103 protein-coding genes, 1 pseudogene and 1 riboswitch are annotated in these 107,789 nt (G+C 41.3%); of the genes and pseudogenes, 62 read left to right on the top strand and 42 right to left on the bottom strand.

Annotated elements, in window-relative coordinates:
• The 12 genes and pseudogenes from PR834_RS06885 to PR834_RS06830 all read left to right on the top strand — a co-directional run.
• A pseudogene (locus PR834_RS06885) lies at nt 1-247 on the top strand (hypothetical protein); the annotation flags it as partial.
• A complete protein-coding gene (locus tag PR834_RS06880; protein WP_164565515.1) occupies nt 240-509 on the top strand; it encodes a PAAR domain-containing protein in 270 nt (89 codons plus the stop codon). The pseudogene PR834_RS06885 and the gene PR834_RS06880, both read left to right, overlap by 8 nt.
• A 210-nt stretch (nt 510-719) precedes the next feature.
• On the top strand, nt 720-929 hold the full coding sequence (locus PR834_RS06875; protein ID WP_110591228.1) for a hypothetical protein: 210 nt from the start codon (nt 720-722) through the stop codon (nt 927-929).
• 1,391 nt (nt 930-2,320) lie between these two features.
• Complete coding sequence (locus tag PR834_RS06870; protein WP_004258030.1) at nt 2,321-2,575, top strand: helix-turn-helix domain-containing protein; 255 nt, start codon at nt 2,321-2,323, stop codon at nt 2,573-2,575.
• Nucleotides 2,576-2,680: 105 nt separating this feature from the next.
• The gene (locus tag PR834_RS06865) at nt 2,681-3,241 is read left to right on the top strand and encodes a fimbrial protein (protein ID WP_110591229.1); all 561 of its coding nucleotides are present in this window, start codon (nt 2,681-2,683) and stop codon (nt 3,239-3,241) included.
• 54 nt (nt 3,242-3,295) lie between these two features.
• Nucleotides 3,296-3,982 (top strand): fimbrial biogenesis chaperone, encoded by a 687-nt coding sequence (locus PR834_RS06860; protein WP_036958017.1) that lies wholly within the window; start codon nt 3,296-3,298, stop codon nt 3,980-3,982.
• 16 nt (nt 3,983-3,998) lie between these two features.
• A complete protein-coding gene (locus tag PR834_RS06855; protein WP_196725161.1) occupies nt 3,999-6,485 on the top strand; it encodes a fimbria/pilus outer membrane usher protein in 2,487 nt (828 codons plus the stop codon).
• A gap of 13 nt (nt 6,486-6,498) precedes the next feature.
• Nucleotides 6,499-7,026, top strand: coding sequence for a fimbrial protein (locus tag PR834_RS06850; RefSeq protein ID WP_231136024.1), 528 nt, complete (start codon nt 6,499-6,501; stop codon nt 7,024-7,026).
• A complete protein-coding gene (locus PR834_RS06845) occupies nt 7,019-7,537 on the top strand; it encodes a fimbrial protein (RefSeq protein ID WP_196725163.1) in 519 nt (172 codons plus the stop codon). Before PR834_RS06850 ends, PR834_RS06845 begins: the two co-directional genes overlap by 8 nt.
• A 10-nt stretch (nt 7,538-7,547) precedes the next feature.
• Nucleotides 7,548-8,180, top strand: a complete 633-nt coding sequence (locus tag PR834_RS06840) for a fimbrial biogenesis chaperone (protein ID WP_231136025.1) — start codon at nt 7,548-7,550, stop codon at nt 8,178-8,180.
• An 8-nt stretch (nt 8,181-8,188) separates the two neighbouring features.
• Nucleotides 8,189-9,241, top strand: coding sequence for a fimbrial protein (locus PR834_RS06835; protein WP_094961051.1), 1,053 nt, complete (start codon nt 8,189-8,191; stop codon nt 9,239-9,241).
• A gap of 215 nt (nt 9,242-9,456) precedes the next feature.
• Complete coding sequence (locus tag PR834_RS06830; protein ID WP_050763755.1) at nt 9,457-9,951, top strand: nucleoside deaminase; 495 nt, start codon at nt 9,457-9,459, stop codon at nt 9,949-9,951.
• Between the two features lie 65 nt (nt 9,952-10,016).
• Here the strand turns inward: PR834_RS06830 and PR834_RS06825 are convergent, their stop codons facing one another.
• The 15 genes from PR834_RS06825 to PR834_RS06755 all read right to left on the bottom strand — a co-directional run bounded on the left by PR834_RS06825 (nt 10,017) and on the right by PR834_RS06755 (nt 24,301).
• Nucleotides 10,017-11,660 carry a thiamine pyrophosphate-binding protein gene (locus tag PR834_RS06825; RefSeq protein WP_198633884.1) on the bottom strand — a complete coding sequence of 548 codons (1,644 nt, stop codon included), beginning with the start codon at nt 11,658-11,660 and terminating at the stop codon, nt 10,017-10,019.
• Between the two features lie 41 nt (nt 11,661-11,701).
• A complete protein-coding gene (locus tag PR834_RS06820; protein ID WP_272536544.1) occupies nt 11,702-13,171 on the bottom strand; it encodes an aldehyde dehydrogenase in 1,470 nt (489 codons plus the stop codon).
• Between the two features lie 13 nt (nt 13,172-13,184).
• On the bottom strand, nt 13,185-13,976 hold the full coding sequence (locus tag PR834_RS06815; protein ID WP_196725167.1) for an aspartate dehydrogenase: 792 nt from the start codon (nt 13,974-13,976) through the stop codon (nt 13,185-13,187).
• A gap of 11 nt (nt 13,977-13,987) precedes the next feature.
• On the bottom strand, nt 13,988-14,782 hold the full coding sequence (locus PR834_RS06810) for an SDR family oxidoreductase (RefSeq protein ID WP_272536543.1): 795 nt from the start codon (nt 14,780-14,782) through the stop codon (nt 13,988-13,990).
• 10 nt (nt 14,783-14,792) lie between these two features.
• On the bottom strand, nt 14,793-15,632 hold the full coding sequence (locus PR834_RS06805) for an alpha/beta fold hydrolase (RefSeq protein ID WP_196732508.1): 840 nt from the start codon (nt 15,630-15,632) through the stop codon (nt 14,793-14,795).
• 15 nt (nt 15,633-15,647) lie between these two features.
• Nucleotides 15,648-16,160, bottom strand: coding sequence for a cupin domain-containing protein (locus PR834_RS06800; protein ID WP_004257990.1), 513 nt, complete (start codon nt 16,158-16,160; stop codon nt 15,648-15,650).
• 25 nt (nt 16,161-16,185) lie between these two features.
• The gene (locus PR834_RS06795; protein ID WP_272536542.1) at nt 16,186-17,466 is read right to left on the bottom strand and encodes an MFS transporter; all 1,281 of its coding nucleotides are present in this window, start codon (nt 17,464-17,466) and stop codon (nt 16,186-16,188) included.
• 21 nt (nt 17,467-17,487) lie between these two features.
• Nucleotides 17,488-18,705: an NAD(P)/FAD-dependent oxidoreductase gene (locus PR834_RS06790; RefSeq protein WP_112307769.1), complete on the bottom strand. Its 1,218-nt coding sequence runs from the start codon at nt 18,703-18,705 to the stop codon at nt 17,488-17,490.
• A 4-nt stretch (nt 18,706-18,709) separates the two neighbouring features.
• Complete coding sequence (locus PR834_RS06785) at nt 18,710-19,627, bottom strand: VOC family protein (RefSeq protein WP_272536541.1); 918 nt, start codon at nt 19,625-19,627, stop codon at nt 18,710-18,712.
• A gap of 109 nt (nt 19,628-19,736) precedes the next feature.
• Entirely contained in the window at nt 19,737-20,513 is a 777-nt protein-coding gene (locus tag PR834_RS06780; protein ID WP_004257979.1) for an IclR family transcriptional regulator, read from the bottom strand.
• 33 nt (nt 20,514-20,546) lie between these two features.
• The gene (locus PR834_RS06775) at nt 20,547-21,302 is read right to left on the bottom strand and encodes an SDR family oxidoreductase (RefSeq protein ID WP_153674076.1); all 756 of its coding nucleotides are present in this window, start codon (nt 21,300-21,302) and stop codon (nt 20,547-20,549) included.
• A complete protein-coding gene (locus PR834_RS06770; protein ID WP_094961061.1) occupies nt 21,295-22,335 on the bottom strand; it encodes an aromatic ring-hydroxylating oxygenase subunit alpha in 1,041 nt (346 codons plus the stop codon). The genes PR834_RS06775 and PR834_RS06770 overlap by 8 nt, the downstream gene beginning before the upstream one ends.
• 57 nt (nt 22,336-22,392) lie before the next feature.
• Nucleotides 22,393-22,701 carry a recombinase-like helix-turn-helix domain-containing protein gene (locus PR834_RS06765; protein ID WP_004257971.1) on the bottom strand — a complete coding sequence of 103 codons (309 nt, stop codon included), beginning with the start codon at nt 22,699-22,701 and terminating at the stop codon, nt 22,393-22,395.
• Between the two features lie 2 nt (nt 22,702-22,703).
• Nucleotides 22,704-23,018: a nitrite reductase small subunit NirD gene (gene nirD, locus PR834_RS06760; protein WP_094961062.1), complete on the bottom strand. Its 315-nt coding sequence runs from the start codon at nt 23,016-23,018 to the stop codon at nt 22,704-22,706.
• A 353-nt stretch (nt 23,019-23,371) separates the two neighbouring features.
• The gene (locus PR834_RS06755) at nt 23,372-24,301 is read right to left on the bottom strand and encodes an MBL fold metallo-hydrolase (RefSeq protein ID WP_164565476.1); all 930 of its coding nucleotides are present in this window, start codon (nt 24,299-24,301) and stop codon (nt 23,372-23,374) included.
• A 482-nt stretch (nt 24,302-24,783) separates the two neighbouring features.
• Here PR834_RS06755 and hypF point away from each other — a divergent pair, with 482 nt between their 5' ends.
• The 12 genes from hypF (at nt 24,784) to hypE (ending at nt 37,500) form a co-directional block, all read left to right on the top strand.
• On the top strand, nt 24,784-27,060 hold the full coding sequence (gene hypF / locus PR834_RS06750) for a carbamoyltransferase HypF (RefSeq protein WP_272536540.1): 2,277 nt from the start codon (nt 24,784-24,786) through the stop codon (nt 27,058-27,060).
• A 609-nt stretch (nt 27,061-27,669) separates the two neighbouring features.
• On the top strand, nt 27,670-28,788 hold the full coding sequence (gene hybO, locus PR834_RS06745) for a hydrogenase 2 small subunit (protein WP_004257951.1): 1,119 nt from the start codon (nt 27,670-27,672) through the stop codon (nt 28,786-28,788).
• Nucleotides 28,789-28,790: 2 nt separating this feature from the next.
• Nucleotides 28,791-29,777, top strand: coding sequence for a hydrogenase 2 operon protein HybA (gene hybA, locus PR834_RS06740; protein WP_094961065.1), 987 nt, complete (start codon nt 28,791-28,793; stop codon nt 29,775-29,777).
• Nucleotides 29,761-30,948 (top strand): Ni/Fe-hydrogenase cytochrome b subunit, encoded by a 1,188-nt coding sequence (gene hybB, locus PR834_RS06735; RefSeq protein WP_004257947.1) that lies wholly within the window; start codon nt 29,761-29,763, stop codon nt 30,946-30,948. The genes hybA and hybB overlap by 17 nt, the downstream gene beginning before the upstream one ends.
• Nucleotides 30,945-32,648: a hydrogenase 2 large subunit gene (gene hybC, locus PR834_RS06730; RefSeq protein ID WP_262960754.1), complete on the top strand. Its 1,704-nt coding sequence runs from the start codon at nt 30,945-30,947 to the stop codon at nt 32,646-32,648. Before hybB ends, hybC begins: the two co-directional genes overlap by 4 nt.
• Nucleotides 32,648-33,145, top strand: a complete 498-nt coding sequence (locus PR834_RS06725) for a HyaD/HybD family hydrogenase maturation endopeptidase (RefSeq protein WP_072503048.1) — start codon at nt 32,648-32,650, stop codon at nt 33,143-33,145. The genes hybC and PR834_RS06725 overlap by 1 nt, the downstream gene beginning before the upstream one ends.
• Entirely contained in the window at nt 33,135-33,626 is a 492-nt protein-coding gene (gene hybE, locus PR834_RS06720) for a hydrogenase-2 assembly chaperone (RefSeq protein WP_004257937.1), read from the top strand. Before PR834_RS06725 ends, hybE begins: the two co-directional genes overlap by 11 nt.
• On the top strand, nt 33,619-33,960 hold the full coding sequence (gene hypA / locus PR834_RS06715; protein ID WP_004257935.1) for a hydrogenase maturation nickel metallochaperone HypA: 342 nt from the start codon (nt 33,619-33,621) through the stop codon (nt 33,958-33,960). Before hybE ends, hypA begins: the two co-directional genes overlap by 8 nt.
• Nucleotides 33,961-34,050: 90 nt before the next feature.
• Nucleotides 34,051-35,091 (top strand): hydrogenase nickel incorporation protein HypB, encoded by a 1,041-nt coding sequence (gene hypB, locus PR834_RS06710; RefSeq protein WP_210853182.1) that lies wholly within the window; start codon nt 34,051-34,053, stop codon nt 35,089-35,091.
• Nucleotides 35,082-35,378: a hydrogenase maturation factor HybG gene (gene hybG, locus PR834_RS06705; protein ID WP_004257928.1), complete on the top strand. Its 297-nt coding sequence runs from the start codon at nt 35,082-35,084 to the stop codon at nt 35,376-35,378. Before hypB ends, hybG begins: the two co-directional genes overlap by 10 nt.
• Entirely contained in the window at nt 35,362-36,474 is a 1,113-nt protein-coding gene (hypD, locus tag PR834_RS06700; protein ID WP_272536539.1) for a hydrogenase formation protein HypD, read from the top strand. Before hybG ends, hypD begins: the two co-directional genes overlap by 17 nt.
• Nucleotides 36,475-37,500, top strand: coding sequence for a hydrogenase expression/formation protein HypE (hypE, locus tag PR834_RS06695; protein WP_272536538.1), 1,026 nt, complete (start codon nt 36,475-36,477; stop codon nt 37,498-37,500).
• 44 nt (nt 37,501-37,544) lie between these two features.
• Here the strand turns inward: hypE and ureG are convergent, their stop codons facing one another.
• From ureG to PR834_RS06660, 7 genes are read right to left on the bottom strand one after another with little or no spacing between them, the layout of a single operon-like run.
• A complete protein-coding gene (gene ureG / locus PR834_RS06690) occupies nt 37,545-38,162 on the bottom strand; it encodes an urease accessory protein UreG (protein WP_004257918.1) in 618 nt (205 codons plus the stop codon).
• A gap of 9 nt (nt 38,163-38,171) precedes the next feature.
• Nucleotides 38,172-38,837, bottom strand: a complete 666-nt coding sequence (locus PR834_RS06685; protein WP_112307492.1) for an urease accessory protein UreF — start codon at nt 38,835-38,837, stop codon at nt 38,172-38,174.
• 21 nt (nt 38,838-38,858) lie between these two features.
• The gene (gene ureE, locus PR834_RS06680; RefSeq protein WP_072503027.1) at nt 38,859-39,335 is read right to left on the bottom strand and encodes an urease accessory protein UreE; all 477 of its coding nucleotides are present in this window, start codon (nt 39,333-39,335) and stop codon (nt 38,859-38,861) included.
• A 23-nt stretch (nt 39,336-39,358) separates the two neighbouring features.
• Entirely contained in the window at nt 39,359-41,062 is a 1,704-nt protein-coding gene (gene ureC / locus PR834_RS06675) for an urease subunit alpha (RefSeq protein WP_272536537.1), read from the bottom strand.
• 2 nt (nt 41,063-41,064) lie between these two features.
• The gene (locus PR834_RS06670; protein ID WP_004257906.1) at nt 41,065-41,388 is read right to left on the bottom strand and encodes an urease subunit beta; all 324 of its coding nucleotides are present in this window, start codon (nt 41,386-41,388) and stop codon (nt 41,065-41,067) included.
• Nucleotides 41,389-41,396: 8 nt separating this feature from the next.
• A complete protein-coding gene (locus PR834_RS06665) occupies nt 41,397-41,699 on the bottom strand; it encodes an urease subunit gamma (protein ID WP_004257904.1) in 303 nt (100 codons plus the stop codon).
• 20 nt (nt 41,700-41,719) lie between these two features.
• Entirely contained in the window at nt 41,720-42,556 is an 837-nt protein-coding gene (locus PR834_RS06660; RefSeq protein ID WP_153674078.1) for an urease accessory protein UreD, read from the bottom strand.
• A gap of 409 nt (nt 42,557-42,965) precedes the next feature.
• Between PR834_RS06660 and PR834_RS06655 the strand changes: the two genes are divergently transcribed.
• The 6 genes from PR834_RS06655 to PR834_RS06630 all read left to right on the top strand — a co-directional run bounded on the left by PR834_RS06655 (nt 42,966) and on the right by PR834_RS06630 (nt 48,805).
• Nucleotides 42,966-43,856 carry an AraC family transcriptional regulator gene (locus PR834_RS06655; RefSeq protein ID WP_004257901.1) on the top strand — a complete coding sequence of 297 codons (891 nt, stop codon included), beginning with the start codon at nt 42,966-42,968 and terminating at the stop codon, nt 43,854-43,856.
• 240 nt (nt 43,857-44,096) lie between these two features.
• On the top strand, nt 44,097-45,650 hold the full coding sequence (locus PR834_RS06650; RefSeq protein ID WP_231136027.1) for an ABC transporter substrate-binding protein: 1,554 nt from the start codon (nt 44,097-44,099) through the stop codon (nt 45,648-45,650).
• Nucleotides 45,650-46,618, top strand: coding sequence for an ABC transporter permease (locus PR834_RS06645; RefSeq protein ID WP_180312113.1), 969 nt, complete (start codon nt 45,650-45,652; stop codon nt 46,616-46,618). Before PR834_RS06650 ends, PR834_RS06645 begins: the two co-directional genes overlap by 1 nt.
• Nucleotides 46,615-47,427: an ABC transporter permease gene (locus PR834_RS06640; protein WP_004257889.1), complete on the top strand. Its 813-nt coding sequence runs from the start codon at nt 46,615-46,617 to the stop codon at nt 47,425-47,427. The genes PR834_RS06645 and PR834_RS06640 overlap by 4 nt, the downstream gene beginning before the upstream one ends.
• Nucleotides 47,421-48,197, top strand: coding sequence for an ATP-binding cassette domain-containing protein (locus tag PR834_RS06635; protein WP_136135461.1), 777 nt, complete (start codon nt 47,421-47,423; stop codon nt 48,195-48,197). Before PR834_RS06640 ends, PR834_RS06635 begins: the two co-directional genes overlap by 7 nt.
• A gap of 14 nt (nt 48,198-48,211) precedes the next feature.
• Complete coding sequence (locus PR834_RS06630) at nt 48,212-48,805, top strand: ATP-binding cassette domain-containing protein (protein WP_262411025.1); 594 nt, start codon at nt 48,212-48,214, stop codon at nt 48,803-48,805.
• 32 nt (nt 48,806-48,837) lie between these two features.
• Here PR834_RS06630 and PR834_RS06625 read toward each other — a convergent pair whose 3' ends face one another.
• A complete protein-coding gene (locus PR834_RS06625; RefSeq protein ID WP_262960746.1) occupies nt 48,838-50,382 on the bottom strand; it encodes a S8 family serine peptidase in 1,545 nt (514 codons plus the stop codon).
• A 258-nt stretch (nt 50,383-50,640) separates the two neighbouring features.
• On the opposite strand from PR834_RS06625, the gene PR834_RS06620 reads away from it, so the two are divergent.
• Nucleotides 50,641-52,698 carry a TonB-dependent receptor family protein gene (locus PR834_RS06620; RefSeq protein ID WP_196725179.1) on the top strand — a complete coding sequence of 686 codons (2,058 nt, stop codon included), beginning with the start codon at nt 50,641-50,643 and terminating at the stop codon, nt 52,696-52,698.
• 39 nt (nt 52,699-52,737) lie between these two features.
• On the opposite strand, the gene PR834_RS06615 is transcribed toward PR834_RS06620, so the two are convergent.
• The gene (locus tag PR834_RS06615; RefSeq protein ID WP_004257865.1) at nt 52,738-53,454 is read right to left on the bottom strand and encodes a Crp/Fnr family transcriptional regulator; all 717 of its coding nucleotides are present in this window, start codon (nt 53,452-53,454) and stop codon (nt 52,738-52,740) included.
• A gap of 95 nt (nt 53,455-53,549) precedes the next feature.
• Here PR834_RS06615 and PR834_RS06610 point away from each other — a divergent pair, with 95 nt between their 5' ends.
• From PR834_RS06610 to PR834_RS06550, 13 genes are all read left to right on the top strand, one after another.
• Nucleotides 53,550-54,638 (top strand): ABC transporter substrate-binding protein, encoded by a 1,089-nt coding sequence (locus PR834_RS06610; RefSeq protein ID WP_196725180.1) that lies wholly within the window; start codon nt 53,550-53,552, stop codon nt 54,636-54,638.
• Nucleotides 54,631-55,650, top strand: coding sequence for a FecCD family ABC transporter permease (locus tag PR834_RS06605; RefSeq protein ID WP_165879924.1), 1,020 nt, complete (start codon nt 54,631-54,633; stop codon nt 55,648-55,650). The genes PR834_RS06610 and PR834_RS06605 overlap by 8 nt, the downstream gene beginning before the upstream one ends.
• Nucleotides 55,647-56,387 (top strand): ABC transporter ATP-binding protein, encoded by a 741-nt coding sequence (locus PR834_RS06600; protein ID WP_004257851.1) that lies wholly within the window; start codon nt 55,647-55,649, stop codon nt 56,385-56,387. The genes PR834_RS06605 and PR834_RS06600 overlap by 4 nt, the downstream gene beginning before the upstream one ends.
• A gap of 36 nt (nt 56,388-56,423) precedes the next feature.
• Nucleotides 56,424-56,774 carry a cupin domain-containing protein gene (locus PR834_RS06595; protein ID WP_272536536.1) on the top strand — a complete coding sequence of 117 codons (351 nt, stop codon included), beginning with the start codon at nt 56,424-56,426 and terminating at the stop codon, nt 56,772-56,774.
• A 13-nt stretch (nt 56,775-56,787) separates the two neighbouring features.
• Nucleotides 56,788-57,558: a class I SAM-dependent methyltransferase gene (locus PR834_RS06590; protein WP_196725181.1), complete on the top strand. Its 771-nt coding sequence runs from the start codon at nt 56,788-56,790 to the stop codon at nt 57,556-57,558.
• A 214-nt stretch (nt 57,559-57,772) separates the two neighbouring features.
• On the top strand, nt 57,773-59,974 hold the full coding sequence (locus PR834_RS06585) for a TonB-dependent siderophore receptor (RefSeq protein WP_164565464.1): 2,202 nt from the start codon (nt 57,773-57,775) through the stop codon (nt 59,972-59,974).
• 83 nt (nt 59,975-60,057) lie between these two features.
• Nucleotides 60,058-61,158: an ABC transporter substrate-binding protein gene (locus tag PR834_RS06580; protein WP_110591251.1), complete on the top strand. Its 1,101-nt coding sequence runs from the start codon at nt 60,058-60,060 to the stop codon at nt 61,156-61,158.
• 284 nt (nt 61,159-61,442) lie between these two features.
• A complete protein-coding gene (locus tag PR834_RS06575; RefSeq protein WP_004257829.1) occupies nt 61,443-62,102 on the top strand; it encodes a helix-turn-helix transcriptional regulator in 660 nt (219 codons plus the stop codon).
• 11 nt (nt 62,103-62,113) lie between these two features.
• A complete protein-coding gene (locus PR834_RS06570) occupies nt 62,114-63,181 on the top strand; it encodes an alanine racemase (RefSeq protein ID WP_110591253.1) in 1,068 nt (355 codons plus the stop codon).
• 15 nt (nt 63,182-63,196) lie between these two features.
• The gene (locus PR834_RS06565; protein ID WP_272525374.1) at nt 63,197-64,357 is read left to right on the top strand and encodes a M20 family metallopeptidase; all 1,161 of its coding nucleotides are present in this window, start codon (nt 63,197-63,199) and stop codon (nt 64,355-64,357) included.
• 9 nt (nt 64,358-64,366) lie between these two features.
• Nucleotides 64,367-64,828 carry a RidA family protein gene (locus PR834_RS06560; RefSeq protein WP_094961087.1) on the top strand — a complete coding sequence of 154 codons (462 nt, stop codon included), beginning with the start codon at nt 64,367-64,369 and terminating at the stop codon, nt 64,826-64,828.
• Between the two features lie 93 nt (nt 64,829-64,921).
• Nucleotides 64,922-66,217: an MFS transporter gene (locus PR834_RS06555; protein WP_112307502.1), complete on the top strand. Its 1,296-nt coding sequence runs from the start codon at nt 64,922-64,924 to the stop codon at nt 66,215-66,217.
• 233 nt (nt 66,218-66,450) lie between these two features.
• The gene (locus PR834_RS06550; RefSeq protein WP_036958008.1) at nt 66,451-66,750 is read left to right on the top strand and encodes an HdeA/HdeB family chaperone; all 300 of its coding nucleotides are present in this window, start codon (nt 66,451-66,453) and stop codon (nt 66,748-66,750) included.
• A 120-nt stretch (nt 66,751-66,870) separates the two neighbouring features.
• On the opposite strand, the gene PR834_RS06545 is transcribed toward PR834_RS06550, so the two are convergent.
• A complete protein-coding gene (locus tag PR834_RS06545; RefSeq protein ID WP_004257812.1) occupies nt 66,871-67,770 on the bottom strand; it encodes a LysR family transcriptional regulator in 900 nt (299 codons plus the stop codon).
• Nucleotides 67,771-67,869: 99 nt separating this feature from the next.
• Between PR834_RS06545 and PR834_RS06540 the strand changes: the two genes are divergently transcribed.
• Nucleotides 67,870-69,201: an MFS transporter gene (locus PR834_RS06540; RefSeq protein WP_272536535.1), complete on the top strand. Its 1,332-nt coding sequence runs from the start codon at nt 67,870-67,872 to the stop codon at nt 69,199-69,201.
• A complete protein-coding gene (locus PR834_RS06535; RefSeq protein WP_272536534.1) occupies nt 69,202-69,594 on the top strand; it encodes a hypothetical protein in 393 nt (130 codons plus the stop codon).
• Between the two features lie 70 nt (nt 69,595-69,664).
• Here PR834_RS06535 and rpoD read toward each other — a convergent pair whose 3' ends face one another.
• The 3 genes from rpoD to rpsU form a co-directional block, all read right to left on the bottom strand.
• A complete protein-coding gene (gene rpoD / locus PR834_RS06530; RefSeq protein WP_071585863.1) occupies nt 69,665-71,599 on the bottom strand; it encodes an RNA polymerase sigma factor RpoD in 1,935 nt (644 codons plus the stop codon).
• Between the two features lie 106 nt (nt 71,600-71,705).
• Nucleotides 71,706-73,451 carry a DNA primase gene (gene dnaG / locus PR834_RS06525; RefSeq protein WP_110591259.1) on the bottom strand — a complete coding sequence of 582 codons (1,746 nt, stop codon included), beginning with the start codon at nt 73,449-73,451 and terminating at the stop codon, nt 71,706-71,708.
• Nucleotides 73,452-73,621: 170 nt separating this feature from the next.
• Nucleotides 73,622-73,837 (bottom strand): 30S ribosomal protein S21, encoded by a 216-nt coding sequence (gene rpsU / locus PR834_RS06520; RefSeq protein ID WP_001144069.1) that lies wholly within the window; start codon nt 73,835-73,837, stop codon nt 73,622-73,624.
• Nucleotides 73,838-74,167: 330 nt separating this feature from the next.
• On the opposite strand from rpsU, the gene tsaD reads away from it, so the two are divergent.
• The gene (gene tsaD / locus PR834_RS06515) at nt 74,168-75,187 is read left to right on the top strand and encodes a tRNA (adenosine(37)-N6)-threonylcarbamoyltransferase complex transferase subunit TsaD (protein ID WP_196725182.1); all 1,020 of its coding nucleotides are present in this window, start codon (nt 74,168-74,170) and stop codon (nt 75,185-75,187) included.
• A 70-nt stretch (nt 75,188-75,257) separates the two neighbouring features.
• On the opposite strand, the gene PR834_RS06510 is transcribed toward tsaD, so the two are convergent.
• A complete protein-coding gene (locus tag PR834_RS06510; protein ID WP_272525372.1) occupies nt 75,258-76,790 on the bottom strand; it encodes a methyl-accepting chemotaxis protein in 1,533 nt (510 codons plus the stop codon).
• Nucleotides 76,791-77,072: 282 nt separating this feature from the next.
• Nucleotides 77,073-77,729 carry a glycerol-3-phosphate 1-O-acyltransferase PlsY gene (plsY, locus tag PR834_RS06505; RefSeq protein ID WP_004257775.1) on the bottom strand — a complete coding sequence of 219 codons (657 nt, stop codon included), beginning with the start codon at nt 77,727-77,729 and terminating at the stop codon, nt 77,073-77,075.
• Nucleotides 77,730-77,837: 108 nt separating this feature from the next.
• Between plsY and folB the strand changes: the two genes are divergently transcribed.
• Nucleotides 77,838-78,197 carry a bifunctional dihydroneopterin aldolase/7,8-dihydroneopterin epimerase gene (gene folB, locus PR834_RS06500; RefSeq protein ID WP_004257772.1) on the top strand — a complete coding sequence of 120 codons (360 nt, stop codon included), beginning with the start codon at nt 77,838-77,840 and terminating at the stop codon, nt 78,195-78,197.
• A gap of 39 nt (nt 78,198-78,236) precedes the next feature.
• On the opposite strand, the gene PR834_RS06495 is transcribed toward folB, so the two are convergent.
• Nucleotides 78,237-79,466: a multifunctional CCA addition/repair protein gene (locus PR834_RS06495; RefSeq protein ID WP_272536533.1), complete on the bottom strand. Its 1,230-nt coding sequence runs from the start codon at nt 79,464-79,466 to the stop codon at nt 78,237-78,239.
• A 14-nt stretch (nt 79,467-79,480) separates the two neighbouring features.
• On the bottom strand, nt 79,481-80,095 hold the full coding sequence (locus tag PR834_RS06490; RefSeq protein WP_036958005.1) for a TIGR04211 family SH3 domain-containing protein: 615 nt from the start codon (nt 80,093-80,095) through the stop codon (nt 79,481-79,483).
• A 280-nt stretch (nt 80,096-80,375) separates the two neighbouring features.
• Between PR834_RS06490 and PR834_RS06485 the strand changes: the two genes are divergently transcribed.
• The 4 genes from PR834_RS06485 to PR834_RS06470 all read left to right on the top strand — a co-directional run bounded on the left by PR834_RS06485 (nt 80,376) and on the right by PR834_RS06470 (nt 86,241).
• On the top strand, nt 80,376-81,338 hold the full coding sequence (locus PR834_RS06485; protein ID WP_096864067.1) for a CYTH domain-containing protein: 963 nt from the start codon (nt 80,376-80,378) through the stop codon (nt 81,336-81,338).
• Between the two features lie 12 nt (nt 81,339-81,350).
• The gene (gene glnE, locus PR834_RS06480) at nt 81,351-84,197 is read left to right on the top strand and encodes a bifunctional [glutamate--ammonia ligase]-adenylyl-L-tyrosine phosphorylase/[glutamate--ammonia-ligase] adenylyltransferase (protein ID WP_181489440.1); all 2,847 of its coding nucleotides are present in this window, start codon (nt 81,351-81,353) and stop codon (nt 84,195-84,197) included.
• A 92-nt stretch (nt 84,198-84,289) separates the two neighbouring features.
• A complete protein-coding gene (gene hldE, locus PR834_RS06475) occupies nt 84,290-85,717 on the top strand; it encodes a bifunctional D-glycero-beta-D-manno-heptose-7-phosphate kinase/D-glycero-beta-D-manno-heptose 1-phosphate adenylyltransferase HldE (RefSeq protein ID WP_096864068.1) in 1,428 nt (475 codons plus the stop codon).
• 170 nt (nt 85,718-85,887) lie between these two features.
• Entirely contained in the window at nt 85,888-86,241 is a 354-nt protein-coding gene (locus PR834_RS06470) for a type II toxin-antitoxin system HicB family antitoxin (protein WP_272536532.1), read from the top strand.
• Between the two features lie 40 nt (nt 86,242-86,281).
• Here the strand turns inward: PR834_RS06470 and ubiK are convergent, their stop codons facing one another.
• Entirely contained in the window at nt 86,282-86,548 is a 267-nt protein-coding gene (gene ubiK / locus PR834_RS06465) for a ubiquinone biosynthesis accessory factor UbiK (protein WP_004257742.1), read from the bottom strand.
• Nucleotides 86,549-86,780: 232 nt separating this feature from the next.
• Nucleotides 86,781-86,933, top strand: a riboswitch (FMN riboswitch).
• A gap of 158 nt (nt 86,934-87,091) precedes the next feature.
• Between ubiK and ribB the strand changes: the two genes are divergently transcribed.
• Nucleotides 87,092-87,745: a 3,4-dihydroxy-2-butanone-4-phosphate synthase gene (gene ribB / locus PR834_RS06460; RefSeq protein ID WP_004257733.1), complete on the top strand. Its 654-nt coding sequence runs from the start codon at nt 87,092-87,094 to the stop codon at nt 87,743-87,745.
• A 225-nt stretch (nt 87,746-87,970) separates the two neighbouring features.
• A complete protein-coding gene (gene ygiD / locus PR834_RS06455; protein WP_242439585.1) occupies nt 87,971-88,774 on the top strand; it encodes a 4,5-DOPA dioxygenase extradiol in 804 nt (267 codons plus the stop codon).
• A gap of 81 nt (nt 88,775-88,855) precedes the next feature.
• Here the strand turns inward: ygiD and PR834_RS06450 are convergent, their stop codons facing one another.
• The 3 genes from PR834_RS06450 to tolC form a co-directional block, all read right to left on the bottom strand.
• Nucleotides 88,856-90,019 (bottom strand): glutathionylspermidine synthase family protein, encoded by a 1,164-nt coding sequence (locus tag PR834_RS06450; RefSeq protein ID WP_004908587.1) that lies wholly within the window; start codon nt 90,017-90,019, stop codon nt 88,856-88,858.
• Nucleotides 90,020-90,025: 6 nt separating this feature from the next.
• Nucleotides 90,026-90,730, bottom strand: coding sequence for a DUF1190 family protein (locus PR834_RS06445; protein ID WP_004257725.1), 705 nt, complete (start codon nt 90,728-90,730; stop codon nt 90,026-90,028).
• A 399-nt stretch (nt 90,731-91,129) separates the two neighbouring features.
• Nucleotides 91,130-92,518 carry an outer membrane channel protein TolC gene (gene tolC, locus PR834_RS06440; RefSeq protein ID WP_036958003.1) on the bottom strand — a complete coding sequence of 463 codons (1,389 nt, stop codon included), beginning with the start codon at nt 92,516-92,518 and terminating at the stop codon, nt 91,130-91,132.
• 305 nt (nt 92,519-92,823) lie between these two features.
• Between tolC and nudF the strand changes: the two genes are divergently transcribed.
• The 7 genes from nudF to ftsP all read left to right on the top strand — a co-directional run bounded on the left by nudF (nt 92,824) and on the right by ftsP (nt 101,918).
• Nucleotides 92,824-93,462 (top strand): ADP-ribose diphosphatase, encoded by a 639-nt coding sequence (gene nudF / locus PR834_RS06435; RefSeq protein ID WP_262960735.1) that lies wholly within the window; start codon nt 92,824-92,826, stop codon nt 93,460-93,462.
• Nucleotides 93,463-93,605: 143 nt separating this feature from the next.
• Nucleotides 93,606-94,445 carry a 3',5'-cyclic-AMP phosphodiesterase gene (cpdA, locus tag PR834_RS06430; RefSeq protein WP_004257710.1) on the top strand — a complete coding sequence of 280 codons (840 nt, stop codon included), beginning with the start codon at nt 93,606-93,608 and terminating at the stop codon, nt 94,443-94,445.
• Between the two features lie 7 nt (nt 94,446-94,452).
• Nucleotides 94,453-95,034 (top strand): esterase YqiA, encoded by a 582-nt coding sequence (gene yqiA / locus PR834_RS06425; RefSeq protein WP_004257706.1) that lies wholly within the window; start codon nt 94,453-94,455, stop codon nt 95,032-95,034.
• An 87-nt stretch (nt 95,035-95,121) separates the two neighbouring features.
• Nucleotides 95,122-97,017, top strand: coding sequence for a DNA topoisomerase IV subunit B (parE, locus tag PR834_RS06420; protein ID WP_094961099.1), 1,896 nt, complete (start codon nt 95,122-95,124; stop codon nt 97,015-97,017).
• 33 nt (nt 97,018-97,050) lie between these two features.
• The gene (gene parC / locus PR834_RS06415; protein ID WP_196725185.1) at nt 97,051-99,306 is read left to right on the top strand and encodes a DNA topoisomerase IV subunit A; all 2,256 of its coding nucleotides are present in this window, start codon (nt 97,051-97,053) and stop codon (nt 99,304-99,306) included.
• Between the two features lie 109 nt (nt 99,307-99,415).
• Complete coding sequence (locus tag PR834_RS06410; protein WP_036958188.1) at nt 99,416-100,150, top strand: 1-acylglycerol-3-phosphate O-acyltransferase; 735 nt, start codon at nt 99,416-99,418, stop codon at nt 100,148-100,150.
• Nucleotides 100,151-100,502: 352 nt separating this feature from the next.
• Nucleotides 100,503-101,918, top strand: coding sequence for a cell division protein FtsP (gene ftsP / locus PR834_RS06405; RefSeq protein WP_004257690.1), 1,416 nt, complete (start codon nt 100,503-100,505; stop codon nt 101,916-101,918).
• A gap of 67 nt (nt 101,919-101,985) precedes the next feature.
• On the opposite strand, the gene PR834_RS06400 is transcribed toward ftsP, so the two are convergent.
• Nucleotides 101,986-102,600 carry a LysE family transporter gene (locus tag PR834_RS06400; protein ID WP_004257687.1) on the bottom strand — a complete coding sequence of 205 codons (615 nt, stop codon included), beginning with the start codon at nt 102,598-102,600 and terminating at the stop codon, nt 101,986-101,988.
• A gap of 238 nt (nt 102,601-102,838) precedes the next feature.
• Between PR834_RS06400 and folA the strand changes: the two genes are divergently transcribed.
• Nucleotides 102,839-103,333: a type 3 dihydrofolate reductase gene (folA, locus tag PR834_RS06395; protein WP_004257684.1), complete on the top strand. Its 495-nt coding sequence runs from the start codon at nt 102,839-102,841 to the stop codon at nt 103,331-103,333.
• Between the two features lie 73 nt (nt 103,334-103,406).
• Here folA and apaH read toward each other — a convergent pair whose 3' ends face one another.
• The 5 genes from apaH to surA are packed head-to-tail and all read right to left on the bottom strand — an operon-like array spanning nt 103,407 to nt 107,734.
• Nucleotides 103,407-104,234 (bottom strand): bis(5'-nucleosyl)-tetraphosphatase (symmetrical) ApaH, encoded by an 828-nt coding sequence (gene apaH, locus PR834_RS06390; RefSeq protein WP_094961101.1) that lies wholly within the window; start codon nt 104,232-104,234, stop codon nt 103,407-103,409.
• Nucleotides 104,235-104,236: 2 nt separating this feature from the next.
• Nucleotides 104,237-104,614 (bottom strand): Co2+/Mg2+ efflux protein ApaG, encoded by a 378-nt coding sequence (gene apaG / locus PR834_RS06385; protein WP_004257676.1) that lies wholly within the window; start codon nt 104,612-104,614, stop codon nt 104,237-104,239.
• Between the two features lie 18 nt (nt 104,615-104,632).
• Nucleotides 104,633-105,442 (bottom strand): 16S rRNA (adenine(1518)-N(6)/adenine(1519)-N(6))-dimethyltransferase RsmA, encoded by an 810-nt coding sequence (rsmA, locus tag PR834_RS06380; RefSeq protein ID WP_004257672.1) that lies wholly within the window; start codon nt 105,440-105,442, stop codon nt 104,633-104,635.
• The gene (gene pdxA, locus PR834_RS06375; RefSeq protein WP_272536545.1) at nt 105,439-106,431 is read right to left on the bottom strand and encodes a 4-hydroxythreonine-4-phosphate dehydrogenase PdxA; all 993 of its coding nucleotides are present in this window, start codon (nt 106,429-106,431) and stop codon (nt 105,439-105,441) included. The genes rsmA and pdxA overlap by 4 nt, the downstream gene beginning before the upstream one ends.
• On the bottom strand, nt 106,415-107,734 hold the full coding sequence (gene surA, locus PR834_RS06370; protein ID WP_272536531.1) for a peptidylprolyl isomerase SurA: 1,320 nt from the start codon (nt 107,732-107,734) through the stop codon (nt 106,415-106,417). Before surA ends, pdxA begins: the two co-directional genes overlap by 17 nt.
• Nucleotides 107,735-107,789 lie beyond the last annotated feature (55 nt).

The raw sequence follows: 107,789 nt of genomic DNA, 5'->3' as shown, positions 1-107,789 counted from the left end.
GATCCTCTACCGCCCGAATGTCTCACATTACTCCAGTTTCCTGACCAGCACCGACAGTGAAAACCATCGTTTTATCACGTTTCTCAATGCTTATATGCAAGAGGGGCGAGATGCCGTTTCGTCAGTCGATTACCAAGCTCGTAAACCCTTTTTGTTTTTTGGTAAAAACCCACTTCCTACTGATTTTGAGCAACAGGTCGAACAGATTTTAGCAAAGCTTGATCAGGAGAAAAAACGCAATGCGTAGTCTTGTGAACGGCAGAAAAATTATCTTAAAAAATGATACGACGAATACTGGTGGTACGGTGCTGACAGCTTCTTCTCTCGCCAAGCAAACCCAAGGAGTCGCCTGTGTGGGCGACTCGGTTTATTGTCCTTCATGTAAAAAAAACGGCACTATCGTTGAAGGTGATAGCTTAATGAAAATTAATGGTATCCCTGTTGCGCTAGAAGGTCACAAAGTCGCTTGTGGATGTTCTGGGGGCTGTGTGCTTGTTGCTGTAGGCTAAATGTTAATGTGTTTTAACTTCTCATATAGGTCGCATATCATTGTCACGTGTTGCTGCTTTACTTTGGTTACTCGTTAGTGAGATAAAACTAACCGTTTAAATGGCAAGAATTGAATCCATTAAAAACCATCAATAATTAGTTTATCCCTATGAGTATCTACCTAAAGTAGATATGGTTACTATTCACTCAAGGCCCTTAAAAGGAATTGTATGCAGGATTTACTGGATGTAATTATTGATTTCCTCTCCTCGTTCAAGTGGCGTACTGCAGTAATGATTGTTGCAGGTGTCGCTGTGCTAATTAGCGGATTTAATGATTATTTTGTTATTGGGTTCTTTTCTATCGCTTTAGTGTTGTACTCCCTAGATATCTGGCGGTTTATGGGTAAAACAAGAAAATTAAACAATCCTTTTAAATGACTTAGGATTAAATGTGTTGATACCGATAATTGGGCTTATAACAACGGTCATTATTGATCTTATTTTGATATATTTAATTTTTTGCTGTTTTAAAGGAATTCGAAGTTCGAGTCTTTCAACTGTATTCATCAGGTTTGCTCTTGCATCATGTTGTAGTATCGTGATGTTGTATAGTATTTCAATTAGCTTATTATTCTTAGGCTCATTTATTCGCTAAAGATATAATTATTTTTGGTGCTAAATAATTTAATTAGCAGTGGTTTTTTATCATGTCCTTTACTACCTGAATGTCTAACAAAAAATATTTTAGATAATATTCTTATGGGAAAAAGGCACTGGAAGTATTCACATAGCCATATATTAATTGCTCAAGTAAAACCTGTTATTATTAAGTTGAGTTAGTTATTGCTCTTCTTTTTTAATAATATCTAGTCCATTGGTTGGATCTTTATCCTTGTTTAACCATAAATTATATATTTTAGTCATTTCATGTAGAGCTGGTATTTTCATTTCATTCCGTAGTCAAATTTGAATAAACTTATCTTTTTTGTTTTTCTTTATATAGTCGCGTAAGTAGAATATTTTCCCCTGAGGATTGCATTTTGATACTAATGCATCTAGTACCTCTCTGCGAATTTTGGTGCTAAGAGTAGTAGGATAATATTTTAGATTTTAAAGGACGTATATTTAATTATAACCAATTAAATAAGATACATATATTATTTATATCAAATAAGTTAATGGGTTAGGTAGAGTTCATACAATTAGGTATTAAAATAAATGTGTAAATTCCACGATAAGGAATTAGTATTGTAATTTAGTGTAAATGTTATATTTGTTTTTTATCAATTCAGTATGAATATAAATTATCCAAATAGGATAAGATATGTTTACCAGTATCATTTTGTAAGTTTTAATGTGTTTTTAAAGTAAAATTTGTAAGCAAATTGTCTAACTTTTTTAGAGTTATAAAGTAATATACATAGGTATAGTCACTATGTTTATTTTATTTTTTTTTATTTTCAGATGATAATGTTAACGTTATCATTTGCTGTATAAGGATGAGTGATGAGAATTTAACCTATAGACGGCTAACTGTTAACGTTAACTTAAGCTCTGAGCATTGTGTTTCAGTCTGTGATTAATTGTTTCATTTTATGTGTTTGTAACATGATTAAAGGTTGGTAAAAACAAGTTTTTCAATGGAGAAATATGAACAAAACGGGGTGCAACACGTGTAAGGAGTAAATGGAAAATAATTCATATTTGTGTATTTGAAAAATATAAATTAAATTCAGGTCCATAGCTTGATACTTGATATAGGAAAATAATTAAATTTTATCTCTAATATTAAATTGTCTACTCTAATATTATATTTTCTGGTGATAAAAATGAGAGTTGAAAATGACATATTAAATAGTGCGGCGTCTTCATTTTTAAAAAAATTAAGAAAACAAAATGGTATCACAGAAGGTGAATTAGCCATATTATTAAAAATAAGCCAACAACAAGTCTCAAGGTATGAAAATGGAAAAACACAATTGACCATAGGACGGGTAAATCAATATCTTGAGATATTTGGCTTGGACTGGAATTACTTTACTAATGAAGTAATTAAAAATGCTAAAAGATTAAATGGCATTTAATTGTTTTTTATTAAAATTTAATGCTATTAAATAAGATGGGCGATAATTATATTTTAATTATTATCTGTCGGTAATAAAAACAAACTAAATAAATTAGGAATATATATGAATATTAAAAATAAACTTGCTGTATTATCTGTAGTTGTTTCTTCAATTATTTGTAGTTCAACATTTGCTGCAGAAAATGATCCTCTCCCTGCATTAACAGTTAATGGTGGTAAAGTAACATTTAATGGTGAGATTACATCTGGAGCTTGTGCAATTTCTGGATCAGATACTGACAAAATTGTTACTTTAGATACAGTTAAAACAACAACTTTTACTGCTGCAGACCAACTTGCAATGCGAGCTAAGCCATTCAATATTAATTTGGTTGAGTGTGATACTGCAACTCGTAAATCAGTTCAAATTTCATTCAATGGGCAAACTGTTGATGGTAAGCCTGGTTTATTAGCAAATACTGCTGGTGCAGGCTCTGCGGAAAACGTAGGTCTACAATTGTTTAATCCAGATGGTAGTCCATTAGAAATTGGCGCATTAAGTTCAAACGTTGATTTAACTGATACAACTACTATTCCATTATCTGTTGATTATAAATCAATAGGGGCTGTAGTAACTGCTGGTAAAGTTCAATCTGTAGCTAACTTTATGCTTACCTACAATTAATTTTATTAATGATTGGCCAGTGATGGCCAATCATTAATCATGGAGCTTGTTTATATGCTAAAAAAAATATTCGTTATATTATCTTTATTTTTCTTTTGCCAATCGGTCTATGCTGGCGGAGTCTCACTAGGAGCAACTCGATTAATTTATCCAACTGAAAAAAATCAAATAACATTAAAAATATATAATAGTGATAAAGATGGAAATTACCTTGTTCAATCATGGGTATCGGATGATCATGAAAAAAAAAGTACTGATTTTGTAATAACACCGCCTTTATTTGTAATTAAATCAAATTCAGATAGCTTATTGAATGTTGTTTTTACTGGGGATAAAGAACAGTTACCTAAAGACAGAGAGAAGTTATATTATCTAAACTCAAAAGTTATTCCATCTTTAACAGAACAAGAACAGAAGATAGATAATGCATTATTAATATCAACGACAACTAAAATAAAGCTTATTGTTAGACCTAGTGAAATTAAAGGAAATTCATTTGAGTCATACAAAGATTTAAAATGTAGTTATGAAAATAATAAATTAAGAATTGATAACCCAACTCCATTTTATATGAATTTAGTATCTTTGACTATAAATGGTGTTGAAGTATCAAAAGCAGAAACGATAGCACCAAAAACATTCATCCATATTAATAATAATGATAAGAGTAAAAAATTATTTTTCAATTTCATTAATGACTATGGTGTTCAGATAAAAAATATACAGTGTAACTTTGTTTAATTCTGGAAGTATATCTATGCGAATAATAAGAAAATTTTTTTTGATTAGTCTATTTTTACATTCTAATGACTTACATTCGCAAGATTACTTCAATCCTTTATTTTTAGGTTCTGATGTTTCTTCTATCGATGATTTGTCTTATCTTTCGGCAGGCAATAATGTTACACCTGGAAAATATTTTTTAAACTTGAATGTTGGTGATGGATTTATTAGAAATGTTAGTGTTGAGTTCAAGCAAAGTAGTAATGATAAGAAAGTTATAGCTTGTTTTACAAAAGAAATTGTGAGTTTGATTCCATTTAATAAAGATACTCAAGAAAAAATTAATCTGTCAAAAATAAATGATAATGAGTGTATTGATATTGATAAATACATAAATGATTTTAGCTATAATGTTGACTTGTCAAAGTTAACACTAACACTCTCAATACCACAAATATATCTTAATTCCATTAGATCAACCTTGGCAAGCGAGAATGATTGGGATGATGGTATTTCTGCACTAATGACAAATTACAATTTAAATGGGTCATATTCAAGAAATAATAGAATGAGTAACTATTCTTCTCTGTTTTTGAATTTAAATAATAGGTTGAACTTAGGTGCTTGGCGCATCAGTTCAAACTTATACTATAATCAGAATAAAATAGGGTCAAAATCAAATCATGAATGGAAGTCAAATAATATTTCAATCTTAAGAAATATAAATTCAATTAAAAGTACACTTATTGCAGGACAAACTGTTTTAGGTTCAATGATTTTTGACTCAAATCCGTATATAGGTATCACATTATCTACTGCAAATGAAATGCTACCAGATAGCGAAAAAGGATATAGCCCAACAATTAAAGGTATAGCAGAGTCTAGATCAAAGATAACAATTAAACAAAATGGAAATATATTGTACCAAGAGTATATTAATCCAGGTCCATATAATATTGATAATTTAAACTCTGTTGGTACAAGTGGTGACTATGAAGTTGAGCTAACATCAGGTGAAGGCGTAGTAACAAAGTATATCGTTCCATATTCTTCTTTACCGAATTTACTACGAAAAGGTAGTTATAATTACTCACTTACTTTTGGGCAGCTAGATATAACATCAGCCAAAAAAGATAAGTTTGCTCAAGGGACAATTGGAATTGGCTTACCACTAGATTCAACTCTTTATACGGGATATCAAATTGCGAGTGGCTATCTAGCTACTGGAATCGGTTTAAGTAAAGATATTGGTGCATTTGGAGCTTTATCTATTGATACAATACAAGCACAAGCTAAAATACATGATAAAAAATATAGTGGGGGATCATATAGAATATTGTATGCGAAATCATTTAGTGATATTGGTACAAATATTCAGTTGACAGGATATAGATACTCAACATCTGACTATTATACTTTTAGTGAAGCTAATTACAGAAATAGTTACAAAGGTGAAATAAATGATTACTTATTTTATTCAAGTAATGAAAGGAAAAAGAACAGCTTTCAAGTCAATATTTCTCAAAGTTTAGGTGACTATGGACAATTATATGCATGGGGAAATGTTAATTCATACTGGGGGAGCGACTTAAAATCTAAAAATATTCAAATAGGCTGGAATAAGACATTGTCTCAGTATAATAATATTATACTATCAGCTAGCTATAATAAAAATACGTATAGCCATAATACAGACAATATATTTTACTTATCATTATCTATCCCATTGTCAAATGCGATGGACAAAAATAGAATGTATATTACAAATAGTACCACTGTCAATGACTCAAAGTATAACACTATGACAAGTCTATATGGTACTGCATTAAATGAAAAATTAAATTATAATATTTATCAAACTATAAATAATAATAATGATAATAAATCAAATTTAAATCTACGTTATAAAGCAGATGTAACAGAACTTAGCGCTGGAACATCATTTTCAAATAATTTAAAAGAGCTTGATTATGGAGTCACTGGTTCTGTCCTTGTTCATTCTGGTGGTTTACTTTTTGCTAGAGAGGCAAATGATACTGCAATTTTAGTTGAAGCCAAAGGGGCTGCTGGAGCTAAAGTGGATAAAACAGGTGAAAATATTACTATCAATAATAGTGGTTACGCTTTAATTCCTTACGCAACGGCATATCACTATAATGATATAGGTCTATCACCTGAATCATTAGGGGCAGGTTATGATATTGATGGTAAAATTATAAAAGTAGCTCCGACACGAGGAGCTATCAGTAAAGTTATTTTTGATGTACGTAAAGGGTATAATTTTTTAGTTTCACTTCAGTATCAAGAAAAACCAATTAAATTTGGAACAGTAGTAGTTAATGATTCTGGAAAAAATATATCTATTGTAAATGATGATAGTACAGTTTATTTAACTGGTGTTAAACCTAACTCAAGCTATACAGTAAATATAGATAAAGATAAACTTTGTAAGTTTTCTATTAAATATGATGAAAATGATAAAATGAAGAATATTAACAAAGCTAATGTGGCGTGCCAATAATAGGAACTATATAATGAAAATAAATATTATTTTTTTAGTTATATACTTCATCGGTTTTTTTGCGTACGCAGTCGATGTCACAGTTAATGTTAATGGTGAAATATTAACACAAAGCTGCAATGTGACGGGTAAGGATTTAATTAAAAATATCAATTTTTTAGATTTAAATCCAAGTGATTTTAATCAAATTGGCTCGACTAGTGCTACGCAACCTATTTCAATACATCTCGAGAATTGTTCTGGTAAAGTTAATAATATGTCATATAAATTTTCTGGGGAGGAAGATGATAAAGACCCAACCTTATTGAAAATATTAGGAAAGGCAAACAGTCTTGAAGGTGATATTGCTACCGGACTTGCTATTGAAATATTAGATAAATACCGGAAAAAAATTTCATTAAATACAAAGTATGCTTTGAATGAAGTTATCACAACCCCAAGTTATGACTTGAATTTCTATTTAAGATATAAGTCAACTCAAATAAATATAGGATCAGGTGATGCGTCATCTTTACTTTTTTTGGATATTTATTATGAATAAAATTATTGGGTTTTTAATAATATTCCTACTTCTTCCTAGAGTTGTTTTTAGCGAACAAATAAAAATTAACATTAATGCAAATGTTATGGAGCGTAGCTGCACTGTTTCTAATGATACAGCTAGTTTACTAGTCGGACTTAATCCTAACGATTTGAATGGAAAGCTGGTCGGTATTCCTTTCACTGAAACACCATTTTCAATTGTTCTAGAAAATTGCCCTAAAAATATTAATTCTGCTCATATTATATTTACAGGTGTAAATGATACTATAATGACTAATTTATTAAAAAATTTAGATGAAACAGATGCTGGTGCAAGTAATATTGCAATAGGAATTTATGATAACAATAAAAAAATTATAGATATAAGTAATAATAAAACAACTTTAAAAATTGACCATAACTTAGTGAATAATATTTTTAATTTTTACGCTTCTTACATTAAAACAGGAAATACTTCTTCTGCAGGTAAAGTGCTCTGTATTGCAAATTTCGAGTTGTCTTATGATTAATAGAATATTAATGGCTATATTTTTTGTTTTCTTTATTACCAATGCATTTTCTGGTACAACACTTGTTGGTACACGGTTTTTAATTAATAACGAAAATAAATCATTAAATATAAAAATAATGAATGATGAAAATAGTGATTATTTAATAAAAAGTGAATTAAGTGATAAAAGATTTATCATATCACCACCACTTTTTTTACTTCCTAGAAACAGTAATAGTATTATAACAATATTACCAACAACAGCAATTGATAATATATCAGATGAATTAATTAAATTAACTGTTACATCAATTCCAAAGTCAGATTTAAATAGTGGTGAAAATTCTATTTCTCTAGCGATTCGCTCACATTTTAAAGTTATTTATCGACATCGTAAAATACGAGAAAGTGATTATGATAAAATAAGTTTAATCAATTTTAATAAAGAGTTTTATTTGATTAATAAATCAAAGTTTATTTTTACAATTTCAGTTTCAAAAGATAAGCAATATAATAATGAACGGATAGTAAATATAGTTCCAGAGGAAAAGGTGAAATTAAACGATATTTGTAAAGGTAATACATGCCATATATGGGTTAATTTTTATGATGAGAGTAATGACGTAATTAAATCACTGGATTTATCATATAGTAAAAATTAGGAATTAATATGAAACAATGTAGTACAACGTTTTTTTTTATTGCTTTTTTATTTCAATCGGGTCAAGCTTTTGGTATCCCTGAGTACACGTATAATACTAATTCTATGACTAACATAGAGATCACTGGGCCTGCCGACCAAATACCATTTGGTGAGATTATTAAAAACTCTGGTTCTCGGAGAGGAATAAGCATATGTAATAGTAATAGTATAAACTATACACTTGGTCGAATAGAGTACCAACCAATAGCTCATTGGAATGGGCAATCTTATCAAGCATCACCTTCTCACCCGATGATTTATTTATTTGAAACTGGTATTTCTGGATTTTCATTTTCCCCTATTGGGGGATTTAACGAAAGTTTTGTCCCGTTACCGGTTAAAAATACAGTCGTTTGGGAAGGTAGTTTAAGTAATAATTCACGAATAGCATCTCCTATTAAAGTCACTATAGGTGTTTTTATCTACAAAGGACCGGATAGAATTATTGGAAGTGTGGTGATTCCAAGTCAAAAAATGTATCGATATGCGTGTTATGATGATGTTGGAAATCTGCAAGAGATAGTTAATGTACAATATAACCCAATAACTGTTAATGCTACTGTTTCTAGCTGTGCACCAACAAATAAAATTGTCTCTGTTGAAATGGAAAAAATTCCAGCAAGTATTATTGAAAAGGCAGACGCATCAGAAAATATAAGCCTAAAAAGACAATCATTTTCACTACAATGTGACCCTAATATAAATGTATATGTATCAATTGTTGATTTATCTGATACAACAAATAAAACTACGGTTTCAACGCTAACAGCTGATTCTTCTGCATCAGGTGTTGGATATGCTGTAATAGGTTTAAGCGGACAACGATTACAATTTGGCCCAGATGGCTCTGCTCCAAATATTCCAGGCCAACAGAAATATTATATTCAGCGTTCTGGTACCGCTGAAAAAAATAACCCAATTAGTTTTAGCTTGGGTTTTGGCTATGTACGTAAGCCAGAAGAAGAATTCAAAACGGGAACAGCAAATGCAATGATTGGCTTAACATATTCTTACCAATAATTAGCTGTTTTATATAAAGTTGCAGTTAGTGATAAACTAAATATCTGACTTGAAAATTAGAGTAGGTACATTCTTTAGCGTTGACTCTCTAATAGCTCAGTTTTTTTAGCATTAATGAGAATGGCCATTTTTTATGTTTTACTAGCCCAGTAAACTTGATATATCTATTTAAACCATTTGTAAATTATATAAATCCACACATGAAGGTAGTGTATATGGAAAATAAATCGAAAAACAATGCGCAACAGTTTGAATTGGATATTCAGTTTATGACTCAGGCTTTAGCTTTGGCTACGGATGCGGCGAAAAATGGTAATGAACCCTTTGGTGCGGTATTGGTTAAAAATAACCAAGTCGTTATGACTGGTGAAAATCATATCCATACTGAAAGTGACCCGACCTATCATGCGGAGTTAGGTCTCATACGCCAGTATTGCTCTGAACATAAAGTCATGGATTTATCAGATTATACGCTGTATACCAGCTGTGAGCCATGTTGTATGTGTTCCGGTGCAATGGTATGGAGCCAATTAGGTCGGATGGTTTATAGCCTTTCTCATGATGAACTCGCAGAGATTGCAGGTTTTAATATTATGTTAGGTAGCGATGAGATTTTTGCCAAAAGCCCCTTTAAACCTGAAGTGGTTAAAGGCGTCTTAAAAGAGCAAGCTATTTCTATTTATACGCAATATTTTAAGCCAAATTTATAGCCTTGACTGCATCATTATCTATCAATGAAGTAGGGTGGCTTGTGCCACCCGTATTAGTTTGAAAGTTAAAATAATTTTTTCTGTGGTGGGCCTGAGAAATTCATTTTGCCAATGCTATTCATTAACACTTCAACGACAACAGGTTGCTTCAAATCGACGGCTTGGCGTAGTGTTGATTCGAAATCTGTAGCTTTATCTATCGTAAATGCCTGAATCCCCATCGATTGAGCGAGTTGGCTAAATGAAGGCGTGAGTAACTCATTATAGTATTGGCGGTCTGAAAAATATTTTTCCTGAATACCTCGCATTACGCCATAACCTTGGTCATTCATAATAATCAGAACAATGGGGAGCTGCTCTTGTGCCATGGTGGCCAATTCACCTATGCCTAACATTAACCCGCCATCACCCACTAAGCCAATAACAGGCACATTCGGATTTGCTTTGGCACTGCCAATTGCCATAGCGAGTCCTAGACCAATCGCACCGGCTAATGAGTGAATGTTGTGCATTGGTTGGGTCGCTTTGAGTAAACGGCTTCCCCATAAACTCCCTGATACCGTAATGTCTCGGACAAAAATACCGTTACTCGGTAAGACTTGCTCCACGGCATCACTGAGTTGGCTATAAGGGCCACATTGTTGCCTGAGTTGCTCTTCTGCCTGCTGTACGGCCTCTTGCACTTGTTTTTTCCACTGAGTAGAGATAGGGCGCTTGGCTTGTTCAATTTTATCGGCAAGTGCTTCAAGTAAACTTTTGCAATCCCCAGTTACGGTTAAGTCGGCTAAATAGTTTCGATTGGCTGCGAGTGGGTTTATATCGATTTGTATGATGGGATGTGGCAAAGGTAATGACCATGTTTTGGTTTCATTACTGCGTAAACGCGAGCCAGCGACGATGGTTAAATCACATGAACGCAGTAATGCATCAATGGAATCTGCATTATGAAAAGCACGTAAGCTGAATGGGTGGTCATCCGATAAAATACCTCGCCCATGGGTGCTGCTGATGACGGCAATCCCCGCATCAGCAAGGCGTTTGACAGCATCTTTTGCTTGTAGAGCACCTGCGCCAACCCATAATAGAGGCTGTGTAGCGTGTTGAAGTTTATCCCAAATTGCAGTGACTAGCGATGTACAACAGTCAGGCAGCGTAGAAGGGAGAAGTGGCACACTAAGCACGGATAATGGCACTTGCGCACTTTGAATATCAATTGGAATTTCGATAGAGACAGGGCCGCAAGGTATCGTTTGAGCAACCTGAATGGCTTTATGTAGAGTGGCAACGGCTTGTTCGGGGGTATGAACACGAAAAGCTTGCTTTGAACTCGAACGTAAAAAGCCGAGTTGGTCATGGGTTTCATGAATAAACCCTGCGTCCATATCCAGATAAGCTTTTTCAACTTGCCCAGTAATATGGATCATGGGGGAGCATGCATTCATAGCTTCAATCATTGAGCCAACAGCATTTCCAGCCCCTGCGCCCGTACTGGTTAACGCCACCCCTAAGCCACTAAAACGGCTATGTGCATCCGCCATGGTAACGGCTCCTGCCTCCCCACGACTTGGCGTAAAATCAATCACTTTTCGGCGCCCGATAGCATCTGCTATGGGTAAATTATGAATTGAAATAACCCCATAAACCGTTGTGACTTGGTATTGTTCGAGTGTTCTGGCGATAGCTTCGCCAACTGTAATCATTTCAGACATTTTATTCTCCTCAATGCTGTCATAATCCGGTGACGGATTTGCTATTCACACCAACGGTTTGGTTGTGGGTTAAGTGCTAGAAATAGGCTTTTTTGTTGCATATAGGCTTTGAGGCTTTCAATGCCTTTTTCACGACCGATGCCACTTTCTTTAAAGCCGCCAAATGGCGTTGAAATAGAAAAAACTTTATAGGTATTAACCCAAACGGTACCGACATCAAGCGCATCGGCGAGCTTAAACGCCCGGGTGTAATCTTTTGTCCAAATGCCTGCTGCAAGCCCATAAACAGAATCATTAGCTTGTTGAATTAAATCGTCTTCATCATCAAATGGCATAACGACGAGTACGGGACCGAAAATTTCTTCTTGGCAAACAGTAGATTGGTTATTTAAGCCTTCGATAATCGTCGGTAAAAAATAGTTGCCATCTTGGAGTACAGGGTCAGCCGGTGCAGTTCCACCAATACGGATCTTCCCGCCTTGTTGTACGGCTTGTTCGACATAGTTTCTGACGCTGTCTCGGTGCGAAGGGGAGATTAATGGCCCCAAATGAACGCGCTCTTGCCTTGGGTCACCAATAATCAGGTTGCGGGTCAGTTGCGTTAATTTTTCCATAAAAGATGAGTAGATATCTTTAGCCACAAACAGACGCGAACCCGCGATGCAGGCTTGCCCCATCGAACTAAAGATACCGTAGCAAACACCGTGTGCAGCAATATCAAGGTCAGCGTCTGACAACACGATAGTTGGGGATTTACCCCCAAGTTCGAGTGACGTGGTGATAAGTTTATCTGCCGCAATGTGAGCCAGTTGTCGTCCCGTATTGGTGCCACCCGTAAAGGAGATTTTTTTCACCAGAGGGTGGCGAACCAGTGCATCACCGACAATCGAACCTTTACCCGGGAGCACGCTCAATAGGCCGCTGGGTAAACCCGCTTGCTCAAATAGCTCAGCTAATTTTAATGAAATTAGAGGTGTGGCTTCCGCAGGTTTTAAAATGACCGCGTTACCGGCGGCAATCGCTGGGGCAATTTTTTGCATATCACTGGCAATCGGGGAGTTCCATGGCGTGATTGCGGCGATCACGCCAATGGGTTGGTAAGTACTTATGGTCATCAGTTCTGGCTGGCGGCGAGGCGGAAGCTCACCACCTGAGACTTCACAAACCGCGGCAAAGTAGCGAGCAGTTGCTGCTGCGCTCATTACTAAGCCACGCGCTTCTGCCCAAGGCTTGCCGTTATCTAAGGTTTGTAATTGGGTTAATGCTTCGCAGTTTTCATCAATTAAGCGACTAACCTTGTATAAGATAGCCGCCCGTTGGTGAGCGGGAAGGTTGCGCCAAGAAGGCATCCTCCAGGCCATATCGGCTGCAATCACGGCGTCTTCGACATCTTCCAAACTTGCACTGTTGAGGGTGGCAATCACTTGGTTATCTCCCGGAAAACGCGACTGCATTTCAGGTCCGCGACCTTGCTGCCATTGACCACCAACAAAAATATCCATGTTGTTCATTATTTGGCTCCTATTAAATAGCTTGCTGCCCAGCGATACGACGACAAATTTCAACAGCACTTAAGGCGGCTAACATCGATGTTTTTGGGTTGGAGGGGAGAGGATTTCCATTGAGTTCAATACAGAAATGGCCAAAATCACCCATAACATCAATGCGATGTGAATTGTGTGTGGTGTTTGGGTCAACAACTAATTGAACTTGTGTGGCATCCATCCCAATGCCATACAGCGCGATAGTGGCAGCGACATTGGCATTTGCGGGAAAATTCAGAGCTGCTTCACGAGCACTGCCACTAAAGAACACCGTAGGCTGTGTCACTTGTGACAAATCGACATAACGCTCAGCCGCGCCATTGCGCCAACTTGCGGGGCTTTTACGTGACTGGTAGGTCACCTGAGTGATATTGGCTTCTTTTGCCGCACGTAAGCCATCAAGCCCTGCAACAGCGCCAGTCAGTGGGATCAACTGGCTGTGGTGGCGTTGGGTTAAGGCGACCAAGTGTTGTTCAAAGTCCGTGTCTGCAAGTGCACCTGTAGAGATAATGGCCAGTGTCCAGCCTCTTTCTAGTACCGTTGGTGCATATTGCTTAACGGCTTGGTGCCCCGCACACTCCAACACTAAATCAGGGGGAACGATATTATTATCAAGGCTATCGATAGGTGTAACGGCCCCTTTAAAGCGTTCCAAAATGGCTTGATGGTGATGGGGCCGGGCAACAATGTAACGTAGGGCTATCTCATCAGGTAAGCGAGTAATCACTTCTTGCGCCATTGCACCATAACCAATCAACATGAGTGTTTTCATCATTAAGTCCTTTAAATATGATGGCTAAAGCCACCTGAAACATCTAAAGCGGCACCCGAGGTAAACGACGCCATGGGAGAGGCTAGAAAGACTAAGGCACGCGCGGGCTCTTCGGGTTTTCCTAAACGTTGCATTGGTATGCCTCTTTTTTTAGCGATATCGCCAATCCATTGTTCCCAATCGAGATTCTTGTCAGTGCGATTTTCGAAGCGACGTCGCCATTGGTCGGACTCCACCATGCCAAGTAAAATAGAGTTCACGCGGATCCCTTTAGGTAACAGTGTTTTCGACAAGTTTAGTGTCATGTTTAATAGTGCAGCTCGAGCTGCCGAGGTGGCGACCATATGCGGCTCAGGCTGTAATGCTAATAGCGAGTTAACGCAGGTAATTGATGCAATATTGGATTGCTCTAAGAATGATAAAAACGCATTCACCGGGTTAATGACTCCAAATAGTTTGAGTTGGGCTTCATGTAACCACGCTTCTTCAGGGGTATCTGTATAGCTTGCGACATAGCCTTGTCCTGCGTTGTTAATCAATATATCGACTTGGCCATATTGCTGATGAACCTGTTTTGCGAAGGCTTCGGTTTGTGTTTTATCAAGAACATCACAAGAGTGTGCGATAAAATGCCCTTGGGGGTAGAGCTCTTGTAATGTTGTGAGCGCTTGCTGAAGTTTGTCTTGATCACGGCCGCAGAATGCCACTTTACAGCCTTCATCCAGTAAGAGTTTGACGGTTGCAAAGCCGATGCCGGAGCTTCCTCCTGTCACGACAGCAACACGGTTATTTAACTGTAAATTCATGAGTCTTCCTTTATTCGGCTTGGCAATAGAGCGTCTCTAAAAATTGTTGTAAGTGGTGGTTAAAGGCGTCTGGCGCATCTAAATAACTGGCGTGTCCCGCTTGGTTTATCAGAAAGTAAGGGCAGTTTTTTTGTCGTGCGAGTCGTTCTACTTGTGCTGGTGGCGTAATGGTATCTTCTGTGCCAACCAGTATTTCCAATGGGCCATCATAGCGATTTAAATATTGGCTGATGTCATCATGAGCTAGCATCCACGCAGCAGCTAAGAAACCTGTGGGGTTGAGCTTCTTCATGTTCTGTTGAACCCAATTGACTTTCTCGGTAGTTGCGTTGGCCGATAGCAGCGTAGCAGCACGGTTTTGCGCATATGCCTCAATACCGGAACTAAAAACAATATCTTGTCGCTGTTGGTAAACTTGCTTTTGTTGGTCAGGGCATTTTGTGGCATAACCTTGCGCGGGGTTCGCTAATATTAAGCCTTTCACTTTATTGGGATATTGCGCTGCAAAAGCGCTTGCCATTATGGCGCCAAGGGAGTGCCCCACTAACACGATGGGTGATAAGACTAATTTATCAATAAAAGCATTTAATGCATTTGCGTAATCAATTGCGGTAGGTGTTGTCGTCTCTAGATCACGGCTTTCTAAATAGCCGGGAGCATCCCAGCTATAGAGATGGTAATGGTCTGTCAGTGATGGGCTCATCAGTTGGCTTACCCATGAAGCAGAACCAGAGCTGATACCATGCAGTAATACGACAGGGTGCCCTTGGCCGGCTTCCCGCCAACTTAGGCGATATGGCCCAAAGTCTGCCACCTGTGGTTCTGGGAGTTTTTTATTGAGCAAATTCATCACTGACGACTCCTGTTAGTTACGTTTAACTTTTGATAAAGGGTGATCTTCGGGATATGTCGGGATCGCCGGTTTTGGTGTACCGATCATGACGCACATTAAGGCTTCTTCTTCCCCGTGGTTAAATAAGCCACGATAAATGCCCGCAGGAACTGAGATCAGGTCACGCTCTTTGAGAACCGTTTCATATTCCTCATTGCCATCTTTTACAAACAACGTGATGGTGCCTTTCAACATAAAGAACACTTCTTCAACATCGGGGTGCAGGTGTAATGGGCCTTCGCACTTGGCAGGAAGAACCATGGTAGAGAAGGTAAAGTTCTCTGCGGGAACGGTGTTGACATCATTAGCAACGCCAGTCGCACCAGTGCCGATATAGCGCATTTGTGCGCGGCGATATTTAGGGTCGTAATCCGCTTGGAATTTCAGAGCATTCCAGTCATATTTACGTCCTTCAAGGCGAGCAATGCGTGACTCAATCCATTGTGCCATTGGAATATCTTGTGGTTTGATTTGCGGTTGTGACATGGTGTTATCTCCAATAAAAAATGAATTAATATTTTTTCAGTAAAGGCACTAGTAATAAGCTGCCGAATAAACCTATGACGACGATAAATAACAGCCCGCTATCCATAGTGTGAGTGACGGTAATAAGAACTCCCATTGCCAGCGGTGCAGCAGCGCCGGCCAGGTTTCCTAACCCATTGAAAATACCGCCTGCTAATGCACTGACCTGTTTTTGTGTGGCTTTTGCGAGTAGGGCAAAGATATTTGGTGCGCCTGCCCCCCACATGAACATGCTAAACGCCATCATAAGAATGATGCTGTAAGTGCCAGTGAGAAATAACACGCCAGCAAGACCTAGGACGGCACCAAGTAATGAAATAAAACAAACGAGTGCGCGGCGATCGTAGCGATCTGATAACCATGATCCGATAGCCTCACCAAATAACATGGCGATAAAGGGAAGGGATGACAGGATCCCAGCATGTTCCAAGTGGATAGACTTACCTTTAATTAAATAGCTAGGTAACCAACCATTCATCCCCCAAAGATAGATAAGAAAAGCGATATTAAACATGCAGATAATCCAAAAATGGCTATTTTGGAATAAGCGTTTTTTATGGGCTCGCATCGCGGCCAGTTGCTCGGCAGGCAGTGCTTCACCCGCTGTATTTTTCGTTTGTGCTTGGCGGTTGACTAAATTAGGGTGACGGATACCAATGACCACTAACCACCAAACAGGAACGGTAAAGGCCGCCATGACAAAAAATGTACTTTGCCAACCATAGTTATTAAGTAAATACAATGAGATAGGAAAGCCTAACGCTGCGCCTAACGGTGTGCCTAATAACCACATCATAGTGGCTCGAGCTTGCATTTTTGGCGGAAAGGTACGGCGCACAATGGCATAAGCGATTGCCAGCAAAGGCCCTTCGGCAATTCCTAGCAATACACGCAGAAAAACCATCGTGCCATAGTGGTGTGTGAATCCCATAAAAATCATGAGAAAACACCAGCTACTGACCATAAATAACAGCATTTTGGTGGGGTGAAATTTATCACCAATGCCGCTTAGCAGCATGGAAGAAACACCATAAGCGAATAAAAATGCGCTCATCAGTAACCCTAAACGGGTTGGGTCAAAATCAATTCCCAGAGCTTGCTGAAATTTTTCGTCAGAAAATAGAGCCGCAATACTGATTTTATCGAAGAAAGCCAGTAGTACACAGGAAAACAGGCCAATTGGGATCAACCAATTGATCTTTTCAGGAACATCTTGCTCGATTTGATCAGGTTCTGAATTTCGTAAGGTTATAGTCTGGTTAGCCATGAGATTTCTCCTTGCTGAACACTATTTCAGTGACATTAGTGAAAATGTGGGATCAGCAAGTTGTGAAGGGTCCAATTTGCGGTGGCCTTGTATCCAACGTTTACCTAGCTTGATGGCACGAGCATCATTAAATGCAATCATTTGCACCAATTCATTGCTTTCATTTAAAGCAAAATGAACCTCTGAATCAGGAGTATGCCGTTGAATATGATTTAATTTTTGTGAGGTTGGGACACCTAAAATTTGGATGTTGTCTTGGTATTGATCTGACCATAACCAAGCGAGTTCATTAAACCCTTCAGATTGTGGGTTAAGCATGGCTTTTGCTGTGGTGATAGCTTGGTTTTGCGCATAAGCCCATGACTGTAAACATAAAGACAGTGTGGGATGGCAAGCGACGTCTCCCGCAGCATAAATATTGGGGTGAGAAGTTTGCCCTTGGTGATTAATCACAATACCGTGGGTGACATCAAGCCCTGCTTCTTTGGCTAGTTCGAGATTTAATTCAACACCAATCCCCATAACAGCGAGATCGAAGTTTTGCGAAGGCTGCTTTTGGCAACTAATTTGTAATCCAGTTGTTGTCGGCTCGCCAAGTTCGATATTTCCACAATCGGTTATGACATGAACGCCCGCTTGTGTATGACGTAGTGCCAGAGCCTCTGAAACATTTTGCGGCACACTGCGTTCGCACAATCGGCTTTGCCGCTCAAAAATTGTGACATCAATACCCATTTTTCGTGCGGAAGCAGCGACTTCTAAGCCAATCCAACCACCCCCAATAATGGCAATTTTTCGAGCCAATAGCAGGGCGCTGCGCAATTGCAGCGCGTCATCCCACGAACGTAAGGCAAAGACTTTCGGGTGTTGCTGCCAGCGGCTTGACAGATAGCGAGGCCGGCCGCCTGTCGCGAGCAGTAATTTGTCAAACGTAATGACACGGCCATCACTTAAATGAACGTATTGGTTTTGGCCATCAATTTTGGTGGCACGTAGTGGGCGAAACCATTGTAAATTTAAGGCGTGAGTTTCTTGTTCGCTGAATAAACGTGATAACGATAAACTCTCCTGCGTCAGTGCCGCTTTAGACAGCGGTGGGCGCTCATAAAAATCATGGTTTTCATCGCTGATCACCGAAATAATACCTTGATAGCCTTCATCTCGTAGGGTTTTTGCCGCCCAGCCACCAGCCTGGCCCCCGCCGATAATGACAATACCGCCTTGGATTAATGAGCTCATGGTGTTACTCCTTAACTTGGCGGCGAGTTTCATAATCGAGACCGCCTTCTACAGCCCATTCCGTAAATGACACTAAGGAATGTTCCAGTTCGCGCGGGTGCCACTTATCGGTAAGGTAATCATCATTGGTGTAATATTCGAAAGCACCACCTGTTGGGCTGTTGACATACCAAAAGTAAGCGGATGAGATAGGGTGTCGGCCTGGACCAATAAAGGTGCTCCATTGATGACGGTTCATTGCTAGGCCGCCGCCAATCACTTCATGGATATCACGAACCGTAAAAGCGACATGGTTGAGGCCGCTGCCACGATGAGGAAGCTTCAGCAAAAACAGGTTATGGTGGCAACCGTTTATTTGTGTCCGTAAAAAGACGGCACGGTCGATATAACGGTCAGAAACTTGAAAACCCAGTTTTTGGCAATAGAACGCTTCTGTAGAAGGTAAGTCATCAACAAAAAATACCACGTGGCCGACGTTAATAGGAGTGGCTTTTTCGTAAACCGGGCTGGGTTTATCAATGCGGCGAATATCTCCCCATTGGTTGATAGCGGTGACCTCTAATTCAACCGTTTTTTGTTTGCTGATGGTGAAAGCGACAGTCATGCCATTTGGGTCACGGCATTGTGCGCCATCTGGCGTCAGTTGAAAGCCATCACAGGGCCTAATTTTCTCAATGATCTCTTGGAGTTTATCCGAGTTTTCAACACCCCATGTAATGCGGTGTAGTGTTGAACCCGCTTCAAAAGGGGCTGGCAGATTTGGGTCTTGGTGTGAAAATAACTGTATTTCTGCACCAGATAAGGTCGTGAATAACGAGGCGTTATCAGAGGCCGCTTTGAGGCCAAAATCATGTAAAAATTTCTGGCAGCTAGGGATATCTTCAACACCAAATTCTAATTTTTCTATTCCAATCACTGACATTGTAAAGTCCTCTATCGATTGGTGTTATTGCCAAAGGTTTTTTTGGACAAAAAGAACCTGAGGCTTATGGCAATAAACCTAAAAATGTGTGGATGATATTTGGTTAACGCTAAACGGCTTTTGCTTGGCTCATGCCACCAATAAATTCAGTGAGTTTTTGGGCTGCATAGCTCACTTCATTTTGTAATCGCCGGCACTCTTGTGCAGGGATGCTACTCATTGGCACCATGATGCTAATTACCGCTTCTACGCCATTCGTTTGGTTATAAACAGGGTAAACAATGGATGAAATCCCCCGACGGTAAAATGATTCGCCAATCACATAGCCTCGCAGTTTGTCAGCTTGGATCATTTGCCAAAATTCCTGCTTACAGCCTGCGTTATCGGGGAGTTCATCATCAGGGTAAAGCGCATCAAATTCAGCGCGAGTTAACCCGCTGAGTAGCATTCGACCCAGTGAGGTTCGGTGCGCTGATAAACGCGTGCCTACGCTAACATGGTTAATCTTTGATTCTGCACCACTGACTCTGGCGATATAAATAATGTCCCGGCCATCTCGAATGACTAAATGGCTGTTACATTGGCTTCGGTCTCTGAGTTGCTCGATAATGGGCTGGCCTAACTGGGTTAAATCGAGTGATGCAATATAGCCAAGACCAAGGCTGAGTACTTTGCGGCCTAATGAAAATGCTCCAGTACGTGGATGTTGGACGAGGAAATCCAAGTGCACTAAGGTTTGGATCGCACGGTAAGCCGTTGCTTTGGGCATATCGACTAAGCGGAGGATCTCTGCAAATGTCAATTCGCGATGCTGTTGAGCGAGTAACAGAAGAAGCTGTAGCCCTTTTTCCAAACCGGGTACTAGATATTTACACGTTGAATTCATGGTCCTCACCTCTTTACCGACTGAATGGCGAAATTAGTTAAAAATAAAGCCACCATTAACTGGGATTAGCTGGCCTGTGACAAAATCGGCCATGGGCGAAAGCAAATACAAAGCGGTTCCCGTAACGTCTTCGGGCATCTGCTCTCCTTGTAATGCTCTGCCATTTTCATATAGCTGGTGGCGCTCAGCGGGAACGTATTCGGTCGCTTCGACTTTAGTGAGCCCAGGGGCAATCGCGTTGACGCAAATACGGTGAACGCCGAGTTCACGTGCCATTGAGCGGGTCATACTGATGATTGCGCCTTTACTGGCGACATAAGCCATGAGCTTAGGGGCTCCCCAAAGTGCGGTATCAGAGGCAATATTGATAATTTTGCCGCGGGAACTCTGCTTTAAAAAGGGGAGAGCGGCTTTGGTGACTAACCAAGTTCCTCTGACGTTCACTGTCATGACCTTATCCCATAGCGCCAAGTCATATTCGTCGAGCAGCTTCCCACCCACTCCGGTTGCCAGAGCTGCATTATTAATCAGCCCATCAATTGCGCCTTGTTGACCAATACTGTTGAATACATGAGTGATTGAGTCAGGATCCGCTAAGTCGAGAGAAACACCTTGGGCTTCAAACCCTTGTTGTTGTAAGGACTCGACACTTTCTTGTAATCGTTGTTCTAGGATGTCACACAAGATAACTTGAGCACCTTGTTCGGCAGCAGCTTGCGCAAAACTCAAGCCAAGCCCTCTTGCGGCTCCTGTGATTACAATGCGTTTTCCTGCCAAGATATCATGCATTTTCAGTTTCCTTATTGTTGATTAAGTCAAACTGCTTCTTCGCTTCGCGTTGCATAATGCGGCGTAGGCGGGATAAACCCACATCGTGCTGATAAAGAAATTCTTTATCACGTGCATTTGGTGTGAGGTTTTCTAAAATAATGCGATCTTGTTCTAAAACATCCCAATGCAGTCCTTCTAGGCGGTTGCGGTACATAAAGCGCCATAAATCACGTTGCCAGTCTTTCACTTTGCGAATACGCCAAAAGAAAACACGAGTATGGTGACGGTCTTCAGGTACGACCATGCCGATAATCCAAAAGTGCCCACCAGGGCCGAAGCGTTTTTGATATGGGATAGATAAACGCAGCCAATTTGCACCCGTACTCGCGAATTCCACCCAGTCAAAGTTGACACCTATTTGGTCATTTTTACGGAAAATAAAGCCATTTTTTGTTGCTTCTAGGATCATTTCTGATTGTTTGTCACCTTCTGCCATTGAGTGTGATGATGAATGGAGATAGGTGCCATGCATTGGGTCCATCACGTTTTCGAGTGCATATTGGTAATTGCACTTCCACGATGCGGTACAGAGGAAATTGCTGTGGTTTTCGTCATCAGCTAATTCTTCAGGAAATTCGAGGGTGGGAGGCGTTTCACCGTCAATTACCGCAAAATAGAGGAAAATGGCACCATGGACTTCTTGAACGGGATAGGTTTTTAAACATTTTTGACCTTCAAGAGGGCATTGACTGACCGCTGGAACATCTTTAACGATGCCATCTCCACCGACTTCGACACCGTGATACCAGCAGGCAATGCGTTCACCTAAGTTCCAACCCATTGATAAACGGGCACCACGGTGAGGGCATCTATCTTCTAAAGCATGAATTTGGCCTTTATCATCACGCCAAAGCACGATTTGTTCTTCTAAGCGAGTAATACCGATAGGGTTACTACTGACTTCCCAACTGGATAAAACGGGGTACCATTGCCCACGTAATCCGACATCCAAATAATCTTGGTAGTTTTGAAGTTGTGTATTTGTCATCATCATTTGCTTCCGTTTATCAAAGGTGTTTTTGTTTTCTTTTCTTAGTATGACAATGTGCTAGTAACCATTGACGAGAAGAAATTCGCGGAAACTGCTTGTGGACCAAGGTTGCCCTTGTCGGTCATATAGTTGTTGTTGATTTAATGCACTAACTAATTCTTCAAGTGATTCAGTGCCTGCAGCGAATAGCGTTTCCAGTGCAAAAATGAGTTTGTTTTCATACTCATCAGGCATACGTGAACGTGTTTGCCAAACGATATTTGGTGCACTTCCTGGCGCTTGGATACTGCCTTTACCACCTTCTCGTGCTGGGATAATTTGATTATTTGCTGGTAAATACGGATTAATATTTTGAATAGGTTCCATTTCTACTCCTCAATCAAACTGATTTCGATTCGGTTATCGTGAATGCGTGTCTGGTAGGTTTTGAGATCTCGCCCACCAGGTTCGCGTAAACATTTACCCGTTTTAATATCGAAAACGGCTTCATGTAATGGGCATTCCACTTTGCCATCTTCAACAAAACCTTGGCTTAACAGGGCATAGGCATGTGGGCAAACATCTTCTAAGGCATAATATTGGTCTTCAACTAAGAAGATCCCAATTTCGGCATCATCAACTTTGGCTGAAAAAGGAAATTCTTCTTGAACTTGTGAGACATCGCAGACAGCAATCCAGCTCATGGTTTTCTCCTTTTGAATGTGTTGTAACATTTTGTTTCATATGAGAAACATTGTTTTTTATTTAAAACCAGATTAATTGTATGGGTGATTATTAGTCAATCAAATGTTGGTTAAATGTAAAATATTCGTTTCAAAATGTGGGGTGTGTCGAGGTTATGATGGAGTTTGGTTTCATATGAGAAACTTTCGATAGGTTTATTCAAATAGGACTACTCGTTTATGGTGTTTGGGAAGGAAGTCATGGAGAAATGTGAAAAATAATCTATAGAATAATAAGCTCAATATATAAATTAATATCAATAGGATATTGCATATAAGCTCTTAATATCCTATTGATGGTATATTCAAATAACTTATTTCACCTCAAAGCGTTGCAAGTCTTTACTGACCGTCACAGGGCCTGAGTATTGTTTTCTGACTTCATTAATCCACACATCATCAGTAATCGATGGGTCATCCGCGGGGACTAAGTGGGTTAGGACAAGGTGTTTTACATTAGCTTGCTTGGCTATTTTTCCGACATCTTCTGCTGTTGTATGGTGAGAAATAATCGCTTTTGCCAGCGTTGAACCGTTGCCGATACGGTTGGCTAAATTTTCCACACCAGAGACTAAGACGACTTCACTAATTAAGTAATCAGCATCTTTAGCAAATTCAATAATTTGGCTATTATCAATCATATCACCAGTAATAACGATAGTTTTTCCGCCAGATTGTATTTTATAAGCGAGAGCTTCGTCTGAGTTAAAAGGTGGGTGTGGAACAAATAAGGCACTAATGTCGACATCATCATTTTTGAGTACAGGGCCTTCTTGAATATCTTTTGCTGTAACTATTTGGCGCAAATCAGGTTTACCTTCATCTTTAACGCGTAAATCAATATCGCGACTAAAAGTATCCCAAACACCTTTTGTCATACTTTCCGTTCCAACAGGGCCATAAACAGCGATATTATGATTTAAACCACTGTTCCATGCATTTAACAGTAGGGCTGGGTAATCGGCAACATGATCACTGTGGAGGTGGGTAATAAAGATAGAATCAAGATTTTTTAATGGGGCTTTTGATTGAACTAATCGCAAACTTGCTCCGTATCCCGCATCAAATAAGTATATTTTATCGTTCTTGATAAATGCCGTCGATTGCGGCAAGCGTTTTTCATTTAATAAGGAAGGACCGCCTTTTGTTCCAAGCGTAATAATTTCATCTGCACTAGTAAGATGGCTAACACCAAATAGCGCAGCACCGATAGAAAGAGAAACGAAGAGTTGTTTTAGTTTCAAAATATCACCTCTTTATATTATTAATAGATTGAGTTTTATGAATAATATTTATTCATTGCAGGGTATTGGTATATTGTTAACATATGAATAACTCTACGTTTATGTGTGGTGGGATACTATCGTTCTTATGGACTAGGTGAATGATTTAGAAGATTATTTATGTTAATTAATAGAGAATAGTTCTGAAAATAATTATTCAATTTAACTATAATTCTAATATTATTTAATAGAGAAAGTTATATTGTTTGCTCATCCTATTTAAATTGGATTTTAAATTTATATTTAACTTTGTTTAGGGTTATTAATGAATAAATAATAGGCTCTATTTTTAAATGGAATTATTATTGTATTACTAAATAATTGGTTCGGTTTTTGAAAAATGAGTCTGCCAATTGTATTTCCACAACTTTTCTTGATCTCAAGTGAAGTTTTTTTTATGTTTTAGCGCGAAAATACCCTCACAGTGCTAAGGGGATATCTCAGTGAAAAGTGGTATACAGTTACGCATCAAAGGGAAAGTGCAAGGTGTGGGGTTTCGCCCCTATATTTGGCAGTTAGCCCACCAATGCAAATTATTAGGTGATGTTTGTAATGATGGTGAAGGGGTGCTAGTGCGTTTATGTATTGGTTCGGATCTCACTGAATTTACTCAGTTATTGTACCAACATTGTCCGCCATTAGCCCATATAGAAAGTATTGAACCGCAACCTTTTCAATGGGATAAATTACCCGATACTTTTACTATTCGCCGTAGTGGTGAAGGTAAAATGGACACGCAAGTAATTCCAGATGCTGCCACTTGTGATGCGTGCCAACAAGAGCTTTTTGCCCTATCAAATCGGCGTTTTCATTACCCGTTTACAAACTGTACGCATTGCGGCCCCCGTTTCACTATTATTCGTCATATGCCTTATGATAGACCCAATACCGCAATGGCCGATTTTCCTTTGTGTCCTAATTGCTTAGAGGAATATCAATCCCCCGCAGATAGACGATTTCATGCGCAACCTAATGCGTGCGCGGTGTGTGGTCCTGAAATTAAATTGTGCGACCCATCAGGAAAAACGATTGCAAATAAAGAGAACGCATTAGTCTTGGCAGCTCAGCAGTTATTGGCAGGTAAAATTGTTGCCATTAAGGGGATCGGGGGTTTTCACCTTGCTTGTGATGCGAGTAATGATCAGGCGGTAGAAGCTTTGCGCGTACGTAAATGCCGACCAACTAAGCCACTTGCGGTAATGGTTCCATCACTGAATTGGTTAGAGTTGCACAATATGCCGCTTAGTGATGGCCTATGTGCATTATTAAAAAGCCCTGCCGCACCGATTGTGTTGATTAAAAATTGGAAAAATCATGTATTAAGCCAATATATTGCGCCAAAGCTAGCGGAAATAGGTGTTATGTTACCTTCTAATCCGTTGCAACAGCTATTGATGGCACAAGTTAATTGCCCATTAGTGATGACATCAGGAAATGTATCAGGAAAGCCCCCTGTATTGAGTGAGCAAGCTGCTCTGGCTGATTTAACGGATATTGCTGATTTTTTCCTCACTCATAACCGCGATATTGTCCAACGTGCAGATGACTCACTGGTGCGTTATCATGATGGGCAAGCGGAAATGCTCCGTCGTGCGCGGGGCTATGTCCCTGATTCGATTGATTTACCTAAAGGGTTTGAAAATTCCCCACCAATACTGGCTTTAGGGGCTGATCTTAAAAATACCTTTTGTTTATTGCGAGACAAAAGTGCAGTAATGAGCCAACACCTAGGCGACCTTGATGACATGGATATTTTTGAACAATACCAGTCTGCGATTGCATTATTTGAATCTATTTATCGTTTTACGCCAACCGCTATAGTTTCTGATATGCATCCTAATTATGTGAGTACGCGCTATGGCGAGGCGTTATCACAGCAATTACGAATCCCATTGATAAAAGTGCAGCATCATCATGCGCATATCGCAGCGGTAATGGTTGAGCATGGTTTACCACTAAATGGAAGTAAAGTCATTGGGTTAGCTTTGGATGGTTTGGGGTATGGTGATGACCACCGGCTATGGGGAGGTGAATGCTTACTAGTGGATTATAAATCCAGTCAATACCTAGGAGGCTTGCCCCCAGTTGCACTGCCGGGAGGGGAATTAGCTTCTCGGCAGCCATGGCGTAATTTCCTTGCGCATTGTTTACAATTTGTCCCCCAGTGGCAAAAGCAAGAGAGCGTTGCTTATTTAATGTCATTTCCTTGGCAAGGCTTACAAAAGGCGATTGATAAAGGAATTAATAGCCCAACGGCTTCATCTACTGGGCGGCTTTTTGATGCGGTTGCTGCGGCGTTAGGTATTTGTACGGCACAAACTAGTTGGGAAGGGGAGGCCGCTTGCCAACTGGAAGCGATTGCAATGAAATCTCCCGTGAGCGTACATCCGGTCACTATGCCGTTAGTTGGTCAACAATTAGATTTACATACATTTTGGCAGCAATGGATGGCGTACTGTGCGCCTAAACCACAACGCGCACATGCATTTCATGTAGCGTTAGCGGAAGGTTTTGCTGAGCTAGCAAGGAAATCAGCGAACCAATATGGTACTAAGAAAATTGTTTTGTCAGGTGGTGTGATTCATAACCAACTATTGCGAGAACTATTAGTGAATAACCTATCTGAGTTCGATGTGTTATATGCAAAACAATTTCCTATGGGAGATGGTGGGCTATCATTGGGGCAAGTCGCTATCGCTTCTGCGATGTTGAAAAATTAATCTATTACTGATGGGCAGTATTATATTTATAGGATTGTATATCTACCTATTTTTCAGCTTTTCATTTTAATAGATTATATTGTCTTTTTGATATTGATTCTTATTTGACATATTTGTTTTTATATTAATAGTTGGATTTTTATTAATACACCTATTCTGCTTAATTAATTATATTACGACAATAAATCTAAGTATCATAATGAAAAATAAATGGTTTTTTATTTTAAATGATGTGATGTATAACGCAGTATTGAAAATCAAATCTATTTTTTTTATATTTTTCCTCTTGTTTTAACACAGGTTACTGAATCGATTTTTCTAGCAAATATATAAAAAAAATAAAATTTCTTATTGCCTATTGATGAAGATCAAATGATTTAGGAGCGGTAGGAATAGGATCTTATTTTATATTTATGCATCAGGTTACTTAAATAAGAATTTATTTCATTAGAGTTGGTTTTGTTGGCTTCTTAAATAGATAAATACAAACAAAAAGCGTATGCATCATTTGTGTATAGGGCCTTGTGGTATTTATAACCTTAAGATAATAAACAAAAATTTCCTTCTAATGAATAGGTTTTAAGCCACCCATAATAATAGGAAAAAAGAATGATAGGAGATAACTCTATTATTTCTTCGCATGGCATTAACCGCCGTGATTTTATGAAGTTATGTACAGCATTAGCAGCGACAATGGGATTAAGCGGGAAGGCTGCTGCCCAAATAGCTGAATCTATTAGTGACCCAGCTCGACCTCCTGTCATTTGGATTGGTGCCCAAGAGTGTACGGGGTGTACGGAATCTTTGCTGTGTTCAACCCATCCAACTTTGGAAAATTTAATTCTCGATACTATTTCATTGGAATACCACGAGGTGTTGTCTGCCGCCTTTGGTGAGCAAGTTGAGCAAAATAAACATGATGCAATTGAAAAGTACAAAGGAAAATATGTTTTAGTCGTCGATGGTTCTATCCCGCTAAAAGATAACGGTATTTATTGTATGGTGGCGGGGAAACCGATTGTTGAACATATTCGTGAAGTGGCTGAACACGCCGCGGCCGTGATTGCGATTGGTTCTTGTGCTTCGTGGGGCGGTGTTGCTGCGGCAGGAGATAACCCAACAGGAGCCGTGGGTTTAGATCAAGTCATTAAAGATAAAACCGTTATCAATATTCCAGGTTGCCCGCCTAATCCACATAACTTCCTTGCGACGGTCGCGCACTTAATTACGTTTAATCGTCCACCAAAACTGGATAGCAAAAATCGCCCAATGTTCGCGTACGGTCGATTAATTCATGAACACTGCGAACGTCGCCCTCATTTTGATGCGGGCCGCTTCGCAAAAGAGTTCGGTGATGATGGTCATCGTGAAGGTTGGTGTTTATACCATTTAGGCTGTAAGGGGCCTGAAACTTACGGGAACTGTTCCACATTGCAATTCTGTGATGTCGGTGGTGTTTGGCCTGTGGCGATTGGTCACCCTTGTTATGGCTGTAACGAGGAAAATGTCGGCTTTCACAAAGCGATACATCAGTTGGCGAGCGTGGAAAACCCAACACCACGGGTGGATAAACCGGATGTCAATAATCGCGAAGGTGGCCAAATTTCATCTACAGCTGTGGGGTTAATTGGTGGTGTTGTCGGGTTAGTGGCTGGAGTTAGCGTGATGGCAGTACGTGAATTAGGTCGTCAAAAACGCCAACAAGATACTGACTCACGGGGAGAATAACCGTGAATAGACGAAATTTTCTTAAACTCTCCGCAGGGGGAGCATTACTTGCGGGAAGTTCACCCAGTTTGGCGGGGCCTGAAAACCGTCCGCCGATTCCCAATTCTTTGGGGATGCTATATGACTCGACCCTGTGTATTGGGTGTCAGGCGTGTGTGACAAAATGCCAAGATATTAACCACCCAGAGCGTAACCCGGTCGGGGAACAAACTTGGTCAAATAATGACAAACTCACCCCTTATACCAACAATATTATTCAGGTTTGGAGCAGTGGAACAGGTGTTCATAAAGACCAAGAAAAAGATGGCTATGCCTACATTAAAAAGCAGTGTATGCACTGTGTTGACCCTAATTGCGTGTCGGTTTGCCCTGTTCAAGCGCTGAAAAAAGACCCAAAAACCGGCATTGTTCATTACGATGCCAGCGTATGTACTGGCTGCCGCTATTGCATGGTGGCGTGTCCCTTTAATATTCCGAAATATGCTTACGATGACAAATTTGGTGCGATTCATAAATGCGAGTTATGCAACCAAAAAGGTGTCGAACGTTTAGACAAGGGTGGCTTGCCCGGTTGTGTCGAAGTTTGCCCAACGGGAGCGGTAATTTTCGGGACGCGGGAAGAATTGCTCGCAGAAGCCAAAAAACGCTTAACACTCAAAGTGGGGGATGAGTACGGTTACCCAAGACAAACCTTACATAGCAATGACCCGAATGTGATTAAAGTGCCGAAATATGAGTCTCATGTTTATGGGGAGCTTGAAGGCGGTGGCACACAAGTCATTGTTCTTTCAGGTGTGCCCTATCAAAATCTTGGGTTGCCTGAATTGGAGCAGTTGTCTACTGGGGCTCGTTCTGAATATGTCCAGCACACCCTTTATAAAGGGATGGTATTGCCGCTCGCGGCGTTGGCAGGGTTGAGTTTCTTGGTGTATCGCAATACCAAGAATGATAAACACGAAGGAGACGACTCAAATGACGACGCATCATAAAGAGCAGCCGTTAGGCGGGCGTTTAGTCAGTTGGCCAATTATGGTCTTTGGGCCATTAGTGCTGATTTGTGTCATCTTGATTGTTAAACGTTTGGTCTTCGGCTTAGGCTCAGTTTCTGACCTAAATGGTGGCTATCCTTGGGGGATCTGGATTGCTTTTGACTTACTAATTGGTACCGGTTTTGCTTGTGGCGGTTGGGCGCTGGCTTGGGCGGTGTATGTATTTAACCGCGGTGAATATCACCCGTTAGTGCGCCCTGCGTTATTAGCCAGTTTGTTCGGTTACTCCCTCGGTGGTTTATCCATTACCATTGACGTAGGTCGTTACTGGAACTTGCCTTACTTTTACATCCCCGGTTTCTTTAACACCAATTCGGTGCTATTTGAAACGGCAGTGTGTATGACGATTTATATCGGTGTGATGGCACTGGAGTTTGCTCCTGCACTGTGTGAACGTTTTGGTTGGAAGGTTTCATTAAAACGCTTAAATAAAGTGATGTTTTTTATCATTGCGCTAGGGGCGTTATTGCCGATGATGCACCAGTCATCAATGGGGTCATTGATGATTTCAGCAGGGTATAAAGTCCATCCTATTTGGCAAAGCTATGAAATGCTACCACTACTCTCATTGTTGACCGCATTTATTATGGGCTTTTCTATCGTCATTTTTGAAGGGTCATTACTTCAAGCCGCATTACGTGGGCAGGGTGCTGATGAACGGCCATTGTTTGTTCGTATCACTCGGATCTTGCAGGTACTGTTAGTGCTGTTTTTGGTCTGTCGTTTTGGTGAGCTGATTTATCGAGATAAGTTGCACCATATCTTCAACACCGATTTCTACGCCATGATGTTTTGGATAGAAACCGCATTAATGGTTTTCCCATTGGTTATTTTCCGCATGCCATCACTGAGGAATGATTCACGGTGGTTATATGCAAGCGGTTTAAGCATGTTGATTGGTGCTGCCATGTGGCGGATGAGCTATTCCCTCGTTGCATTCAACCCAGGGGGCGGATACGACTACTTCCCAACAACAGAAGAACTTTTAATTTCAATAGGTTTCGTGGCAATAGAGGTATGCGCTTATATCTTATTGATCCGCTTATTACCTGTTATTCCAGCATTGAAAAAAACAACGATGAGCCATTCAGAGGCCCGAGGTAAAGCATGAGCCAACGTATAACAATAGACCCAGTCACTCGTATCGAAGGTCACTTACGCATTGATTGTGAAATTGAAGATGGAAAAGTCACCAAGGCTTGGGCTTCAGGCACGATGTGGCGTGGTATGGAAGAGATAGTCAAAGGAAAAGACCCTCGTGATGCATGGATGATCATGCAGCGTATTTGTGGGGTTTGTACCACAGTGCACGGTATTGTGTCGGTACGCACGATTGAGAGCGCCTTAAATATTGATGTGCCAGTGAATGCGCAGTATATCCGTAATATGATTTTAGCCGCGCATACTATTCAAGACCATATTGTCCATTTTTATCAATTATCGGCGTTAGATTGGGTGGATATCACCTCTGCGCTGAGTGCAGACCCAAATAAAGCGGCAGAAATTTTGAGAGGCGTTTCGACGTGGCCACTGAATAGCCCAGAAGAGTTCACGCGAGTTCAAGATAAAATTAAAAACCTGGTTGCCAGTGGGCAATTGGGTATTTTTGCTAATGGATATTGGGGGCACCCAGCGATGAAACTATCGCCTGAGGTGAACTTAATTGCTGTAGCTCACTACTTACAAGCCCTCGAATGTCAGCGTGATGCTAACCGTATTGTGGCGTTATTAGGAGGTAAAACGCCGCATATTCAAAACCTTGCTGTTGGTGGTGTCGCAAACCCTATCAACCTTGATGGTGTTGGGGTTCTGAACCTTGAACGCTTGATGTATGTAAAATCCTTTATTGACCGTTTAGGGGATTTTATCGAGCAAGTGTATAAGATTGACGCAGCGGTGATTGCAGCAGGCTACCCTGAATGGCTCGAAGTCGGTCAAGGTGCGAAACATTACATGTGTATGCCTGAAATGCCAATGGACGGTAAAAATGGGAGTTTTCTATTACCTGGCGGGTATCTAGAGAACAGTGACTTTAGTACTTATCGCCCCATTACTAGCCATACAGATGAGTATTTGATCAACGGCATCAAAGAAAGTAGCAAACATGCATGGTACAAAGAAAATGAGCCACAAGCACCGTGGGAAGGTACTACGAACCCGGATTACACCGGTTGGGATGATGACGGTAAATATTCATGGGTAAAAGCACCTACTTTCTATGATAAAACCGTTGAAGTCGGGCCGCTCGCTGATTTGTTGTGTAAATTAGCGGCAAAACATGAACCGACAGAAAAACACTTTAATGATGTGGTAAACCTGTATCAAACATTGACAGGTAACAATATTAGTGTGGACCAACTGCATTCCACATTGGGGCGGATTATCGGGCGTAGTGTTCGCTGCTGTGTACTGAATGAAACCTTGTCAATTCAATGGCAAGCGCTGGTGGACAATATCGCAAAAGGGGATCACACCACCTTTGTAAAACCCGTATTCCCAGAAAATGCCACCATTAAAGGTGTCGGTTTTGGTGAAGTACCTCGAGGTTTATTATCTCACTGGGTCGTGATCAAAGACGGTAAAATTGAAAATTACCAAGCGGTAGTGCCATCGACTTGGAACTCAGGCCCACGTAATTTCAATGATGAGCCAGGCCCTTATGAGCAAGCATTGGTAGGAACTCCTGTCGCTGACCCATCTAAACCTCTTGAAGTGGTGCGGACCATTCACTCATTTGACCCTTGTATGTCTTGTGCAGTGCACATTGTTGACCCTGAAGGTGGCGAAGTCACTAAGGTTAAGGTGCTGTAATGCGTATTTTAGTCTTAGGTGTTGGCAATATACTGTTGAGCGATGAAGGGATTGGGGTACGCATCGTTGAGGCTTTAGAACAGCGCTATCACCTACCTGAATGCGTAGAAGTGCTTGATGGTGGAACTGCTGGAATGGAGCTAATTGGCCCAATGGCAGATAGAGACCATTTGATCATTGCCGATGTTGTGTTATCGAGCCAGAAGGCTGGCTCGATTTTAGTCTTGCGTGATGACGAAGTCCCTGCGCTGTTTACACGTAAAATTTCCCCACATCAACTCGGTTTATCAGATGTGCTATCCGCTTTGCATTTAACCGATGAATTCCCACAGCGGCTAACATTAGTTGGCGTTGTACCTGAATCCCTCGAACCGCATATCGGTTTGACGGCAACAGGGCAGGCCGCTTTAGAGCCAGCTTTACAAAAGGTTATTGAGGTTTTGCGAAGCGAAGGCTTGGAAATCATAGCGAAAGAAGAGAGTTTGCATGCCGGATGACATATTAGGTTATGAAACTAACCCTCGGCCTCAGGTTGAGGCCGCATTTACGCGCGTTGCTGAACAATCGATGCATGATTTGTCATTTTTGCATCCAACGATGCCTGTGCACGCCAGTGAGTTTGCCCTGTTTGAAGGGCAATGGGTGGGCGCGGTGATCACACCATGGATGCTCAGCGCGATTATTCTACCGGGGCCTGAGCAATATTGGCCTCGCCGCGTGGTCGGTGACAAGGTTGGGTTAATCCTCCCCTATGGCGAAATGACTTATACCGTAGGTGAATTAGACGGCTTAACTCAATATTTTGCTTGCTCATTAATGTCGCCATTAGAAAAAAAAATGACACCAGAACAAGGTATTCACCTAACGGATGATTGCCAGCGAATATTGTTATCGCTCCCAGTTAGTGACCCGAATATTCCTCAAGCACCTGAACGTAGAGCATTGTTTGCCCGCCACTTAAGGGGGCAGGATGCATGAGGTTTCGTTATGCCAAAGTACGATAGAAATTATTGAACAGCAGGCGAAAAAAAATGCAGTTAACCGAGTCACCGGTGTTTGGCTTGAAATTGGCGCACTCTCTTGTGTTGAAGAGAGTGCGTTTCGCTTCAGTTTTGATGTCGTTTGCCGTGGTACGGTTGCAGAAGGCTGCCAGCTCCACATTATTTACCAGCCCGCACAAGCATGGTGTTGGGATTGCAGTGAAATAGTGGAAATAGACAGCCACCAATCGGTTTGTCCATGCTGTCAGGGGTTGAACCTGAAAGTGGAAAGTGGGGATAGTTTGCGCATCAAAGAGTTGGAAGTGGAGTAGCTTTTTGAGCTGAGCTTGAGGTGTATCAACTAGACTCAATGGACTATGTATTAATCTAATTTAACAATTTAGCGGTTGGGAGTGAAACTTATGTGTAGTACTTGTGGATGTGCGTCGGGAGAGCGCAAAATTGAGGGGGATGACCATCATCATGACCACCATCACGGCCATGATCACCACCACGGTCACGATCATCATGATCACGACCATGATCATGATCACGACCATGATCATGAACCTAATGGGCAAACGGTGATCATTCATCACCATTATTATCATCAAGGTGATGTCCACAACCATTATCACCAATATGAACCCGCACCTGCTGAAAGCAAGTCTAAAAAGCATAAACACAAACATAAGCATAAACATAAACATATTTATCAAACGGCTGAGGCAAGTTTTAAACCAGCTGGGGAACACCATGACCTTGATTATGGCCACGGTGAAGCAGGTACCCATGCACCGGGGATTAGCCAAAAACGCATGCTACAAATTGAGATGGATGTGTTAGATAAAAATAACCATCTGGCGGAACATAACCGTGAGGATTTTTGCCAGAAGAATATTTTAGCGCTAAACCTCGTTTCTAGCCCCGGTTCAGGAAAAACCACCTTGTTGACAGAAACGTTGTTAAGACTGCGTGACAGAATTAATTGCGCAGTGATTGAAGGTGACCAACAAACCACTAATGATGCACAACGGATCCGCGAAACGGGTGTGCCTGCGATTCAAGTGAACACAGGAAAAGGCTGTCACTTAGATGCACAAATGGTCCACGATGCAACAGCACGTTTAGAGTTAGCCGATAACAGTTTGTTATTTATTGAAAATGTCGGGAATCTCGTGTGCCCTGCCAGTTTTGACTTAGGGGAACGCCATAAAGTAGCGGTACTGTCAGTCACGGAAGGGGAAGATAAACCTCTCAAATATCCACATATGTTTGCGGCAGCAGATATCATGTTATTGAACAAAATCGACTTACTGCCATACCTGAATTTTGATGTTGATGCTTGTATCGCCAATGCTAAGCAAGTGAACCCCAATATCCAAGTTATCCAAGTGTCTGCGACATGCGGCGAAGGGATGGATGCATGGCTGGCATGGTTGGAGACACAGCTATGTGCTTAGGTATTCCGGGCAAAATAGTTGCCGTTGGTGAAGACATTCACCAACTCGCTCAAGTGGATGTTTGTGGTGTAAAACGCGATGTGAATATTGGCCTCATTTGTGAAGGGGAAACCGCCGATTTATTAGGCCAATGGGTATTGGTACACGTCGGGTTTGCCATGAGTATCATCAATGAAGAAGAAGCGCAATCTACCTTGGATGCGTTAACCGCGATGAGCCAGCTAGACCACGAGGTCAGCGATTTTAGTGGTTTAAATGCAGGAGCGGCAGATGCAGTACGTCGATGAATTTCGCGACCCTGTTCTTGCAAAAGCGCTGTTGGCGCATATTCATCAACGGGTGAATGAAATACCCCAAGCGAAACGACGCCCATTACAACTCATGGAAGTCTGTGGTGGCCACACCCACGCGATTTTTAAATTTGGTATTGACCAGTTATTACCCACTGACATTGAATTTGTTCATGGGCCCGGTTGCCCTGTGTGCGTTTTGCCAATGGGACGAATTGATAGTTGTATTGAAATTGCACAGCACCCTGAGGTTATCTTTTGTACTTATGGCGATGCAATGCGCGTTCCGGGGGAAAGGGGCTCTTTACTTGACGCTAAACGTAATGGGGCGGATGTCCGTATCGTTTATTCACCACTAGATGCCTTGGCATTGGCAGAGCAGCATCCCCATCGCCAAGTGGTTTTCTTTGGCTTAGGCTTTGAAACCACTATGCCAAGCACGGCAATCACCTTGCAGCAAGCAAAGCGCCGCCAGTTGACAAACTTTAGTGTATTTTGCCAACACATTACGATTATTCCCACCTTGCGCAGCTTACTTGAGCAACCGGATGTCCGTATTGACGGCTTTTTAGCACCAGGACACGTGAGTATGGTAATCGGGGCGCATCCCTACCAGTTTATTAGCGAAGACTTCCATAAACCCTTGGTGGTCACAGGGTTCGAACCCTTAGATATTTTGCAGTCGTTAGCCATGCTAGTTGACCAAATCGCTGATGGTCGTTGTGAGGTAGAAAACCAATATAAACGCGTTGTGGCCGATGAAGGTAACCTGTTGGCACTTAAAGCGTTAGAGGAAGTTTTTGAACTTAAACAAACCAGTGAATGGCGTGGGTTGGGGGAAATTGCAGGCTCAGGGGTTCAATTAACTCAAGCTTACCAATTTTTTGATGCTGAGAAGCGTTTTCAGGTACAACCCCATAAAGTGGCAGATGACCCGCAAGCACGCTGCGGTGAGGTGTTAACAGGGCGCTGTAAACCGAACGAATGTACGTTGTTTGGGCGCCGTTGTACGCCACAAACGGCTTTTGGCGCATTAATGGTTTCTTCTGAAGGTGCCTGTGCAGCTTATTACCAATATCGTCGGGAGGCATAAATGAGTCGTGATGCTAACAATGTGGTGACGATGGCCCACGGAAGTGGTGGGCAGGCGATGCAGCAATTGATTGAACAGTTGTTTTTGCAGGCGTTTGCAAACCCAGCGTTGAATGAGAGGGAGGACCAAGCTCGACTTGCCTTGTCGGAAATGACCGCATTGGGTGACCGTTTGGCATTTAGTACCGATAGCTATGTCATCGACCCGATTTTTTTCCCGGGAGGCAATATTGGTAAATTAGCTGTTTGCGGCACAGTGAATGACGTTGCAGTTAGTGGGGCTACCCCAAAATACCTTTCTTGCGGTTTTATCTTGGAAGAAGGTTTTTCCCTGACTGAATTGCAGGTTATTGTCGAATCTATGGCGGCAACGGCAAAAGCGGCCGGTGTGGATATTGTGACAGGCGATACCAAGGTAGTGCAGCGCGGGGCCGCAGATAAAATCTTTATCAATACGGCAGGTATTGGCGTGATCCCGTCCAATATCCAGTGGGGAGCTCAGCATATTCAAGTTGGGGATAAAGTGATTGTTAGCGGTACGTTGGGTGACCACGGCGCGACTATCTTAAACCTGCGCGAACAACTCGGGTTAGAAGCGGAGCTTTGCAGTGATTGTGCTGTATTAACGCCATTGATAGCTCCGCTGCGTGAAATTGACGGCATTCGGGCATTACGAGACGCAACTCGTGGTGGCGTAACGGCAATTCTACATGAATTTGCCCAAGCCAGTGGCTGTGGAATTGCTGTTAATGAGGGGGATTTACCCGTCTCTTCTGCAGTTAGGGGCGTGTGCGAGCTATTGGGTTTGGAACCGTTAAACTTTGCCAATGAAGGTAAACTAGTGATTGTGGTGAAACCTGAAGCGGAAAATGCAGTGCTTGCTACACTACACCAACACCCATTAGGGAAAGATGCCGCCACGATTGGCTGTGTGACTGAGCAAAAACAAGTCAAATTAGTTGGGATCTTCGGCACATCAAGGTTATTAGATTTACCCCACAGCGAGCCTTTACCCCGTATTTGTTAATTAAAAACGCCCTATAGATAAAACCTATAGGGCGTTCAAATCTATTAACGTCTTAACATGCCTTTATCGATGATAAACTCGATAATGGTCTCTAAGCCGACTTTTTTCTTTAAGTTAGTAAACACATAGGGCTTTACTGGTCGCATTCTTGCGGTATCGGCTTCCATCACTTCTAATGAAGCGCCGACATACGGAGCAAGGTCAATTTTGTTAATCACCAGTAAATCGGAATGGGTGATCCCTGGCCCACCTTTACGTGGAATTTTTTCGCCTTCAGCAACATCAATAACATAAATGGTTAAGTCTGCCAGCTCTGGGCTAAACGTTGCGCTGAGGTTATCGCCGCCGCTTTCCACAAATACGATATCAAGGTTTTTATGGCGGATGGCTAACTCTTCAACGGCCGCTAAATTCATTGATGCATCTTCACGAATAGCGGTATGAGGGCAGCCGCCAGTTTCAACACCAATAATGCGGTCCGCATCTAGTGCTTCGGCACGGGTTAAAATTTTGGCATCTTCTTGGGTGTAAATATCATTGGTGACAACGGCAATTTGGTAAGTGTCGCGCATGGCTTTACATAACACTTCTAATAATGCGGTTTTTCCTGAGCCGACCGGCCCACCGACACCAATTCTTAAGGGTTGATTATATTCTTGCATAGCATTTTCTCATGAACGAAAAAGTCGTGTGTATTGGGTTTCATGCCGACTACTGGCAATAATTTGTGCAGGTGTAAAACTACCAATATCGTCTAATGGCCAGATTGCCGATTGCGCAACCACTTCGGGTATGCGCTCAGCAAGGGTAAATAAAATATTTTGCCCCGCGCTTTGCCCTAAAGGGATAAGCTTAACACCGGACATCACCGTGTTTTCTAGCCAACCCCATGCATACGCGGTGCACAATTTTTCAACGTCAATTTGCCAATTTACCGCGGCGAGGGCGAAGGCCATTAGCTGGGTTTGTTTCACGCAGGTTTGCAGGTTAGCATCCAGTTCAATGCCTAGTTGAGGTAGCAATCGTGCAAAAGCAATTCCTCGTTGCCGCTCTTCTTGGCGTAGTTCTTTGGTTTCACGGCTGGCAATCATAAATTCACACCAATATTTCACCGCTTCAATATCACCAAGGGAAAGGGAAGTCTGAATTTGCCGTAAAACGGGAAGCTCTAATGTTGCAATGGCATGCGTCATTTGTGCGGTTAGCCAGCCTGCAAGGGTATCTGGTGTTGTTACCCAACCTTTTTCAATCGCCCATTCTAAGCCTTGTGAATAGGTAAACGAGCCAACAGGTAAAGAAGGACTAACTAACTGGTATAAGCGCAGATCTGCTAACATAAGCACACTCCCTGAACCTGATTAGTGATGGTGATCATCGTGGCCGTGATGGTGGTGATGACCACCGGATGAGCCGCCATAAGCCCCCGGTTCCGGTTGGTATTTTTCCAAACCGACACTAACCGTGGCACCTAACCCACGCGCCATATCATCTAACACATGGTCATGAAAATAACGGCACCAACCCGCTTCAATTTGCAAAGGAACATGGCGGTTGCCTAAGTGATAGCAAACGCGGGCGAGCAACAGAGCGTCATCGCTGTAAACGGTAGAAACTTGCTCTTTCGCGGCTTCGATTGTGACTAACTCACCGTCTTCAGTGGATAAAACGTCGCCTTCCTTCAGGATGGTTCCGCGCGGCAAAAATAGCCCCGCTTCTTGCCCATCACTTAAGGTAACTTTTAAACGGCTTTTGGTGCGTTCATCCATGGTTAAGCACAGGGTTAATGCACTTGGTGAATGGGGTTGTGGGGCAACCACTTTAATAAATTTTTTCATTTTCTGGCTCTTTTAATTAGGGGTCAGAATAAAAAGTAACGTTGTGCCATCGGTAACTCAGTCGCAGGTTCGCATACCAGTGGGATACCATCGGCTTTGACGATATAAGTTTGCGGGTCAAGTTCGATATGTGGCACATAACTGTTGTGCACCATAGAGGCTTTGCTAATGCTTCGGCAGCCTTCAACTCGGCTTATTTGGCTCTGCAAGCCTAATTTTTCAGGAACACCTGCTTCAATACCTGCTTTTGACATAAAAATCATTGAGGTATGGTATTTTGCTTTACCTAACGCTCCAAACATCGGGCGGTAATGTACAGGCTGTGGTGTTGGGATTGCGGCGTTAATATCACCCATTGGCGCATAGGCGACCATTCCCCCTTTCATAATTAGGGCGGGTTTGATGCCAAAAAATGCAGGGTCCCATAATACGATATCAGCTAACTTGCCTATTTCTATCGAACCGACTTCATGGGCGATACCGTGAGCGATAGCGGGGTTAATGGTGTATTTCGCCACATAACGTTTGATACGGTTATTATCGCTTTCTGGTGTGTCACCTTCTAAAGTTCCGCGCTGTAATTTCATTTTATGGGCGCACTGCCAAGTGCGAGTGATAACTTCACCAACGCGCCCCATGGCTTGTGAGTCTGAAGACATCACAGAAATTGCGCCCATATCGTGCAAAATATCTTCCGCAGCAATGGTTTCACGGCGAATACGAGATTCCGCAAAAGCCACATCTTCTGGAATTGATGGGTCGAGATGGTGGCAAACCATTAACATATCCAAGTGCTCATCAACGGTATTGATGGTGTATGGCATCGTTGGGTTGGTCGATGCAGGCAGAATATTCGGTTCTCCGACGGATTTGATCACGTCAGGGGCATGGCCACCGCCAGCACCTTCTGTATGGAATACGTGGATCACTCGTCCTGCAATGGCCTTCACGGTTTCTTCATAAAAACCGCCTTCATTTAACGTATCTGAATGGATAGCCACTTGCACATCCATTTCATCAGCCACATTCAAACAGTTGTGAATAGCCATTGGGGTAGCGCCCCAGTCCTCGTGAATTTTTAAGCCAATGGCACCCGCTTCAATTTGTTCGCGAATCGCTTCGGGCCTACTGACGCAGCCTTTACCAAATAGCCCGACGTTGATAGGCAGTTCATCAACAGCTTCTAACATGCGGTACATATTCCAAATACCGGGGGTGACGGTAGTGGCATTAGTGCCAGCCACAGGGCCAGTTCCACCGCCTATAAAGGTGGTAACACCGGAAACAAGACCTTCTTCTGCTTGCTGTGGGCAAATAAAATGGATGTGGGTATCAACGCCACCCGCGGTGATAATTTTACCTTCGCCTGCAACCACTTCGGTACCGGGGCCGATAACGATATCGACATTGGGTTGAACATCAGGGTTACCTGCTTTACCAATCCCCGCAATACGGCCATTTTTGATCCCGATATCCGCTTTAACAATGCCCCAATGGTCTAAAATAATGGCGTTGGTGATTAGCACATCGACACATAGGTCACTAGTGACTTGGCTTTGGCCCATGCCGTCACGAATAACTTTACCGCCACCAAATTTGACCTCTTCACCATACGTGGTGAAATCTTTTTCGATCTCTAGAAATAATTCTGTATCAGCTAAGCGTAAACGGTCACCTGTTGTTGGACCAAACATATCTGCATACGCTTGACGAGAGATTGTTTTCATTATTAATTCTCACTCTCTAATTTACCCATGACTTTGCCATGGAAACCATATATTTCTCGCTTGCCGCTAAAAGCCACAAGTTCAACTGTGCGGCTTTGTCCTGGTTCAAAACGTACCGCCATGCCCGCAGGGATATTCAAACGAAAACCGAGTGTATTTTCGCGTTCAAATTTTAGGGCGTCGTTGACTTCATAAAAATGATAGTGAGAGCCAATTTGAATCGGGCGGTCACCATGGTTGGCAACTTGTATCGTTTGGGTTTCTCGGCCTGCATTTAGTTCGATATCACCCAAAGCGTGGTTGACTTTAATTTCACCGGGGATCATTTTGTTACCTATACAATCGGGTCGTGAATAGAAACCAGTTTTGTGCCATCAGGAAATGTACATTCCACTTGGATGTCTTTGATCATTTCTGGCACGCCTTCCATTACCTGCTCTGCGGTTAATAGGGTTCGGCCTTCGCTCATTAATTGGGCGACAGTTTTACCATCACGTGCGCCTTCCATAATCGCACAACTGATCAGCGCGACGGCTTCAGGGTAATTGAGCTTTAGCCCACGGGCTAAACGCCTTTCAGCAACGAGGCCTGCTGTAAAAAGCAATAATTTATCTTTTTCTCTTGGGGTTAATTCCATTTTTTGCTCCTAAAAAACGTTTAAGTTGCCCAAATACGCGGTGGTTCTGGGCAATAACCTAACCAATATTGTCTTGTTGCCTGCCAAATATGGGCAAAGCAAGCCATCATCGGCTCGGTTTGAGAACCTAATAACCGTAATACTAAAATGCCGTCTACATCAGTTAGCCCATATTCAAGCGGTCTCACTTCCGTAGAGAAAAATACGGCCAAACTCTCGTGAAGTTCAGCTTTTAACTCATCGCTGGCGGGGTAGATATACAAGGAGCCGACCATAGGAAATTCACGCATGACGGCTGATTGTTTTTGCGAACCTTCGATAAATATGGATTCCGCTAAGGTGAGTTTGTCATCAATATAAAACTGCAAGCGGCCCCGAATATCACCGTTGTCGAATTGCTCGTTTAATACTGGGCGCCCTAAACATTGGATTTCCCAGCTGATAAATTTTGATGAACTAGCGATTCGAACGTGGGTTTCTAAGCGAACTTGAGCCTCAGGGAAAAAAATATTTTCTTGAGGTAGCCATTCTAAGAACCCATTGGGCGCAACAGTTAATGTTTGTACTTGTCGCGCAACACCGCCCGCACTGCGATAAAATTTTGTCGCACCGGGCGTGGTCAATAACGCATGGGCGTGTGGTTGAACATCAATATTAATAAGGAGTTTATCCCCCCCGACAACGCCACCGGGTGGATGAAGTAAATAGGTGTGTGCAATTCCTTGCTCGGGGTAGAATGGCCGCTGAACCATTAAAGGGCCGATATGTTGTTTATCCGTTAAGCGGGTGACGCCACGTTTTAGTTCATATCGTAAGAAGATTTCAGCTAACCAGCCTGATCCTGAAAAATCAGACATACTTTCTCCTGCAACTCAGTCAACTAAAAATACGCGAACATGTTTAGCTATACCCCAGCCAAAATTGGGTATTTGTGATGTAAAAGCTAATGCAAGTAGGGTAGGATGTGAATGAACGCCAAAAATCATTATTATTATGCAGTGTCGTAGGCTGCATGTGTATGCCGCGCGATTCTACACCTTATATCGAAAATTGCCTTTCAATTAAACAGCATTTTATTTAGAAAATATAACAACCATCAAAATAACAGTAAAAAATGAGCGTATATCTATATTGCGATTTCAACGTAACCGGACTATATTCTCAGCCGCACTGATATAGAGCTGATATGTTTCATTACTTTATATCTATTCAACAATCCCTTTTCTTGGGAAGTCATTCTGACATTAACAGCAGTTTATAGAGATTATGGAATATAAATTCTTTCTTTCAGAAAGCCAGATGGTGTTAAAAGCGTTTTATATTGAAAGCGCGATGATAGCCATGCTAACTGGCGCGAAAGGAAATATCGTGATCAATGGCCAATCCATTGAAATTGAAAGCGATGTCACCTTAATTATTCCTAAATACAGCCAAGTTTCCTGTAATATTGTGTGTAATACCGTGAAGCAGCCGCTTGAGTTGCACACGCTGTCGATGTCAGCAGAAGAATTACAAGCGGTATTTTTATTACTGAAAACATTGATGAAGTCCGGTGCGCCTCTGACTAGCCACCAACCCATCTACCATATTTCTCCCCCAGAAACTGTGAGAGATAACTTTAGTTTGCTAAAACAATGCTTACCATTAAAAAAACAGAGTGCATCCCAAGAAGCATTGTTAATGAAACAGAGCCTATATTTTATTTTAATGGCGATATATCAAGAAGGTATCGATATTCTGAATCTTTTTCGTTTCAATTACGATGAACCGAAAAACCAAGCGATCACCCATTTGATAACCCAAGAACCGCAAAAAAAATGGCATTTAGACGATGTTGCGAAAGCGTTATTTACGACCCCTTCAACGTTGCGCCGCCATTTGAACCGCGAAGGGGTGTCTTTTCGCCAATTATTGTTAGATGTTCGCATGGGGATGGCATTGAATTATTTAACGTTTTCGAATTATTCTGTTTTTCAAATTAGTCATCGCTGCGGTTTTGGTAGCAATGCTTATTTTTGTGATGTCTTTAAGCGAAAATATAATATGACGCCTTCTCAGTTTCGGTTGCAATCAAGGCAGTCGAACGACCCTAATTTTATTACTAATTTGTCCTTGCGATCTAACCCAATTGAATTTGACAAAGAAATTGATGAGTAGTTGTTAAGATAGGTCAAATAACGACTTAATTTTGACGGTTTCTCTAATAAATTCGCTGTTCTATTGATGTAGCGCCTAGCAATCAGGGCATTAAATTTAATATAACTCATATTGGTTACTCTACACATAGCGAATATCTCACCGATAGCGACACCAATGAAAATAACGGCATTGGTGGTTTGAAATAAAAAATAAAACCTATCTATAGAGGGATGTATGATTAAAAATATCGTTGCAGCAATGTGCCTGATGGGGCTCACACTGCAAGCTCAAGCCGTGGAACCTACTCAATCACAAACCTTACGTTTAGCTATTGGTTCAGAGCCCACTGAAGGATTTGACCCTATGCTTGGGTGGAGCCATGGCAGCTATCTACTGTTGCATAGCCCATTATTGAAACAAAAGGCTGACCTCTCATGGCATAGCTATATGCTTGAAAGTTATCAACATAATGCCGATGGTAAACAGTGGACACTTAAGCTGAAAAAAGGCTTAAAATTTTCCGATGGCTCACCATTGACCGCCAAAGATGTGGTTTTTACTTATAACAATGCCGCGGCAAGTGGCGGTAAGGTGGACATGGGCAACTTTGCCAAAGCAGAAGAAGTTGACCCGCTAACCGTGAAGATCACGTTATCTTCCCCACAAAGTACCTTTGTTAATGTACTAGGTTCGCTAGGGATTGTTTGTGCAGATAAATATGATGCGAAAACCTATGCACATAACCCGATTGGCGCAGGCCCTTATCGCTTAGTCGCATTCCAGCCGGGGCAGCAATTGATTGTCGAGCAAAATCCGTATTATGCAGGGCCAAAAAATGACTTTGGTAAAATGGTCTTTGTCTTCCTTGATGAAGATGCGGCCTTTGCTGCGGCACAAAGCAATCAACTGGAAATCGTTCGTATCCCTGCCGCAGTAGCAGCGAATGCTAATGATGTGAAAAACATGAAATTGGTTGAGCGCTATAGCGTGGAAAACCGCGGTATCTCTTTCCCGATTCCACCCGCGGGTGAGAAAGATGCTCAAGGTAACCCTATCGGTAACGACATCACTTCTGATGTTGCTGTCCGTAAAGCGATTAACTATGCACTTGACCGTAAACTATTGGCAGAATCCGTATTAGAAGGCTTTGCCGTACCGGCTTATACTGGCGTCGCAGGGCTGCCATGGAATAACCCAGACTCCGCTTTTAAAGATGGTGACCTTGAGAAAGCCAAATCTATTTTAGAAGAGGCGGGGTGGAAGCTGAATAAAGAAGGCCTACGTGAGAAAAATGGTAAAGTGGCGAAACTGACATTATGGTATGCCAGTGGTGATACCACACGTCGTGACCTTGCTCAGGCAATCCGTTCAAGCTTAAAACCGATTGGTATCGAAATGGATTTAAAATCGGGAAGTTGGGAAACCGTTGAACTACAGATGCATGCTAACCCAACACTGTTTGGTTGGGGAAGCTTAGACCCGATGGAAATTGTCCATAATTACAGCAGCAAAGCAGCTGGTGTTGGTTTTTATAACCCCGGTTATTATAAAAATGCGGCAGTTGATGAACTAATCGAAAAAGCGTTAGCACAAGCTGACCAAGAGGCAGCGATTCCATTATGGCAACAAGTGGATTGGAACGGTAACACGGGTGTTGGTATTAAAGGTGATGCTCCATGGGCTTGGTTAATGAACCTGCAACATATTTATTTGCTGAATAATTGTGTTGATTTAGGGACTAGTGCCCCTGAGATTCATGGCTCTTGGTCAGTGTTAAATAATGTCGATGAATGGGCGTGGACCTGTCAGTAATGCGAACTGCACTCGGGCTTTTATTGCGATTTATTTGTTTATTAACCGTAACGGCAGCGGGAATTTTTATCCTGCTGAGTTACTCGCCTATCGACCCAATAAAAGCCTATATTGGCAATGACTTACTGCATGTTCCCCCTGAGCAATACGCGCTAATTGCCGCGCGATGGGGGCTTGATCAGCCATTATGGGTACAGTTCTGGCGTTGGTTTTCACAAGTGTTACAGGGGGATTTTGGCTATTCCATGCTCTATAACACCCCAGTAATTCAAGTGATTGCTGACCGCCTTGTGCCTTCTTTAGCTCTACTTATTAGTTCTTGGCTGTTCTCTGGAGTTGTTGGTTTTGCGTTGGGTTTAGTGGCTGGGCGTTATTTAAACCGCTGGCCAGACAAACTCATCTCAACATTATGCTATTTACTGGCTTCAATTCCTGTTTTTTGGGTAGGCTTGCTGTTGTTGTCTTTGTTTGCGGTGACATTACAGTGGGCTCCGATATGCTGTGCTTGGCCGATAGGCTTGGATGAGCAAACGGCAACATTTTCACAGAAACTTCATCACCTAGTTTTACCTGTCATTGCGTTGGGTATATTAGGCGTGGGTAATATCGCATTGCATACACGTGCCAAAGTTGTTGAAGTGATGAGCAGTGAATTTATTCATTACGCACAGGCTCAAGGGGATAATGGTTGGTCGATGATTGGGTTTCATGTACTAAAACATGCTATTACCCCCGCAATTTGTTTACAGTTTGCTTCTATTGGTGAATTACTAAGTGGGGCATTATTAGCAGAAAAAGTATTTGCCTATCCAGGCTTAGGTCAGGCGACGATAGATGCGGGGCTACGTGGAGATATTCCCTTGTTGATGGGGATCGTCATGTTATGTGCCGCGATAATATTTTTTAGCAATACGGTAGCTGACAGCCTACTAAAAAAAGTGAATAAGGGAGTGATGAGAGCGTCATGACATATAACCCTAATCGCGCTTTATTTAAGTTAGCTTTTTCGTTGCTTTTGCTGGTTGTTGTCAGTATCTATGCGTTTGGTCTCTCCCTCAATGATATTGAAATGAATTTACTCGATAGGCGTTTGCCACCTTCGTGGGCGCATCTATTTGGTACAGATAATTTAGGGCGTGATTTATTTGCCAGAACCTTTCAAGGTGTGGCAACTAGCTTGCAAATCGGCCTTATGGCAGCGGTTACCAGTGGTTTTATTGCACTTGTCATGGCCGGTTTATCTTCAATAAGCAAAGTGATGGACTATGTAGTGCGTGGCGTTATTGATGCCATGTTAGCATTGCCACATCTTTTATTACTGGTATTGATTTGTTTTACGCTGGGTGGCGGAAAAATGGGGGTGATTTGGGCCGTTGCACTGACGCATTGGCCAAAATTAGCCTTAATTTTACGTTCGGAGTTACAACGAGTTAGCCAGTCAGATTATATTATGTTATCTCAACGTATTGGTAACAGTGCGTTTTACCGCTGGCGTTATCACTATTTACCGATGATTTTGCCTCAATGGATGGTAGGAACGTTGTTAATGTTTCCCCATGCGGTTTTACACAGTGCGGCGTTAAGTTTCTTAGGCTTTGGTTTATCGCCCCATGAGCCCTCACTGGGTATTTTATTGTCCGATGCATTGCGTTATCTCAGCACAGGAGCTTGGTGGCTGGTGGTTTTCCCAGGCATTGCCTTAGTTGGGCTAGTGTTATTATTTGACCAATTTGCTAAAGCCTTGCAGCAGCTTTGGTTGAAGGGGGCCGTATGTTGAGTCTTGATAATCTCACCGTGGATGTCGCGCAATTTCGTTGGTTAGGGCGCAAGCGTTGGGCTCCGTTACTACACGGAATTTCCTTGGATATTCGGCCCGGTGAGATGGTTGCACTGGTGGGTGGGAGCGGGGAAGGCAAGAGCTTGTTATTACAGAGTGTTTTGGGGTTACTTCCCCATAATATGCGCTGTCGTGGCGGTATTCACCTTAATGGTAAAAAACTGACCGAACAAAACAAAGCGCAGCACCGTGGTAATACATTATGCTATATACCTCAAGGAGTTAGCGCACTTAACCCATTAATTCGTATCGGGCCACAATTAGAACGTGCCGCAGTGTTAAGTGGGCAGCATATTAAAATGCACGATGTTGCGCGGCACTTACAGCAATATAATTTGCAAAGCTCACTAGTGGATAGCTACCCAAACCAGTTATCCGGTGGAATGGCAAAGCGGGTACTCGCCAGCAGTGCGACACTCTCTTGCGCGCAATATATTTTAGCGGATGAAATTTCATCATGGCTGGATGATGACCATGCTACACAACTTCTCGAAAATATTAAATCGCTTTGCCACGATGGCCGAGGTGTTTTATGGGTCACCCATGATTTATCCATGGCTGTGCGTTTTGCTGACCGTATTGCCTTATTGCGTAACGGAGCGTTGGAAGAAGTGTTAAGCAGCCAAAAGCTACAACAAGGCGGCGGTGGAAAATGGCTGCAATCGTTGTGGAATGCGTTACCGGAACATCAATTTATGGCAAGTAAATGAGTATCACTGAACCTATTTTACAAGTAAATAATTTATGCATTGAACAAGGTGGGCAGCGGCTGTGGGATGGCTTTAGCTTATCACTGACTAGCGGTGAACGTCTTGGGATATCTGCGCCCAGTGGTTTTGGGAAAACCACGTTGGGCCGAGTATTAGCTCAGTGGCAACATGCACCCCAAGGAACCATTTTGTTTGAAGGGCAACCGTTACCTCAACAAGGTTATTGCCCAATTCAATTAGTCCCCCAACATCCCGAAAAAAGCTTTAACCCCTATCGCAAGGTGGGGGCGAGTTTATTTGATGCTTGGCAGCCAGAAACCCATTGGTTAGAGCGCTTTTCGATTAAACCTGCTTGGCTTGAAAGGCTTCCCAGTGAGTTATCGGGTGGTGAACTTGCTCGTATTGCGTTACTGCGAGCCCTTGACCCGCGAACGAAAATTTTAATTGCCGATGAAATCACCGCACAGTTAGACGCCAATTTGCAAAAAGAAATTTGGCAGTTGTTAGTGAAATTATCCGAAGAGCGACCACTCGCAATGGTTATTTTTAGCCATAACAAAGCGTTATTAGAGAAAGTGTGTAGCCGGGTTATCTCACTAGTCAAATAATAGGCCGATATTATGGCTTAACGATAACAGAATTATTCAGTAATTTGGGCAAGCTTATCAATTTCGTTTAATAACTGATTTACATTGGGCCGATAGCCTATCCCATCGTTAACACCTTCTGTATAGGTCGATTTTCTTATCAGTTCGCGCATTCCCCACGCTGACAGAATAATTTGATGCTGTTTAGCATAGCTTTGAATTAATGCGAGTGCACCTGAACATAGTGGTGTTGCACTCGATGTTCCTGAATAACGGTCGGTATAATTGCGTTCATTGCCGGGGTGTTTTTGTAGTTTTCCATAGCCTGTGGTGGTCACACTCCAATCTCCCCATGAATTAATCAGTGAGCTTGTTTGATTATAATTTGAAAAAAGCGCACGTTTCCCTGTATGGTGGTAGCAAGCGCCTACTAACATGCTGCCATTGTCACCGAAATCATCCATAACCTCGGGTTTGCTTAAATCCAAGCCACCATTCCCTGCTGCTAGAAGAACGGTTGCACCTTTATCGACCATAATTTTAATTCTTTCCCACCAATTACGGATGGATGTGATAGGAAGCAATTTATTCTCAATGCGAAATTGGAGGTCGAAACTAACAATGTCACCCGGCTGAGTATCATCCGTAAGTTGATCCAAGTCGTCGGTATCATAGAAATAAAATTGGCAACCATGTGCAATGCCAGTGACACCAAATTCATTTTTAGTCGCAATTATGCAACCTGTTGAAGCGGTACCATGGTTACAATCTTGCGTTTCAGGCCGACTACTTACCACAGCAAGGTTTGCATCTTTAAAGTCTTCGTGGTTTTGGTATACACCAAAATCCATATGGCGAACAACCGCTAGCGAGCCATCAATATTTTTTGCCCATGCCTCTCTCACATTCATGCCCATTGGTGCATCTAAATATTTTTGTAACTCGGTGAAATCGGGGGTTATCTCATCACTGCTAATCTTTTCTTCAATAGTTTGGCTATTTATAGGGAGTTTGGGGGGCTGGTAGCCTGTTGTGTTGGGGCAGATGCAGCAGTAGCTGACACAATCTAATTTTTCAAGCCGTTGCGATAGTTCAAGCAAGTCGTCATAATTATTTTCTCCATAAAGGTTAAAATATTCACATTGCGTAACGGAAGAGCGAATATTTAATTTAATCAAAATTAATTTTGAATTAACTAATTCATTTGATAAAGCATCCATAATAAAATGCGAACTTTTTATTTCAGATTTAATTTCTAAAAAATATTTATCAATCCCATCTATTTTATGGTTGATGGTTTTCGATTTTACTTCTGCTTTAATTTTTTTATTGATTTCCTGATGGGGAAGACGATAGCTAACAGGGCTATCAATTAAGTGTAAAATATTTTTATTACTATCAACAAATGAGATAGTTACATGGTAGTTTCCCGACTTACCTACCTTGAAAAGATAATGGTCATTATTAGTTGATATGGTTTCTATATTTTCATTATCTAAAAATAAGCTAATGGTGACTGTTTTTTTGTTTCTATTATCAAAATTAACGACAATACCATTTGAATCCTTATCGATAAATTTAAAGGTTTTTATATTCATATATTCTCTTTTTATATAACATATGTTGATATGTTTTTAATTATTTAAGCATTAGGTTGGGGACGTTATTTAAAAGTGAAAATGAATTTACGACAAGATTGATAATTTAATAGAATTTAATGGAAACTATAATTTTAATATAAATAATAAATTAATTTATTTTGGTTTTGACAAATGTCATAGGGATATCTAAACCCATCCTCTATTTTAAACCCCTTAAATGAAAATGATAACCATTACTGTTATTGGGGTGAATATATGTCTTATCGTTTAAAACGGCACCAATTGGCGCATTGTATTGCACTCACTTTAGGTATAGGAACTTTGGCGACACCAATTGGGTTCGCTGCACCAGCAATGACATCGGACAAACTGATCGTCACGTCTTCAACAAGTCAAAGCCGTTTGTCACCGAGTGAACAGCAAGAAAAAGGCAAGCTTGAAAAAGTGGCTGGCGGAACAAATTTAGTTGTTATCGAAAAAGAGACTCGCCTTGCGACCTTACAAGATGCTCTTGATTATCAGCCTGGGCTTGTGATTCAAAATTTCTTTGGTGGTATTGATCAGCCGCGTTTGAATATTCGTGGGTCTGGAGTACAAAGCGCACCGCTTGCTCGTGGTGTATTGCTGCTCCAAGATGGCTTACCCGCGACGGATGCTGACGGCAGTTTTCACATCAGCACCTTAGAAATGCGTGATGCGCGGATGGTGAGTGTACGCCGCGGCGCAAATAGCCTTAACCCACAAAGTAATAGTTTGGGAGGTGAATTGGATGTGCTCTCTTACACGGGTCGAAACGAGCAAGGCCGCCTACGTTATGAGTACGGCTCCCATGGTCGCGAAGGGTTACAAACGGCATTTGGTGGCGTTTCTGACGATGGGGTATTTGATGGTCGTGTAAATTTCACTTATGACCATTTTGATGGCTATCGCAAACACTCTGCTTCTCAACGTAAAACGTTACGCAGCAACTTTGGTTATGTGACTAATAACTTTGAAAACCGAACTTGGTTGAGTTGGACAGATTTGCGCTTTGACGTTGCGGGGCCTGTTTCTGAAGAGGTACTCAATAATAACCCTACAGATGTGTACCCGATGGTGTGGCTACGTGACCCACACCGTAATGTTGAGCAATTCCGAGTGGCTAACCGCTCAGACTGGCAAGTGGATAACCAAGCGATTGGCGCTGGAGTTTGGCACATTCGTACTCATGATAATTTTACTACTCCCGCTTACTACCGTTTTAGCCGCAGCCACAGTGAAGGGCTACAATTCACCTATAATATTGAAACTGAACCCGTGACATACCGTACGGCACTTGCATGGGACCAAATGACCTTGCAGACTGAATTAATGCAAAACCGTAAAGGGACACCGGCAGACAAAACAAAAATAGGCAAATATGATGGCCGAGCTGAAAACCTCTATGGCAGTGTGGGGGTAGACTTACATATTACACCAACAGTGACAGTTAACTTAGATGTCAAAGGTACGCATGCACGCCGTGACGTAGAAAAACGGCAAAGTCATTTGTCGTTAGACCAAAGTTGGACATTTTGGACACCAAAAGCGGGGGTTATTTGGCGCCCAACGGAAAGCCAGCGCTACTTTGCTAATATCAGTGCGAGTGAAGAACCTGCAACATTTTGGGAAATTATTAACTCTAGCAATGGAAAACTGACGAAACTCTCACCACAAAAAGCCATTACTTATGAAATTGGTGGAGAAGGGGATGTCACTGATGGGTTGAAATGGAACCTTGCGCTGTACCGCAGTCAAATTAAAGATGAGTATATTACCACTTATGACAGTGCAGGGACGGTTGTTGGCGTGTTTAATTATGCCGCGAAAACCCGCCATCAAGGCTTAGAAGCTGGGCTGACAGGACGTGTTGGCGCAGGGCCGGGGGATATCAATTACCGAGTTTCATGGACTTATAATGATTTCCGTTTTATGGGGGGAGAGTATAACGGCAACTATATCGCAGGTATTCCTCGCAATATTGTCGCTGCCGAGGTGTTATATGAAATTGGGGATTGGAGCTTCGGGCCAAATATTCATTGGGCGCCAACGGATATGGCTGTTGATCACCAAAACAATCTCGATATTCAAAAACGTAAACATTACGCCGTATTAGGGCTTAAAGGTAGCTATAAACCAACAGAGCAGTGGTCTGTGTATTTATCGATGGATAATTTAACGGATGAACGTTATGCGACAACATCAGTTGCTAATCAGACCGTCACAGCAAAAGATAGCACCTTGTTCCCCGGTATGGGCTTTAATGTGAATGGTGGTGTAACCTATAACTTCTAATAATGAATAAACGCATTAATATTCGTTAATGCGTTATTCTTAAAATGGGCGCTGTGCAGAAATAGATAATTTCGTTAAGTAGTTTTCATTATGGATATGCACAGTGTCTTTCTCGATATCAATAAACCCTTTTTGCCGCCACCCAGAAACTAACCGACTGAGTGTTTCGTAACGTATGCCTAATTTAGCCGCGAGCTGGCCCCGAGATAAAGGCAAAACAATATTTGAAGTCAGTTGCTTATGCTTTAAATCGAGAATATAGGCCGCTAGCCGTTGTTCAGCAGAACTCGAAGTTAGCCAGTCGATATGGTTAATGTTCTCATATAGTTTGCTACTAAAACGCCTTAGCAGTTTCTCCATAATTTGCGGGCAGGCATGGCATAGTCGTAAAATATCGCGTTTATCAAGTAGCAAAGCTTCACCGTCGGTTTTTGCCCGTAAACTCATGGGATAACGGTTGTGAGGCATAAAAACGGCTGCGATGGCAACAATTTCCCCCGTACAAAACAAACCAAAAATTTTTTCTTCACCCAAATAGGTGTGGCGATACACTTCCATTTGCCCGCTGATCATCAAGGGGCAATGCTTAAATGGTTCCCCTTCATGGTTCAGAATTTCACCACTTTTAAAGCGAATATGGCCACAATTTTCCAGCAGTAATGCCAGTTTCTCATCTTCTACCCCATTAAACAGTAAGCACGATTTAAGGGCATTGAGTGATTGTGCATGGGGGAAAACGTTTTTGACAAATGTCATAGGTCATCCTCTTACGCCGTCTTAGAATGGCTTAAGTATAAATGATAATCATACACATTATCAATTGAGATGTTAGCAGAGAGCTGAATAACCCTATGATAAATAATGCTTTTAGACTCGCCGCCGTTTTTCTAACTTTCGGTGGAATAGCCAATGTATATGCATCACAAGCCGTTGATTTCACAGATATGTCAGGTGATAAAATTCATTTATCAGCCCCTGCAAAACGTATTGTCGTGATCCCAATCCCTGCCGCTTCGATGTTAGTTGGCATGGATGAAAGCAGTGAAAAATTAGTCGGAATGCATCCTTTTGCAAAGGTTGCTGCGCGAGATGGCATGCTAAGCCAAATGTTTTCTTCTGTTTTACAGGTGAATTCAAATGTGGTGGGTAACAATTTTACGCCAAACATTGAAGCATTACTTAATGTGGAGCCCGATTTAGTGTGGCAATGGGGGCATAGAGGAGATGACATTATTTCTCCTATGCGTGATGCAGGGCTTACCGTTGCTACGTTAGATTATGGGCAAGAACGCTATACGCAAGAGTGGGTTCGCCTAATGGGGCAAACACTTGGCCACAATGATAAAGCGCAAAGGATGATCCAGTGGCGGCAACAAGTTGTCGATGCATTATCGGCAACCACCGCTAAAATCCCAGAAGCGCAGCAGCCCCGAGTCCTGTATCTATCCCATTTTAACCAAAGTATTCAAACATTTGGCTCAACATCACACAATAATGCAGATTTTGCACTGGCGGGTGGGGTGAGCTTAAACCGCGACCTCACTGGGCCAAGAACCCTTAATATTGAGCAAATTCTGGTTTGGGACCCTGACATTATTCTATTAGGTAATTTCGAAGAAGGGTTATCGCCAGCTGATGTTTACCGCAACCCTATGCTAAGTGAAGTCACCGCCGTGAAAAACCAGCGTGTGTATAAGCTCCCTATTGGTGGTTTTATCTGGGATGCACCAAACCAAGAAACACCACTGTATTGGCAATGGTTATCGATGATTTTTCACCCGGAAACGATGAAAATGCCATTGCGTGAGGAAATTCGCCTGAGATATCAGCAACTTTATGGCTATGACGTGTCAGATGAGCAAATTGACGGAATTTTGCAAATAGAGATGAACAAAAGTAGCCAACACTACCTTTCTTTGATGGGGAAACCGCATGCGTAAGCCCCAATATCTTTGGTTCATTTTTGCTATTGGCCTATTGTTGACTTTTGTTTTGGCCCTAAGCTGTGGGCGTTACCCAGTTTCGTTTTCCGCGGTTTGGCATATTCTCTATGACACTATTTTTGGTAATGAAATGATGGGGAACTATAGCCGAACGGAACAAAATGTGGTGCTGAATGTGCGCTTACCGCGTGTTCTGATAGCAGGAACGGCAGGGGCTGGGCTGGCGGTTGCGGGGGCGGCTTTGCAAGGTATTTTCCGCAACCCATTAGTTGGGCCGCAAATTATTGGTGTTTCATCAGGGGCTGCATTGGGTGGCGCGCTAGCTATTTTATTATTTTCTTCTTTGTTGATCACCATTTCATTGGCTTTCATCGGTGGGTTGCTAGCTATCGTGCTGGTTTTTTTACTTGGTTTGAATCGCCAAGGCAGCCAGCTATTAATGTTGATTCTTGCTGGAGTCATTATTAATGCTTTTTTTGCTGCATTAATTTCGTTAATTACCTATTTTGCAGACCCAAACAACACGTTACAAACCATTGTTTTTTGGCTTATGGGCAGCTTTGCCAGTGCGTCTTACCTCAAACTCAATATTGTTTTTCCTGTGGTATTAGTCTGTGTCTTGGTCATTTTTGCGCTGCGTTTTCGTATCAATGTGCTGTCTCTTGGGGAAGAAAATGCACAAGCCTTAGGGATGAAAATTAATAGAACCCGCTGGGCTGTGTTACTCAGCGTAACCTTGATCACCAGTGCGACAGTGGCGGTATCCGGCACCATCGGTTGGGTAGGGCTGATTGTTCCACATATTGCACGGCTAATGGTAGGGCATGATCACCGGATATTACTGCCTGCCAGTGCGGTCATTGGTGGGATTTATATGGTAGCTGTCGACACCTTTGCACGCAGTATGACGAATGCAGAAATTCCATTAAGTGTGATCACCGCACTGATCGGCGCCCCTATTTTTGCACTACTGATCCACACATTGAATAAAAAGGTGGCCGATTTATGATCCAAGTTGAACACCTTAATTTCAAAATAGCCCAACGCCAATTATTTACGAATGTTAGTTTTCGGCAACCAAAGGGCAGTATTGGTGCGATTTTAGGGCCAAATGGCCGCGGAAAAACAACTTTATTAAAACTACTACTCGGCTTACAAAAAGGATCAACAGGCAATATTTCCCTAAATGCACCCGTCGCTTATGTTCCACAGCTTAGTGGTTCACTGTTTCATTACTCTGTTCGCACTATGGTGAGTCTCGGGCGTATTCGTCATTTACCTTGGTATGCCTCACCCAATGAAAAAGATAACCAAATTGTAGAGCAGTGTTTAGCGTACTTAGGCATAAGCAAATTTGCTGACCAACCCTTTAACTGCCTCAGTGGCGGGGAAAAACAAATGGTCATGATTGCGAGGGCATTAGCCAGCGAACCAGAAATTCTGATTCTTGATGAACCGACATCCGCATTGGACCTTGCCAACCAAGACAGTGTGCTCAGCGTTTTACGTGATTTAGCCATACATCGCGGAATGACTATCTTATTCACGAGTCATTATCCACAACATGCGCTGCATATCGCTGATTATTCACTGTTGTTATTTAACGGCAGCGGTTGTTTATTTGGTGAAACTGAACAAATTTTAACGGAAGAAAACCTGACACAACTGTACCAATTACCCGTCGCAATTACGCCAATGGATTATCAAGGCCGGCAGACCCAAGGGGTCATTCCGCTATTTAGATAACTGAATGAAAACGATTGAATTAAGGAATATTAAACGATGAGCAATAACACAATAACACCTTCAGAAGCGCTGACTATCAATCAGTTAATTAATTATACTGAACAAGGTATTGCAAGCCGCATATTAGCGAAAAATGGCGGGGGAAATATCACCTTATTTGCTTTTGATAAAGGCCAAGCGCTGTCTGAACACAGCGCCCCTTTTGATGCGATTGTGATGGTTGTTGAAGGGAGCTTACAACTTACCATCGAAGGAAAGCCTGTAATGGCTAAACCGAGGGAAGTTGTCAGAATGCCTGCTAATATTCCTCATGCGGTAGATGCGCTTGAGCCCGCAAAAATGCTGTTAGTTATGTTACGTGAGCCTGAAACGGCTTGTACACATTAACTTGGAGGTGAAAATGGACCAATCATTTACCGCCCACGAAGCAGGGCACAAATTTCTAGCACGCTTGGGGAAAAAACGTTTACGCCCAGGGGGAAAAGAAGCAACCGAATGGTTACTTAGCCAATCAGGGTTACACAAGAACAGCCAAGTTCTTGAAGTCGCGTGTAATATGGGAACCACTGCCATTGAAATTGCCTCCCAATTCCATTGTCATATTACGGGTATTGATATGGACAAGCAGGCGCTCGTACAAGCACAAAAGAATGTTGCGAATAAAGGGTTAACAGATTTAGTGACAATCCAAATGGCGGATGCATCAAAACTACCGTTTGAGGACAACAGTTTTGATGTGGTTATTAATGAAGCCATGCTAACCATGTACGGCGATAAAGCGAAAGCGAAGCTATTGCAGGAGTATTATCGAGTACTAAAACCGGGTGGCTGTTTATTAACCCATGATATTGCATTTAAGGATGCCCAAGCTGTTCAAAGTGTGGTTTCCCAAATGCAGCAAGCGATTAATGTTAAAGCACGGCCATTACCTGAAGCGCAATGGGTAGAATTATTTCAACAAGCGGGCTTCCAACAAGTGGTATCTCACACTGGGCCAATGACGTTGCTATCACCAAAAGGGTTGATTTACGATGAAGGCATTTTGGGTGCCCTAAAGATTATCCGTAATGCATTGAAGAAAGAAAATCGCCCCCAATTTTTGCGTATGTTCCGTCATTTTCGGCAAAATCGTGGAAAATTGAATTATATCGCAGTCGTTAGCGTGAAGTAATTAATAGGAATATCTTGCGCAAGGATGCGTGACTAGTACTGAATAACCTTTCATTACCTATTGTTAATAATAATAATTCTTATATTTATCTTGATTATTAGTTACTGTTGATAATAATTATTTGATAAAATAATAAACAGTAATTTAGTTATGCATTGTGATTTATTTTTTAGATTCAATAACAGCAATTCTAATAATGTAAAGGTTTAATTTAATGAAAATAAAGCATTTTTTTATTATCTCTCCTTGCTTTCTCCCTTTTATTTCCCCCTCCGTATTTGGTGCCGATAAAAAAGAAGAGTCCATAACCGTATCTGCTACACGTGGTTATAAAACCGTTTCAGAAATGGCACAAACCACATGGGTGATTGATAATGCTGAAATTGAGCAGCAAGCTGAAGGTGGAAAAGAATTAAAAGATATTTTAGCGCAGCTTATTCCAGGAATGAGTGTCAGTGGCCAAGGGCGGACAAACTATGGCATGAATATGCGTGGCCGTTCAATGATTGTGATGGTGGATGGAGTACGCCTTAACTCTTCTCGTAGTGATAGCCGCCAATTAGATTCTATCGATCCTTTTAATATTAATCATATCGAAGTTATTTCAGGCGCAACGGCGATGTACGGTGGTGGTAGCAGTGGTGGCTTGATTAATATTGTGACGAAAAAAGGCCAAGAAGAAAAACAAGTTTCCCTGCAATTAGGTGGAAAAACAGGCTTTAACAGTGGTAAAGATCACGATGAAAATATTGCTGCAGCAGTAAGTGGTGGTAATGAGAACGCTCACGGACGTGTTTCTGTTGCTTATCAACGCTATGGCGGTTGGTATGATGGCAAAGGTAATGCGATTAATATTGATAATACCCAAACAGGGCTGCAATTTTCTGATCGTTTGGATGTGATGGCGTCAGGTACTATCAAAATCGATGAAAAACAACAGGTTCAAGCTGTTTATCAGCATTATAAAAGTGAGTCTGATGGTAAACACGGCCTCTATTTAGGAAAAGATTTTTCCGCAGTTAAAGGACAAGGTGAAGCTTATAACAGCAGTAAATTAAGTTCTGACCGTTTGCCGGGAACTGAGCGTAATTTGCTCAATTTACAATATTCAAATGCAGATGTATTTGGGCAGGATTTTGTTGCACAAGTTTATTATCGTGATGAATCACAAAAGTTTTATCCTTTCCCAACCCTTACAGGCAAAGATGTTACAAGTATCAGCTCATCGGATCAAAAAACCAATTTTTATGGAACTAAGCTGACGTTCAATAGCCAACCTATCGATGAATTAACGTTAACTTATGGTGTGGATGCAGAGCATGAGCAATTTCGTGCGAACCAAATGTTTTTTGATTTAGATAAAGCGAAAGAATCCGGGGGAATGGACTTAACTAAAGCTTTCCAAATTGGCCGCTATCCAAGCTATACCACGACGAATATGGCGACATTTTTACAAAGTAGTTATGACATTACGCCAATGTTCACGTTAAGCGGTGGTGTACGTTATCAGTACACAGAAAATAAAGTCGATGATTTTATTGGTTATGCACAGCAAGAAGCGATTGCTAACGGCAAAGGTAAATCAGCCGATGCAGTACCGGGTGGGAAAACGGATTACAACAACTTACTGTTTAACGCAGGGCTGCTGGTTAACTTAACCGAAGAGCAACAAACATGGTTTAATTTCTCTCAAGGCTTTGAAATTCCTGATATTGCTAAGTATTACGGAACAGGTGATTATGCGAAGACCCCAGATGCCAATGGCCACTATCATCTCAATAAAAGTGTTAACATTAATGATACCAAGGTAAAAGGAATTAAGGTTAACTCTTTCGAGTTAGGATGGCGTTACACAGGGGAAAACTTACGCACACAAGTTGCTACCTATTATTCTTTGTCTGATAGAAGCTATGGCATTAATAAAGATGACATGACCATCTATATGAAAACCGATAAACGCCGTATCTATGGGGTAGAAGGTGCGGTGGATTACTTCTTTGCTGACTCAGATTGGAGTGTTGGAAGTAACTTCAATCTACAAAAATCAGAAACTAAAGTGGATGGTAGTTGGGAAAAATGGAGCGTTGATTTCGCGAGCCCATCAAAAGTGAATGCCTATATTGGTTGGGAGCCGAATGACTGGGCGCTACGCTTACAAAGCCAGCAAACGTTCAATTTAACGGATGCGGCTGGTAAGAAACTCGATGGTTATAATACCGTTGATTTATTAGGAAGTTATATGCTACCAGTGGGTAAAGTTAGCTTTGCTGTCGAAAACCTGCTGGATAAAAATTACTCCACAATTTGGGGACAGCGGGCACAAAGCTTATATAGCCCTAAATATGGCGCTGCAAACCTGTACGATTATAAAGGCCGTGGCCGAACTTTTGCCCTTAATTACAGTGTGACTTTCTAATTTGATATTTTAACTAATGATAAGCCACTGTACAGTGGCTTTATTCATACCAACCTATTTAAATTTAAGGTAAAAGATTTTCCATGAAATTATTTCTCTCAGGATTATTGTGCTTACTAAGCTTTTGGGGGCAGGCAAAAACGCCAACGGTGATTACCGACTTACAAGGTCGTGAAGTCACAGTTAATCTTCCCGTTGAAAAATTATTTTTGGTGGATAGTCGTGATATTTTGCCAGTGGATATTGCTGCGGGTAAAAGTGGGATATCTCGTATTGCGGGTTGGAGTGATTCGCTTACGCAGTACGCGCCAGATTTAAAACAAGCTTATTTCAGTGTGTTGCCTGAATTAGACAAAATTCCAACCTTAAAGAAAACTCGTGAAGCGGGTCTTCAAGTTGAAAAATTGATCGAATTAATGCCTGATGTGGTAATTATGCATAAGGCTAATTATGGTGCGATGCGTGATAGCCAAATTTTACCGCAACTTGAAGCCGCCGGTATTCAAGTTATTTTTATTGATTTTCGAATGGATATCGCGAAAAACACGCCGAAAAGTATTTTATTATTAGGGAAATTATTAGGAACACAAGAAAGAGCTGAACAGTTTGCGAAACTGTATCAAGAAAAATTAGATGCGATTGAAAGCCAATTAGCTCAGCCATTTCCAACTGTTTTGATTGAAGCGAATGCAGGGTTATTTAGCGATAATTGTTGTCAACTTTATGGTCGTTCAGGTTACGGTTCTTTAGCGGCTCTGGCAGGTGGAAATAATCTAGTTGCAGATAGCTTTCCTGCAAAAGGGGCTGAAAGTTCCATTGAGAATATTATTACATTAAACCCAGAATATTATTTACTGACAGGCGCCGATTGGCACAACTTTAATCGTCGTTCGCTCGCAGTAAGCTTAGGATATAATGCAAATAAAGCTAACGTGCAGAAGCAGTTATCAGTATTAATGGATAGACAAGGGATCTCTTCATTAACGGCAGTTAAAGAAAAGCGCGTTATGGCGATTTACCATAATTTTTACAACAATCCGATGAATATATTTGCCATTGAAGCTATGGCTAAATTTATGCATCCAGAACGATTTAGCGCATTAAATCCAGAACAAAACTTAGTCGAATTCCAAAATCAATTTACAGAGATCCGAGAAACTGGCGTGTTTTGGGTGAGTTTATAAAAATAGGGCTGCTAACTTTTTGTTGGTAATAGAAACTAACAAAAAGTTAGGTTGCTAATTTGTCTCTGCATAGCTTCCCATTTATCAATAAACTCTCTGAAACCCCTTGTTCTATCATATCTCCCAGTTTTTTTATAAACTGAGAGTATTGCTATGTTAGTCATGGCAACTAAAAATTTGTTAGCTAGAATCAAGAGATAGATCACAAATTGCTCAAATCTTGATTGAGTCTCCATTATTATCTAACTAATATTTAGTTAGGCTTAAAATAAGTTTGGTAGAAAATGAAAATTATTCAAGACAACTTTGAAATGTTATTGGCAGTTATGAAAGGAATTGCGGGCCAATTTGGCGACAATTGTGAAGTGGTATTACATGACCATAGCAAAGGGTTAGAAAGTAGTATTGTTGCAATTATTAATGGCCATGTTACGAAACGAAAGGTGGGAGACCCAAGCAGTAATTTAGGGCTTGAGGTACTGCGTGGGACAGATGTTGATGGCGACAAATACAATTATTTTACCCAAACCAAAGATGGGAAAATGTTGCGTTCAACTTCAATTTATTTACGTGATGAAACTGGCAAAGTTTCTGGGGCGCTTTGTATTAATCAAGATATCTCAGAATTTATTGCCGCAGAAAAAGCCATTCAAGGCATTACACAACGTAATAGTATTGAGCAAGATACGGTTAAGGAAGTTTTTGTCACGGACGTTAATGAAATTTTAGATCACCTTATTCAAGAATGCATGCAGGTTATCAAAGTCCCTGTCATCAATATGGGTAAAAAAGAAAAAATGGATGCAATTAAATTCTTTGATGATAGAGGTGCTTTCTTAATCAAAAAAGCAGGTGAGAAAATCTGTGAGTTTTTAAATATTTCCAAATATACCCTTTATACCTATTTAGCGGAATTAAAAGGGGAAGACAATAATGAAGAATAAGAGAGGTTTTTATGCCAATAACGCCTTACGTTGCTTTAGACTTACAGCAACTTGAAAAAAATGTCAGAGGCATGACAGGCAAGCTAACACAGCAAGGTATTGAACACTGGCCGCATATAAAAACACATAAATCAGTAGAATTAGCGAAATTTGAGATCGCCTGTGGTGCAAAAGGAATTACATGTGCCACATTGCAAGAAGCGACGGTTATGGCGAAAGGCGGAATTGATCATATTCTGCTTGCTTACCCAATGATTGGTGAACAAAAATGTCAGCAATTTATTGAGTTAGCTAAAAAAATAAAATTAAGAACGATTATTGATAGCCTACAAGGTGCTGAACAATTATCAGCAGCAGCAAAGCAAGAAAACCAAATTATTGAGGTCTATATTGCTGTTGATTATGGTGCTCACCGGGAAGGTATTCAATTAGATGACTTAGAGCCATTTGCACTGGCAATACAAAAATTACCTAATTTGAAAATTATTGGTGTATTTACTTATGCAGGAACAATATACCAATACCGAACCGAGCCTGAAATACGTAAAGCGGCAAAAGCAGAAGCAGATCTTTTATTATCTTGCCAAGAACGGTTAGAAAAATTGGGTATTACAGCGCCTCGGACATCTGGCGGGTCAACACTATCTTCATTCTATGCTGATGAATTAAAAGGGATTACAGAGTCACGGGCTGGGAACTTTATTTTTGGAGATATGAATGCTATCTATGGTGGTATTTATACGCCTGAAGATTGCGCTTTAACAATAAGAACAACTGTTGTGAGTATTCCTATTGAGGGGTATGCAACAGTAGATGCAGGGACAAAAACATTAACTTCTGACCAATCTGCAGAACCAGGCTTTGGTTATATAGTGGAAGACCCAACTATAAAACTAGTTAAATTAAATGAAGAACATGGCTATCTTCGCTATGACCCAAAACAAATTAAATTAAATATTGGTGATGTATTAAATATTATACCGAATCACAGTTGTGTCATTCCTAATTTAACAAACAAAATATATGCATTAAATAATAATGAAATAGACCATATTATTACACCAGACGCACGATATTAAATATCGGAGAATAAAATGTATAAATTAAATGAACAGCAACAACATGAGTTGCTAGAGCTTCTTTGTGCCTTAATTCGGCATAAATCCGAAAACCCGCCAGGGGAAGAACAACAAGTTGCTGAATTTATATATCACTATTTTAAACAAGAAAATATTGATGTTGAAATGCAAGAGGTAGCTCCTGGTCGTCCAAATGTTATTGCACATTTAAAAGGTTCAGGAAAAGGTAAACATTTATTATTTAACGGTCATATAGATGTTGTGCCTTGTGGTTGTGGTTGGAGTACCGAGCCATTCGACCCTGTGATTAAAGATGGAAAGGTTTTTGGGAGAGGGGCTGCAGATATGAAATCTGGTGTTGCTGCAATGATGTATACGGCAACATTATTAAAACGTAATCAAGATACATTTTCAGGTAATTTAACTTTAGTATTTAATGTGGATGAGGAGAGAATTAATCTTGGCATGCTGCATTATATTAAAGATGGAATTTCTGCAGATTATGCCATTATTGGTGAGCCAACTTCTCTTGGTGTATGCATCGCACATAAAGGCGTTAGCCGCTATAATTTAAGTACTAAAGGCACTGCAGGCCATGCAGCAAAAACTCGTTATCCTGATAGTGCAATTTCTAAGATGTCTAAAATACTACCTGCTATAGAACAACATCGCGCTTCTGTTGAGGAAATTAGTCATCCACTATTAGGTAGTGCTTCAATGATTATAACCACTATTAATGGTGGTACAGCTCCGAATATTGTTCCTCAGCATTGTGATATTGAAATAGATAGAAGACTCGTTCCAGGGGAAGAAAAACAAGAAATAGAAGCGAGCTTACATCAAGCTATCGCGCAATATAACAAAGGTGAAGAGATAGATTATCACTTAGATAATTACTTATTTATTCCCGCTTCAGATATCCCAGCGGATCACGAATTAACTAAAGTTGCATTAGATACAGTGAGCCGTTTCACAGAAAAAACAGCGCTACCTGAAATATTTGAAGCGACATGTGAGGCGCCTTTTTTCTCGGTTACCAGCCAGATTCCTACACTTATTATGGGGCCTGGGGGACTAGCTCAAGCTCATGTTAAAGATGAGTTTGTTGAAATAAAAGAGTTATATCTTGCGGCTGAAATTTATTATGACATGGCAAATACATTGCTGAATAAATAGGAAAATTGAATGAATATTGAGAAGAAATTAGAAGAAAAAGGAATTAAACTTGCCACACCAGAGGCACCAAAGTTTTCATATGTATCTATTAAGCAGTATGGTGATTTACTTTATACATCAGGCCATGATTGTCAAAAAGATGGCGTATTAATTTATAGTGGTACGTTAGGTAAAGAATTAACAGTCGAGCAAGGCCAAGAAGCAGCAAAACAGTGTATTGTTAATATATTTTCCTCGTTAAAAGCCTATTTAGGAGATTTAGATAAAATTGATGAATGTATAAAATTATTGGGCTTTGTACAAAGCACTGATGATTTTAAAAATCAGCCACAAGTCATGAATGGAGCTTCAGATTTTTTAATTGAAATACTCGGTGATAAAGGTAAGCATGCACGTTCAGCAATAGGTACGAATACATTGCCTTTTGATACGCCAGTGGAAATAGAATTAATATTAAAGCTAAAGTCGTAAATAATAGATAACAACTAAAGATTATTAATAAAATAAATCTGCGGAGTAAATATTATTCCGCAGGGTCCTGTTACGTCTTAAAGGTACTTAATTATGTCACTACATGCGAGTAAAAGACTAAAGCGCTGGCAGCTTATTGCGCTTACATTTTTGTTGATAGCAGGTATCATTAACTTTTTAGATAGAGCATCACTCTCTATTGCTAACTCTACAATAAGTAAAGAATTAGGATTTAGTGCAACCCAAATGGGATTACTGTTATCAGTATTTTCATTTGGCTATGCGTTATGCCAATTACCTATAGGTATGGTAATGGAGCGCTTTGGAGTTAAAAAGATTTATGGCTTTGGTTTGTTCTTATGGTCATTAGCACAAACGGTTACAGGGCTATTATCTTCATTTACCCATTTAATTATTGCGCGAGTTATTTTAGGTATTGGTGAAGCACCTCATTTACCTACAGGCGTTAAAGTCGTTAATGATTGGTATAATATTCGTGAACGAGGGTTACCTATGGGGATTGTTAATATGTCCTCTACGTTAGCTCAAGCGCTGGCTCCACCTTTGCTCATTGCATTAATGTTAGCTTTTGGCTGGCGTACAATGTTTATTATTATCGGTATTAGTGGGATTATTCTGTCTATACTTTGGTTTATTTTCTATCGTAATCGTGAACAATTAGAATTAACAGATGATGAATTAAACTATTTAAATGACGGAGCTCCACCATCTTCAACGAATAAAGTTTCTTTCAAAGAATGGGCATCATTATTTAAACAACGTTCTTTATGGGGAATGATTATTGGGTTTAATGGTGTGGGTTATATGGTTTGGCTATATCTAACATGGTTGCCCGCTTATCTTGAAAACTCCAGAGGTTTAAGTCTAGAAAAAACTGGCTGGGTTGCCGCAATACCCTTTTTATTTGGTGCGCTTGGAATGCTCGTAAATGGTGTTGTTGCAGACTATGTGGTGAAACGTGGTGCTGACAAAATGAAAAGCCGTAAATGGATGATTTGCTTAGGCTTATTATTTGCTGCCATATTTACACTACCTGCTGCTTATACTGACAGCACATTTTCAGCTGTTGCTTGTATTAGTATGGCCTTGTTTTCTATTCACTTTGCAGGGACTTCTGCTTGGGGATTGATTTTAGTTTCAGTGCCTTCTCGTTTAATTACCTCAGTGAGTGGTATTCAAAATTTCGGTGGTTTTATTGGAGGGTCATTTGCTCCGATTATTACCGGTATTATTATTGACCAAACACATTCATTTACCTTAGCCCTTGTTGTTTGTGCAACGGTCGCATTCCTTGCATCATTGGTTTATTTCTTCTTTGTTAATGAACCAATTAAAGACCCTGCAGAGATGGAAGTAAAAGTAGTATAGTTAAATATTTATGGCCACTTTTTATAAGTGGCTTTTCTATAAAAAACAAATCTTATATTGATGCTCTAATTAGGTCATTATTTGTAATTGATTGTTTTTATTGTTTGTTATTCGATTCTTTAATTCAGTATAAATTTAATCATCAAAATTGGAATATGTAATTCTTATAAATAATATGCTAATAATAACCAGCCACATGATTATATGTTTTTAATTTTCCAAAGGAGTTTAAAATGAGAAAGGTTATTATATCTAGTGTATTATTTGCTGTATCTACAATTTCATTTAACTCAATGGCAGCAGACAAAAATACGGTTACACCTGAGAATATGACTTGCCAGCAATTTATTAATTTAGATCCTCAAAGCTGGGCACCTGTTGCGTTATGGGTAACAAACCAAGAAACGCAATTTAAAGGTGGAGATTATGTTGCGCTAACAGAGCAAAGTGTTGCTGAGGTCCCTCAGATTGTTGAGTTTTGTAAGAAAAAACCGGAAGGCACTCTGCAAGATTATTTAGCATCTAAGAAATAATGCTAACTATTATGCCATGGAGGGCATAATAGCCATTAACAATGAGAAAAATGAGTTTTTATACTATGGTAGATTAGAAACTACACTTTAGAAACATTGAATCGATATATCTTTATATTTTTATTTATTTACAGCTAATTTATCGACTAAAAAATCGATAAATGCACGTGTCTTAGCCGGTAAAACAAAAGTATTTGGATAAAGTAATTGAATATTTTGTTTCGGTAAACGGTATTCGGGTAACACATGAACTAAACGCTCATGCTGCAAGTCGTCGTCAACCATCCAAGCAGGGCAGATAGCAATACCTAAAGAGGCTAGCACCATATGGTGAATAACGGCCGCAGAATTAGACTCATATTGGTTTTTAATTAAAGGTAAGTAATATTTTTCATTTTTTGAATTCTGTAAAAAATATTGAGGATCTTGCCAGTTTAATAGCGCATGGTTAATCCATGGGACATTTGCTAAATCAGTGAGTTGTTTGATTGGGTATTTTTTTAGAAATTCAGGGGTGGAGACTAAGTAAATCTCATATTCACCCAGTTTTTTCATTTTAAGAGATGAATTTTTTAAATTACCTAATCGAATAGATAAATCGAGTTTTTCTGTGATCAGGTCATCTAATGATGAGTTAAATGAATATTGTAACCTTAACTTAGGATAAAGGCGGCAAAATTCAGGGAGTAGCGGCAAAATAAAACGTTGGCCAAATTCACTCGTTGATGAAAAACGTAGCAAACCAGCAATATTCGTTCCTAAATTTTGGCTTTTTTCGAATGCTTCATCTATTTGATTTTGAATACGTTTAAAGTCGTCATAAAAATGTTTTCCTACCTCTGTTAATGCAATATTTCGCGTGTTTCGTGTTAGCAAGCTTACATTAAGCTGAGCTTCTAATTGTTTGATATCGACACTAACCATAGAGCGACTTAGCCCTAAAATATCTGCGGCTTTAGTGAATGAACCCGAATCAACAACCTGTAGAAAACTGATAATCTTTTTAAGATTTCTTTGCATAATGATAACGATTGTTCTTTTTTATTAAACAATCATGTTACCTCCCTTGTATCGACAAAGAAAGTACTTAAACCTATTCTTTGCCACCGGAGGAAGTCCATGACTTATCGATACAAAATTGCCACAGTATTTTTACTCGGTTTCTTTATTGATTGTATTAATATTTTTATGTCAGCGATAGCATTACCTGACATTGCTGCATCATTTTCAGCAAGCCAATCTCAAGTGGCTTGGGTTGCCAATGCCTATATTTTAGGTTTAGTTCTGGTGATGCCAATCAGCTTATGGTTAGCAGGTAGGTTAGGTAACCAAAAATTACTGTGTTATTCCATGCTACTTTTTTCTATTGCAGCTTGGCTCAGTGGAAGCAGTGATTCAATATATAGCTTAATTTTTTGGCGCTTTATCCAAGGGGCTGCGGGAGGGTTATTAATTCCGGTAGGTCAGGCGTTAGTTTTCGCATTATTTCCAAATAATGATCGCCAGCGTATATCAACATTGATTATGACAGTCGCGTTAATTGCTCCCGCATTTTCACCTGCAATTGGCGGCCTAATTATTGATTCTTTGTCTTGGCATTGGGTCTTTTATTCTAATTTACCTTTCTCATTACTAACGGCAGTACTCGCTTGGATATGGATAAAAAATGATGGGAAAAAAATAAGAGAAAAGCCAGATATTTTGGGGCTAATAATGGTGAGTTTAAGTTTGTTAAGCCTATTATTATCATTCTCTTTTTATAATGATTATCACAATTTGCTATTGGCTTTGGCGAGCTTTTTTACTTCTGTATTCGTATTTATTGTTTACCTTAAATATGCCCAAAAATGTCGAGAACCTATTTTAAATTTTCAGTTATTGAAAAATAGCAATCTGCGTAATGCTTTTATTGTTTACTATGCTGTTCCCGGTATTTTTACGGGAGTTAATTTACTCAATATTTTTAATCTACAAGAGAACATGGGGTTCAGTGCAGCAAAAACCGGGCTATTTATGGTGCTATATGCATTGGGGGCGGTAATATCAATGTTAACTGGTGGACGTCTTTACTTACAGATAGGAAAAAAACGATTATTTATTATTGGTATTACATTACATAGCCTTGGTATTTTTCTGCTTTATTGGGTCTCATCTTCCAGCCAGCTCAGTTTATTGATAATTGCTTATTTATTGATGGGGATGGGTGGAGGGTTGAGCGCCAATACTGCACAAATTAGCTCGTTGATGGATTTCAAAGACAAAGATTTACTTCAAGGTAGCGTGTTATGGAATATTAATCGACAAGTCGCATTTAGTGTTGGTGCAGTCGTATTTATTTCTATATTTAGCTTAATGACTTTCTCGAGTGATTTATTACGTTATCAACTTACGTTTTTTATTGCATCAATACTCGGGTTACTTTCATTAATTTCAGTGATCAAGGAAAAATAAATGAGTGAAACAATGGAAAGAGCGCAGCAAAGCGTGGTGGATTTACATATTCTTATTGAGGATATTTTTACAGGGCGTCGTGGTAATAAAAGTTTGGCGCCGTTATTAGCCAGCTTCGATGACAACTTCAAAATGGTTACCACACAAGGCCATTGTATTGGATTAAATGCAGTGACTCAGTTATTTAGTCAGAATGTAGGGGCTAGAACATCATTTTCTACAGAGTGTATTAATCTGATTCCATTGCGCGAAGACAATGGCTATTGCTGGGTTCAGTATCAAGAAAAACAGCAAATAAATGGTATTGAGTCGTTAAGAATTTCGACTGCATGTATCAGGGTCGAACCCGAAAAGTGTGTTTGGGTTTATTTGCATGAAACACCGGTAGAGTAGCTTTCCATGGTTTTAGTGACCATAAAAAAACACCTGCCGGAGCAGGTGTTTTTAGATATAAATAAATCAATTATTCGTCAAGGAAGCTGCGCAGAACTTCTGAGCGGCTTGGGTGACGTAATTTACGTAACGCTTTCGCTTCGATCTGACGGATACGCTCACGGGTAACATCAAACTGTTTACCAACTTCCTCAAGGGTGTGGTCAGTATTCATGTCGATACCAAAACGCATACGTAGCACTTTTGCTTCACGAGCGGTTAAGCCTGCTAACACTTCGTGAGTTGCAGAGCGTAAGCTTTCTGACGTTGCAGAGTCTAAAGGCAGTTCTAAAGTGGTATCTTCAATAAAATCACCTAAATGTGAATCTTCATCATCACCGATAGGGGTTTCCATAGAGATAGGTTCTTTAGCAATCTTCAGTACTTTACGAATTTTATCTTCCGGCATTAGCATGCGTTCTGCCAGTTCTTCTGGCGATGGCTCACGGCCCATTTCTTGCAGCATTTGGCGAGAGATACGGTTCAGTTTGTTGATAGTTTCAATCATGTGAACCGGGATACGAATAGTACGTGCTTGGTCAGCAATTGAACGCGTGATAGCTTGACGGATCCACCAAGTTGCATAAGTTGAGAACTTATAACCACGGCGATATTCAAACTTATCAACGGCTTTCATCAGACCGATGTTACCTTCTTGAATCAGGTCAAGGAACTGCAAGCCACGGTTGGTGTATTTCTTAGCGATAGAAATTACCAGACGTAAGTTTGCTTCAACCATCTCTTTCTTCGCACGGCGTGCTTTCGCTTCACCGATAGACATACGACGGTTGATATCTTTAACTTGTTCGATAGTCAGACCCGTTTCTTCTTCAATTTGACGCAGTCTTTGTAGGCAACGCAGAATTTCTTCTTCAACTTCAAGTAGTTTTTCTGACCAAGGCTTGTTCATTGCTTTTGCAGCAGTTAACCAAGTTTCACTGGTCTCATTACCACTGAATAAAGTAATGAAGTTTTTCTTCGGCATCTTGCACTGCTCAACACATAGTTTCATGATGGTACGCTCTTGTAAGCGAACTCTGTCCATCATTTCACGCATGTTATTGACCAGATAGTCAAATTGCTTAGGAACTAAACGGAATTCTTTAAATACTTCGGAAAGCTGCTCAATAGCGGCAGCCGTTTTTGCATCACTACGGCCATATTGTTTAATATGTTGACGCGTTTTTTCATATTGCTCACGAAGATCAGAGAATTTTTGACGCGCTAATTCAGGATCGATGCTGTTATCGTCATCGCTATCGCTGTCATCGCCGTCTTCATCTTCTTCGTCTTCGTCATCGTCTTTATCAAGCTCTTCTTGTGGTAATTCAGAGCCAACGTGAGTCGCTGTTGGTGCAAGATCTTCTTCCGCGTTAGGGTCAACAAAGCCAGTAATTAAATCAGATAAACGGCTTTCTCCTGCTTCAACACGGTCATATTGCTCAAGAAGATAAGTGATAGCCTCAGGATATTCAGCAACAGAGCACTGAACCTGATTAATACCATCCTCGATACGTTTTGCAATGTCGATTTCGCCTTCTCGAGTGAGAAGCTCGACGGTTCCCATTTCACGCATATACATGCGAACAGGGTCGGTTGTACGGCCGATTTCACTTTCAACACTGGACAGCACTTGTGCAGCGGCTTCTGCTGCATCTTCATCAGTATCGGAAGTATTTTCAGCCAAAATTAAATCATCGGCATCAGGTGCTTCTTCCATGACCTGGATGCCCATGTCATTAATCATCTGAATGATATCTTCGATTTGATCTGAATCGACGATATCTTCCGGCAGATGGTCGTTGACCTCAGCATAGGTTAAGTAACCTTGCTCTTTACCCTTGGTTACGAGTAGCTTAAGCTGCGACTGCGGGTTTTGCTCCATAAGACGGTATCCACACTTCTGAGTATTTAGATTGGTGTCGGTCGGCGAAACATTCGGCCAACAAGAACATACAAAGGGAATATTTATTATTCGCTACGCCCTTTATTTTCGTAGCATTTTACAGGCATTTGCCTTGTGTTTATCGGCACTTAAGCCGTTTAAAATATTAATTCTGTTTTGGGTTAGATTATGTTTTCACTCTGGAAAGAGTGATTAAGCGGACTTCTTCGCGCTCTTCTGGGGTCAGCCCTTCAGTTCGTTCTTTTGCTATCAAATAGTCGAAACGTTCGTCGAGTGCGCTATTAAATAGATGGTTTAAGGCATCTATAAAAGTATTTTCCGCTATCTCCTCTATTTCTATATCGTTCCACGTTGCCAGTTTTTCAAGCTGTTTCGCAAATTTATTATCACGATAACGCTCTAGCAACTGCCCAGTTGACATTCCGGGGGTGGAACGGCAGACATCAACCAATTCCTGAAATAGAGAAAGCCCCGGCATTTGAATATGGGCAATTCCCTCTAGTGAGGGAACAAGCTCCGAAAAGTTCGGATTCTGTACCAACAGCGCGATAAGTATTCGCATTGTGGTTGGTTTTAATTTGGGAGCCTGATAGTTAACTTGTTCTGTGCTCTCTCTATCAATCATAGCAAGAACTTGAGAAATATCCGGTATACCAATAAAATTTCCTAGCTCTTGTGCCATATAAAGGCGCAGCGTTTCACCAGGTATTTGCTTAATCAAAGGGATAGCCAGTTTACTAAATTTTGCTTTCCCTTCTTGCGTTTTTAAATCTACCTGTGGCACAAGTGAATCAAATAAAAAAGCAGAAAGGGTTTGAGCATCCTTCATGCGTTGCTCAAAAGCGTCTTTGCCTTCTTTACGTACTAATGAATCAGGGTCTTCGCCGTCTGGTAAAAACATAAAACGCAATTGACGGCCGTCCGTCAGATAAGGTAGGGCTGTTTCAAGTGCTCGCCATGCCGCTTCTCGGCCAGCGCGGTCACCATCATAGCAACAAATAACCGTATCTGTTGAACGATAAAGTAACTGAATATGTTCTGAGGTTGTTGATGTACCCAGTGAAGCAACCGCATAGCGGATATCGTACTGAGCAAGTGCAACAACGTCCATATAGCCTTCAACTACCAGTAATTTTGATAATTCATTACTGTTTTGTGTTGCTTCATAAAGGCCAAATAACTGGCGACCTTTATGGAAAATATCGGTTTCAGGGGAGTTTAAGTATTTAGGGAGTGCATCTCCTAATACGCGTCCACCGAAGGCAATCACACGACCGCGCCTATCCCGAATTGGGAACATGACACGCTCTCTAAAGCGGTCATAGACTCGGCCATTATCATTTGTCACTAACATGCCAGCATCATCAAGCTGTTTGCGACTTTCTGGGTTTACAGCAAACTTTTTGAGCAAGTTGTCCCAGCCCGCAGGGGCGAAGCCAATCGAAAAATGCTCTATAATTTCAGTGCTTAAACCACGTTGGCTTAAATAATCTTTCGCTTTATTAGCAGAAGGATGACTTAAGGCAGCACAGTAAAATTGATTAATTTTTTCCATCAACTGATATAAATTTTGCCGTTGATGAAGTTCTATTTGGCTTGAACCCGTTCCTTTTTCATATGGGACATCAAGGCCGTGTAGTGCAGATAATTCTTCGATAGCTTCGACAAAATCGAGTTTGTCATAATTCATCAAAAAATCGATGGCATTGCCATGCGCACCACAACCAAAACAGTAATAAAATTGCCTTTCACCATTTACAGTAAAAGAAGGCGTTTTTTCATTATGGAACGGACAACAAGCGTGATGGTTTTTACCCTGTTTTTTTAACGGGACTTTTGCATCGACTAAATCAATGATGTCGGTTCTTGCTAACAAGTCATTGATAAATGAACGCGGAATTCGTCCAGCCATAAGCCTCTTTTTCGCCTGTTGATGAACGATAATAAGCCGCGCTTCCTTGTGGAAAGCACGGCCTTTAACTGCTTAGCTATTTACTACTACAAAAACTGAGTGACTACGAGAGAAACTAAAGTTTTGTATTAGCTATCGTCTGCAATGAATGCGGCTTTCACCGCAAACAATTAGTACAGACGAGTACGGCGTGCGTTTTCGCGAGCCAGTTTCTTAGCGTGACGCTTTACAGCTGATGCTTTAGCGCGTTTACGTTCAGTCGTTGGTTTTTCATAGAATTCACGACGACGAACTTCAGCTAAAACACCTGCTTTTTCACAGGAACGTTTGAAACGACGCAGTGCAACGTCGAATGGCTCGTTTTCACGTACTTTAATTACCGGCATGTGCCTCTCACCTCAATAGAAATCGGTTTGTTGCTGGTACTGATTCACCAGCCTTCATTTAAAATGGTGCGGAATTTTACTTCAATGAGTACGGGTTTGTAAAGTGCCGTATAAAATTGAATCACACAAGATTACCTGATTAGCAGTTCATTTGATGAAAAAGCAAACAAAACCAGATAATAATGAGAATTAGCCACACGAAATTTTTTATTACAGGGGACTGATTATAGACTATACAGTCAGGAAAGTCAGCCTTTTGACAACATTAATTACGCGATTGAACGAAAATAGTGATAGACTTGCGGTTATGCAATAAACAAGGGTAGTGCAATGCGTGTTTTAGGTATCGAAACCTCTTGCGATGAAACTGGTATCGCAATCTATGATGATGAGTGTGGCTTATTAGCCAATCAATTATACAGCCAAATTAAAGTTCATGCAGACTATGGTGGTGTCGTGCCTGAATTGGCTTCACGTGATCATATTCGTAAAACAGTGCCGTTAATTCAAGCAGCGTTGAAAGAAGCCAATTTAACCAGTGAAGACATCGACGCTGTAGCTTACACTGCGGGCCCTGGTTTGGTGGGGGCTTTAATGGTTGGTGCAACTGTTGGGCGTTCATTAGCTTTTGCATGGAATGTTCCTGCCGTGGCCGTTCACCATATGGAAGGCCATTTATTGGCACCGATGTTAGAAGAGAAAAGCCCTGAATTCCCTTTTGTTGCGTTACTGGTTTCAGGTGGGCATACCCAGCTTATCAGTGTGACGGGAATTGGTGAGTATGAGCTACTTGGCGAGTCCATCGATGACGCGGCAGGTGAAGCGTTTGATAAGACAGCTAAATTATTAGGCTTAGACTACCCTGGAGGCCCTGTGTTATCTCGAATGGCAGAGCAAGGCACAGCAGGTCGTTTTGTTTTTCCTCGTCCAATGACCGACAGACCAGGGCTGGATTTCAGCTTCTCAGGGTTAAAAACCTTTGCAGCCAATACTATTCGTGAAAATGCGGATGACGACCAAACCCGTGCAGATATTGCGAGAGCCTTTGAAGATGCGGTGGTAGATACGCTTGCGATTAAATGCAAACGTGCATTGGAGCAAACTGGTTTTAAACGCTTGGTGATGGCCGGCGGCGTTAGTGCTAATCGTGCTCTCAGAGCTAAAATGGAAGACGTTCTCAAACAGCGCGGTGGTGAAGTTTTTTATGCGCGCCCTGAGTTTTGTACAGATAACGGTGCGATGATTGCGCTAGCGGGGCTTATTCGTCTTAAAGGTGGAACAACGACAGGGCTTGGTGTAACAGTTCGCCCGCGTTGGCCTTTGGCTGAATTACCACCCTTAGAAAAATAATCATTGTTAATGAATTCATATTTTTTGTAAAAAGGGCTGGATGACAGCCCTTTTGCTATTCAATTAGATATTAATGTAAAACAACAACAGCATCTTCAAGTCGGCTTGAGCGTGCTTTTACCATCGTTGATGTCTCTGTGCTTTGCTCTACCAGTAATGTACTTTGTTGTGTGATGGTTTCGAGCTCACTGACTGCTTGGGTAATGTCGGCGATACCAGCCGCTTGTTCAGAGGTCGCTTGGCTAATATGGGTGATCAATTGAGTGACGTTTTGTATTTGGTCAACAATTTCCTTCATGGTATCTCCTGCCGTATGGACTTGATTTTTTCCTGAATTGACTTTCTTTTCACAATCATTAATTAATTCGCGAATATCATTCACTGCGCTTGCACTGCGGCTTGCAAGGCTACGGACCTCATTGGCAACCACAGCAAAGCCTTTCCCTTGTTCACCTGCACGCGCGGCTTCTACCGCCGCATTTAACGCGAGTATATTAGTTTGAAATGCGATGTCTTTAATCACATCAGTGATGGAATTGATTTTGCTGGTACTACTGACAATTTCATTCATGGTATCAACAACAGCTTCCATCATTGCGCCCCCACTGACTGCGGTTTCGCTGGTGGTATTGGAAAGTTGATCAACTTGAATAGTATTATCGGCATTCATTTTTACAGAAACGGACATTTGGTTCATTGTCGCAACGGTTTGTTGCATGTATCCGACGGTTCTCTGAGTATGTGTTTCTAATTCATGACAGTCAGAAACCAAAGATTCACTGCCTTTGCGAACGTTATCAACTTGTTCGGAGACATCTTTGATTAACCAGCGGCAGATTAACCCCAGTTGCCCAATAGAACGTAATACTAAGCCAATTTCATCTGTGCGCTGCATATGGTTAACGCTATGTCGATTTCCTCGTGCAATACCAAGTGCTTGTTTGGTGATGTCTTCCAATGGCGCTGCTAGCATTTTTTCAAATACCACATTACCGATCAGTAACGTGATAAATGTACAGGCACTCATCATCATAAGCGGTGCGATTGGCTGGGGAATGAAGCTTGCCATGATGAGCCAAAGAATAAATAACAAACTCATGATTAGCCGGATACGCGAACGCGTTGAATATGTTGAAAAGTGAAATGGCATTTTTTTAGAAAGCACAATTCCCTTAAAAATTTTTCGTTGGCTTTTATTTTCATTCATTGCGTCATAAATGGGTTCTACCGTAGCAATTTCTTCACGTGTTGCGCGTGTCCGAATAGACATATAGCCCGTAATAGCCCCTTTTCGTTCCATTGGAATGATATTGGCTCGAACCCAGTAATGGTCGCCATTTTTGCGACGATTTTTCACAATACCAGTCCAAGGTTCTCCTTTTTTAAGTGTTGCCCACATGTCGGCAAAAGCTTCCTTGGGCATATCCGGATGGCGGATAATATTGTGTGGACGTGTTAATAACTCATCTAATTCATAACCACTAACCTGTACAAAGAAATCATTAGCGTGGGCAATATTTCCTTGCAAATCGCTGGTTGTCATCAAGGTGATATTTTCATCTAATACATATTCGTTTTGAGTGATATAAGGGGTTCTGCTCATTATAAATACCATTATTATTGTTTAATTTTCCTTTTATATAGTCGACAGCTTTTAAATATTCATTAGTAATAAATTTGCAATTATTTAACTTTTTTTTAAAAGTGTGCGCTGGTTATGGCAAAAATGTAACGTAGCACAAATTGCTATCAGTACAGTTTTAAGGAGAGATATCGAACGGTTGTTATTGGGGGAGTTTTTGGAAATTTTAAACAAGGCAAATAGCATAAAAAAAGAGCTGAAATCAGCTCTTCTTAGGAAAAATCATATTAACGATATTAACGATTAGTCATCTAGTTCTTGTTCTTTGGTTTCTTGGGCTATTTCTTTATTGGTTTTTTGCTTTTTGTTTTTTAGTTTTTGCCAAATACGGCTTTCTTGACCGCGCCAAAGGCGTTGTATATTACCGTGATGGCGAACTAACACTAAACAAGACAGCATGGCGACAGGGAAGGTAAATTCAGGTTTAAACCACCAAACATAGAAGGGGGCAAGTAAGGCGCTGACAATCGCGCCGAGTGATGAGTAACCACTAAGCAATACCGTAAGTAACCATGTCCCTGCGACTAAACCAGAAAGATCCCAACCAATAGCAGCAATTGAACCAAATGCGGTTGCTACCCCTTTTCCGCCTTTGAAACGAAAGAAAATGGGATATATATGCCCAAGACAGGCTGCAATTGCAACAAAGCCAAGATAGAATGGCTGCACATTTAAATAATAAGCAAGCCAAACTGGTATCATCCCTTTTAATACGTCACAAATGAGTACTCCGGCAGCGGCTGCTTTACCGCCTACACGTAATACGTTAGTTGCACCAGGGTTACCAGAGCCGTGTTGACGGGGGTCGGGTAGTCTCGCCAAACGGCAGATCAGTATCGCACTCGAAACTGAGCCACAAAGATAGGCGAAGATTATCATGCCAAGCGCGGTTGCACTCATAGCTAACTCCAAAAACGGTTAAGGCCATAAATTCACTTCAGTCTTGGATAATACGCATATTTTTGCTGAAGTGGTATCAATTCAGTACATAAATGAGAAAATGACGTGATGGATATCGTATTTATTGAGCAATTATCAGTCATCACCACGATTGGTGTATATGACTGGGAACAAGATATTGAACAGAAACTCGTGCTCGATATCGAAATGGGATGGGATAACAAACGCGCGTCTATGAGCGATAATGTAGAATATTGCCTAGATTATGCCAAAGTTAGTCAGGCTATCCTAGCTCATGTAGGGAATAACAAGTTTGGGTTAGTAGAACGTGTTGCTGAAGAAGTTGCACAGTTATTGATGACACAGTTTGCTAGCCCATGGGTTCGTATTAAGGTGGCTAAGCCGGGAGCCGTGGCGCGAGCCAAGCAGGTTGGGGTTATTATAGAAAGAGGCATGAAAACCGCTTAAATGATGACTGGCGGTGTTTAGCCGCCAGTTTTATGGTCGTTAGATGATTTGTTGCTGCTGCCAATCTGTTACCGCTTCAATGCGTTGTTTTGTAAGTTCTTGGCGAATTTCAGGGCCTTTAAATCCCTGTTCAACGATAGGTTTGACATCAACCGCTTGTGCGATAGTAAAAGCCTGCTTGAAATATATCCCTTGTGGGTACGTTTGCTGTTCGAGCCCTAACCGGCCTCTTGCATCCGCTTCACTGATTAAACTCAGTTGTTCAATACGTTCTGGTTTACGCCAGCTATCAAGCCCATCAAAAATCGCAATTAGCTCATTAGCAGGTAATTTATTGATAACATGGATTTTATCATGATAGCGTGCCGCTAGACGAGCTAAGTCACGAGCCGTAGTGGGTACTTTTAATCTTGCGCAGAGAGTTTCTATTAATGGAATACCTGCCTCACCGTGGTTTGGATGACTCGGCCAAATATCAGGCGGTGTCAGCGCTTTACCTAAATCATGGCATAAGGCAGCAAAGCGAATATCCACATTATTAGATAGCTCGGCAATCACTTTCATTACCATTAGAGTGTGGATACCCGTATCAATTTCTGGGTGCCATTTTTCAGGGGCAGGAACACCAAATAACGCATCAACTTCAGGAAAAAGTACAGCTAATGCACCACATTGGCGTAAAACATCAAAATACACCTGTGGATAATTTGATTTCAGCGCTTTTTCTGTTTCCGTCCAAACGCGCTCAGCGGTGAGGTAAGATAATTCCCCTGTAGCGGCCATTGTTTGCATCAAGGTTAATGTTTCTGGTGCGATAGTAAAACCATGCTCAAAGTAGCGAGCAGCAAAACGAGCAACCCGCAAGACCCGTAAAGGGTCTTCAGAAAATGCATCAGAAACATGCCGTAAAACACGGCTCTTGAGGTCTTTCACGCCTTGGTATGGGTCAACAATTTCACCTGATTCACTTTGTGCTATCGCGTTAATTGTCAGATCGCGACGTAGCAAATCATCTTCAATGGTCACATCAGGTGCGCTATAGCAGCTAAAACCAGTATAGCCCGCACCAATTTTACGCTCTGTTCGGGCTAAAGCGTATTCTTCATGGGTCTTTGGGTGCAAGAAAACCGGAAAATCCTTTCCTACTTGTTGAAAACCTTGAGATAGCATTGCCTCGGGGGTTGTACCAACCACCACGTAGTCTCTATCTGAAATAGGTAGTCCAAGAAGTTGATCACGCACTGCGCCACCCACGAGATAGACTTTCATTTGAATGGCCTCAATTACATCCAACCATCATTACGTTTTTTACGACGCGGAATAATGTGCGGTAAAATCAAACCTAAAATTAAGCCAACACCGGCAACACCACCGCCATACATAAACCATTGTAAGATTAATTCGCGACGGCGATCATCTAAGTTGACCTCTGCAATCTCTAGCTTTTTACCGGATTTGATCAACTCATTTTTTAATTTTTCATTTTCGGCTTTTAGCTGGCTGACGATATTGTCATTATCAGCCACTTTTTGCTGCATATCTGCAGTTCGTGTATTCCACGTACTGTCGATATTGTCGAGTTGTTGACGTAGCTTTTGATTCTCAGCTTCAAGTTCTGGAATGCGGGTTTTCATGCTTGGAGTATTGCTGAGTTGGTCAACAGGTAACCAGACCGTTCTACCTTTTTCATCGCGAACTTGTGCAAATTTGTTATCTGTGGAAAGCAGTTCAACCGCTTCCCCGGCATTGAGCGTACCTACAATACGATATTTTGTGCCAGGTCCACTATGAACGTATGTGGATAAATCATCTGACACATAACGTTTTTCTGCTGCATGTGAGTTTAAGGAAAGGCCTAGCCCCATGATTGAAATTAATAATAATGGAATTTTTCGCATGGTATTTACAGTCTTTTGATGGTGAATGAGTTTTATATTAATTGAATACTAATGAGTAAAACGCGAGGGTGCAAATCCTAAACGCAGATGTCTCTACAGTCTAAAGGAGAATGAGAACTATCCTAACTGTCTAAATTACCCTTATTTTTACTTTGTTTTCAATATAACTCACTGAAAGAAATATGACAGGTAGAATTTTTGTTTATCACACAGTTTCTTTTCTCAGCTTAGCTTGATTGGGGTAATATGAGTGAAGTGAAATAATTAAATAAGGATATGTATGAGCCACGTAGAGGTTGAACTCAAACTTGCCGCTAAGAGTTCCGCAATAGAGGCTGTACGACAGTGTCTATCGACATTGTCTCACCAATACAGTGAGCCGACGAAGTTAACCAATATCTACTTTGATACGGCAAATAAGCAGTTACGTCAGTGGGATATGGGCTTACGTATCCGCGGTTGTGATGGTCGTTATGAAATGACAATGAAAACGGCTGGGCAGGCGATAGGCGGCTTACACCAACGGCCTGAATATAATGTTGACATTGATTCACCTGAGCTTGATTTAGCCGCATTACCGGCTGAAATTTGGCCTGAAGGCACTGATGTTTCACAGCTTCAGTCTGAATTAAATATCCTCTTTAGCACCAATTTTACCCGTGAAAAGTGGTTAGTGACTTTTGAAGATAGCGAAATAGAAGTGGTTTTTGACCAAGGTGAAATTTCCTCTGGCGCAAAGGATTTGCCTATTCAAGAGTTTGAACTAGAACTAAAAAAAGGCTTTATTGCTGATGTACTCAATTTAGCGAAGAAATTTGCAGATATCGACGGCTTACATTTGTCATCACTTAGCAAAGCTGCACGTGGTTATTCATTGTTATCGCCGACAAAAGCGCCATTAACTCCTCCAAATTCGGTGTTTGACTATGAAGAGTACCCCCTCGAAAAATCATTAACGCATATGCAATTACTTTGCCAGCAGCATGAAGACTACTGGTTAGCAAATGGCAGCAATGCACGCCAAGGCTTCAGTGAGTTTTTACGTTTTGTTCAGGCATTTTTAGTGCATTACCAAAATTCTGTACCTCACTTTATTCATGACACTCCACTGGAACAATTACGTTCAGATATTGCCGATGAAGCAATTAGTGCTGAGGATTTTTGCTATAGCAGCCAGTGGTTAAAGTGTAAATTAGCCTTTATCCAGTGGTTAAGTGCTTTAACCTATCAAGAAGCCCATTAAGGTATTGATAATATGCATGCTTTTCCTGAGTTATTACAAAGCCAAGGTGAACGCGTTTTAAGCCAGTTAGCGGAACAAACGAATGAATTATTACCGTTAAATGAACAAGAAATTCAAGTGCTTGCATTTAGTGATTTTGTGTTAAAGCAAGTATTAGCACATCCGCGGTTTTTACTTGAAATTCGCTCTCGACCACCACAAGCCGATGAATGGAAAAGTTATGCATCATGGTTAGCTCAAGATTTGTCATCTGTTAGCAACGAAGACCACTTGATGCGAGTGTTGCGCTCATTTCGTCATCATATGTTAGTGCGCTGTGCATGGATGCAAGTGCTAGAAATAAGCACGCAAAAAGAAACGATTTATCAGCTCAGTATATTGGCGGAAACTTTGGTTGTTGCAGCGCGAGACTGGTTGTATCAAGAATATCGTCAGTCATGGGGAACACCTTGTAATGCAGAAGGAAAACCACAGCCGCTGTTGGTTTTAGGGATGGGGAAGTTGGGGGGCCGAGAGCTCAATTTTTCTTCTGATATTGACCTGATTTTTGCTTATCCAGAAAATGGGGTTACCCAAGGTGGCCGAAAAGAGTTAGATAATGCGCAATTTTTTACGCGTTTAGGGCAAAAATTGATCCGCGTACTCGATCAAGTGACGGAATATGGCTTTGTTTATCGGGTCGATATGCGTTTACGGCCATTTGGAGATAGCGGCCCGCTGGTTTTTAGCTTTTCTGCGCTTGAGGATTATTACCAAGAACAAGGGCGAGACTGGGAACGCTACGCGATGGTTAAAGCCCGTATTATGGGCGCTGATAGCCTCCATTATGAGGAGTGTTTGCGAAAGCTTTTGCGTCCTTTCGTTTATCGTCGCTATATCGACTTTAGCGTGATCCAATCCTTACGCAATATGAAAAATATGATTGAGCGAGAGGTTCGGCGTCGTGGTTTGGTCAATAACATCAAATTAGGTGCTGGAGGGATCCGCGAAGTTGAATTTGTTTCACAGGTTTTCCAACTCATTCGAGGGGGACGAGAACCTGTTTTACAGTCGCAATCTTTATTTTCAACGTTACAAGGGATCCGTGAACTCGCATTGTTAACCGAAGATCAGGTTAATATTCTGCAAGATGGCTACCTTTTCTTGCGTAGAGTCGAAAATTTACTGCAATGTATTGATGACCAACAGACACAAACACTCCCCGAAGAGGCTTTAAACCAAGCGCGTTTAGCATGGGGGATGGGCTTTGCTGATTGGCCTGCATTTTATCAGGTTTTGAGTCAAAAAATGGTTGCGGTGCATCAAATATTCACCGAGCAAATAGGACAGGAAGATGACTCTGAGAACATTGATGTATTCGATGAAATTTATATCACATTATGGCAAAGTGAATTATCAAAAGAAGAATTAGCCAGCTATTTGCCGTCTAAAAGTGAAGAGATTGCACAACGTATCATTCACGGTATAGTGATGTTCCGTCATGATCTCAATAAACGCACCATTGGTCCTCGAGGGCGAGATGTTCTTGATGAATTAATGCCTAAATTATTGGCTAAAGTCGGTGAGCGTGATGATGCAGGGCAAGTCATTGAGCGCATCACACCACTGTTACTGAGCATTGTTAGCCGCACTACTTACCTAGAGTTAATGCTTGAATTTGATGAGGTTTTGACGCACGTTATTCGTTTATGTGCGGCTTCACCTATGATAGCGGAACAATTAGCTCGCCACCCATTGTTACTTGATGAGTTACTCGACCCTCAATCGTTATACCAACCCTTACCGCTAACGGCCTACCGTGATGAGCTGCGCCAATATTTAATGCGCGTTCCTGAAGATGACGAAGAACAACAACTTGAAGCATTACGTCAATTCAAACAAGCTCAATTATTGCGTATTGCTGCTGAAGATATTTCAGGTGTTTTGCCGGTAATGAAAGTCAGTGATCATCTGACTTACCTTGCGGAAGCAATTATTGATGCGGTGGTACACCAAGCGTGGCAAAAAATGGTAAAACGCTATGGTGAGCCAGCGCATCTAGAGCAAAGTGACAAAAAACAATATGGGTTTGCGGTATTAGGTTATGGAAAGCTAGGCGGCTGGGAACTGGGCTATGGCTCTGACTTAGACCTTGTTTTTCTCTTCGATTGCCCTTTAGATGTGGTCACCAATGGTGAACGTTCCATTGACGCTCGCCAATTTTACTTGCGTGTTGCTCAGCGTATTATCCATTTGTTTAGTACTCGAACCCCTTCTGGTGTGTTGTATGAAGTTGATGCGCGACTCAGGCCTTCTGGTGAATCAGGAATGTTGGTCAGTACCATACAATCATTTGATGATTACCAAAAAAATGATGCTTGGACATGGGAACATCAAGCGCTAATTCGAGCTCGAATGGTGTTTGGTGATGAGGATTTACAACGGCAATTTATACAGACTCGCCACGAAACTCTGTGTATGCCAAGAGACCCTAAAACTTTGCAACAGCAAGTGCGTGATATGCGGTTGAAAATGCATCAGCACCTAGGAAGTCATCAAGTCAATGAATTCGACTTAAAAGCGGATCCTGGTGGGATTACTGATATTGAATTTATCGCACAATACTTAGTTTTGCGTTTTGCCGCAGAAAATAATGCGCTAACACGTTGGTCTGATAATGTGCGTATTTTCGAGTTGATGGCGCAGTATGGTTTTATGCCAGAAGATGAAGCGAATGCTTTAACTCTAGCGTATGTCACAATGCGTAATGAGCTCCATCACTTAGCATTACAATCACTACCAAGCCGTGTAGAGATAAGCCAATTTTCTCAGCAACGTGAACAAGTTTTAGCAAGTTGGCAAAAATGGCTTGAAGAATAAAGAACAAACGCATTTTATTTAGCTAAACAGCGCAATATGCTAGTATTGTTGCTAATTATTATCAGATTTCCTTTTTAAGACTGGAGTGCAGGATGAAAGTAACTCTTCCGGATTATAAACAAGCCGGTGTGCTGGTGGTTGGTGATGTTATGTTAGACCGTTATTGGCATGGTCCTGCAAACCGTATCTCGCCAGAAGCCCCTGTCCCGGTTGTTAAAGTCACAATGGTCGAAGAGCGTCCCGGTGGTGCGGCTAACGTCGCGATGAATATTGCGTCATTGGGTGCAAATTCACGCCTTGTGGGGTTAACTGGAATTGATGACGCGGCAAAAGCACTCACTAAAAATTTAAATGCCGTGCAGGTTCGTTGTGATTTTGTGGCTATCCCCACCCATCCAACCATTACTAAATTACGCGTACTTTCACGTAATCAGCAACTTATTCGCCTCGATTTTGAAGAAGGTTTTGAAAACGTGGATGTTGCCCCTGTACTGGAGCGCATAGAACAAGCACTGCCACACATTGGCGCACTAGTGCTGTCTGACTATGCAAAAGGGGCGTTAACTCATGTTGAAAAGATGATAGCGCTCGCCAACAAGGCCAATGTTCCAGTCTTGATTGACCCGAAAGGAAACAATTTCGAACGTTACCGTGGGGCAACTTTATTGACGCCAAATATGTCTGAGTTTGAAGCGATTGTTGGGCCATGTAAAAACAACCAAGACGTTGAAGAAAAAGGCATGAAGCTGCTTCAGTCATTGGAGCTTAAAGCGCTGCTAATTACGCGCTCAGAACAAGGTATGAGCTTAATTCGCCGTGATGAAGCCCCATTGCATTTACCGACTCAAGCACAAGAAGTGTTTGACGTGACGGGGGCAGGGGATACGGTTATTGGGGTTCTCGCTGCCTCTATTGCATCTGGCCGCCCATTACATGAAGCCTGCGCACTAGCTAATGCCGCAGCAGGCGTGGTGGTGGGCAAATTAGGGACTTCAACGGTTTCGCCTATTGAATTAGAAAACGCTATTCGTGGCCGTGCTGACACTGGTTTTGGTGTTATGACTGAAAGTGAATTAAAACAAGCGGTTGAGAATGCAAGACTGCGCGGTGAACGTGTAGTGATGACTAATGGCTGTTTTGATATTCTCCATGCTGGGCATGTGTCTTATTTAGCTAACGCGCGTAAATTGGGTGACCGCCTAATTGTGGCTGTAAATAGTGATGCTTCGACACGCCGCTTAAAAGGTGAAACACGTCCAGTTAACCCATTAGAACAGCGTATGACTGTACTAGGGGCTTTAGGGGCAGTAGATTGGGTCGTGGCTTTTGAAGAGGACACTCCACAGCGTCTAATCGCAGAAGTTTTGCCTGATATCTTAGTTAAAGGGGGGGATTACCGCCCTGAAGAGATCGCGGGCAGTGCGGAGGTATGGGCCGCGGGAGGCGAAGTTAAAGTACTTAACTTTGAAGATGGTATTTCTACAACCAATATCATCAAAAATATCATGAAAACCAGTTAATTTATCATTATTAATTAGCAAGTTAATAACCTCACGTGGGTATGTAAAAACGCCGTGAGGTTTTTATTTATTTAAAATCAATATGGCGTCAAATGTTGACGTCATATTTTTTTTGCTTTAGATTTTGATATCACAATATGACGTCATGGAAAATACGATAGGGGTGGAATATGATTAAAAGCAGTAATGTGATGACGATAGACGGCCATCCTGCATCTGTTATCTATGAAGCTGAAATTAAAGCGCTTCGTGGTAAGTTTTTAGATGTAAGTGGTTACTGTGATTTTGTTTCTGATAGCATTGAAGGGTTAAAAAAAGAAGCGCGAATTTCTTTAGCAGAATACATCGAAGGCTGCCAAGAAAAAGGGATTAACCCGTTCAAAGAACAAGAAACGGTAAAGTCATTTACGCTGCGTTACCCAAGCCGCTTAGAGGCTTATTTAAATGCGGTAACAACTGAGCATAATGTTTCTAAAAATCAGTATATTGTTCAGCTGCTTGAGCGTGAATTGAATATCAAATAACAAAAGTGACGCCTTAATCGGTATCACTTTTTCAATTTAATTACTCAGCCGTTTTTTCTTCTACATTTAAATGGGCTTCGAGTGCGCTGACGCGTTGTTCCATCTTCGCTAATTTTTCACGGGTGCGTAATAAGACTTGAGTTTGAATATCAAATTCTTCACGACTGACTAAGTCTAATTTGCCGAGTTGTGATTGTAACAGTGAACGCAGTTTTTTATCAAAATCTTCACCTAAATCGCGTACGCCTTGTGGTAAAGCGCCTTGAATTTGGCGGGCAACTTGTTCAATTTTTTTCGGATCGAGCATTTCGCGGGTCCTTAAGTTTATCAAAATATTGTTGTGAATTGTTGGGACTAGTTTAATACCTCTTGCTGCCTTGCGCTAGCTTGAATTATTTAGAGAGAGGTTTAGAGCCAGTAGTGAAATTAACCTTGATAACTCTAAGTTTTTATTCATGTTTTTTGGCTAAAAGTGTGAGTCGTTCGCCAATTTTGATTATCATCGTTGCGAACTTGAATTATTGGCGTTATATTAATTGCGTATATCTCAGGGCGGGGTGAAAGTCCCCACCGGCGGTAAACATGCATCACGCATGAAGCCCGCGAGCGCTTTATCATTTTTATGGTAAAGGTCAGCAGACCCAGTGTGAATCTGGGGCCGACGGTTATAGTCCGGATGGGAGAGAATTAACAGTATCTGCATGTTTGTGCGATTACGCACAATAGTGTTCTGCATACCTGAATAGGTAAATGCCTTTTATTGGCTATTTATATATTCACCATTTCTCGTATTCCTAAGACTGCCTTGATTCTGGTAACTAGTTAATAACTATTTAAGAGGTTTTTTACCATGGATCATTCGCTACTTTCTGTATTTGGCAATCCTATCGAACGTGTTGAAAATGCTATCGAGGCATTACGCCAAGGTAAAGGTGTTCTTGTTCTTGATGATGAAGATCGTGAGAACGAAGGCGATTTAGTTTTTGCAGCAGAAACTATGACCGCCGAGCAAATGGCATTTACCATTCGTTATAGCAGTGGGATCGTGTGCCTTTGTATTACTGAAGAGCGCCGCAAGCAACTCGAACTACCTATGATGGTAGATAACAATACGAGCCAAAATCAAACAGGCTTTACTGTGACCATTGAAGCGGCACAAGGTGTGACGACAGGGGTTTCTGCCGCAGACCGTATCACTACTATTCGCGCTGCAATTGCAGATAACGCCGTTCCTTCAGACCTTAATCATCCAGGACATGTTTTCCCTCTGCGTGGCCGTGAAGGCGGGGTATTAACGCGTCGTGGTCATACTGAAGCGTCTATCGATTTAGCAATATTAGCAGGTTTCAAGCCAGCCGGTGTGCTGTGTGAGTTAACCAATGATGATGGTTCTATGGCTCGTACCCCAGAAGTGGCTGCGTTTGGTCAGCAACATGGTTTGACTGTGGTGACGATTGAAGACTTAGTTCAGTATCGTCAGTTGCAGGAAAAGAAAGCGAGCTAATCTTTTTTCTCGTCATATCTTGAATATTATCTAATGTAATGGTTTTAGTTATTTAGGTAATAAATAGTCTGTTAAGCATATAGAATGTTATAAAGGCCACTGAGTTGCACACCTCGTGGCCTTTTCAATTTTTTTGATGATCATACTCATAATTAGCCCACTGTGTTTTTTGCTGGAAAGCGTATGCTGTAGGGAGAAACTAATTGAGTTGGAGTTGAAATCATCATGTCAGTAAATACTTCGATGGTAAAAAATAAGATCCCTGCCATTTTTATTGGTCATGGTAGCCCTATGAATGCGATTGAGGATAACCCTTACACTCAAGCGTGGGAAAATCTCGGTAAAGCCTTATCTCGGCCACGCGCAATTTTGGTGATTTCAGCCCATTGGTATACGCGCGGTACTGCTGTGACTTCGATGTTAAAACCAAAAACGATTCATGATTTTGGCGGGTTCCCCGAAGCCTTGTATCAAATCGAATATCCAGCTCCTGGTTCTCCTGAATTAGCTCAGCAAGTTGTTTCATTACTCGCCCCTGAGCCAATTTACCTTGATGAACAAGAGTGGGGATTAGACCACGGTACATGGGAAATTTTGCTGCGTATGTATCCAGAAGCGGATATCCCCGTGATCCAACTGAGTATCGATGGTAGCAAGCCCGCCACTTGGCACTATGAACTCGGTAAAAAATTGAGTGTTTTAAGGGAGAAAGGCGTGCTGATTATGGGCAGTGGCAATGTTGTCCACAATTTACGGGCGATGAATTGGCAGAACTCTCATGCTGAGCCGTACCCGTGGGCAATATCTTTTGAAAAATTTGTATATGACAATCTGCAAAGTCATGAAACGCCTCACCCACTGACTAAAGGATTAGAACGGGAGGATGGTAAATTATCTAACCCATCACCAGAACATTACTTGCCTATTTTACCTATTTTAGGAACTTGGGATGGTCAAGAAGAGATCAGTACACCGATTGAAGGAATTGTGTCAGCATCGTTAAGTATGTTGTCTATTCAGGTAGGGTAAGTTTTCTGCGATAGCTTTGTTTCATAAAAAAGCCCAAATCATATTGCTATATTTGGGCTTTCCTTTTAACGTTAAATACGATTAGTCGATGATCGTATGTGGATAAAAGCGTGATAAGTCTTGAGTGATCAGTTCTTTATCTTCACGAATACAGATCCCCGCAGGTTGATCATTCACCAACCAGCTTCCGACTAAGGTGTAGTTACCTTCAAATTGTGGAAGTGGATGGAACTGTTGAATAATCATACCTTCTTCGCCGTATGGGCCATCTGCGGCTGCAATTTCCTTACCATTTTCGATAATACGGATATTAGCACCTTCACGAGAAAATAATGGCTTAATAACGTATTTCTCGAGTTCTGGCTGGGTTTTGCCATCCGCAAAATAGGCAGGCAGTAAATTTGGGTGATCTGGGAACATTTCCCATAACATAGGCAATAAAGCTTTGTTAGAAATGATGCTCTTCCATGCAGGTTCTAACCAGCGTACGCCAGCGTCTTGCAATTTAGTCGAGAAAATTTCTCTTAGCATAAATTCCCATGGATATAACTTGAACAGGTTACTAATCACCTGATCTTGGGTATCCGAAAACTCACCTTTTTCACCTAGGCCAATTTCATCGATATATAAGAATTCAGTGGCAATACCCGCTTCATTTGCACAGTCTTGTAGATATTGAACGGTACCACGATCTTCTTCAGTGTCACGGCAACAAGACATATGCAACAAACGAAAACCATACTGATCTTTTAATTGCGTAAAGCGTTCGATCAATTGCTCTTGAATGCTATTAAACTGATCGGCATTTTCAGGGAGTTTTCCTGCTTCAATTTGATCTTCTAGCCAGATCCATTGGAAAAATGCAGACTCATATAATGAGGTTGGAGTATCCGCATTGTTTTCCAATAGCTTAGGTGGGTTAATACCATCGTAAGCGAGGTCAAGCCTGGAATATAACGAAGGTTGCTCGCTTTTCCATGAGCTGCGAACAAATTCCCAACAATGCTTAGGGATCTGAAAACGTGCCATTAACTCATCGCTTTCAACAACACGTTCAACCACTTTTAGGCACATTTGATGCAACTGCTCGGTTGCATCTTCGATTTCTTCAATTTGTGCCATAGTAAATTGGTAATACGCATCTTCTGACCAGTAGGGCTCACCATACATAGTATGAAATTCAAAGCCAAACTCAGAGGCTTTCTCGCGCCAGTTTGGGCGCTCTACTATAGGAACTCGTTTCATTACTTATCAACCACCCATCGAACGGGAAGAAGAAGTTGATTTTGCAGAAGAAGATGAACGTTGTGCCATCGCTTGTTTATTGACGGTGTCACCAAAACCGCCACGAGTCACGGTTGAAGTTGTTGGTGGTTTAGGCGCCATAGCTGTTTTTGGTACGCTCATGGAACGACCACCTGCAACAGCAGGGCCATAGCTTTTACCTGAAGCGTCAACAAACTTACCGTTGGCAGGGCTAGCTGGGTTTTTCGAGCTGAATAATGGTTGTGATGCAGCGCTACCGCCCATCATACGGCCCATCATATAACCCATCATTAATGGCATCCACATACTACCGCCACTACTTTGGGCTTGAGCTGTTTGTTCACCATTTGTTGAGCTAGTGCCAGCAATACCTGCTTGAGCCGGAGCTTGAGTACACATAGCTTCACCAAACTCAGCAATACAGTCAGCTTGAGTTTCATATTTAGGTGCAGTTTTAGCGGCTTCTTGTAGCGCATTATTGTAGGCGATAGTGCACTGTTCTGCTTGTGATGGGTTCGCTTGGCTACAGTCTTGTGCGTTTGTGTACAATGAGACGGTTTCATCACTTTCTTCACAAGCGGAAAGCATAAATACGGCACTGACCGCAACAGCCACAGGCGCTAAACGGTATGAACGCCAAGACTTACGGAAGGCGCTCTGATTAATATCTTTGGTACGCTTCATGGTCATGGTAATTACCCTGAATTTAATTAAGTAAGATGTTTTTAGATGTTAGCTCTAGGATAGGGGATAAACGCTGAAAATTAAAGCAGAAATATAGGAGAAATGAGCTGAATTTATCATTTTGATAACTTTTTGCTATTTTTTCCTATTTAGCATGGTATTAGTTAAAGGGAAAAATAATATTTTTATTTTATATCAATGTGTTAACTATTGGTTGTTTTTTGCTCTAGCGCGCAGTAATAAGAGTGAGAATTAACTGAATTTGTGCCAGAGGCTAATGAAAAGGGGTTGTAAGCGGTTCAATTAGTGTAAATTAGCAATTCTAAACGATTTACTTGGCTTCCTTCAAAAAATAACCCGCTATATAAGCGGGCCATTATATCATTTTCAAATAAACTAAGAGTTTTAATTCATTTTTGGCGCGTTGGTATTACGAATAATACTACTTGCAGAGGTTGAAATCTCTTTACCTAAATTCGCATTTAGGCGGGCAATATCGTCTTCGTTCAGTGTGCCACGAGCAAATTCGATATTCAGTTGGTTAATCATGTAGTCATAACGTGCATTAGACAGGTTTTGTTTCGCTTGGTATAGCGCAGTTGTTGCTGTCAACACGTCAACAATGGTACGAGTTCCTACTTGATAGCCGGCTTCCATCGCATCTAATGAGCTTTGTGCGGAAACAACGACTTGTTTGTAGGCATTAATGCTACTGATTGACGATGATACGTTATTAAATGATGAGCGAACTAACTGAATCACATTACGGTAAACGCTTTCTAGTTGTTCACTAGCACCTTGGAAACCATATTGTGCTTGTTCAACCTGAGAACTGACTGCGCCACCAGTATACAGTGGAATGCTTAAATTTAAGCCAATGCTATTTTGACCATTATAGCTGTTGGTCGCACCACCACCATATGGAGTATTATAACCGCTGCCGTGTTGGTAACTATTTGTGACTGATGTTGATGCATCTAAGTTAACTGTTGGCATGTGGCCTGTTTCTGCTAAGCGAATATTTTCACGAGAAACATCTTGTGCTAAACGTGCGCTTAATAGGCTGAGGTTACGCTCTTCTGCTTCTTTTAGGATAGCGTTGATATCGCCCAACTCATTGGTTTTAAAGCGGTCGATATTTAAAGAAGCAAGTTGGCTGTAGTACACGCCACTGACTTGACGCAGTTTTTCAATCGCATTTTCTAAATCATTGCGGCCAGCGACTTCTTGTGCAATAACGCTATCATAGTTTGCACGGGCGTTTTGCACGTCGGTAATGGCAACAAGGCCAACGTTAAAGCGTTGTGTAACTTGGTCTAATTGGCGATAAACGGCTTCTTTATTTGCTTCAATATAAGATAACGCGTCAATCGCTTTTAACACATTAAAATACGCAGTTGCAGTATCTAAAATTAATTGCTGTTGACTTGTTTGGTATGTGACATCAGAAATACCCGCGGTTTTTTCTTGGATAGTCAATTGACGCCATTTCGACATATCAAACACAACTTGAGTGAGTTTCAGTGAAGCATTTAAACCTGTGCTTTCAGTATTTCTTGCGTCACGGTAACCACTGCCGTAGCTAGCTCCTGCACCTAAACCTAATTGTGGCAATAATGGGCTGCGAGATTCATTAATTTTTTCAAAAGCTTGATTACGTTCAGCTAATGATTTTCTTAATTCAGGGTTACTTTCTTTGGATTTTTGGTAAACCTGTAGTAAATCTTCTGCATAGCTATTGGTACTGAGACCCACAAAACTCATCGAAATTAAAAGGGGAAGCAGTTTCTTCATTTTGATTCCTTGATTAAACAGCAAATTAAGTTGAGTCTGTTGCCTAAAACGTACCATGCCTAACTAGGCGATAGATATTAAATTATCCGTTTTAGAGACAGTTATTAAAAACAGACACTACGTTGCTCTTTGATTTGAATAATGGCGCTTATTGTAACAGAGTATCACTTCTATTAACGGTAGCCTTTTGTGCCATTTTGTCTCAATTTATTAAACATTACCTCATCTAAGGTTAAAAAACCTTAAAAACTGTTTTAATCCACAATTATTTCCTTAAGATGGAATAATTGGGTTTGGAGAATGAAATGACAAAACAAATAGAGCAGCCAATTAAATACGGCAAAAATGATGTTGAAATTATATCCAAGCGTAAATTATTTAACGGTTTTTTTCAAATGGTTGAATATCAATTTCGTCATCGCCTTTTCGCAGGAGGATGGAGTAAAGAAATTCGCCGTGAAGTTTTTGAACGCGGCCATGCTGGCGTGGTTTTACCCTATGATCCGAAAACAGATAGTGTTGTTTTAATTGAACAAATTCGGTTGCCAGCGATTGAGACTAGTGAAACACCCTGGTTACTTGAAGCGGTAGCTGGAATGATAGAGCAAAACGAATCACCGGAAGAGGTTATTCGTCGTGAGGCCGTTGAGGAAGCTGGGCTTATTATTGGTCGCACTGAAAAAGCGGTAAGTTATCTTTCTAGCCCTGGCGGTACGACTGAACGTATGCATGTATTTATCGGTGAAGTTGATAGCAGCCAAGCGAAAGGTGTTCATGGGCTAGCGTCAGAAAATGAAGATATTTGCGTACATGTGGTCAGTCGAGAGCAAGCTTTTCAATGGGTTGAAGACGGCACAATTGATAATGCAGCAACAGTGATAGCGATTCAATGGTTACAACTTCACTATCAAAAACTTCATGAAAAGTGGATGAAACTGTGTTAAATAACGATTAATCTGATGAAGTGTGTGCTGATTATCAGAAAGTTGGAAAGTAAAGCTTTAAGATAGTTGTAAGTATGTTGAGCTTTTATATAGTTGTAATGAATAGATTAGGTACTAAATAATATTTAAGAAAAGGAATACTTTTGGACAGCCAGCTTGAAGTGACTGCAAAGAACTCTAAAGTTGTGAGAATTTTACAGGTTACTGATACGCATCTTTTTGCTAATACAGAAAATACGCTTTTAGGGGTAAATACTTACCGTAGCTATCAGGCGGTACTTGATGCTATCTCAGAGGAAAATCTCCCAATCGACTTAATTGTGGCGACAGGGGATTTAGTTCAAGACCAATCACCACAAGCTTATCAGCATTTTGCGGATGGTATTGCGCGTATTCCTGCTCCTTGCGTATGGCTTCCTGGTAATCATGACTATCCACCGGCTATGGTCAAAACACTCAGAATTGCTGGGATTTCAAGCGCTAAACAAGTTTTAATTGGTGATGAGTGGCAAATCTTGATGCTTGATAGCCAACTTCAAGATGTACCTCATGGCGAGCTTTCTGAACAACAGTTAGAGTGGATGAAAGCCAGCTTAGATGCTGAACCTGAACGTACTACATTGATTATGCTGCATCACCATCCTCTAGCCTCGGGTTGTACTTGGCTTGATCAGCACAGTTTGAGAAATTCACATATTTTAGCTGATTATTTAAAAAGCTACTCAAATGTTAAAGCGATGCTATGTGGCCATATTCACCAAGAAATGGATGAAAACTGGCACGGTATTCGGTTGTTGGCAACGCCTTCTACCTGTGTGCAATTTAAGCCTCACTGTACTAATTTTGCGCTTGATACCGTCGCGCCAGGTTGGCGATATTTAGAATTAAGTATTAATGAGCAAGGGCAAAGGCATATTACAACCCGCGTTCATCGCTTAGATACAAGGGAATTTAGCCCTGACCTTGACTCAGACGGTTATTAATTCGCTTATGTCAACTCTACTTTATATTCATGGTTTTAATAGTTCCCCTCAATCAGCTAAAGCTAATAACTTAAAGCAATGGATTGAGGTGAATTATCCGCAAATTAATATGATTGTACCGCAGTTACCGAATTACCCTCAGCAAGCTCAAGCTATGTTGGATGATATTGTCCAACAGCATCCGCATGAGAAAATGGGGTTAGTCGGCTCTTCGCTCGGCGGTTATTTTTCAATTTGGTTTTCAGAGCGTTATCAGCTTCCTGCTGTCGTCGTAAACCCTGCGGTACGTCCTTTTGATTTACTGCAAGATTACTTAGGCGACAATACAAACCCATATACTCATGAACAATATGTGTTGGAAGAAAAGCACATTAATGAGCTAAAATCCTTATACATTGAAAGATTAACATCCCCTCAGCTTATCTGGTTGTTACAACAAATGGGCGATGAAGTACTTGATTATCGAGAGGCTGTTGCCTATCTTTCAAAGTGCAAACAAACTGTGGAACCTGACGGTAATCATGCCTTTATTGGTTTTGACGCTTACTTTTCTCAAATTGTTGATTTCCTACAATTGGCAGAGAAATAGTGTCAAAACGTATGAACACTGTTATTATCAACAGTAACTCACTGATTGAATAGTTCAATTAATCACCTATTACCGCAGAATGACAACATGACTCAATCTAGTTATAACGCAGAGGCCATTGAAGTCCTCAGTGGTTTAGAGCCTGTTCGCCGTCGTCCGGGGATGTATACCGATACCAGTCGACCGAACCATTTGGCTCAAGAAGTAATTGATAATAGCGTCGATGAAGCGCTTGCGGGCCACGCGAGCCATATTGAGGTTATTTTACATGCCGATCAATCCCTTGAAGTAATTGATGATGGGCGCGGTATGCCTGTCGATATTCATCCAGAAATGAAAGTGTCAGCGGTTGAGCTGATCCTGGGGCAATTACATGCGGGGGGGAAATTCTCCAATAAAAACTACCAATTCTCAGGTGGTTTGCATGGTGTCGGGATTTCTGTCGTCAATGCGTTATCAAAACGTATTGAAGTTACTGTTCGTCGTGATAGCCAAGTGTATCAAATTGCCTTTGAAAACGGCGATAAGGTTGAAGATTTACATGTAATAGGGACTTGTGGAAAACGCAACACAGGGACTAGCGTGCATTTTTGGCCAGATGGCAGCTATTTTGATAGTCCAAAATTTTCAGTAACTCGTTTAACTCATAATTTAAAAGCCAAAGCTGTTTTATGCCCTGGCGTGAAAATCACGTTTAAGGATAAGCTCAACGATACAGAGCAAAGTTGGTGCTACAGTGACGGGTTGACCGATTACCTAATGGAGTCAATTGACGGCCTTGAAGCGTTACCCCCAAAGCCATTTACAGGTGAATTTTCAGGGGAAACAGAAGCCGCACAATGGGCGTTGCTCTGGTTGCCTGAAGGTGGTGAATTACTGACGGAAAGCTACGTTAACCTTATCCCAACAGCACTAGGTGGAACCCATGTTAATGGTTTACGCCAAGGGTTGCTCGATGCGATGCGTGAATTTTGCGAATTCCGCAATATATTGCCTCGTGGTGTTAAGCTCTCAGCTGATGATATTTGGGAGCGCTGTACTTATGTGCTTTCCGTTAAAATGCAAGATCCACAATTTGCGGGGCAAACCAAAGAGCGTCTGTCTTCTCGTCAATGCGCTGCGTTTGTTTCGGGCGTGGTAAAAGATGCCTTCAGTTTATGGCTTAACCAAAACGTGCAAGTGGCTGAACAGCTTGCAGAAATGGCAATTTCTAGCGCGCAGCGTCGAATGCGTGCAGCGAAAAAAGTGGTGCGTAAAAAACTCACCAGTGGCCCTGCTTTACCGGGTAAATTAGCCGATTGTAGCTCGCAAGACCTGAGTATGACGGAATTGTTCCTTGTAGAAGGGGACTCCGCAGGGGGCTCTGCAAAACAAGCGCGTGACCGCGAATACCAAGCTATCATGCCGCTACGCGGTAAAATTCTCAATACATGGGAAGTGTCTTCTGATGAGGTTTTAGCTTCCCAAGAGGTACATGATATCTCTGTTGCTATTGGAATAGACCCTGATAGCGAAGACCTTAGTCAATTACGCTATGGGAAAATTTGCATCCTTGCGGATGCGGACTCCGATGGCTTGCACATTGCTACATTGCTATGTGCGTTATTTGTCCGTCATTTCCCAACATTAGTAAAAGCAGGGCATGTCTATATGGCAATGCCGCCGTTATATCGTATCGATTTAGGCAAAGAAACGTTTTACGCCCTTGATGAAAGCGAAAAAAATGCTGTACTTGAACGCCTTAGCCGCAAGCGAGGTAAACCCAATGTTCAGCGATTTAAAGGGCTGGGGGAAATGAACCCACTGCAATTACGTGAAACGACATTAGATCCAAATACTCGTCGTCTTGTACAGCTAATTATCGATGATGAAAACTACCAAGAAACACTTGCGGTCATGGATATGCTTCTTGCGAAAAAACGCTCTGAAGATCGCCGTAATTGGCTGCAAGAAAAAGGCGATATGGCTGAAATTGATGTCTAATATCCGAATTGCGATGAGAAAGGAACGAATTGAATGAGTGAAATTACTCATGATGGCGTAGAGCGCTTACCGCTTCATGCTTTCACTGAAAATGCCTATCTGAACTATTCGATGTACGTCATCATGGATAGGGCATTACCGTTTATTGGCGATGGGCTTAAACCTGTTCAGCGCCGTATTGTGTATGCAATGTCAGAACTTGGCTTAAGCAACACTGCAAAATATAAAAAATCCGCCAGAACTGTGGGTGATGTTCTCGGTAAATATCATCCACACGGTGATAGCGCTTGTTATGAAGCGATGGTCTTGATGGCGCAGCCGTTTTCTTACCGTTATCCGCTGGTGGATGGTCAAGGAAACTGGGGGGCACCGGATGACCCTAAATCATTCGCAGCAATGCGTTATACCGAATCACGACTATCCAAATACGCTGAAATTTTACTCAGTGAACTTGGTCATGGCACCGTCGATTGGGTACCAAACTTTGATGGTACGCTAAACGAGCCCAAAATGTTGCCTGCACGTTTGCCAAATATTTTGTTAAACGGTACAACGGGTATTGCGGTTGGGATGGCGACAGATATTCCACCACATAACGCCCGAGAAGTGGCTCAAGCTTTGGTTGCTTTACTGGATAAACCTACGCTAAATCTTGATGACATCATGGCATTTGTGCCGGGACCTGATTTCCCTACGGAAGCAGAAATTATTTCTTCCCGTGATGATATTCGTAAGATTTATCAAAATGGGCGCGGCTCTGTACGCATGCGTGCGGTGTGGGAAAAAGAAGATGGTAATGCTGTTATCACGGCTCTCCCTCATCAAGTTTCTGGGGCGAAAGTCTTAGAACAAATCGCCAGCCAAATGCGCGCGAAAAAATTGCCTATGGTTGAAGATTTACGCGATGAATCTAACCATGAAAACCCAACACGTTTGGTGATAGTTCCACGTAGTAATCGTGTTGACCTTGAACAGGTTATGACGCATTTATTTGCGACAACGGATTTAGAGCGTAGTTATCGCGTTAACCTTAATATGATTGGTTTAGATAACCGACCTGCGGTAAAAGGGCTTGTTGAGATCTTAAATGAGTGGATTGCTTACCGTCGCCAAACTGTACGTAATCGCTTAAATCACAGGTTAGAAAAAGTATTAAGACGCTTACATATTTTAGATGGTTTATTGATTGCTTATCTGAATATTGATGAAGTCATTGAAATTATTCGTACAGAAGATGAACCCAAAGCGGTTTTAATGTCACGTTTTAATATCAGTGATACCCAAGCTGAAGCTATTTTAGAGTTAAAATTACGCCATTTAGCCAAGCTTGAAGAAATGAAAATTCGTGGCGAGCAAGATGAATTAGCCAAAGAGCGCGATGATTTACAAGAGATTCTTGGGTCTGAAAGACGTTTAAATACGCTGATTAAAAAAGAGATTCAAGCTGACGCCAAAGATTACGGTGATGACCGTCGCTCCCCATTGCATGAGCGTGAAGAAGCGAAAGCAATGAGCGAACATGAAATTTTACCGTCAGAACCGATTACCGTTGTGCTTTCTGATATGGGGTGGGTGCGAAGTGCTAAAGGGCATGATATCGAGCCGACTAACCTAAATTATAAAGCGGGAGATGGTTTTAAAGGGGCTGCGCGAGGTAAGTCAAATCAGGCGGCGGTATTCCTTGACACAACAGGGCGAAGTTATTCTGTGGATCCGCTTGAATTGCCTTCAGCGCGTAGTCAAGGTGAGCCTCTAACGGGTAAGTTAACTCTGCCTCCAGGTGCATCCATTGAACATGTATTGATGGCGCCTGACGAGCAGAAATATTTAATGGCTTCTGATGCAGGGTACGGTTTTATTTGTACCTTCAATGACTTAGTCACTAAAAATAAAACTGGTAAGGCCTTAATTTCTTTGCCTGAAAATGCAAAAGTATTGGCACCAATTGAACTGCATAATGAACAGGAAGATTTGCTATTGGCAATTACCAAGGCAGGGCGTATGTTAATATTCCCTGTGGCGGATTTACCCCAACTTTCAAAAGGTAAAGGGAATAAAATTATCAATATTGCAGGTGCGCAAGCGGCAACTGGCGATGATTTATTGACTTGGTTGATGATTTTGCCTGTGGGGGCATCAATGACCTTGCATTTCGGTAAGCGGAAGCTGAAGTTTAAAGCAGAAGACTTACAAAAATATCGTTCAGAACGAGGTCGTAAAGGGACGTCGTTACCGCGTGGAATGCACAATATTGAGCGTATTGATATTGAGCCAGTAGAGTCTGAATAATTAACAAAGAACAAACCTTATAAACCTTTTTTAGTATGAACTTCAAAAGGTTTATAAGTAGATAATATTCATCATGGAGCTGAAAAGCTTCTTACAATTTGGGGTTAGTATGTTAGCGCTTATTAGAGCGATCATTGTTATTATTTATACGATTGCGGTGTGTGTAGGGGGGGGGATTTACTGTCTATTTAGCCCTCGTAACCCAAAACACGTAATGACATTTGGTCACATGTTCGGGCGGTTATCAGTCGTTTTTGGGATTAACATTATAAATCGTGTACCCGAGAAAGCTAAGAGCTATGGCCCGAGTATTTATATTGGTAATCACCAAAACAATTACGATATGGTGACTATGTCAAATGGGGTATTACCAAGAACGGTAACCGTTGGTAAAAAAAGCTTGGTTTATATACCTTTTTTTGGCTTTTTATATTGGATAACGGGTAATATTTTAATTGACCGCGCTAATCGCTCTAAAGCCCATAACACAATCACGCAAGTTGCTGACCAGATTAAAAAACGTAAAATTTCTGTGTGGATGTTTCCTGAAGGTACTCGCAGCCGTGGTCGTGGTTTACTGCCATTTAAAACGGGGGCATTTCATGCAGCGATTGCAGCAGGGGTACCGATTGTGCCTGTTTGCGTTTCTAGTACACAAGGTAAAATTAAGTTAAACCGTTGGAATAACGGTACTGTCATTATTGAAATGCTAGACCCTATCGATACATCGCTTTATAGCCGAGAGCAAGTGAGGGAATTATCTGAGCATTGCCATGCTTTAATGGAAGCCAAAATAAAAGAACTCGATCTCGAAGTCGAAGAAATGGCAAAACAAGGCAAATAACTTAATTCATTGAATTTATTTAAAAATGGGCAATATACAAATATTGCCCATTCTTTTAGGTTGAATACAGCATAAATTGACTTTATTGTTTCCTACCTGTCTTATTTCCTTTTTTAATTACTTACCCTTACTATTTATAATCTTATTAATTATATTTTTACACATTTGCTAGATATTTTTAGAATTTAGCCTTTTTTCGCGATATCATGGCTTACAAATTATTGCGACCTTAAATTGTTGTATCTAAGTTGTTATATTGCTGGGTCCAATCATAAATTAGCCATTTTATAGGCTGAAAATCTACAATACTAAATAATAAAATGCGCTGGAATTTTTGTTTAGCGGAGAATTTATGTCATTCAATCGATGCCAAGCCCTGATAGCGGCGGGGGTGGCTCTATGTTTGTCCTATGTGCCAATTTATGCAAATGCAGAGGGGGCGACAGCTTTACCTGTGCCACCATTATTAGAATCACGGTCTGGACAGCCATTATTTTTAACATTACAAAAAATTCATTGGTCTTATGATGGAAAATATTCAGCCGATATTTGGGGAGTAAATGGTTCTTCCCCTGGGCCGACAGTCAAAGTAAAAAATGGCGATGATATTAAGCTTATTTATAGTAATCGCTTACCTGAAGCCGTTTCGATGACAATCAGCGGGTTGCAAATACCAGGAACACAAATTGGTGGAGCGGCAAGGTTAATTTCACCTAATGCGGACTGGTCTCCAGTGATCCCGATACGCCAAAATGCAGCAACGCTTTGGTATCACGCAAATACTCAAGGGAAAATGGGCGAGCAAGTCTACAATGGTTTATTGGGGATGTGGATCATCGAAGATGATGTGACGAAAAACCTGCGTTTACCTAAACACTATGGTGTTGATGATTTTCCTGTCATTATTCAAGATAAGCGTTTAGATAATTTTGGCGTCCCTGAATACAAAGCCGATGAAAATGGGTTTTTAGGCGATTCATTACTGGTTAATGGCGTACAAAATCCATACATTGAAGTTTCTCGAGGGTGGGTACGTCTACGGTTATTAAATGCGTCGAACTCCCGTTATTATGTAATGAAAATTAGTGATGGTCGCCCATTTTCATTGATTGCATCTGATCAAGGGTTATTAACTGTACCTGTTAGTGTTCAGGAACTCCCATTAGCGCCGGGTGAACGGCGTGAAGTCTTGATTGATATGGCGAAAACGCAAGAGTTAACCATTACTGCGGGCGAGTCGGCTACCTTTATGGACCGTTTAAAAGGGCTATTTGAACCATCGAATAGCTTAATTTCAACCAATGTATTAACTATCAAGGCAACTGGATTAATGTCATTGGTAACGGATGGTTTACCAGCACAGTTAGTTGAAGATAAAACGCAAGTCACATCCAGTATTACACAGCGTAATATTCACCTTAATGATGGTTTTGGTATTAATAATGCGACCATTGATACAAACAGGGTTGATTTCTCAAGCCGCCAAGGTAATTGGGAGCGTTGGGTTGTGACGACGAACGAACCGCAAGCATTTCATATTGAAGGTGTGCGCTTTAAGGTCTTAAACCGTAATGGTAAACCAACACCGCCAGAAGATTATGGCTGGAAAGATACAGTGTGGGTTGATAGCCGAGTTGAATTATTAGTTCAAATGATGCAACCGTCCTATAACCATTTCCCGTTCTTATTTTATAGCCACAATTTAGAGAAGGCGGATTTAGGGTCTGTAGGGCAGTTGGTTGTTGCACCGCAAGACACCATGCAATAATTCGTATTACAACAATATTGAATATCCAATAAGCAGGCATTTAGCCTGCTTTAGATTGTTGACAAAGCTAGCTTAGCGCCACTCGAATACCAAAGGCGATTAATACAACGCCGAGAACCTTATCAACATATTTTTGCACTTTTGCTAGGCCTTTTCTTACAGGGGCACTTTGGATTAAAAACACTAAAATAGGCCAGTAGATGACGGCTAAACCCCAAATAATAAAGGCAAACCACAGCTTTTCGCCAACAGTGGAATTAATATCTAGCACTTGGGTAAAAACCGCTAAAAAGAACAGCGTGGCTTTTGGGTTTAATACATTACAGAGAAAACCTTGCATAAAGGCTTTTTTGAATGAAACAATTTCGTGTTTACTGGTTGTTAGATCAACGCTATGGCCCGATTGCGGAAGTAAGCTTTTGACACCGATCCAAATTAAATAGGCTGCACCCGCGTATTTTAAGATATTAAACAGCCAAGGCGTAGTTGTAATCAAGACAGCGAGGCCTGCAACACAGTAAGACATATGCAAAGCGATAGCGACTATCACACCACATGCGGACATTAATGCGGCAGAGCGTTGATAGCGTGCTGAATTTTTAACAATCAAAAAGAAATCTGGCCCTGGAGAAAGCATACCGAGTGCAGCGATGGTCGCAACCATAATACTCGTTTCGTACATGTTATAATCTCTTTTCCCGTTCAATGTTGGTAAATAAAAATGACCTGCTAATGACACTCACATTTAGACTGGTCTTAGAGGGTTCATTTTGTTTTTAAATGTTATTTTTAGTCATAAGTTTATCAATTCGAGTATAAGTGATTCAAAGCTGTTTAAGGAAGTTTAAATTTAGTCGACGAAGCAATTCTCTTTCCGTATAGTGTGCTCAATTTTTATATCTTGTTTCTAAGGTGAGTAGATGAATATTAGCTTAATCGCAGCAATGGCGATCGATCAGGTTATCGGCATGGAAAAAGCGATGCCTTGGAATTTGCCGGGGGATCTAGCGTGGTTCAAACGAAATACGTTAAACAAACCGGTTATCATGGGCCGTGTTACCTATGAATCAATTGGGCGCCCATTGCCACAACGTGTGAATATTGTATTAAGTAGTGCTCCTGGTACTGATTCTGATGTTATTTGGGTAACGTCAATTGAAGAAGCATTGGCTGCAGCGCAAGCAATTGAAAATGTTGAAGAGGTGATGGTAATTGGCGGTGGTAAAGTTTATCAACAATTTTTACCGCTAGCGAATAAATTATATTTGACTCACGTTGATGCTGAAGTTATCGGAGATACTCATTTTCCGGCTTATGAGCCTGATGAATGGGATTCTATTTTTACCGAATACCATGAAGCTGACGAAAACAATACCCATGGTTATTGCTTTGAGATCTTAACTAAAAGAGACTAATTTTTAGTTAGAATGCAAAAATGGCGCTTAATTGCGCCATTATGCTATAACCTGCAATTAACTAGGCAAAAAATTACTCTTTACGGCTTTTTTGATATGACTTTTGCCGGTGGTACTGCTTAGTTTCCCAATGGAATAGCGTTAATTCCCCTCCCCAGCAGCAACCCGTATCTAAAGCATAAACGTTATCAGGAGTGCATTTCCCTTCAAGGGATGCCCAGTGACCAAAAAACACTGAGTAATCCTCAGGAATTTTACTGGGTAGATCGAACCAGGGTTTTAGCGGAGCGGGCGCTTTTTTAGGGTTTTCCTTGCAAATCATATCTAGCTGTCCGTTTGGAAAACAGTAGCGCAGGCGTGTTAAGGCATTGGTACTAAAACGCAAACGAGCTAGCCCCATTAAGCTTTCAGACCAGTTATTTGGCATGTCACCATACATGGAGTCGATGAATAATGGATATGCATCACTAGACAGCACGGCTTCAACTTCCCTTGCACACATTCGTGCTGTTTCGATATCCCATTGTGGTGTTATACCTGCATGAGTCATCAAGATCTTTTTTTCTTCATCAATTTGTAATAAAGGTTGGCGACGTAACCAATTGATCAGTTCGTCAAGATCAGGTGCATGTAATAACTCATCGAGGTGATCTTTCGGCTTGTTACGACTAATTTTACAGTAAATACCCAACAGATGGAGATCGTGGTTACCAAGCACTAAACGTGCGGCAGAACCAAGGCTTTTTACATAGCGTAAAACTTGCAGTGATTCAGTTCCGCGGGCAATGAGATCGCCTGTTAACCACAATGTGTCTTTGGTTGGATCAAAATGGACACTTTCCATCAAGTCACGGAGCTCACGATAACAACCGTGAATATCACCTACTAAATATGTCGACATAATTAATTAATCAGTGTTGGGATAGCAAGACGAAAAGCAGGGATATCAACGTGGAAACTGTCCCCTTGTGTGCTTATCATCACATAATAACCTTCCATTGTACCCATTGGTGTTTCAAGGATTGCGCCACTGGTATAACGGTATTCTTTTCCTGGTGGGATAAGCGGTTGTTCACCAACCACGCCTTCACCTTGAACTTCGGTCTTATGGCCATCACTGTTAGTAATGAGCCAATAACGGCTCATTAATTGAATAGGCTCTCGTCCTAAATTACGAATGCAGATAGTGTAAGCAAACACATATCTCGCAATATCGGGTTGAGATTGGCTTTCTATATAGACACTCTGAACTTGGATGCTTACATTCGGCTCATTAAGCATAGTGCCTCCTTCAACAGACTATTCTGAACGGTTAGAGAGATAGTTTGCCATTTTACAATATTGTTCAACAGAAATATTTTCTGCTCGGGTGCTTAAATCAATACCCAGTTCTGTTAACTCTTCAACGCTGAATAAATCCCCTAAACTATTACGAATCGTTTTACGGCGTTGGTTGAAAGCTTGTGTGGTAATACGGCTTAAAAATTTAATATCTTTTACCGGATACGGGTTTTCACGATGAGGAATCAACCTAACAATGGCTGAATCTACTTTTGGCGCTGGTGTAAATGCGGTTGGTGGTACTTCCAACACAGGCACCACGTTGCAATAATATTGCGCCATAACACTCAAGCGCCCAAAGGCTTTGCTACCTGGTCCTGCAACCAGACGATTCACCACTTCTTTTTGTAACATGAAATTCATGTCAGAAATAGAATTGGTGAATGTGAATAAGTGAAACATTAACGGTGTGGAGATGTTGTAAGGCAAGTTACCAAAAACGCGCAGGGGCTGGCCCGCTTGTTTGGCTAATTCACCAAAATCTACTGTCATTGCATCTTGCTGAATGATAGTCAATTTATCTTTTAGTTGAGGATGAACGTGTAAACGTGCAGCAAGGTCACGGTCAAGTTCAACTACGGTCATTTTATCGATTCGGCTACCGACAGGTTCGGTTAAGGCACCTAAGCCGGGACCAATTTCTACAATGGACTGACCTGGCAGCGGGTTCATGGCATCCACGATGCTGTCGATAATAAATTGGTCAGTTAAAAAGTTCTGCCCGAAACGTTTGCGGGCAAAGTGCCCCTGATGGACTCGATTATTCATGTATTCTTAGATGTCATTTGGATAGCTAACTTTAATGCGGTGATAAAACTTCCCGCATCAGCATGACCCGTCCCCGCGAGCTCAAGGGCTGTCCCATGGTCGACAGAGGTACGGATAAAAGGCAGGCCGAGAGTGATATTTACTGCTCTGCCAAAACCTTGGTATTTTAACACAGGAAGGCCCTGATCGTGATACATTGCTAACACTGCGTCTGCATGGTCTAAATACTTAGCTTGAAATAGGGTATCTGCAGGCAATGGCCCAATCAAATTAATCCCTTTTGTACGTAGGCTTTCAAGTGCAGGCTCTATAGTATCAATTTCTTCGGTACCCATATGGCCGCCTTCCCCTGCATGTGGATTTAAACCACAAACATAGATGGCCGGTTTTTTAATACCAAATTTGGTTTGTAAATCATGGTGTAAAATGGTGATGACTTCATGAAGACTTTGTTGGGTAATAGCGGCCGACACGTCCTTGAGTGGCAGATGCGTTGTGGCTAATGCAACACGCAGTTCTTCGGTAGCTAGCATCATCACAACGCGTTCACAGCCACTTCGTTGTGCAAAAAATTCAGTGTGACCACTAAATGACATGCCTGCATCATTAATAATCCCTTTATGTACGGGACCTGTTACAAGCGCTGAAAATTCGCCATTTAAACAGCCGTCACATGCTTTTGCTAAGCTCTCCACAACATATTGGCCATTATCAACATTGAGTACACCTGCCTTTGCAGGCGTTGCTAAATGAACAGGTAGAACGGATAAGTGACCTGCAGGCTGTACTTCATTAATTGAATTGGGGGAATATTCAGTTAATGTCAGAGGCAAATTTAGCGCTTTGGCACGCTGGAGTAATAAATCAGGATCGGCACAAGCAACCAACTCAACAGGCCATTGCTGTTGAGCTAGCTGAATAAGTAGGTCTGGACCAACCCCGGCTGGCTCGCCGGGGGTGATAACAATAGGATTAATTTGTTTTTTCATCTGTAGATTGGCTGTCACGACCATCAACCATTTTCACGTAAGCAGAAGCGCGTTGTTCTTGCATCCAGCTTTGTGCTTCTTCGTTAAATTTACGATTAAACAGTAAACGGTAAGCTTGATCTTTTTGCGCCGCGTCTGTTTTATCAACGTTGCGTGTGTCTTCTAATTGAATTAGGTGCCATCCAAAGTTTGATTGAACAGGTTGGCTTAATTCACCTTTATTCAGTCTCATTAGCGCATCGCGGAAAGCTGGGTCATAGATATCAGGCATATTCCAACCTAATTCACCGCCTTTTAACGCACTACCTGGGTCTTCAGAATTTTCTTTTGCTGCATCTTCAAATGAGATTTTGCCTGAACGAATTTCCTGAGCAATTTTGGTTAATTTTTGTCTTGCCTGTGCATCATCCATAATTGGTGATGACTTAATCAAGATGTGGCGTGCTTTCACTTCTGTGACAGAAATAGGTTGGCTGCCACCACTGACATCGTTAACACGTAAAATATGGTAGCCGACACCAGAGCGAATAGGGCCGACAACATCACCTTTTTTCGCATTTTTCAGTTGTTCAGCAAACACAACGGGTAATTCTTGCAGGCGTGACCAACCCATATTACCGCCTTTCAGTGCTTGAGGATCTGCTGAATAAGCGATAGCTAACTTACCGAAATCTCCGCCTTTTTTCAGTTCAGCTAAAATTTTATCCACTAATGCTTCAGCGGTTTTTAGTTGTTCCTGTGTTGGATTTTCTGCTAACGGAATCAAGATATGGCTTAAATTAACGCCCATCTCATAATTTGCTTGTGAGCTCATTTGTTCAGCAAGAGAATCAACCTCTTGAGGTAAAATGGTCACTCGGCGGCGAACTTCATTGTTACGCACTTCAGCAATCAGCATCTCTTTACGAATTTCGCTACGATACTGATTCATATTGATGCCATCAGCGGTTAAACGTTGTTGCATTTGCTGTAGTGTTAAACCGTTTTGACGAGCGATATCAGTAATAGTTGAATCCACGGCTTCATCTGGAATATTGATTTGCATTTGGCTAGCCATTTGCAAAATGATGTTATCCATAACGAGACGCTCAAGGATCTGATGACGCAGAGTTTGATCATCAGGCACCTGTTGACGTGCGTTCTGAGCATTCAGTTTTACTGTGTTGATCATATTCTGGACGTCACTTTCCAGCACAACACCGTTATTGACGACCGCAGCCACTTTATCCATTTGCTGAGGCGCAGCCAAAGCAGTAGAGCTTGCGAACATCAGTCCCAGAATAAGCGTTCTCCAATTCTTCATAATGGTCCTATAAATATTGACTTTGATTCCGCAAAAGCGGGCTAATCTCTTTTTA

This window comes from Providencia sp. PROV182, from assembly GCF_028480325.1.
In the GTDB taxonomy this organism is placed as follows: Bacteria; Pseudomonadota; Gammaproteobacteria; order Enterobacterales; family Enterobacteriaceae; genus Providencia; species Providencia hangzhouensis.
This window is presented reverse-complemented; position numbering and strand designations above follow the sequence as displayed.

Excerpts from the sequence above, each read along its gene's own strand:
- PR834_RS06880 (WP_164565515.1), top strand. The coding sequence starts at position 240 with ATGCGTAGTCTTGTGAACGGCAGAAAAATTATCTTAAAAAATGATACG.
- PR834_RS06875 (WP_110591228.1), top strand. The coding sequence starts at position 720 with ATGCAGGATTTACTGGATGTAATTATTGATTTCCTCTCCTCGTTCAAG.
- PR834_RS06870 (WP_004258030.1), top strand. The coding sequence starts at position 2,321 with ATGAGAGTTGAAAATGACATATTAAATAGTGCGGCGTCTTCATTTTTA.
- PR834_RS06865 (WP_110591229.1), top strand. The coding sequence starts at position 2,681 with ATGAATATTAAAAATAAACTTGCTGTATTATCTGTAGTTGTTTCTTCA.
- PR834_RS06860 (WP_036958017.1), top strand. The coding sequence starts at position 3,296 with ATGCTAAAAAAAATATTCGTTATATTATCTTTATTTTTCTTTTGCCAA.
- PR834_RS06855 (WP_196725161.1), top strand. The coding sequence starts at position 3,999 with ATGCGAATAATAAGAAAATTTTTTTTGATTAGTCTATTTTTACATTCT.
- PR834_RS06850 (WP_231136024.1), top strand. The coding sequence starts at position 6,499 with ATGAAAATAAATATTATTTTTTTAGTTATATACTTCATCGGTTTTTTT.
- PR834_RS06845 (WP_196725163.1), top strand. The coding sequence starts at position 7,019 with ATGAATAAAATTATTGGGTTTTTAATAATATTCCTACTTCTTCCTAGA.
- PR834_RS06840 (WP_231136025.1), top strand. The coding sequence starts at position 7,548 with ATGGCTATATTTTTTGTTTTCTTTATTACCAATGCATTTTCTGGTACA.
- PR834_RS06835 (WP_094961051.1), top strand. The coding sequence starts at position 8,189 with ATGAAACAATGTAGTACAACGTTTTTTTTTATTGCTTTTTTATTTCAA.
- PR834_RS06830 (WP_050763755.1), top strand. The coding sequence starts at position 9,457 with ATGGAAAATAAATCGAAAAACAATGCGCAACAGTTTGAATTGGATATT.
- PR834_RS06825 (WP_198633884.1), bottom strand. The coding sequence starts at position 11,660 with ATGTCTGAAATGATTACAGTTGGCGAAGCTATCGCCAGAACACTCGAA.
- PR834_RS06820 (WP_272536544.1), bottom strand. The coding sequence starts at position 13,171 with ATGAACAACATGGATATTTTTGTTGGTGGTCAATGGCAGCAAGGTCGC.
- PR834_RS06815 (WP_196725167.1), bottom strand. The coding sequence starts at position 13,976 with ATGAAAACACTCATGTTGATTGGTTATGGTGCAATGGCGCAAGAAGTG.
- PR834_RS06810 (WP_272536543.1), bottom strand. The coding sequence starts at position 14,782 with ATGAATTTACAGTTAAATAACCGTGTTGCTGTCGTGACAGGAGGAAGC.
- PR834_RS06805 (WP_196732508.1), bottom strand. The coding sequence starts at position 15,632 with ATGAATTTGCTCAATAAAAAACTCCCAGAACCACAGGTGGCAGACTTT.
- PR834_RS06800 (WP_004257990.1), bottom strand. The coding sequence starts at position 16,160 with ATGTCACAACCGCAAATCAAACCACAAGATATTCCAATGGCACAATGG.
- PR834_RS06795 (WP_272536542.1), bottom strand. The coding sequence starts at position 17,466 with ATGGCTAACCAGACTATAACCTTACGAAATTCAGAACCTGATCAAATC.
- PR834_RS06790 (WP_112307769.1), bottom strand. The coding sequence starts at position 18,705 with ATGAGCTCATTAATCCAAGGCGGTATTGTCATTATCGGCGGGGGCCAG.
- PR834_RS06785 (WP_272536541.1), bottom strand. The coding sequence starts at position 19,627 with ATGTCAGTGATTGGAATAGAAAAATTAGAATTTGGTGTTGAAGATATC.
- PR834_RS06780 (WP_004257979.1), bottom strand. The coding sequence starts at position 20,513 with ATGAATTCAACGTGTAAATATCTAGTACCCGGTTTGGAAAAAGGGCTA.
- PR834_RS06775 (WP_153674076.1), bottom strand. The coding sequence starts at position 21,302 with ATGCATGATATCTTGGCAGGAAAACGCATTGTAATCACAGGAGCCGCA.
- PR834_RS06770 (WP_094961061.1), bottom strand. The coding sequence starts at position 22,335 with ATGATGACAAATACACAACTTCAAAACTACCAAGATTATTTGGATGTC.
- PR834_RS06765 (WP_004257971.1), bottom strand. The coding sequence starts at position 22,701 with ATGGAACCTATTCAAAATATTAATCCGTATTTACCAGCAAATAATCAA.
- nirD (WP_094961062.1), bottom strand. The coding sequence starts at position 23,018 with ATGAGCTGGATTGCTGTCTGCGATGTCTCACAAGTTCAAGAAGAATTT.
- hybO (WP_004257951.1), top strand. The coding sequence starts at position 27,670 with ATGATAGGAGATAACTCTATTATTTCTTCGCATGGCATTAACCGCCGT.
- hybB (WP_004257947.1), top strand. The coding sequence starts at position 29,761 with ATGACGACGCATCATAAAGAGCAGCCGTTAGGCGGGCGTTTAGTCAGT.
- hybC (WP_262960754.1), top strand. The coding sequence starts at position 30,945 with ATGAGCCAACGTATAACAATAGACCCAGTCACTCGTATCGAAGGTCAC.
- PR834_RS06725 (WP_072503048.1), top strand. The coding sequence starts at position 32,648 with ATGCGTATTTTAGTCTTAGGTGTTGGCAATATACTGTTGAGCGATGAA.
- hybE (WP_004257937.1), top strand. The coding sequence starts at position 33,135 with ATGCCGGATGACATATTAGGTTATGAAACTAACCCTCGGCCTCAGGTT.
- hypA (WP_004257935.1), top strand. The coding sequence starts at position 33,619 with ATGCATGAGGTTTCGTTATGCCAAAGTACGATAGAAATTATTGAACAG.
- hypB (WP_210853182.1), top strand. The coding sequence starts at position 34,051 with ATGTGTAGTACTTGTGGATGTGCGTCGGGAGAGCGCAAAATTGAGGGG.
- hybG (WP_004257928.1), top strand. The coding sequence starts at position 35,082 with ATGTGCTTAGGTATTCCGGGCAAAATAGTTGCCGTTGGTGAAGACATT.
- hypD (WP_272536539.1), top strand. The coding sequence starts at position 35,362 with ATGCAGTACGTCGATGAATTTCGCGACCCTGTTCTTGCAAAAGCGCTG.
- hypE (WP_272536538.1), top strand. The coding sequence starts at position 36,475 with ATGAGTCGTGATGCTAACAATGTGGTGACGATGGCCCACGGAAGTGGT.
- ureG (WP_004257918.1), bottom strand. The coding sequence starts at position 38,162 with ATGCAAGAATATAATCAACCCTTAAGAATTGGTGTCGGTGGGCCGGTC.
- PR834_RS06685 (WP_112307492.1), bottom strand. The coding sequence starts at position 38,837 with ATGTTAGCAGATCTGCGCTTATACCAGTTAGTTAGTCCTTCTTTACCT.
- ureE (WP_072503027.1), bottom strand. The coding sequence starts at position 39,335 with ATGAAAAAATTTATTAAAGTGGTTGCCCCACAACCCCATTCACCAAGT.
- ureC (WP_272536537.1), bottom strand. The coding sequence starts at position 41,062 with ATGAAAACAATCTCTCGTCAAGCGTATGCAGATATGTTTGGTCCAACA.
- PR834_RS06670 (WP_004257906.1), bottom strand. The coding sequence starts at position 41,388 with ATGATCCCCGGTGAAATTAAAGTCAACCACGCTTTGGGTGATATCGAA.
- PR834_RS06665 (WP_004257904.1), bottom strand. The coding sequence starts at position 41,699 with ATGGAATTAACCCCAAGAGAAAAAGATAAATTATTGCTTTTTACAGCA.
- PR834_RS06660 (WP_153674078.1), bottom strand. The coding sequence starts at position 42,556 with ATGTCTGATTTTTCAGGATCAGGCTGGTTAGCTGAAATCTTCTTACGA.
- PR834_RS06655 (WP_004257901.1), top strand. The coding sequence starts at position 42,966 with ATGGAATATAAATTCTTTCTTTCAGAAAGCCAGATGGTGTTAAAAGCG.
- PR834_RS06650 (WP_231136027.1), top strand. The coding sequence starts at position 44,097 with ATGTGCCTGATGGGGCTCACACTGCAAGCTCAAGCCGTGGAACCTACT.
- PR834_RS06645 (WP_180312113.1), top strand. The coding sequence starts at position 45,650 with ATGCGAACTGCACTCGGGCTTTTATTGCGATTTATTTGTTTATTAACC.
- PR834_RS06640 (WP_004257889.1), top strand. The coding sequence starts at position 46,615 with ATGACATATAACCCTAATCGCGCTTTATTTAAGTTAGCTTTTTCGTTG.
- PR834_RS06635 (WP_136135461.1), top strand. The coding sequence starts at position 47,421 with ATGTTGAGTCTTGATAATCTCACCGTGGATGTCGCGCAATTTCGTTGG.
- PR834_RS06625 (WP_262960746.1), bottom strand. The coding sequence starts at position 50,382 with ATGAATATAAAAACCTTTAAATTTATCGATAAGGATTCAAATGGTATT.
- PR834_RS06620 (WP_196725179.1), top strand. The coding sequence starts at position 50,641 with ATGTCTTATCGTTTAAAACGGCACCAATTGGCGCATTGTATTGCACTC.
- PR834_RS06615 (WP_004257865.1), bottom strand. The coding sequence starts at position 53,454 with ATGACATTTGTCAAAAACGTTTTCCCCCATGCACAATCACTCAATGCC.
- PR834_RS06610 (WP_196725180.1), top strand. The coding sequence starts at position 53,550 with ATGATAAATAATGCTTTTAGACTCGCCGCCGTTTTTCTAACTTTCGGT.
- PR834_RS06605 (WP_165879924.1), top strand. The coding sequence starts at position 54,631 with ATGCGTAAGCCCCAATATCTTTGGTTCATTTTTGCTATTGGCCTATTG.
- PR834_RS06600 (WP_004257851.1), top strand. The coding sequence starts at position 55,647 with ATGATCCAAGTTGAACACCTTAATTTCAAAATAGCCCAACGCCAATTA.
- PR834_RS06595 (WP_272536536.1), top strand. The coding sequence starts at position 56,424 with ATGAGCAATAACACAATAACACCTTCAGAAGCGCTGACTATCAATCAG.
- PR834_RS06590 (WP_196725181.1), top strand. The coding sequence starts at position 56,788 with ATGGACCAATCATTTACCGCCCACGAAGCAGGGCACAAATTTCTAGCA.
- PR834_RS06585 (WP_164565464.1), top strand. The coding sequence starts at position 57,773 with ATGAAAATAAAGCATTTTTTTATTATCTCTCCTTGCTTTCTCCCTTTT.
- PR834_RS06580 (WP_110591251.1), top strand. The coding sequence starts at position 60,058 with ATGAAATTATTTCTCTCAGGATTATTGTGCTTACTAAGCTTTTGGGGG.
- PR834_RS06575 (WP_004257829.1), top strand. The coding sequence starts at position 61,443 with ATGAAAATTATTCAAGACAACTTTGAAATGTTATTGGCAGTTATGAAA.
- PR834_RS06570 (WP_110591253.1), top strand. The coding sequence starts at position 62,114 with ATGCCAATAACGCCTTACGTTGCTTTAGACTTACAGCAACTTGAAAAA.
- PR834_RS06565 (WP_272525374.1), top strand. The coding sequence starts at position 63,197 with ATGTATAAATTAAATGAACAGCAACAACATGAGTTGCTAGAGCTTCTT.
- PR834_RS06560 (WP_094961087.1), top strand. The coding sequence starts at position 64,367 with ATGAATATTGAGAAGAAATTAGAAGAAAAAGGAATTAAACTTGCCACA.
- PR834_RS06555 (WP_112307502.1), top strand. The coding sequence starts at position 64,922 with ATGTCACTACATGCGAGTAAAAGACTAAAGCGCTGGCAGCTTATTGCG.
- PR834_RS06550 (WP_036958008.1), top strand. The coding sequence starts at position 66,451 with ATGAGAAAGGTTATTATATCTAGTGTATTATTTGCTGTATCTACAATT.
- PR834_RS06545 (WP_004257812.1), bottom strand. The coding sequence starts at position 67,770 with ATGCAAAGAAATCTTAAAAAGATTATCAGTTTTCTACAGGTTGTTGAT.
- PR834_RS06540 (WP_272536535.1), top strand. The coding sequence starts at position 67,870 with ATGACTTATCGATACAAAATTGCCACAGTATTTTTACTCGGTTTCTTT.
- PR834_RS06535 (WP_272536534.1), top strand. The coding sequence starts at position 69,202 with ATGAGTGAAACAATGGAAAGAGCGCAGCAAAGCGTGGTGGATTTACAT.
- dnaG (WP_110591259.1), bottom strand. The coding sequence starts at position 73,451 with ATGGCTGGACGAATTCCGCGTTCATTTATCAATGACTTGTTAGCAAGA.
- rpsU (WP_001144069.1), bottom strand. The coding sequence starts at position 73,837 with ATGCCGGTAATTAAAGTACGTGAAAACGAGCCATTCGACGTTGCACTG.
- tsaD (WP_196725182.1), top strand. The coding sequence starts at position 74,168 with ATGCGTGTTTTAGGTATCGAAACCTCTTGCGATGAAACTGGTATCGCA.
- PR834_RS06510 (WP_272525372.1), bottom strand. The coding sequence starts at position 76,790 with ATGAGCAGAACCCCTTATATCACTCAAAACGAATATGTATTAGATGAA.
- plsY (WP_004257775.1), bottom strand. The coding sequence starts at position 77,729 with ATGAGTGCAACCGCGCTTGGCATGATAATCTTCGCCTATCTTTGTGGC.
- folB (WP_004257772.1), top strand. The coding sequence starts at position 77,838 with ATGGATATCGTATTTATTGAGCAATTATCAGTCATCACCACGATTGGT.
- PR834_RS06495 (WP_272536533.1), bottom strand. The coding sequence starts at position 79,466 with ATGAAAGTCTATCTCGTGGGTGGCGCAGTGCGTGATCAACTTCTTGGA.
- PR834_RS06490 (WP_036958005.1), bottom strand. The coding sequence starts at position 80,095 with ATGCGAAAAATTCCATTATTATTAATTTCAATCATGGGGCTAGGCCTT.
- PR834_RS06485 (WP_096864067.1), top strand. The coding sequence starts at position 80,376 with ATGAGCCACGTAGAGGTTGAACTCAAACTTGCCGCTAAGAGTTCCGCA.
- glnE (WP_181489440.1), top strand. The coding sequence starts at position 81,351 with ATGCATGCTTTTCCTGAGTTATTACAAAGCCAAGGTGAACGCGTTTTA.
- hldE (WP_096864068.1), top strand. The coding sequence starts at position 84,290 with ATGAAAGTAACTCTTCCGGATTATAAACAAGCCGGTGTGCTGGTGGTT.
- PR834_RS06470 (WP_272536532.1), top strand. The coding sequence starts at position 85,888 with ATGATTAAAAGCAGTAATGTGATGACGATAGACGGCCATCCTGCATCT.
- ubiK (WP_004257742.1), bottom strand. The coding sequence starts at position 86,548 with ATGCTCGATCCGAAAAAAATTGAACAAGTTGCCCGCCAAATTCAAGGC.
- ribB (WP_004257733.1), top strand. The coding sequence starts at position 87,092 with ATGGATCATTCGCTACTTTCTGTATTTGGCAATCCTATCGAACGTGTT.
- ygiD (WP_242439585.1), top strand. The coding sequence starts at position 87,971 with ATGTCAGTAAATACTTCGATGGTAAAAAATAAGATCCCTGCCATTTTT.
- PR834_RS06450 (WP_004908587.1), bottom strand. The coding sequence starts at position 90,019 with ATGAAACGAGTTCCTATAGTAGAGCGCCCAAACTGGCGCGAGAAAGCC.
- PR834_RS06445 (WP_004257725.1), bottom strand. The coding sequence starts at position 90,730 with ATGACCATGAAGCGTACCAAAGATATTAATCAGAGCGCCTTCCGTAAG.
- tolC (WP_036958003.1), bottom strand. The coding sequence starts at position 92,518 with ATGAAGAAACTGCTTCCCCTTTTAATTTCGATGAGTTTTGTGGGTCTC.
- nudF (WP_262960735.1), top strand. The coding sequence starts at position 92,824 with ATGACAAAACAAATAGAGCAGCCAATTAAATACGGCAAAAATGATGTT.
- yqiA (WP_004257706.1), top strand. The coding sequence starts at position 94,453 with ATGTCAACTCTACTTTATATTCATGGTTTTAATAGTTCCCCTCAATCA.
- parE (WP_094961099.1), top strand. The coding sequence starts at position 95,122 with ATGACTCAATCTAGTTATAACGCAGAGGCCATTGAAGTCCTCAGTGGT.
- parC (WP_196725185.1), top strand. The coding sequence starts at position 97,051 with ATGAGTGAAATTACTCATGATGGCGTAGAGCGCTTACCGCTTCATGCT.
- PR834_RS06410 (WP_036958188.1), top strand. The coding sequence starts at position 99,416 with ATGTTAGCGCTTATTAGAGCGATCATTGTTATTATTTATACGATTGCG.
- ftsP (WP_004257690.1), top strand. The coding sequence starts at position 100,503 with ATGTCATTCAATCGATGCCAAGCCCTGATAGCGGCGGGGGTGGCTCTA.
- PR834_RS06400 (WP_004257687.1), bottom strand. The coding sequence starts at position 102,600 with ATGTACGAAACGAGTATTATGGTTGCGACCATCGCTGCACTCGGTATG.
- folA (WP_004257684.1), top strand. The coding sequence starts at position 102,839 with ATGAATATTAGCTTAATCGCAGCAATGGCGATCGATCAGGTTATCGGC.
- apaH (WP_094961101.1), bottom strand. The coding sequence starts at position 104,234 with ATGTCGACATATTTAGTAGGTGATATTCACGGTTGTTATCGTGAGCTC.
- apaG (WP_004257676.1), bottom strand. The coding sequence starts at position 104,614 with ATGCTTAATGAGCCGAATGTAAGCATCCAAGTTCAGAGTGTCTATATA.
- rsmA (WP_004257672.1), bottom strand. The coding sequence starts at position 105,442 with ATGAATAATCGAGTCCATCAGGGGCACTTTGCCCGCAAACGTTTCGGG.
- pdxA (WP_272536545.1), bottom strand. The coding sequence starts at position 106,431 with ATGAAAAAACAAATTAATCCTATTGTTATCACCCCCGGCGAGCCAGCC.
- surA (WP_272536531.1), bottom strand. The coding sequence starts at position 107,734 with ATGAAGAATTGGAGAACGCTTATTCTGGGACTGATGTTCGCAAGCTCT.